Here is a 115,343-nt window from a genome sequence, read left to right on the forward strand (position 1 = left end):
CTATTGTCTTGAATGCGTTAATGCGACCCAAGTCCCTTTCATCATTGCCGACTTGGGCAACAATAGGGACATGGGGGTTTGCATGACTCCATTCACTTAAATAGCTGAGCATTCTCTCAAAGGGTGCTTGAGTACCAACGCTACAGAATATCATTTAAACTACCCTCCCTTTATACTGAGCCCTGCCGTTTTCCGAAAGAGTGGGCCACTGCGTGAGTAATTCATCTACAAAATAAGAAGCGATTCTGCCAGACAAAGATATTTTTTTTGGATTCGCGATACTATCAATCCAGAGCGTTTTTTTTCCCATGATCTTTGCCGTGATCAAACCCAGCAGACCCGGTGCAGCCCCCGTAGAGATGACATATTTCGCTTTACTTTGGTAAACAATATTGAAGATCTGACAGAACCCCTTAATTATCTTGAAGGGCTCACTTCTATTGAAATCGGGAACTTTAACAAAATCGTGAAGTGGGTACTGTGAGTGAACACTTGTATCGACGGTGGCAATGTTGACTTTTTGGCCGTCAAACGCTGGAAGCAGTTTGCTCATTTGTACCCAGTGCCCACCTCCGGAACAAATCAGTAAAACATCATACGATTGACTCATGACGGATCCCTTTCTGTCAGGATTAATAGACATCATTAGATAACAACAGCTGCTTTCAACAACTCCGCCTGCCCCTCCCAACGTGTTATTCGCTTGGCTTTCAACAACGCTGATTTTTCTTTATAGAGTTCTTCATTTTCGATGAGTTGAGAAAGCCCGAACTTTATTGACAGGGGGTCTAACGTATCAACAAATACAGCAGCGTCCGAAAACAATGATCGCAGTACTGGTGTGTTCGAAAGTGCCATCGGCCGGCCGGCGCTAACCGCTTCGTTTGCCACACTCAATTGGACATTGTCGCGCGTTGTCAGGCCGAGAACGACGTTTGCGTTGCACAGCAGTTGTTCGAAAGTCAATTTACTCAGAAAACCCGTAAGCTTTATATTGTCTGGCATTGACGCTATGAGAGCTCCGGACAACTTCCCTGCATACCTCCCGGTGATAAAAAAGTCTACATGCGGCATTTCTCTGGCTGCCTTAATAACGATTTCTATCGGCTCGTCGACATCAAAAGAACAGGGGAAAAGCACATAGGGTGTCTGATGATCACTGGCGGGAGGAATATCAAAATCACACGGCAAATCCTCCAGTATGAAAATGTTTTCTGCATGAACACCTTGGCGGGACAACTCCTCTTTGACTTTAAAATTATGAACTACAACAGCATCAATTTTATTGAGCAAGGACACTGTCCCTGGGAAGGTTATCCATTGCTTGCGCAGCAAACTATTATGCACATCAGCAATAATCTTGAGGCGCCTATTAATAAAAAACCTGTAGGCCAGCGCTATGTGCAACACAGGGCTCGGTGGCAACTGGACCCAAAGAATCTCCGGCGAACCGATAAAAAGCGATTTAATAGTTTTAAAAGCCTTAATTAAATAATCCAATGGACGTGCATATTTCTTTTTGAATTTATTAGGTAGATGCAGAATGTCATACGCCCAATATTGTTTCATTGTGTCGGCGCGTCGTTGATAGCCGACCCATGCGATCATTAATGATTTCACTTCTGAATCCTGCGTAAGAATAGTAAAGAAAACTGAGTACTACAATGCAAACCAAATAGGAAAGTCAGCGCTGTACTGAATGCGTTTATTTCTGAAACGAATATGTTTAGCCGGATTCCCTCCCGCAATCGAATACTCTTCAATATTACGCGTGACAACGCTACCCGGATAAACGACTGCGCCTTTTCCTATTTTGACGCCTGGCATAATCATCACACTGGGAAAGATCCAAACGTTATCTTCAATGACAACCGGTTTCCCGACCGTGTGACTCATGGGGTCGTCGATATCGTGCCCCAGTGTATAAATCTTTGTGTTATGAGAAATATTGACATTATCGCCGATACGAATTCCGGCTCTATTATCCATATAACAGTTGTAATTTATGGTGCAGTTTTTTCCTACTGAGAATTTACCGAATGAAAAAAAAACGACCTTTCTATGGACAGTAGTTTTAACGCCAACACGGCATCCCGTCGCCCTTAGCAGTGAACGTCTCAAACTGAAAAAGAAAACCAGGTTAAGCGCCGTATTAAACAAGGCCACGGCGACCTTCTTGATATTGAGCTTCAAGTTCTTCATCTAGTTACCTACACTCTGCCCTGATGTATTAGCGATGCGATGTGAACTCATTACGAAATTTCTGAACTGTATATTGGTACTGGCAGGTGTGGCGAAGGATGCATTGTTTCCACCGAAGAACGTAGAAAATAGCAATCCATCGATCGTCAGGTTTTTAGTGTCCCTGAACGTCAACCCGGTTTCGGAGTGCACCAATTTCTTGTCGTACCAAATAGAAATCACGCCATCGGCGCGACCCGGCGTATTCAACTTTACGAGTTGTTCTAATGTATGCCACTGGCCGACACTAAACGTCCAGGAACCCAGACCTATCGCTGTCCCCCATGTTTTGCTAGTGGGTAAATAAGCATAGATTGCGCCGATACCGTTCTCTTTCCATATGTAGCGAGTGGAAAAACCATCATGACCATTGGGTATTTTTCCTCCTGTATTGCCTGTGCCGCCGTAGAGCCCTGGAAGTTTTCCGCCTTTTACAAAATTAAAATTCTTATCGAATTTCAATTCATAAGTAAGAATCAGGCATTCCCTACCCGGCTGCTTTAGCCTGGATTTGAATTCAATCCCCCCATAGGGCAACCCCAACCGGACCATCGAACCTGGATCGTACGACCCGGCGGGATAATGCACCGTAATGTCTTTTATTTCATGACTGTAGGTTTTGTTTGTTAAATTAGCACTGCCTTTTATATTGTCCTGTGCACGACTGTTGCCATGACGGCGGGCGAACACCTGTGAAACATCTGGAAGTGTTGGGTAGATGTTTTCAACATTTTGTTCACAGCGGTCATTTATATCGGATGCACTGCTCGTAGCCACATGCAGAGAGAAGGCTAAAGTGATTAACGTCGAGGCTTTTTTTTTCACGTCAGTTGCCCCTCTGATTTTACTTCTTATCGACCCATGCCAAAAAATCATCAACAGCATTTTGTGCGATGGATGATCTCTGTGAAATCTCTTGTTTGAGGTGCTCTGCCATTTGCTCTCTGTCTTGCCTGAATTCGCCAATGGTCGCCATGATCAGGTTATGGTCAGGGGCGCTGACCAGTTTGGTGCCGCGGGGCAGCATCTCATGTACTTTTTTTAACTTGTTTTCGATTTCAACTGCAATGGTTGGATAGCCTAAGGAAGCAGGCAAAAGTACACCGTGCGCCCTGGCGCTGATAATGACGTCGGATTCGACTATCAATTTCGCCATGAACGTCTCTGGCGTATCGACGGCGGCATCCCAGCACAACCATTCAAACGTGTGGTGCTTATCGATAAGATGCTGGTCACGTTCTTTATACAGTGACACCAGACGAACATGCTCTCCACGCTTGGACAGCTCATGAGCCGCCTGAACCATTGCCTCGATGAATTGTTGCCCATTCGCATCATGCGGCCAATCCCGCAGGATAAATGATAGGTATTTATTCTTATTTATGCTGTTTATTTTAAGATCGGTGTTAGAGATCCATAGATTAGAAAGCAAGGTTGGATCGGTGTATACATCTACATCCGATTTCCCAAACGCATTGCAATGCTTTTGGCTTGTACCATCCCTGACGGAAATATAGTCACAACGATTAATGACATTGACTGCGCGAGTCAGCAGTTTGCCGCCACCATCAAACGGGCCTAAACCAATGCAAAATGCAGCAAGACGGCGATGGAAAAATATTTTGTCTATCCCTCCGCGCATCCCTACATACAAACGTAAAAGTGTAGATTTTAAATCCGTTTGGGCTTTTATGCTCTTGTAAAGTTTTGACACTTTAAGTTGAACTGAGGATGCCTTCTTGGAGGGAGGGACGAACGAGAAAAACTGACCCCCGCCGCCTAAAACAACCAGATCGGCTTTGACTGGCTCCTTGATATGCAACCAGTTTATGCGTGAGTTGAAGTTTTTGGCGACAGCCGGATGATCCACTCCCACAGCAATGTCCGACTCTTTGAATCTTTTTTTCAGGATATTGATGACACACAACATCAATATGTCATCACCAAGATTACCTGGGCCGTAAGCACCCCGGATATAAACTTTACTGGAATTCATGCTGGGCTTCCAATTTCTACGGGTTCATTGAACATAGTATTCAAGGTAAATGTTGTCGCAAGAATGTAGATAAAAATCACGACCACTATCATTAATCGGTACAGGACACTTTCAACGTAAGAACTTGATATGAAACTGACAAAAGGCAACGTCCATAAGATCAATATTCTAGGGGAGATGAGTAATTCCAAGGGTAATATTTTTTTGTATATGAAATAGGGTAAGCCTAGCAGGAAATGTATTAATTGCGAGCCAATGAATGCTTTGGCAATTCCGATGGCGCCTTCCTCCCTCAGGATCAGGGCCCCGGATATGAACAATACGCCCCATAAAACATTACTCATGACGCTGTACCAAGCTAAATCCATCACGATCATTTTTCTTGAAACGCCGGATTTAAATGCACTTAGCAGCGAGCCCAGAATGACCAGAATCAACGTTATTTCAAAATCCCGACCGAGAAAGCTATTGCCATAGAGTTTTGCCAGCAGTTCGGGGAACATGATAACGGGTTGTATAATGATCAATACAATTAGCCAGCCGGACAGAAAATTCAAGGCGTCTAATTTTCTGTTTTTGCCTCCTAGCGTTGCGGCTAGCATCGGGACAAGTACGGAGCCTAATACCACGGAAACATGTGAGAATATTGCATTCCATTGCATGGCAGCTGCATACATACCTAACGCGGCGAACCCGTTACTCGTTTCCGCCAGCAACTTATTCGCGAACCAATTCATTGGCGCGACCATCAGCCCTGTCAGCAAGACCGGCAGTCCGACCGAAAGAACAGTATGTTTTTCAGTCATTGCACCTTTGAAACTGAGCGCAGTATTCTTTGCCTTTAATGTTTTCCAGCATGCAAGCGCGCTAAACAACACGATTAGCAGCTGAGAACACGCCAACCCCAGCAGCGCACCATTGAGTCTGAATTTTGTCGTCAGGAAGTACGTTGCCGGGATCGCAACGATGGCGATAATTCCATTGATTGTCGCAATAGACCGATACTGCCCCCAGCCGGTTAAACACCCTTGGGTCCATCCAGATAAAATGATGAAGGTGATGGTGCTCAATACAATCAGTGATACATATTTCAGATTGTCGGAGCCGAGAATGATGGTGGAGAAGAAAAGTGGAAAAAATAGAGCGACACCAATGATCATTAAACTAAAGGATAAGGAAAAAATCAGCGTTAAAGCGATACCCCTGCCCGTTTTTTCCGGGGAGGTCTCTTTAAATTGACCAATATGTTTAGCCGTCGCCGTCGTTGTGGCTTGGGCGGCCACATTGGCGAGCATGACAATGGCGCTTTGTATCAGGCCATACTCTCCAAATGATTGTGCACCCAGCACTCTGGCGACCAAGATGCCCGTAATGACAACCGAGACTTTCGTAGCCACTGCTGATATGAAACTCCACGCAGTGCTGGAGACAAATTTTTTCAACAGCATATTGTTCATCTGGCTTCAACCTGTAAAGGTGGAGTGATCAGCGGTTGATGAAGTGTCAGTATTTTTTTACGTTGCCTGGCGGTGTTTTCCGAAAGGGCGCGTAACATAATTGCGCTATATGCGATTCCGATAGCGTACGGCTGATAAGGTGTGGCCGACACGATAAACATCACCGCCAGGAAGGTGGCTATTGATACCGCTACCCGGGTTTTCAAGTGATGAGTTATGGACGTAGTAAATACGAATAGCAAGTACAAACCGATGACCCCGTATTTGACAAAATACGTTAAGTACGCACTGTCGATATTCGAGTTTTTGTCATCGAGACCACGGTATTCAAACCAGGGAATTTCAAAAGGGGTTCCGGCCCCTAGCCCGACAAAGTAGTGCACGGGGTTCATATTTCTTATCAAGTCCAGCGCAGGGCTAAAGCGAGTGGTTAGCTGAACGGCCAAACCTTCAGATGACAAAGCATCATTGATTCGATCAGCACCGATCATGTTGCTGACTTCAATAAAAGCCAATAGTACAACCGAACCTAACAGCATGACGCCTATCATTCGGGCAGGCTTTGTATATTGGTGAATAATGATAGCTGCAAAAACAGAAACGAAGATGAATCTCGAATTGGCGATGAACAGACAGAGGAATGAGGTCATCAAACAGATTCTCGCTAGATTTTTCTTATCTTCAAATAAGCGGGGATCTATAAAGTAATAAATTATATATGCAACGGCTGCGTATGTGCCGCCATCAAGGTACCTGTAGGCGTTTTCCTCATAGTAGACGTCTTGAAAACTGTACAGACCCAATCGCAGCCAAGCGATATCCAATATATTGAAGGCGGTCATCGCAATCAATATTTTCAGTACTGTTTGTAGCGTCAACGTTTTCGCTGCCAACGTGACAATATTCGTGAGCACAACAAATGACAGGATCATTATAAATGGCCGAGTGTCTTTTAATAGATATTTACTCGGAGACCCTATTAAGCCACACGCGAGCAACACCACGTAGAGCCCACATCCAAAAAGAAGGCCGGCAGGCGTTGTTAATTGAGTTTTTTGTGTCATGACCTGCCTTATTAACAGCGCCCCCAGTCCGCCAGCTATATAGAAATCGAAAAAATAGATTCCCTTTAAGGATATTATTTCGCTATAGGAATTCCCGGTAGGGATAACAGACAGCATTACACCAAAAAATATAATTGAGTATTTTGGGGCTTTTACTGCAAGCAAACCCGCGGACAAAGCCATAAGAGACAATAGGTAAAACATAGTTTGATATTCTTTATGCTGATGTTGTCATTTGACACGCTACCGCCCCAGGATTTTTCGTCATCTTCCTCAGGACGTAGTGCTTCCATGAAATATCGGTTTGATCATGCCCATTGGCTAATGATCCGGTGCAGCAATAACGATAAAAATCCAAGCACAACAACAGCGCTATCGAACATCTGAACTTATGATGCGACCTGTTCAATACCCATCAGTTTTTGTCAGAGGCGTAGGCATAGTGGTAATAACCATAATCACTGTAGCCATATTTATTGGAGGCCTTTTTCTCCACGCCGTTAAAGATCGCGCCTTTAATGGCAACGCCGTTCTGGGTGAACCGGCGGACGGTCAACTCGATTTCCTTCGCCGGGTTCAGGCCATAGCGCGTCACGATCAGATTGGTCCCGGACAGGCGCCCGACGATCGCCGCATCTGTCACCGCCAGTAGTGGCGGCGTATCGAGAATCACCAGATCATAAAGTTCGCTCACCTGCTCCAATAGCGCGCTGAAATTGGCGTGCATCAGTAACTCGGAAGGATTGGGCGGAATCTGGCCTCGACTGACAAAATCAAAATTATCGATTGGGGTCTTGTGGATGGCGGTGGCCACATCACAGCGCCGGGCCAGGATATCGGAGAGCCCATTGTCTGAGGAAACACCTAACACTTTGTGCAAATAGCCTTTGCGCATGTCGACATCGATCAACAATACCCGCAGCCCGGTTTGTGCTATCACCGCCGCGAGGTTGACCGAGACAAACGTTTTACCCACCTGAGGGCTAGGCCCGGAAATCATCAGGCGGTTGTTGTCGGCCTCATGCATGGCGAAGTGCAGACTGGTACGCAAACTGCGCAATGCTTCAATGGCCAGATCGGTGGGATGACTGACGGCCAGCAATGAAGAACCACCGGAACGTCCTCGTCCGCGGGAGACTTTATCTTCTTCGGCTTTCTGCAAAATGCTGTAGGGAATCGATGCGTAGACCGGCAACCCAAGTTGCTCGATGGCTTCCGGGCTTTCCAGCCCGCGGTTCAGCGCCTTGCGTACCAGCACCAGGGCCACTGCCAGGAAGCCGCCAAGAATCGTGGCAATCAATACAATCAGGATTTTTTTCGGCTTGACCGGTTTGAGGAAATTGACGTCCGCGGTGTCGATCAAGCGTACGTTACCGACGGTGCCCGCGCGCATCACATCCAGTTCCTGAGACTTATTCAGCAGCTGGGTGTAAATGGCCGTGCCGACCTCTACATCCCGGGTAAGGCTCAGCAGTTCTTGCTGGGTAGAGGGAAGGCTCTCGACTTTGGATGCCAAACTTTTCTGCTTGCTGCTCAACTCACCGATCTGGGTCAGCAATGCGCGATAGGCGGGATGTTGGCGGGTGAACTTGCGGTCCATCTCGGCTTGCTGCAACTTCAATTCGGAAATATTGGTGTCGAGCCCGACTATCTGATCGAGAATGGCTTTGGTTTCGAGCGTGATGTCCACGGACTTGCTGCGCGTCTGGTACTCATTCAACGCATTTCCGGCTTTTTCCAGGTCCTTCTTGACCTCAGGAAGTTGCTCTTTTAGAAACGCCAGGCTCTGCGCAGCCTCTGCTGAAGTGCGTTCTACGTTTTGCCGAACATAGATAGCGGCGATTTCATTGAGTATTTTAATTGCCTGGTCCGGATCGGTGCTTTCCAGTGCCAGACCGATCATGCCCGACTCTTTTCCGCGCTCGACTACATCCAGGGCCTCTTGATAGTCGAGGATACTGGTCAGGCGGGAGTTACGGATAATGCGGAAGCGGGTTCCAGGATTAGCGTGCAGTTCCTCTATCTGAAACGTAACGCCATTTTTCTCGAAAAGCTCTCCGGCCCGGCTGGCCGCCAATAGGTTGTCATCTTCATCCACCAACGTGAAATGACCATTTTCACCCGCGGTCAGGGTCAATTTCTTGCCCAGTTGCGAGTCAGGGAGATCCAGTTTGAATATCTTCAGCGACTCCCCTCCCCAGGCGAAACTGTTCAATCCCAACAAGGTGTCGGCTATTTGACCGGGATTACTATTCTGGAATCGACGCGCCAGGAACTCACCAACAACCGGGAAATACTTCGGTTGTATGACAATATCAAGTTTCAAGTTATCGACAGTTTTACCAATCACGGAGCGGGATTGGATCAACTCGATTTCGGTGGCTGAAGGAGACTCCTTACCCAGCATGCTGCCGATATCCGAGAAACCCAGCAAATCGTTCTTTTTCGCTTCGACCTGCAACAGCGCATTCGCCTGGAATACCGGCGTCGCCAGCACCGCATATGCGGCCCCAGCCACCATGAAGACGCCAGTAATCGCGGCAATCAGCCATTTATGGTCGATGAGTGTTCCAAACAGGCCGAGAAGATCAATCTCGTCATTGTTGTCGTCCCGCACGTTGACTACCGGTGCTTGCTGCTGCATAAGTCGGATTCTTTGCCTTGATTACGATTCAAAAAGGAAGTGGCCATCAGCGTGCGAGACGCTGTGCCCATGCGTGTACGGCTTCTTCGATCAACGCATAAGCGTGCACAAAAGCAGGTTTGCCTTGACGGTAGGGGTCGCTGATTTCGCGATCGTCCTGCCATTTACCCAGCAGCAGCACCTTGCCTCGCGCTTCAGGGGCAATGTCGAGCACCCCGCGGACATGCCGCCGCTCCATCACCAGAACCAAGTCCGCCTCGCTGACGGCTTGAGAGGTAAGTTGAACGGCCTGGTGCTCATGCGGCAGATGACCATGTTCCTTGAGTACAGCGTGTGCCGTCGCCTCGATGGGTTTGCCTGTCAAGGCAGCCAGGCCAGCCGAGCTGACCTGAATATTGGAATGGACGAGTGCCCCGCGCAGCAAATGCTCCGCGGTGGGACTGCGGCAAATATTGCCGACGCAGACAATCAAAACCCTTTTAAGCAAGATAACCTTCCCCGTCTTGTCAACATTGGCGGTGACCTAGCACTTGCCGAACATAAGAGCTTTAAACTACGAATGAGCCCGGGCATTTATAATGGCCGGTAACTGCAGCTGAAACTTTCAAACAATCAGTGCGTATTTATTACCATGACGTTTGAACAACCCTCAACTTTTTCTACAGACAAAAAATAACATTCACTCTTCGAAGTGTGAAAATAACAATTAGCGAATTTATTCAGACAATTTATAACAGTTACCGTTTTCCGGTGATTGTTCAATCTAAATTACACCGAAATAGCGAATGGCTTATGTATAGCCGTTCCGCTAGTGCATTGCCAGGGTGTCGAACATTTGGTTAGTAGTTGGGTAAGGGACGCCTTGGGCAATAACTTTATTTACAGCGGGTTACGTCACGAGCATGCCGTGGAACAACCGGGCATTCTCGCTGGCCAATCAGCTGCTCGATATCTCCCCTGCCCGCGCCCTGGCGAGAAGCATGGCGTGCAGACCTTTCGCAGCCCCTGGCGCGTTGCGAACATTTTTCTCGAGTGATCGGACCGTTTCGAGCCCGCACTCCCCGGCGTGACCGGTTCGGCCAACCTGGATCGAATCTTTCCTACTGCCACTAGCCATTCCATCAGTCTACTTTCAAGGACGCTTCCATGATTCGTAAATGCCTGTTCCCCGCCGCCGGTTATGGGACCCGCTTTTTACCCGCCACCAAGGCCATGCCGAAGGAGATGCTGCCGATCGTCAGTAAGCCGCTGATCCAGTACGCCGTCGAGGAAGCGCGTGACGCCGGCCTGCAACACATGGCCATCGTCACCGGCCGCGGCAAGCGTGCGCTGGAGGATCATTTCGATACCAGCTACGAGCTGGAGCACCAGATTCGTGGCACCGATAAGGAAAAGTTCCTGCATGGCACTCGCGAACTGATCGACACCTGCAGCTTTTCCTACACCCGTCAGGTAGAGATGAAAGGCCTGGGGCACGCCATTCTCAGCGGCCGCTCGTTGATCGGTGATGAGCCATTCGCCGTGGTGCTGGCCGACGACCTGTGCCTGAACCTGGAGGGCGATGGAGTCCTGGCGCAAATGCTCAAGCTTTATGAGCAGTTCCGCTGTTCGATCGTGGCGATCCAGGAAGTGCCCCGCGAGCAGACTCAGAAGTACGGCGTGATTGCCGGCGAGTTGATTCGCGAGGGGATTTACCGCGTCAACAGCATGGTCGAAAAACCCCGTCCGGAAGACGCCCCGTCCAACCTGGCGATCATCGGTCGGTACATTCTGACTCCCGACATCTTCGACCTGATCGCTGACACCGAACCGGGTAAGGGCGGTGAAATCCAGATCACCGATGCGCTGATGAAGCAGGCCCAGAACGGCTGCGTACTGGCTTACCAGTTCAAGGGTCGACGCTTCGATTGCGGCGGTGCCGAAGGTTACATCGAAGCCACCAACTTCTGCTTCGAGCATCTGCATCAAAACGCCCTGTGATGTTGCTGTCCCCCGATATGGTCTTTACTACCTTATGGACGAAGCCTCTATGAATACGTTGAGCGGTTTCAAGGCAGATGACAGTCGCCACCCGTATAGCGCTGACCTTAAGCACAACCTCGCGTACCGCATCGTGCGCGCCTATGCGTCGGAACTGATTTTCCCCCGTGTGCGAAAACCACCGGTACTGCTGGTGGAACGCATCGGCGCGTTTCCCTCCTCCGGGGAGATCCGCCGCCAAGTCGAGGATGGCCCGGCGCTGCTGGCGAGCATCAAGCAGCGTTACGCCGGCGATACCCTCGACCTCAACGAGAGCGACGGGCTGAACCTGGTCTTTGCCGACTGGCGCTTCAGCTTGCGCCTCTCGGGCAAGGGTTGTGTTGCTTGCCTGATCGTGGAAAGTCGCGGCGACAGTTCGCTCCTGCAGCGCAAAACCGCCGAACTGTTGGAGCAGATCGATGCAGGGAGGGCATTTGAATGAACGCGATTGCAGAACACCCCACCAAAGCCTGGTACCTGGTCCAGTGCAAGCCCAAACAAGATGAGCGCGCCGAAGAACATTTGCAGCGCCAGGGCTATGCCTGCTTTCGCAAGACCTATAGACGCGAACGCATGTTGCGCGGGCAACGTCGAGTGATCAGCGAGTCGCTGTTTCCAGGTTACCTGTTCATTCAACTGAGCCATCAAGACAGTTGGGGTCCACTGCGCTCGACTCGCGGCGTTTCGCGGGTCGTCGGGTTCGGCGGTCAGCCATTGCCGATCCGCGATACGCTGATCGACGAACTCCAGGAACGGGACAGCCAGGCGATCGTGACCACGTTGTTGAAACACGGAGATGCTGTGCGCATCACTGAAGGCCCGCTCTGCGATCTCGAAGCGGTGTTCCTGGCCATGGACGGCGAGGAACGGGTGCTGCTGATGATGAATCTCCTGCAGCGTGAACAGCAAATCAGCCTGCCACTGGCGCGGGTCAACAAGCTTTAGAGGCTTTTAGCTGCTCACATAAAAAACGCCGCTCAACAACAAGCGGCGTTTTTTATCAGCACAGGAAAACCTACGCCCCTTCCGAGAGGTGATTCCAGTCAACCCAACCCAAAAACCAGGTCGCCAGAATCAGCAAACCGAAGGCGATCCGGTACCAGGCAAACACCGCATAACTATGGTTGGCGATGAACTTGAGCAACCCGCGCACGGCAACCATCGCAAAGACAAACGCGGCGACAAATCCCAATGCAAACACTGGCAAGTCTGTAGCCTGGAACAGGTCGCGATATTTATAGCCCGAGTACACCGCGGCACCCACCATGGTCGGCATCGCCAGGAAGAACGAAAATTCGGTGGCCGTCTTGCGTGACAGGCCAAACAGCAACCCGCCGATAATCGTCGACCCCGAGCGCGAAGTGCCGGGGATCATCGCCAGGCATTGTGCGCAACCGACTTTCAAGGCATCGGTCCAACGCATCTCGTCAACGTGATCGATCACCACCACATGCTCGCGTTGTTCGGCCCACAACATGATGATCCCACCGATTACCAGCGCCACGGCCACGGTGATCGGGTTAAACAGATACTCATGGATTTTGTCGGCGAACATCACACCCAGAACAACCGCCGGCAAGAAACCGATCAACAAATTCAGCGTAAAACGTTGCGCATTTCGCTGGGTCGGCAAACCCGTGGTGATGTCCAGAATTTTGCGACGGAACTCCCAGACGACCGCCAGAATAGCGCCCAACTGAATAATGATATTGAACGCCATGGCTCGCTCACCGCCAAAGTCGAGCAAGTCCGCAGCAATAATCTGGTGGCCCGTACTGGAGATCGGCAAAAACTCTGTGAGTCCTTCAATCAGCCCTAGAATCGATACTTGCGTGGTGGTCCAGAAATCCATTAATCCCCCATTAACCCCTCTCGGCTGAAAGGTCTGTTGTTGGTTCCGAGCATCTGTCGGGTCAACGAAGAATTAAAACGCATTATCCGCCGGCTTGAGCCAAACGTTAGAAAACGTCCATGACCAGGGCCATGACCACCTCTACGACCCCCACCCGCCTGCTACGCTTTGCGTTCATGACTGGAGGAATAACCATGCCGGACGATCCTACCCCCGCCCTGCTCGACGCCAGATGGACGCTGAAGAAGAAATTGACCCGGAAGACTGATGCTTGTGTGTCGCAAATCCATGACTGCCACTCATCGTCAGCTCGTTGACGTTTTGAGTTTGGACGCGCGCAATGTCTACCCCAAAAATGATCGCCCAGAGACCACTCCACATGGCAAAGATCATAGTGCTCGCCGGTGACTTCCCGCAGGGCGATGGAGAGTATCACTCGGGAACCATCACGCTCAAAACGGCCCTCAAGCCACGACTGGGGAAAAGTTTCTCGGTCTCGGAATTTAAAGACCTGACGGTCCAGAACACCGACTGCAATAAAAATATCAAGAGCGCCATAGGCCTGGGCCTTGCCGGGGCCCTGTTGCTGGGTCCAGTCGGAGCCATCGCCGGCTATCTGCTTGCCGGCAAGAACACCGAGGTGACCTTCATGGCCACCCTGAAGGACGGTGGCAAGCTCCTGGCTGCGACCGATTGCGATACCTTCCAGGACATCTCGGCACGCGCCCTCAAAAAATCCCGCCCCGGTCGTCGACGCGTCCCGGCCGAGTCATTCAACAACGAATCCATTCACTGATCCGCTGGCCCCGTGACAGCGAAGATGTGGGCAGATACAGAACATGCTCCCCCAACGCTCTGGACTGTCACACCACCGACACTTGGCTATCGCCTCAACTAACGGGATCGACACTATCAATATACGCTTGGACTCAATAACGAGCTAAGGCGCTGTCACCCCTACCCACTGGGTGACACCCCTGCACTACTTCTGCGCATATTTCGCGCCGTGCGGATCATCTAACTGCGCCTGCATCAACCGCCACTCACGCTGAATGATCGAGTAAGGAATAAAGATACTGATCCGCTCAGCGCCCTTTACCCCAGGATGAAAACTTACATCGTGAAGTGTGGTGGAGAAAAAACCGACATTGATACCGACAATACTGCCGTCATTGGCGATGACGGGGCCACCTGACATCCCCTTGATCATCGGGGCATCATGGATGGCATAGCGCTCGCCGCTGCCTTCATCACTGTTGATGAAGGGCGTCGGATAGACCTTGCCTTGCCCGCTGACAGTCGTCATATACGGGCTCGTGCCCACGGCAGTGATGTGCTCACCCACGCGAGGCGCGCGCCATGACGGATAGTGACCGTTGGCCTTGTGCTTGATGAAGACCAGGTCGCAACCGGTGCTGCAGCTGTATTTCACGTTGGATATGAGTGGCGTGTGGCGGGTGGTGACGGCGTAGTCCTCGTTCCATTGCACAGCCGAGGCCGTGTACAGATAGGGCAAGGGAAAGCCTGAGAAGACGGAAAAATATGAATCATTGGCAGGTCCCGACAAGTCGGGTTTTACCATACCGTTGCATCCTGCAATACCAGCTCCTATTAAAAAGTAGGCCATGATTTTAATCATGATGCTCACCGACTTATAAGGAGATTTTAGTTTTTGTTGTGTCAGGTTTTTAGTGATTAGGTTGTTGTAGTTTTTCCTCGCTGCCTGTTCTGGTGGGTAATGTATGGCTTAGGTTGTAAGCGTGGGTATGAATTAATTGCGCTAAGAACAATCGCTTTTCGTTACATATAATAAACTTCAAATATTTGGCGCCTGAAAAATGTCAGGCACGCCGAAATAAATAAAAATGGAAGTTGCACTTAATAAGTGTAAAGCGCGTGAAACAGCACTTTTAGAGCGATTTAGCGCGAATTAGGGCACTTTGGAATGCCTCGGCAACCTAACCGAAATCAGTGCTGCGAAAATAACAAATGCGCTGGATATCCATAAACATGCTCCAAGCCCGAAGGCCTGATAAACCCAGCCAGAGAGCACGGTACCGATCAGCCGCCCCATGGCGTTGGACATATAGTAGAAGCCCACGTCCAGCGACACGCCGTCTTCCTTGGCGTAAGACACGATCAGGTAGCTGTGCAGCGAGGAGTTCACCGCGAACAACGCACCAAAGACCATCAGTCCGCCCAACAGCACCCACTGTTGCGACAACCCGGTGTTCAAACCCAGAGCGATTGCCGCCGGCAGGCCTGCCAAAGCAAACGCCCAAAGAAACGCCGCGCGGCCATCAGGAACATGTCCTCGTTGCTTGCCGGTGATCCGTGGCGCGAACGATTGCACGATGCCATAACCCATCACCCAGGCCGCCAGGAATCCACCGACCTCCCAGAAGTCCCAGCCAAACACGCTGCTCAAGTACACCGGCAAAGCCACGACAAACCAGACATCGCGAGCACCGAACAGAAACATCCGCGCCGCTGACAGAATATTGATGGCCCGGCTCTTGGACAGGATGTCGCGAAATCTGGGCTTGGCTTTCGCCTTGCCCAGGTCCTTTTTCAACAGGACCAGGCTGCTGAGCCAGATCAGCGCCAGAACACCTGCCATGGCCAGCAACGCCCCTTTGAAGCCGATCAGGGCGAGCAATGCCCCGCCGAGAAAGAAACCGACCCCCTTGAGGGCATTCTTCGAGCCGGTGAGGACGGCTATCCATTGATAAAGCTTGCCTTGTTGCCCGTCGGGCACCAGCAGCTTGATCGAGCTTTTGGCGCTCATCTTGTTCAGGTCTTTGGCGATCCCCGACAGCGCCTGGGCCCCCATCACCCAAGGAATCGTCAGCCAGGCCACCGGCACCGTCAACATCAACAACGCCACAACCTGCATTCCCAGTCCAATGTTCATGGTCCGGTTCAAACCCAGTCGCGCGCCAAGATAACCGCCCACCAGGTTGGTGATCACGCCAAAGAGTTCATAGAACAGAAACAACGCCGCGATTTGCAGCGGGCTGTAGCCCAACGCATGAAAGTGCAGCACCACCAACATGCGCAAGGCACCGTCGGTGAGGGTAAAAGCCCAGTAATTGCCGGTCACAAGCAGGTATTGCCGCACTGACGGTGCGAGGGCTGACAAGGCTTTCATCAACATTCCTTAAACGGCCAGACCGACCATCCTGGCCAATTCAACGGTGCGGTTCGCGTAAGCCCATTCGTTGTCGTACCAGGCATAGATTTTGACCTGGGTGCCGTTGATGACCAGGGTCGACAGCGCATCGATGATCGATGAGCGCGGGTCGGTGCGGTAGTCGATGGACACCAGCGGACGCTCCTCGAAACCGAGGATGTCTTTGAGTTCGTTCTCGGACGCGTCCTTGAGAAACCGATTCACTTCTTCGACCGTGGTGACGCGCTCGACCTCGAACACACAATCGGTCAGCGAAGCATTGGCCAACGGTACACGCACCGCGTGGCCATTCAGACGCCCGCGCAGCTCCGGGAAAATTTCCGCGATGGCGGTGGCCGAACCGGTGCTGGTCGGGATCAGGCTCATGCCCGAAGCCCGCGCACGGCGCAGATCCTTGTGGGGTTGGTCGAGAATGCTTTGGGTGTTGGTCAGGTCGTGAATGGTGGTGATCGAGCCGTGGCGAATGCCTAGCGCTTCATGGATCACCTTGACCACTGGCGCGAGGCAATTGGTGGTGCACGATGCAGCGGTAACGATGCGATGTTCAGCCGGGTTGAACAGCTGATGGTTAACGCCCATGACGATGTTCAGCGCGCCCTCCTCTTTCACCGGAGCGCTGACCACCACGCGCTTGACGCCCTGGTCGAGGTACGCCTGAAGCACCGCGACGGTTTTCATCTTGCCGCTGGCTTCAATCACCAGGTCGCAGCCCGACCAATCGGTTTCGGCAATCGCCTTGTTGGCGGTGACCTTGATGCGTTTGCCGTCGATGACAATGCAGTTACCCTCGGCATCCGCCTGATCATGCCAGCGGCCATGCACCGAATCGAAGTTCAGCAAATGCGCATGCGTCGCCGCGTCGCCTGCCGGGTCGTTGATCTGCACGAATTCAAACTCTGGCCAGCGCCAGGCGGCGCGCATGGCGAGACGACCGATGCGACCAAAACCATTGATGCCCACTTTGATAGTCATGTTGAGGTGCTCTGTAGCGGTTGTCAGGGAGGGTGCTTTGGCAATCATCAAGCCGGACAGCAGGCGGCTGCCCGTTCAGGACGGTCGCCCATTTGTTCAAGGCGTTTGGCATCGGGGCTCAACCAGTGCGCGTTGGCTTGAAGCGCCACGATCAGCATCTGATTGACCCAGTCAGGAAGCGTCGGGTGCAGTCGGTAGTAAACCCATTGGCCTTGCCGACGGTCCGCCAGCAATCCGCAGGTGCGCAACTGCGCCAGGTGCCTGGAGATTTTGGGCTGGCTCTCGTTCAACGCGCAGGTCAGCTCGCAGACACACAACTCTCCCTCACGGGCGATGAGCAGCATCATGCGGACGCGGTTGTCGTCAGCCAGGCATTTGAAAACGGCGGTCGGCGTCAGAGAGTCAGACATTTCGGTTCTCGCTGGTTTGGGCTTTGCGTCACAGTGGAGCATCAGCTTATATGCGCTTAACCGAATATATGTTTTTCCGCATGTACGGTAAAGCACCAGCCGCAGTAGCCAACGTCACCACAGCCCTTGTGGGAGCGAGCCTGCTCGCGATGACGGCGGTACATTCAGCATCAATGTCGGCTGACCCGCCGCAATCGCGAGCAAGCTCGCTCCCACACGTTTACGCACTTTGCTGGCAGGTACGGCCCAAGGAAGATCAGCGAAAGGATTTCGTATACCCTATCGCTTATCTCACTTCCAAACGACCGCCGCCGTGAACCTACCCAAACTCAACGCTCCCGACCTCGGCAATACACCGTCGACCTCGGAAATCATCACCCGTCATCTGCGCGACGCCATCGTCGCCGGGCATTTCGCCGAAGATGAGCCGATTCGCCAGGACGACATTGCTCGCCAGTTCAACGTCAGCAAGATTCCGGTGCGCGAGGCCCTCAAGCGGCTGGAAGCCGAAGGGTTGGTGATGTTCCAGCGCAATCGAGGGGCGATGGTCACGCGGGTTTCCGATGCCGAGCTGGCGCAGATGTTCGAAGTGCGCATGTTGCTGGAGGACAAAATACTGCGCCTGGCCATCCCCAACATGACCGAAGAAACCTTCGCCCGTGCCGAGCGCATCTGCCAGGAGTTCATCGGCGAGGACGACGTGGGCCGCTGGGCCGAGCTCAATTGGGAGCTGCACGCCTGCCTTTATGAACCAGCGCAACGGCCGTTTCTGGTCAGCCTGATTCGTTCGGTCAACGACAAGCTGGAGCGCTACCTGCGCATGCAAATGAGCCTGTCGGCCGGCAAGGAACGGGCCGATCACGAGCACCGTGAGATTCTCGCGGCCTGTCGTGCCGGCGATGTGGAGCTGGCGGTGAAGCTGCTGGACGAGCACATTGCCGGGGTCTGCAAGACCCTGTTCGAGCACCTGCCTCACGCCCACTGATCATTGCGGATGCTGTGCCGATTTCGTCATCGGCACGGGATAAATCCATCAAGCCGATACCCCGCTGCACAGGCCACTCTTGCGTTCACTCATCTGAATGGACGTGGCCCTCCCATGAAACGCATCACCGTGATCGACTCCCACACCGGCGGCGAACCAACCCGTCTGGTGACTGCCGGCTTTCCTGACCTGGGCACCGGCAGCATGGCCGAACGGCGCAAGCGGCTGGCCGACCATCACGATCAATGGCGCGCCGCCTGCGTGCTGGAACCACGAGGCAGCGACGTACTGGTGGGTGCCCTGCTCTGCACACCGGTAGACCCGAGCGCCTGTGCCGGGGTGATTTTCTTCAACAACAGCGGTTACCTGGGCATGTGCGGCCACGGCACCATCGGCCTGGTGGCGTCGTTGGCGCACCTGGGCAAGATCGGCCCCGGTGTGCACCGCATCGAGACGCCGGTGGGGACGGTGCAGGCGACCCTGCACGAAGACCATTCGGTGAGCGTGCGCAATGTGCCCGCTTACCGTTACCGCAAGGCGCTGGCGTTGCAGGTACCGGGCATCGGTCAGGTGGTTGGCGATATCGCCTGGGGCGGCAACTGGTTTTTCCTGATCGCCGAGCATGGCCTGCGGGTCGCCGGCGACAACCTCGACGCGCTGACCGCTTATACCTACGCCGTGCAACAAGCGCTGGAGGCCCAGGGCATTCGTGGCGAAGACGGCGGGTTGATCGACCATATCGAACTGTTCGCCGATGACGATCAAGCCGACAGCCGCAACTTCGTGCTCTGCCCCGGCAAGGCCTATGACCGCTCACCGTGCGGCACCGGCACCAGTGCCAAACTGGCCTGCCTGGCCGCCGACGACAAGTTGCAACCGGGGCAGATCTGGCGCCAGGCCAGTGTCATCGGCAGCGAGTTCGAAGGCTCTTACGAATGGCAAGGCGAGCGCATCGTGCCGACCATTCGCGGCCGTGCCTTTATCAGCGCCGAAGCCAGTTTGATCATCGAACAGGATGACCCGTTCGCCTGGGGCATTCGTCCATGAGCGAGGGCCTGGTGGCCGATGTGATCGTGATCGGCGCCGGCATCATCGGCGCCGCCTGCGCCCAGGCGTTAGCCCGTCGTGGCTTGCAAGTGCTGGTGCTGGACGCCGGCCTGCACGGTGCGACGGCGGCGGGCATGGGCCACCTGCTGGTGCTCGACGACAACCCGGCCGAATTGGCCCTGAGCCAATATTCCCTGCAACGCTGGCGCGAACTGGCGCCGGACCTGCCCGACGGCTGCGCCTACCGCAACAACGGCACGCTGTGGCTGGCGGCCAACGCCGAAGAAATGGCGGTCGCCCACAGCAAATACCTGAACCTGAAAGCCCAGGGCGTGGCGTGCGAACTGGTCAGTGCCAGCGCCTTGCGTCAGCGTGAACCGGAACTGCGCGAGGATCTGGAAGGCGGCTTGCTGATCAATGGCGACGGCATTCTGTATGCGCCGGCGACGGCCCGCTGGATGCTCGACACGCCGAACATCCGTCAGCATCGGGCACGGGTCAGCGCGGTCGATGGCAATCGCGTCTGCCTCGATGACGGTCAGTGGTTGCGGGCCGAAGCGGTGGTGTTGGCCAACGGTGTTCAGGCCAACGAACTGTGCCCGGAATTGCCCATCGAGCCGAAAAAAGGCCATCTGCTGATTACCGACCGCTACCCCGGCACCGTCACCCACACCCTGGTGGAACTGGGTTACGTCACCAGCGCCCACAACGCCACGGGGCCATCCACCGCCTGCAATATTCAGCCGCGCCCCACCGGGCAATTGTTCGTCGGTGCCTCGCGGCAATTCGGCACCACCGACCCGCAGGTCGAAGGCTGGATGTTGGCGAAAATGCTCAAGCGTGCCGCCGAGTACATGCCAGGGCTGGCCCGGCTCAACGGCATCCGCGCCTGGACCGGCTTTCGCGCCGCCAGCCCCGACGGCCTGCCGCTGGTGGGCCAGCATCCGCAGCGCCAAGGCTTGTGGCTGGCCGTCGGTCACGAAGGCTTGGGCGTTACCACCGCCCCTGGCACGGCCGACTTGCTGGTGGCGCAGCTGTTCAACGAAACCCCGCCACTGGCCGCGCAACCCTATCTGCCCCAGCGTTTCCTCGGAGAACCCGCCTATGCCTGAATTACTGCTGGACGGCCGCGCCTTGAAGGTGGCCGAAGGCACCAGCGTCGCCGCAGCCTTGGCGCTGGGCAGCGACGGATGCACGCGCACTTCGGTCAGTGGCCAGCGCCGCGCACCGCTGTGCGGCATGGGCATTTGCCAGGAATGCCGGGTGACCATCGACGGCCGGCGACGCCTGGCCTGCCAGACTCTGTGCCGCGACGGCATGCAGGTGCAGACATGCCCATGAACGAATACGCCGATCTGCTGATCATCGGAGCCGGCCCCGCCGGCATGGCCGCTGCCCTTGCCGCCGCGCCCAGTGGCGCACGCATCGTCATGCTCGACGACAATCCGCTGCCGGGCGGGCAAATCTGGCGTGACGGTCCGCAAGCCAACGTACCCGATCAGGCCCGTCGCCTGCGTGAACGTTTGCAGGCGTGCAGCAACATCCGCCGCCACGCCGGCACCCGGGTGATCGCCAATCCCGGTCCGAAACAGCTGTTGGTCGAAAATGACGATGACGGCTGGCTGATCAGTTATCACCGATTGATTCTGTGCACCGGCGCCCGCGAGTTGCTGCTGCCCTTCCCCGGCTGGACGTTGCCCGGCGTGACCGGCGCCGGGGGCTTGCAGGCGCTGATCAAGGCGGGCCTGCCGGTGCAGGGTGAGCGCGTGGTGATTGCCGGCAGCGGCCCGCTGTTGCTGGCGAGTGCCGCCTCCGCGAAAAAACACGGCGCGCAGATCCAGCGCATCGCCGAGCAAGCCTCGCGCACCGCCGTCGCCGGTTTCGCCGCGCAACTGCCCCGCTGGCCTGGCAAATGGTTGCAATCGTTCGGCCTGTTCGACCGCCATTACCGCACCGCGACGCATGTGCTGGCCGCCCTTGGCACTGACCGGCTGGAAGGCGTGCGCCTGCAACAGCAAGGCAATATCGTCGAGCTGGAATGTGATCGGCTGGCCTGTGGTTTCGGCTTGATCCCGAACATTCAATTGGGCCAGGCACTGGGTTATGCCATCGAAGGTCAGGCGTTGGCCGTGGATGCCTGGCAGGCCAGTCGCGCCGATCATTATGCGGCGGGTGAATGCACCGGGTTTGGTGGCAGTGAACTGGCGTTGGTCGAAGGTGCCATTGCTGGGCACGCGGCGGTCGGTAACCTTGAAGCGGCCCGTCAGTTGTGGCCACGCCGGGCACGCTGGCAGGGTTTTGCCAAGGCGCTGAATCAGGCCTTCGCCCTCGACCCGCCACTCAAATCCCTGGCCCACCCCGACACCCTGGTCTGCCGCTGCGAAGACGTGCCCTACGGCGCATTGACCGGGCACACTGACTGGCGCGAAGCCAAGCTGGCCAGTCGCTGCGGCATGGGCGCTTGTCAGGGCCGGGTATGTGGTGGCGCGGTGCAGCACTTGTTCGGCTGGCAACCCTCGGCGCCCCGCCCGCCCTTCAGCCCGGCACGAATCGAGACCTTGATGTGCCTGGACGACACCCCGCCGGCCTGAAACCCCCTCGGGGGTTTCAGGCGCGCTGTCGAGCCTCTATGATCCCGGGGTCGCCACCAGACCCCGACGCCATGTATCCCTCGCTCAGCACCTTCAAACCCTGCGATCTGCCCACGCTGTTGAACAGCCTGCAGCCGATTGCGCCGCTGCTCGACACCCTGGCGGACGTGGTGTTTTTCATCAAGGACCGCGAAGCCCGCTACGCCTTCGTCAACCAGACCCTGGCCCGGCGTTGCGGTTTCAAACATCGCGAGGAACTGCTGGGGCGCACCGCCGAAATGGTCTTCCCGGAACGCTTCGGCCCGCTGTACACCGAACAGGATCGGCGGGTGCTGTCCAGCGGTCGCGAGATGGCCGACCAACTGGAGCTGCACCTGTATTACGGCAACCAGCCGATTTGGTGCCTGACCCACAAACTCGCCTTGAAGGATGAACAGGGTCACATCGTGGGCCTGGCGGGGATCTCCCGCGATCTGCAATCGCCGCAGTCCAATCACCCCGCGTTCGAGAAACTCGCCGCGGTGGACGCGCACATCCGCAGCCACTTCGCCCGCCCCATCAGCCTCGCCGAACTGACCGCCATCGCCGGTTATTCCGTGGCGCAGTTGGAGCGTCATTGCAAACGGGTCTTCCAGCTCACCCCACGGCAGATGATCAACAAGGCACGCCTGGAAGAAGGTTCACGGTTGTTGCTGCACACAGAACTGCCGATCACCGAGATCGCCCTGCGCTGCGGTTACACCGATCACAGTGCGTTCAGCCGGCAGTTTCGTGCGTTGACCGGTCTGTCACCGAGCCAGTATCGCGATACTCAGCGTTAGGGAATGTGGGTGTTCTTACGGGCCTCATCGCGGGCAAGTCGGATCGCCGCACCGCCGCTCCCACAGTGATCGATGTCGTTCACGAATCCTTTGTTCAATACAAATACCTGTGGGAGCGGGCTTGCCCGCGATGAGGCCTGCACAGCCACCACAAGGCTCAATGTCAGACCGATAAACAAGCACTGTTTAAACGACACTTCCAGATACTCACCCAGGCTACACATCCTTGCGCCGCTGCCTACGACTACGCCAGAATCCGCCGGCTAGTGCGCCTGTGGCCCGGGCTATATCGTTTCCCTGTCGCTGAAAAACAGCGATCGGGTTTGGTAGCCCGCCGTCCACATGTCGCATAGCTTCACCTTATGCAGATGCTTTCAGCGTTTGTTTTTATGGTGGCCATGCGTAGGGTGCCCTCGGGCACGCCGGTTTTTCCATGTGGGCCGGTCTACCAACCTTCGTATGGCCACCACCTCTTCGTTTGGTAGCGAGGGTGATGGCTCCTCTAATCACATATGGAGTTCCATCTATGTTCAAACCAACGCCAAATCCTCCAGAAACCGACGACGTTTCCCCCTACGAATCCCTCGATTCCAAAAAACTCCACGCAGCCGCCGACCGCGCCCTCGATCACTACCTCAAACCACCCATCCCCAAAGACACCCAGCGCAAACCCAGCACCATTTACCACGTCGGCCCCAAGGTCGATAACGAAACCCTGCTGGTCAACGCCTGCGAATCCCTGGCGTCAGCCAGCATGATGCTCAGTGAGTTCGCCGGGCTGATGGACATGCCCCATCGCAACGTGATGTTGGGGATTCAATCGGTGGTCATGCTCGGTGAGCTGGCGGTGAACCGAGTGCTGGATAACCTCGATCCGCAGGGCTAGCGAGGATCTGTGGCAAAGGGGCTTGTTGTGGCGAGGGGGCTTGTCGGAACGCCGCACCGCCCCGTTCGGCTGCGCAGCAGTCGTCAATCCGGTGTATGCGATTTCTCTGATACACCGCGGTTACAGGTTTTGGGGTCGCTTCGCAACCCAGCGGGAGCAAGCTCCCTCGCCACATGGGTGTGTCAGAGCACGGGTTGGTCTATCAAAAGATGGCAGGGCGCCGATGTTCCTTAAAGGGGCGCCCCGCACAACCATTGCTCCCATCTGTAACACCCGCCATCGCGGACCTCGCCCCTCACAACATCCCCCTGACGCACCGCAACACCTCTACTCCAAGGCCTGCCAACAAATTCACGCCCTGGCCTGGAAACGGGCACGTTGATTGCTATATTTAATATCGTATACGAAATCCCCAATACGATATCCAACAGCACTTCACACCAACGAGGCCTCTATGAAAAACCCCGCATTTGCCGTAGCCCTCAGCGCTGTTCTCAGTACCTCCTTCATTGCCACCGCCCAGGCCGACAAGCTCGACGACATCATCGGTTCGGGCAAGCTGCGCTGCGCCGTGACCCTGGACTTCCCGCCCATGGGTTTCCGCGATGCCGGTAACAACCCAGCCGGTTTCGACGTGGACTACTGCCGTGACCTGGCGAAAATCCTCGGGGTCGAGGCCGAAGTGGTCGAGACGCCGTTCCCGGACCGTATTCCGGCGCTGGTCTCCGGGCGGGCCGATGTGATCGTCGCCTCCACCTCCGACACCCTCGAACGGGCCAAGACTGTCGGCCTGACGGTGCCCTACTTTGCCTTCCAGATGGTGGTGCTGACTCGCGACGACACCGGCATCAACAGCTTCGATGACCTCAAGGGCAAACCCGTGGGCAACACCAGCGGCACCTATGAGGCCATCGCCCTGGAGAAAGACGTGAAGAACTGGGGCACCGGCACCTTCCGCGCTTATCAGTCGCAGAACGACACCCTGCTGGCCGTCGCCCAGGGCCATATCGACGCCACCGTGGTCACCAACACCGTGGCCGCCGCCACCCTCAAGTCGGGCAAATACAAAAACCTGAAAGTCGCCGGTAACGCGCCGTACGTGATCGACTACGTTTCCCTCGGTGCCAAGCGCAACGAGTATGGCCTGCTCAATTACCTCAACCTGTTCGTCAACCAGCAGGTGCGCACCGGTCGTTACAAGGAGCTGTTCGTCAAATGGGTCGGCACTGAAATCCCGCCGACCAACCTGACCGTGCCACAGGTTTACTACTGAGGTGTCCGGCATGCCTAGGCCCACTTCTCTGACCGGCCGCAGCCTGGTCGCGGGCGCCGCTCAGGGCGCTCTGTTGTTCGCCGATATCGGGTTGAGTTTCTGGGGCGGGGTCGATCCGGTTAGCGGTGAGATCATTGATCGTCACCACCCGCTCAGCGGCGAATACCTGGCCGGCCGCGTGCTGGCCATTCCCAGCGGTCGCGGCTCGTGCACCGGCAGTAGCGTGTTGATGGAATTGATCAGCAACGGTCACGCACCGGCCGCACTGGTGCTGGCCGAACCCGATGAGATCCTGACCTTGGGCGTGCTCGTGGCGCAGACCATTTTCGAGCGTTCCCTGCCGGTGCTGTGCATCGGCCGAGAGGCCTTCGCCGCATTGCGCGGCAAGGCCTTCGCTCGAGTCGACGGCGCCTCGGTAACCGTGTTCGAACACCTGCCGGGCGATGCCTGGCAGGCACTCGACAGCCCATTGCAAACGCAAGACCCAAGCGCCCCGCTCGAACTCACCGAACACGACCGGGCGCTGCTCGACGGCCAGCATGGCAAGGCTGCACAAGTGGCCATGCAGATCGTCCTGCGCATGGCCGAACTGCAAGGCGCCCGCCGTCTGGTGGATGTCACCCAGGCGCACATTGACGGCTGCATTTACACGGGACCGGCGAGCCTGCGCTTTGCCGAGCAACTGGTGCAATGGGGAGCAAAAGTGCGGGTGCCCACCACCCTCAATTCGATTTCCGTGGACCAGCGCCGCTGGCGCGAATTGGGCATCGACCCGGCGCTCGGCGAACCGGCCAGTGCCTTGGGCGATGCCTATATGGCGATGGGTGCGCAACTCAGTTTCACCTGTGCGCCCTACCTGCTCGACAGCGCGCCGAAGGCGGGCGAGCAGATCGTCTGGGCCGAATCCAACGCGGTGGTCTACGCCAACAGTGTGCTGGGTGCACGCACCCTGAAGTACCCGGATTACCTGGACATCTGCATTGCCCTGACCGGTCGCGCGCCATTGATCGGCTGTCACCTGGACGCGCAACGCAAGGCCCGATTGCAGGTGGAGGTGCTCGCCCTGGGTGAACTGGACGATGCCTTCTACCCGCTGCTCGGTTACCACATCGGCGCGCTGGCGGGCAGCCGGATTCCACTGGTGCGCGGGTTGGAAAACCGCAAACCGAGCCTGGACGACCTCAAGGCGTTCGGCGCGGCATTTGCCACCACCTCCTCTGCCCCCTTGTTCCATATCGCCGGGATCACCCCGGAAGCTATCGACCCGGCGCAGGTGCTGGAGGTGGATGTAGCCCTACCCGTGGAAACAATCCGACTCAAAGATCTATTGGTCAGCTGGCGCGAGCTCAACAGTGCCCGCGACAGCCGGGTGGATGTGGTCTCGCTGGGCAACCCGCATTTCTCCCTCAGCGAGTTCGCCCACCTGGCGCGGCTGTGCCTCGGTCGTCACAAGCACCCTGAGGTGGTCCTCGCCATTACCTGCGGCCGCGCCGTGCTGGAGCAGGCTCGCGAAGCCGGGCATATCGCCGTGATCGAAGCCTTCGGCGCGACCCTGGTCACCGATACCTGCTGGTGCATGCTCGGCGAACCGGTGATCCCGCCGGGCGCAACAACCTTGATGACCAACTCCGGCAAATACGCCCATTACGCCCCTGGCCTGGTGGGCCGCAAGGTGCATTTCGCCAGCCTGGCTGAATGCGTCGACACCGCTTGCAGTGCCACGGCCAGCGGTCGTCTGCCGGCCTGGCTGAACATTGCCACCCCTCTGGAGACGCTCGCGCATGTTTGATTACACCTTCCAATGGCGCGCCACCCTGCGCGCCCTGCCGGACATGCTCGCCGGCGCCTGGGTCACTTTCGAGACCGCCGCGCTGTCGATGATCTTCGGCGTGTTGATCGCCCTGGCCCTGACGGTGATGCGCGAAAGCAAAACCCCGCTGCTGCGCGGCATCGGCAACGGCTGGGTATCAATCGCGCGCAACACCCCGTCGCTGTTCCAGATCTACGTCCTCTACTTCGGCCTCGGTTCGCTGGGCCTGCATGTCAGCTCATGGTTCGCCCTGCTCGCCGGGATCACCTTCAACAATGCCGGGTATCTGGCGGAGAACTTTCGCGGTGGCCTCAAGGCCGTACCCGACACCCAAGTGCGCGCCGCACGTTCGCTGGGCATGAGTGCCTTCCAGGCCTACCGCATGATCATCGTCCCGCAGTTGCTGCGGATCGTTTTCTACCCGCTGACCAATCAGATGGTCTGGGCAGTGCTAATGACGTCGCTGGGGGTGATCGTCGGGCTGAACAATGACCTGACCGGGGTGACCCAGGACTACAACGTCAAAACGTTCCGCACCTTCGAATACTTCGCCATCGCCGCGGCGCTGTATTACCTGATTGCCAAGGCGATCGTCGCGTCAGCCCGGCTGATGGCCTGGCGGTTGTTCCGTTACTGAGGGCTTGACCATGTTTTCCACCAGTTTTTCCTGGAATGACCTGCTGTTCCTGCTCGATGGCGCCTGGGTCACCCTGCAACTGACGTTCTGGTCGATCATCCTCGGCTCCTTCGCCGGGCTGTTGTTTGGCCTGCTGCGGGCCTTGTTGCCACGCGCCAGCCTGCCCCTGGCCTGGGTGCTGGACGTGTTTCGCAGCGTTCCGCTGCTGATTCAGTTCGTGCTGTTCAACTCACTCAAAAGCATCGTCGGCTTGAACCTCAGCGCCTTCAGCGTCGGCTGCATTGTGCTGGGGGTGTACACCGCCGCGTACTTCACCGAGATCGTGCGCAGCGGCGTGCTGTCAGTGCCATTCACCCTGCGGCGGGCCAGTCGTTCGCTGGGCCTGAGCTTTTTGCAGGACCTGCGCTGGATCGTCCTGCCGATGGCCACCCGAGTAGCCTTCCCCGGCTGGCTGAACCTGGTGCTCGGGGTGATGAAAGACACCGCACTGGTGATGTGGATCGGCATCGTCGAACTGCTGCGCGCCTCGCAAACCATCGTCACCCGCATTCAGGAACCGCTGCTGGTGCTGTGCGTCGCGGGCCTTATCTATTACGTCATGAGCCTGGTGGTTGCACGCCTGGGTGCTCGTCTGGAAAGAAGGTGGCAAGAAAATGATTGAGATCGACAACGTACATAAATCCTTCGGCGATCTGGCCGTGGTCAAGGGTGTCAGCCTGACGGTGGACAAGGGCGAAGTGGTGTCGATCATCGGCGGCTCGGGCTCCGGCAAATCGACCCTGCTGATGTGCATCAACGGCCTGGAACCGATCCAGAAAGGCAACATCCGCGTCGACGGCGTCGAGGTCCATCACAGCGCCACCGACCTCAACCGCCTGCGGCAGAAAATCGGCATCGTGTTCCAGCAATGGAATGCCTTCCCGCACCTGACCGTGCTGGAAAACGTGATGCTGGCGCCGCGTAAGGTCTTGGGCAAAAGCAAGGCCGAAGCCGAGGCACTGGCGGTGCAGCAGCTGACCCACGTGGGCCTTGGCGACAAGCTCAAGACCTTCCCCGGCAAGTTGTCCGGAGGCCAGCAGCAACGCATGGCCATCGCCCGCGCCCTGGCGATGTCGCCGGACTACATGCTGTTCGACGAAGCCACCTCGGCCCTCGACCCGCAATTGGTCGGCGAGGTACTGGACACCATGCGCATGCTTGCCGAAGACGGTATGACCATGGTGCTGGTGACCCACGAAATCCGTTTTGCCCGGGATGTGTCCGACCGCGTGGCGTTCTTTCGCAATGGCCTGGTGCACGAGATCGGCTCGCCGGATCAGGTGATTGGCAATCCGGTGCATGCGGAGACGGCGGCGTTTCTGAAATCGGTGAAATAACGGATGGCCTCATCGCGGGCAAGCCCGCTCCCACAGGGTTTGGTGGTGTACACAAAATCGGTGTTCAACCCAAATCACTGTGGGAGCGGGCTTGCCCGCGATGAGGCCCGGACAGGCGATAAAAGGAGTAAACCATGCGCTCATCGAAAGTCATTCATGTGGTCAGTTGCCACGCCGAAGGCGAAGTCGGCGATGTGATCGTCGGCGGTGTCGCCCCACCACCGGGCGCCACCGTGTGGGAGCAATCGCGCTGGATCGCCCGAGACGAAACCCTGCGCAATTTCGTCCTGAACGAACCTCGCGGTGGCGTGTTCCGCCACGTCAACCTGCTGGTGCCGGCCAAGGACCCTCGAGCGCAGATGGCCTGGATCATCATGGAACCGGCGGACACGCCCCCGATGTCCGGCTCCAACTCGCTGTGCGTGGCCACGGTGCTGCTCGACAGCGGCATCCTGCCGATGACCGAACCGCAAACCCGGCTGGTGCTCGAAGCACCCGGCGGCTTGATCGAGGTCGTGGCCGACTGCCGCGACGGCAAGGTCGAACGGGTGGAAATCAAGAACGTGCCCTCCTTCGCGGACCGCCTCGACGCCTGGATCGAAGTCGAAGGCCTCGGCTCATTGCAGGTCGACACCGCCTACGGCGGCGACAGTTTTGTCATCGCCGACGCCAAACGCCTGGGCTTTGCCATCCGCCCTGACGAGGCGGCCGAGCTGGTCGAGGTCGGGTTGAAAATCACCCGCGCCGCCAATGAACAACTGGGCTTCGTCCATCCGCTGAACCCCGAGTGGTCGCATATTTCCTTCTGCCAGATTGCCGCGCCCATCGTGGTTGAAAACGGCATTGCCACCGGGGCCAACGCGGTGGTGATTCAACCCGGCAAGATCGACCGCTCGCCCACCGGCACTGGTTGTTCGGCGCGTATGGCGGTGTTGCAGGCCAAGGGATTGATGCAGGTCGGCGAGCGCTTTATCGGCCGTTCGATCCTCGGTTCCGAATTCCATTGCCGCATCGATTCGATGACCGAAGTGGCCGGCCGCCCGGCGATCTACCCGTGCATTTCCGGCCGGGCCTGGATCACCGGCACCCACCAATTGCTGCTCGACCCCAGCGATCCGTGGCCACAGGGTTATCGCCTGTCAGACACCTGGCCCGGTGCCTGAAACTCCCCAGACCAACGGCTATAAAAAAACCTGATTGATTGAAAAAACCACTGGCCGAGTCTCGGCATTTAAAATATCGTATACGAAATACAATAAACAAACCGGAGGCAACAATGAGCAAGCGCATTAACTGGAGTGGCGTCTTTCCCGCGGTGACCACTCAATTCAACGATGACTTCTCCATCAACCTGGAAAAAACCCACCAGGTGATTTCCAACGTGATCCGTGACGGCGTATCGGGCCTGGTGGTGTGTGGTTCGGTGGGGGAAAACACCTCATTGACCGCCGAAGAAAAAATCGCCGTGACCGAAGTTGCGGTCGACGCTTCCCGCGGCCGCGTGCCGGTGATTTGCGGTGTGGCCGAGTTCACTAGTGTGCAAGCGGCCAAGGTGGCCAACGCGGTGCGCAGGGTCGGTGTCGACGGCGTGATGCTGATGCCGGCGCTGGTCTACGGCTCCAAGCCGTTCGAGACCGCCGAGCATTACCGCTACGTGGCGAAGAACGCCGACGTACCGTTGATGGTTTACAACAACCCTCCGATCTACAAAAACGACGTCACCCCGGACATCCTGATTTCCCTGGCCGACTGCGACAACGTGGTGTGCTTCAAGGACTCCTCCGGCGATACCCGCCGTTTCATCGACGTGCGCAATGAAGTCGGCGACCGTTTCGTGCTGTTCGCAGGTCTCGACGACGTGGTGCTGGAAAGCATCGCGGTGGGGGCCGAAGGCTGGGTCTCGGGCATGTCCAACGTATTCCCGAAAGAAGGCGAGACCATCTTCCGCTTGGCCAAGGCCGGTCGCTTTGCCGAGGCCATGCCGATCTACGAATGGCTGATGCCGATCCTGCACCTCGATGCCCGTGCCGACCTGGTGCAGTGCATCAAGCTCTGCGAAGCCATCGCCGGTCGCGGCAGCGCCCTGACCCGTCCGCCACGCCTGGCGCTGCCAGAAGCCGATCGGGTGTTCGTCGAGCAGATCATGGCCAAGGCCCTGGCCAATCGTCCGGAGTTGCCAGACGTCGGTCTCTGAGTGATTGCCGGGCGGATCCTTGCGGGTCCAGCCCGGCTTGCCCTAATCCCGGTAAGTTAAGGTGAGCGAACTTGTGGGAGGGGGCTTGTGTGGCGAGGGGGCTTGCCCCCGTTGGGTCGCGAAGCGGCCCCAAAACCTGCAATCGCGGTGCATCAGGTACCGCATGCAATGGTTTTACGACTGCTACGCAGCCGAACGGGGGCAAGCCCCCTCGCCACACAGGCTAAGGTCCATAACTTTCCGGCATTACGGCTTGCCCTGTTTTTGCGCCTCTACAGGAAACGCCAGCATGTCCAATCCTCTACACACGCAAAGCGCAACCACCCCCTCGGGACTCAAACGCGTGGTGGCCGCCGCCATGGCCGGCACCGTTGCCGAGTGGTATGAATTCTTTCTCTACGGCACCGCCTCGGCCTTGGTCTTCGGCCAGCTGTTCTTCCGCCAGACCGACAGCCCGATTGACGGCATCATCGCCGCCTTCGCCCTGTACGCGGTCGGCTTTCTTGCCCGTCCGTTGGGCGGCCTGGTGTTCGGTCACTACGGTGACAAATTCGGTCGCAAGCGCCTGCTGCAACTGAGCCTGGTGGTGGTCGGCATCACCACGTTCCTGATGGGTTGCCTGCCCGGCTTCGACAGCATCGGCTATGCCGCGCCAGTGTTATTGGTGTTGCTGCGCCTGATCCAGGGCTTTGCCTTTGGCGGTGAATGGGGTGGCGCGATTCTGCTGGTGTCCGAACACTGCCCGGACAATCGCCGGGGGTTCTGGGCCAGTTGGCCGCAAGCCGGGGTGCCGGCCGGCAACCTGGTGGCCACCGTCGCCCTGCTGCTGTTGTCGTCGAACCTGTCAGAGCAACAATTCCTCGCCTGGGGCTGGCGCGTGGCGTTCTGGTTCTCGGCGGTGGTGGTGCTGATAGGCTACTGGATTCGCACCAGTGTCGATGACGCGCCGATTTTCAAGGAGGCCCAGGCCCGGCAAACGCAAACCAAACAGCAACAACTGGGCGTGGTGGAAGTGCTGCGTCATCACTGGCGCTCGGTGCTGGTGGGGATCGGCGCACGGTTTGCCGAAAACATCCTCTATTACACGGTGGTCACCTTTTCGATCACCTACCTGAAACTGGTGGTGCACAAGGACACCTCGGAAATTCTGCTGCTGATGTTCGGCGCGCACCTGGTGCACTTCTTCCTGATTCCGTTGATGGGCTATCTGTCAGATATCGTCGGGCGCAAACCGATCTACCTTACCGGCGCAGTGCTCACCGCGTTCTGGGGATTTGTTGGTTTCCCGATGATGGACACCGGCAACAACTGGCTGATCATGGCGGCCATCATCCTGGGTCTGGGCATCGAGTCGATGACCTATGCGCCTTACTCGGCGCTGATGGCCGAGATGTTCCCGACCCACGTGCGCTACACCGCCCTTTCACTGTGCTACCAGGTGGCGCCGATCTTCGCCGGTTCCCTGGCACCGCTGATCGCCATCACCCTGCTCAACAAGTACCACAGCTCGACACCGATCGCCTGGTACCTGGTGGGCGCCGCGTTGATCTCCATCGTGGCCGTCGGCCTGACCCGGGAAACCCGTGGCAAGTCGTTGCATCAGGTGGATGCCGAATCCGCTGCGCGTATTGCGGCCCTGGATAACGCCGTGCCGGCCGCTGCGCGCCGGGGTGATTCGTTGGCTTGAGCCTGGATCTTTAGTCCGGCAAACATTTGTGGCGAGGGGGCTTGTCGGAACGACGTATCGCCCCGTTCGACCGCGCAGCGGTCGCAAATCCCTTTCAGGGCCGCTTCGCGACCCAACGGGGGCAAGCCCCCTCGCCACGGGTTTTGTGTTCGGCGCGCCTTTTCCTCAATCAAAACTGCCCTTTTTCGACAGGAGTTTCCTATGCCCGAGATCATCGGCCATAACTACATCGGCGGTGCCCGCAGCGCCGCTGGCAACATCGCGATGCAGAGCCATGACGCCAGCACCGGCGCAGCGCTGCCCTATTCGTTCATGCAAGCCACCGCCGAGGAAGTGCACGCTGCTGCCCAAGCCGCCGCTGCCGCTTACCCCGCCTTTCGCAACTTGCCGGCGACGCGCCGTGCAGAATTTCTTGAGGCCATTGCCGCGCAACTGGATGCCCTGGATGATGAATTCGTCGCTCTTGTCACCCGCGAAACCGCGCTGCCGACCGGGCGCATTCAAGGCGAACGCAGTCGTACCAGCGGCCAGATGCGCCTGTTCGCCCAGGTGCTGCGCCGGGGCGATTTCTATGGGGCGCGTATCGACCGCGCGTTGCCCGAACGTCAGCCTCTGCCACGGGTCGACCTGCGCCAATACCGGATCGGCGTCGGTCCGGTGGCCGTGTTCGGCGCCAGTAACTTCCCGCTGGCCTTTTCCACCGCTGGCGGTGATACCGCGGCTGCTCTGGCCGCCGGTTGCCCGGTGGTGTTCAAGGCCCACAGCGGACACATGGCGACCGCCGAACGTGTGGCCAATGCAATCCTGCGCGCCGCCGAGCAAACCGACATGCCCAAAGGCGTGTTCAACATGATCTACGGCGCGGGCGTCGGTGAAACGCTGGTCAAGCATCCGGCGATCCAGGCCGTCGGTTTCACCGGCTCGCTCAAAGGCGGTCGCGCCCTCTGTGACATGGCCGCCGCACGGCCACAACCGATTCCGGTGTTCGCCGAAATGAGCAGCATCAACCCGGTGCTCGTATTGCCTGAAGCCCTGCGCGCACGGGGCGAAAAAATCGCCGGTGAACTGGTGACGTCGGTGGTTCAGGGGTGCGGTCAGTTCTGTACCAATCCGGGGTTGGTGATCGGTATCCGCTCACCGCAGTTCAGCGCGTTCACCGCGCGGCTCAGCGCCTTGATGGCCGAACAACCGGCGCAAACCATGCTCAACGCTGGCACCCTCGCCAGCTACGAAAAAGGCGTACAGGCGTTAGTCGACCATCCAGGGATAAGCCATCTGGCAGGCCAGGACCAGCACGGCAATCAAGCCCGGCCGCAACTGTTCAAGGCCGACGTCAGCCTGCTGCTCAAGGGTGATCCGCTGTTGCAAGAAGAAGTGTTCGGCCCGACCACCCTCGTCGTCGAAGTGGCCGATAAAGCCGAGTTACAACAAGCGCTGAACAGTTTGCACGGTCAACTCACCGCCACGTTGATTGGCGAAGAGCAGGACCTGAACGAACACGCCGATCTGCTGGTGCTGCTGGAACAAAAGGTCGGCAGGGTGCTGTTCAATGGCTACCCGACCGGCGTTGAGGTGTGCGACGCGATGGTGCATGGCGGCCCTTATCCGGCAACCTCCGACGCCCGTGGCACGTCGGTCGGCAGCCTGGCCATCGAGCGTTTCCTGCGCCCGGCGTGCTACCAGAACTGCCCGGATGCCTTGCTGCCCGACGCCCTGAAAAACGCCAACCCGTTAGGCATTGCGCGACTGGTCGATGGCAACATCCACCGCGAACCGGTTTAACAACACGACCTCCTGTGGGAGCGTGGCTTGCCCGCGAAGAACGATGACGCGTAATACCTGAAAAACCGCGGCGCATTCTTCGCGGGCAAGCCACGCTCCCACAGGGTTTTCATCGCATTCAAGTCAGCAGTGCTTTCAGATCGTTGTACAACGCCTCGGGAATTTGTATTCCCTCCACCACACTGCGTGCCCGCGCCGCATAACGCCGTTGCGACGGCAAGCGCGCGCCCTGCCCTTCAATCCCCTGAAACAACACCTCGGCCCGGGCCAAGTGCTCCTCAGTGGCCGCCCCCAGAAAACGTCGCGGATCCAGCGCGATGATCAACTCGCCATGGTACGGCGATGACTTGCTGCCCGCGTCGTAAGCCAGCGACTCGGCACTGGTCAGGTCACCGATCAAAGGCCCGGCAATCAACTCCACCATCGCCGCCAGCGCCGAGCCTTTGTGCCCACCAAACGTCAGCATCGCGCCGCCGTCGAGCACGACATTGGCATCGGTGCTCGGCCGCCCCTCGGCGTCCACGCCCCAGCCCTCGGGAATCGCCTTGCCGGCACGCCGATGCAGTTCGATATCGCCACGGGCAATCGCACTGGTGGCGAAGTCGAACACAAACGGATCCTGCCCCGCACGCGGCCAGCCGAAGGCAATGGGATTGGTGCCGAACACCGGCACACGTCCCCCGGCGGGTGCCACCCAGGCATGACTCGGATTACACGCCAACGCCACCAAACCAACGGCGGTCAACTGCTCGATCTCCACCCACAGCGCCGAGAAATGCACGCAGCGATTGATCGCCAACGCCGCAATCCCGTTGGCCCGGGTTTTCTCCGCCAGCAGCGGCAAACCTGCCTGGAACGCCAATTGCGAAAAACCACCACCGGCATCCACCCGCACAATCGACGGCGCCTGGTCGATCACCCGTGGCTCGGCATCGGCCGACACCTTGCCGGCCCGCAGGGAATTCACGCAGCCCAGAATCCGGTACAAACCGTGGGAGGCACAGCCATCGCGCTCGCCGGCGATCACCGTCGCCGCCACCGCGTGCGCATGGGCCAGATTAAAACCGTTGTGCAGCAGGATCGATTCGGCCAGCTCGCGAGCTTCGATCAGGGTCAATCGGATCATGGTCATCTCCTTGGACAGACCGGTCAGGGTGGTCTATTCGCAGAGGTGTGGCTTGATGGGTTTGGGCGCGGGGGGTGACGAAATTAGCACAGGGTTGGAGGGGAAACAGCCCGACGCAGGAACGCTCGCCGGGCTTTTTCCATCATTGCCCGGCAATGACGGTGTATCGGTTCAAGGCAAAGGATCGAACTTCAAGCTGCTGAGGCTCTGCACTTTGTCCTCGCGGACCATTTTGTATTCAGTGTTCGGGCCAATCCAGCGATCCCAGATCGCGTCGATCTCCCCGGCTTTTTCCATGGTCGCCAATGACTCGTTGACCTTGGCGAGGAATGCCGGCTCATCCCTGCGCATGCCCGCGCCTATCGGTTCGAGTGCCATCGGCTCCTTGGCGAGCGCCAATTCGACACCGCTGGCCTTGGCCTGATTGACCAGTTTCAAAGCGGTCATGGTGTTGGTCACCAGGCCCACGACCTTGTTCTGCTGCAAGGCCATGTAAGCCGAACCGGTGTCCTGGAACGTCACCGGTGTGGCCCCGGCAATGCGGATCGACTGCTCGGAGGTCGAGCCCTTGGTGGAGCTGATGCGCTTGTCCTTGAAGTAGCTCTTGGGCTGATCGGCGTGGGCCGCGCGCACCACCAGGGTTTCCTTGGCGATGTAGTACGGATCGCTGAACTGGATCTGTTCGGCCCGGGTTTTGGTGTAGGCCAGGTTGGCGAAGATCACGTCGACGCGGCCCATTTTCACTTCAGGAATCCGTGCTTCGACAGACAGCGGTTTGAGCTCCAATGCAACCCCCATGGTCTTGGCCAGGGCCTTGCACAGGTCGACGTCCATACCCACCAGCTCACGGGTTTTCGGGTCCGGGGCGGAAAATGGCGGCACGTCGGCGTACACACCGCAGCTCAACGACTTCTTGGCCATGATGTCGCTCAATTGATCGGCCTGCGCTACCGCAACAGCCAGAGGACCTAACGCCAGCGTGACAAACAGTTGCTTCATACGCATGGAAAAACTCCTGGGATTGGAAAGTCGGATGGCAGAAGGAACAAAATCACTGCAGCTCAATGGGCGCGCAGATCGGCAATAAAACGTTGTGCTCGCGGGTGCGAGGGCTGATTGAAAAAGCTCTCGGGCGTGCTCTTTTCCAGAATCTGACCCGCGTCCATGAACCAGATGGTGTCAGCGACTTCACGGGCGAAATTCATCTCGTGGGTCACGCACATCATGGTCATGCCGTCCTTGGCCAAGCTCTTCATGACGTTCAGCACCTCACCGACCATTTCCGGGTCGAGGGCACTGGTGGGTTCATCGAACAACATCACCGGCGGCTCCATCGCCAGTGCCCGGGCAATCGCCACCCGTTGCTGCTGACCGCCGGACAACTGAGCCGGATAGGCGCCGGCCTTGTGTGCCAGCCCTACCCGATCAAGCAATTGCATGGCCTGTTGCTTCGCGGCCGAGCCTTTAAGACTGCGGATTTTGGTCGGTGCCAGCGTGATGTTTTCCAGCACCGACAGGTGCGGAAAAAGGTTGAAACTCTGGAACACGAAACCTACACGGCTGCGCAGCCGATTGATGTGAGCATCAGTGCCGTGCACGTCTTGGCCGTCGAACAGAATCTGGCCTTTCTGGATGTCTTCCAGACGATTGACCGTGCGGATCAACGTCGACTTGCCGGACCCCGACGGGCCGCACAGCACCACCACTTCGCCGGGTTTCACTTCAGCGGTGATGTCGGTCAGCGCGTGGTACTCGCCGTACCATTTATTGATGTTGGAAAACATGATCATTGGATGCATGGACGCAACCCTCTTCAATTATCGATGGCCAGCAAGGGGTCGGCAGCCACGGCCGGTCCGCCGTTGCCCAGACGCTTGCGAGCGATACGGCGTTCCACCCAGCCGGCCACATGGGTCAGGCCGAAACAGAGCAGGTAGTAGATGATCGCCAGGATAAAAAACACCTGGAACGGCTTGGTCAGCAGTTGGTTGTTGACCTGGTTGGCGGCGAAGGTCACTTCCTGGACGTTGATCACATAACCCAGGGAGGTTTCCTTGATGATTGAGATGAACTGGCTGATCAGGCTGGGCAGCGCGTTGTACAGCGCCTGCGGCAAGATCACCCAGATCGTCGTGCGCAGGTAACCAAGGCCCAGCGCCCGGGATGCTTCGTACTGCCCCGCCGGCAGCGCCTGAATACCACCGCGAATGATTTCGCACAGGTAGGCGCTCTGGTAGATCACCAGCGTGCAAAGCATGGTCACGAACCCGGTGATGTTATGGCCGATCAACAACGGCACCAGGAAGTAGGTCCAGAAGATCACCATCAGCAGCGGGATGCCCCGTAGCACATACACCCAGACCGTGGCAGCCCAGCGCAATCCGGTCCATGGCGAAACCCGCGCCAACGCCAGGAGCAAGCCGAAAGGGAATGCCAGCAACAGCGCCAGCGCCGCCAGAATCAACGTACTCGCCAACCCGCCCAAAGGGCCGTGCGGGTACTGGCCGATCAGAAACAACGTCCAGTTCTGCTGCACAATCGAAAAGACATCGAACATCGTCGTCTACCTCGCCAGCGCTTTGTTGAAGCGTCGCGCCAACAGCGCGCCGAGCCCCATCAACAGCAATGAAAAGACCAGGTAGAACACCGTGGCGACCAGGTAAGACTCGAACGTGCGGAAGGTGTAGTTCTCGACCTCGCGGGTGGCGTAAGTCAGCTCCACCACACCGATGGCCATGGCCAGGCTGGTGTTCTTGAACAACAGCACAGTGTGGTTGATCAGGGACGGCAGGCAGTTGCGCACGCCTTGCGGCAGGATCACGTAGCGCATTGAGCGCACATAACCCAACCCGAGCGCCCTGGAGGCTTCGGTCTGCCCGGCTGGAATGGCGCGCAAGCCACTGCGGATGTCTTCACAGAAATACGCCGCCTGACACAGTCCCAGGGCAATCACCGAGAACAGGTATTCAGTGCTGTAGTTCGCCAGCCACAGTTGCGTGGACTCGCTGAGCAAGGTCGGCACACCGAAATACCAGAGCATCAATTGCACCAGTGTCGGCACGTTGCGGTGGTAAGACACGTAACCGGCCACCAGTCGGTCGGCATACTTGTTGCCGGTCAGGCGTACGGTCACCAGCAACAGCGCCAGGGCCATTGCCAACAGCCAGGCGAACAGCGCCAGCTGCAGAGTTATTTCGATGCCCTTGACGATCAGCTCGGCGTATTCGCCTTGCAGAACCGCGGCCAAATCGAAGTCATGCTTCATGGTCAATCCCCATCGGCATTGGGATAAGGGCAGGGATAAGGCGCCAGGCACAGGCTTGGCGTGGGTATCGCGATGACGGATCGATCCGTTCTTCTGTAGCGTCTCGTGCGGGGGGAACTCAGCCCTGGTAATCCTGCGGACGGGCGGTGGAAAGGCCGCCGGGCACTTGCAGGGTCGGGGTGATTTCCATGTGCCCGACGTTGACCGCAATCGGTGCGGCAATGGCAAACGCGATGGCGTCGGCGATGTCCTTGGCCTGAGGCAGTTCGAACCCTTCGACAAAGCGCTTGTAGGTCTCTTCGGAGTCACCGTGGACGTGGGCGAAGATGTCGGTGGCCACTCGGCCTGGGCAGATCTCGGTGACCCGCACCCGTTTGCCGAAGGCATCGATGCGCAATTGTCGCGACAGCATGCTCACCGCCGCTTTGGTCGCGTGATAAGTCGAGTTGCCGCCGAAGTTGTACGCCGCTGCAATCGAACTGATGTTGATGATGTGGCCACAATCGCGCTCGACCATCCCCGGCAACGCCAGACGCGCCAGGTGCAATACCGCACGCAAATTAACGTCGATCAGCAAGTCGATGCCTTCGGCGTCGGCCTTAAGAATCGAGCCCGGTTTGTCGACACCGGCGTTGTTCACCAGAATGTCGAACGGCTGGGTTTCGAACAGACGCGTCAGCCCGGCCAGGTCGGTGACGTCGATGGCGTGCGCGATACAGCCGGTTTTAGCCGCGAGTTCTTCAAGCTTGTCAGCGCTGCGGGCCAAGGCATGCACCTGCACGCCTTCCTGACACAGACGCTCGACGACGGCGGCGCCAATCCCGGAAGAGGCGCCGGTCACCAGCGCGGTTTTGTAATCTGAAAATGGCATGGATCTGTCCTCATATTACGTGTGCGGATCACTCGAGTGATCGCGATGACTTCGACTCTATCCAGCCCTGAAGCGCTGGACCAAGACGGAATGACTGTGTGGCAATAAGCCCTGCTTATGACCGTGCAACCGTTACGCCAACAGCTGCGAAATCGGCGTGATACAGCCGCCCGCCAGCTCGATTTCACGACGGAGGGTACGGGCCAGTTCCACCGCACCAGGCGTGTCGCCGTGCAACAGGATCGAGTGCGCCGGCACGGCAATGCGTTTGCCATTGAGACTGGTCACCGTGCCCTCCTCCAGCAACTGCCGAACCCGCTGCAGCACGGCCGCCGGTTCCTTGATGACTGAGCCTGAAACCTTGCGCGGCACCAGCAGGCAGTCATCGTCGTAGGCGCGGTCGGCGAGAAACGTCGTGGCGACCCGTAGTCCGCATTTTTCAGCAGCGTTTTCGATGGCGCGACTGCTCGACGAGCTGATGATCAGCGTCGGATCAAACGCGGCCACCGCACACACCAACGGCTCCGCCAGTGCCGCGTCGGCGGCGACCATGTTGCCCAGCGCGCCATGAAAGCTCATGTGGGTCATGCGGTGGCCATTGACCGCCGCCATCCCGGCCAGCGCACCGAGCTGATAAACCACATAAGTCGCCAGCTCCTTGAGCTCGATGTTCATCTGCCGCCGACCGAAACCCATCAAGTCGGGGAAGCCCACATGAGCGCCCAGATCGATGCCACCGGCCTTGGCCAGGCGCACGGTGTTGTCCATGATCAGCGGATCACCGGCATGGAAACCGCACGCCACGTTCGCCGAGGAGATCAGGCTCATCAACGCCTCATCCTCGCCCATGCGCCACGGACCGAAGCCCTCGCCCAGATCAGCGTTCAAATCAATGTTCATCACTGCTTTCCTCGCCCGTTCATGCCGCATCCAGGCGCATGAACGCCTCGCCATAACCGACCGTCGTGCCGCAAGGCACCAGCACCGCCGTGACCCGCCCTGCCTTGTGGCTGCGCACCGGCAGCAGCAGGTCGCCGACTTGCAGCAGGGCAATCAGTTGCCCTTGCTCCACCCGACTGCCGACCGATGCCAGCACCTCGCTCTGCTCGGGGTGCGTCAGCAGCAAGCGGCCCAGGCCTGGGGTCTTCAATAGCTGTTCATCGGTTGCGTTGGATGCCTCTGGCATCGCGATTCGAGCCGGTACGGCGACTTCATCAGCACTGCGCTTGAGCAGCAGATGCAGCCCCGGACGACTTATTTCCGCGCCAGCCAGGTGGGTCTCCTTGAGCCATACCGCCAACTGGCGGATTTCCTGATTTGTCATGTTCAAATGTCCTTAACGCGAGGCCAGCCCGTGAAGCTCGACCAAGCGGCGAACCTCCTCGAGATAGCGCTGATTGTCTTCCAGGGCCGCGACAGCTTCGCTGTAACTGCACTCGATAAACCGCACTTTGCTGCCGATTGGTGTCTGCCCCAGCCGCCACAAGTCGGCCTCGATCACCGTGCCGAATTTCGGATAGCCGCCACTGGGTTGCGCGTCGCGCATCTGGATGATCGGTTGGCCACCGTGGGGCACCTGAATCACTCCGGGGACGATGCCGTGGGAACGGATTTCCATGGCGGCTTTGGGCAAGATCGGCGTGCCCTCGAGCCGGTAGCCGTAACGGTTGCTCTGGGTCGTGACCTTCCACTCGCCAGCCCAGAATGCCGCACGGGACTCCTCCAGAAAGCACTCGTACTCAGCCGCTGGAAGGACGCGCATGGCCGGCAGCCCGTCGCGTTGCAATGGCAACGCCTGGCTCGGCGACACGACCCCGAAATCAGTGGGCAGCGCACTCATTCCCGCACGCAGCGCCGCGAGCCGGTCGCCCTGCTGCAGGGCCCGCCCTTGCAAACCACCAAACTCACCGCGCAACTGAGTGCTGCGCGAGCCAAGCACCTGCGGTACATCGACGCCACCGGCCAGGCATAGATAGGCGCGACTGCCCGAGGTTGGATAGCCGAGGCTGAGCACCTGACCTTCTCGGGCCATTGCCACCCAGAACGGCGGCAATGGCTGGCCATCGAGGGAAGCCTCGCACGCCGCACCGGTCACCGCGAAAGCACAGTCCTGAACAAACCGTACCTCGAACGGAAACAGCGGAATCTCGATCGCCGCCGCATCTTCGGTATTGCCCAGCAAAAGGTTGCCCAACGCCAGCGCCAGATGGTCCATCGCGCCGGAGGTGCCCACCCCGTAACCGAGGCTGCCGAAGCGGCCGAAGTCCTGCACGGTGGCCAGGGCGGTGGCCGATAAAATCTCGATCATCGAATGATCCTCTCGATGCGCAAGCGCAACATATCGCCCGGCCTCAGCATGGCCGGAGGGTTTTGGGTCGGGTCAAAAAATGACATTTCGGTGCGGCCGATGGTGTTCCAGCCGCTGGGACCGGCCGATGCCGAAACACCGGTCTGCACCCCGCCGATCGACACGGAGCCAGCGGCAATACTGATCACCGGCACCTGCCGCCGTGGTGTGGCCAGACGCGGGTCCATGCCGCCGAGGTAGCAGTAACCGGGATGGCTGCCCAAGGCGTACACCGGATACAACGGTTCGCAATGCAGGTTGGCGATGGTGTCGATATCCAGCCCGGTGTGCGCCACCACATCAGCCATGTGCGGGCCGAATTCACCGCCGTACACCACCGGCAACTCGACAATGCGTCCTTCGAGCGGCAGCGGTTGACTCAGCTCCCAGGCCTCAAGCAATCGCTCGCACAATCCGTTGAGGTCACGCGGCGGCTTGATGAAGGTCAGCATCAGGTTGTTCATGCCGGGAACCGCTTCGTGTATGTCGGCCCATTGCCCGACCTGCAAAGCCAGGCTCCAAATGCGTTGTTGCGGCGCCAGATCCAGCTCGCCGGGGGCTTCGAACAGCAAAGCCGTAGATCCCAGCAGGCTGATGTGCGGACGCAGCGATACAGAAGCAGTACTCATGTCGGACTCCGTTGTTGCAACCAGCGCTCCAGGTGATGAATGTCCACGCCACCGCTGCAGAACGCCGGGTCGTCGAGAATGTCGCGGTGCAGCGGGATATTGGTCGAGATGCCTTCCACGCACAGTTCACTCAGGGCCAGGCGCATCCGGGCCATGGCCTCATCGCGTGTCGCGCCGTGGGTAATGACCTTGGCCACCATCGAGTCGTAGTAAGGCGGCACCCGATAGCCGGTGGTGACATGAGAGTCGACCCGCACACCAAAGCCCCCGGGGACTTCCCAGCGCTGAATCAGCCCCGGCGTCGGCATGAACGTGATCGGGTCTTCGGCATTGATCCGGCATTCCAGCGAATGGCCATTGAGTTGCACGTCTTGCTGACGCAGCTCAAGCACTTCACCCCGGGCCATGCGCAGCTGCTGCTGGACGATGTCGATGCCGGTAGTCATCTCCGTCACCGGGTGCTCGACTTGCAGCCGGGTGTTCATCTCGATGAAGAAGAACTCACCGTCCTCATACAGAAATTCGAAGGTGCCGACGCCGCGATAGCCGATTTGCCGGCAAGCGGCGGCACAGCGTTCGCCGACCTTGGCAATCAGTTCCGGGTCGATGCCCGGTGCCGGCGCTTCTTCCAGGACTTTCTGGTGCCGACGTTGCAAGGAACAATCGCGGCAACCCAGCCAGATCGCATGGCCATGGGCATCGCACAACACCTGGATTTCCACATGCCGCGGATGACCGAGAAACTTCTCGATGTAGAGCTCCGGGTTACCGAAGGCCAGCCGTGCTTCTTCACGGGTCAGCGCGATGGCATCAAGCAGTTCGCCCTCTTCTTTCACCACCCGCATGCCGCGACCACCGCCACCGCCGGCTGCTTTGACGATCACCGGGTAACCGATTTCACGTGCAATGGCCTGGATGCTTTCATCATCGGTGGGCATCACCGAATCCGGACCCGGCACGCACGGTACGCCGGCTTCGCGCATCGCCCGTTTGGCAGCGACCTTGTCGCCCATGGTGCGAATGCACGCCGCGCTCGGCCCGATAAAAGTCAGCCCGGCCGCTTCAATGCGCTCGGCGAACCCGGCGTTTTCCGACAGAAAGCCATAACCCGGATGGATCGCCTGAGCGCCGCTGACCTTGGCTGCGAACAGCAGCGCCGCTTGGTTCAGATAACTCTGACCGGGTGACGCCGGCCCGATGCACAGGGCCTGATCGGCGTTTTGCACGTACTGGGCGTGGCGATCGGCCTCGGAATGCACGACCACGGTCTGCAACCCCAGGCCACGGCAGGCACGCTGAATGCGCAGGGCGATTTCGCCACGGTTGGCGATCAGCACTTTGTCGAACATTGAATTCACCTGAGAGAGGATGGGCTTGGGATCAGTCGAGACGGAACAACGACTGACCGGCTTCGACTTCGGCGCCACTCTGGGCGAGGATCGCGGCGATCCGTCCGGCGGCTTTGGCCTTGACCGGGTGGAACATTTTCATCGCCTCGATAACCGCCAGGGTCTGCCCGGCTTCGACCTGCTCGCCGACCGTGACAAACGGTGCTTGCCCTGCGGCGGGCGTCAGATGCAGCACGCCGTACAGACTGGCCTTGACCTCGATGGCCTGCACCGCCGGGGTATCTGCCGTGGATGGCGGTGCTGTCGATACCGGCGATTGCCCGGTCAACAGCTCTGCGGTCAAAACCTTTCCGGCCTGCTTGAAAAGACGAACCGTACTGTCACCTTCGGTCAGACTCAGTTCGAGCAGATCGGATTCGGCGAGCAAATCGATCAACCCCTTGATGCGTTCTGAATCCATGCGTGGGCCCCTGCCTGTCGAGCTGTCTTAAGTGGATGGGGTCAATGTAGCGAGCCCGCCGAACGACGACCAAGACGCTTTGGCTTTGGGGTGATAAGCCGTCCTTATGACCACTCAGATCAAGCTGCCGCGCATCTCGGCGACCAACTCCAGCAAGATCGCCTTGACCGCCTGGGCCGGCACCGACAGCGGCAAGTGACCGGACAGACACAGCGCCAGTGGCGCCTCGACCTCGGGCTCGACAATGCGACACATGTGCATCGAGGTGGCGGCGACCATCACCCGCGCCGAGGATTCGGGGAGGATCGTCGAACCGAAGTGCTCGGCGACCGCAGCGGTCAGGGTGATCGACGATTCGATTTCAGCCACCACCCGCGCGCTCAAGCCAATGCGCAGGAAGGCTTCATCCACCAGTCGACGCATGACGTTGTAGGGACGCGGCAGGAGCATGTCCATGTCCGCCAGGTCGGCCAGAGGGATCTCCTCGAGAACGCTGACAGCAGGGTCGGCACTCACCAGATAGAGGTGCTCGCGCAGCAGCGAGACGAAGCTCAAGCCATGAACTTCACGCCCGCCATAGAGCACGGCCATGTCCATCCGGCCATTCATGATCAACTCGCTCAAGGTGGTGCCGAAGTTTTCATTGAGGTACAGCAGAATGCCCGGATGACGCTCGCGCACCCTGCGCAACAGCGGCAGGGACAGCGTCGATGCAGCGGTGCCTGGTGCCAGGCCGACCGACACTTGTCCGGACAAGGCCTGCCCCGTGGCATTGATGTCACTCTGAGCTTGTTCACACTGGCGCAGAATGATTTGCGCGTGGCCGTAGAGCACCTTCCCCGCCTCGGTCGGGGTGACGCCGCGTTTGGTGCGGATCAGCAATTGTTGCTGCAGCTCCGCCTCCAGCGTGGCCAGTTGCTGACTGAGTGCCGGTTGGGCGACATGCAGCACATCGGCGGCCTGGGTCATGCTGCCGATATCGACGAGTTTCACGAAATACTTCAAACGACGCAGGTTCACGGTGGCGATGCTCTTGCTCAACAAAGGGGGGCTGCCCACACGCTTTAGCAAGAGCCAGGCCAGCCCTGATTCCAGTCATTTGTGGCGAGGGGCTTGCCCCCGTTGGGCTGCGAAGCAGTCCTAAAATCTCTGATATACCAAAGTTCTTGTGAGTGCTACGCACTCAAACGGGGGCAAGCCCCCTCGCCACAGCTCGCTCCTACAGGTTCTGTGTCTCAACCATAAGCCTTTGCTATGGCTTGATCATTGATGACGGGACTAATACCCGCCAAGGGCATACAGGCTTGAGCGCACCACCTTGGTGCAAGCACTGTTCAGTTCCAGCCATAAGCGATGCCTATCCGACCAGAACGATCTCGTCTTATGGCTGCTCGGGTAGCGACTCGTACTGTAGGGCCTCGTCAACGTCATCAACGAGGAACGACACGTGACCGCCTCCCGCATCGCCGCCCGTGTGCAACGTATCAAACCATCGCCCAGCAGCGCCGCTTCTGACCGTGCGAACGAACTGCGCCGGCAAGGCAAGTCCATCATCAACCTGGTCGTCGGCGAGCCGGACTTCGATACCCCGGTGCACATTCGGCAAGCGGCCAGCGCCGCCATCGAGCGCGGCGAAACCCGTTACACGCAAAATGCCGGCACCCCGGAGTTGCGCCAGGCCATCGTCGCCAAGCTGGCCCGAGAAAACGGCCTGACCTACGGTGCGAATCAGATCCTGGTCACCAGCGGCGCGAAGAGCGCGATCTTCAATGCCTTCGCCGCCACCCTCGGCACGGGCGATGAAGTGTTGATTCCGGCGCCGTACTGGGTGTCGTACCCCGACATGGTGCTGGCCTGCGAAGGTGAACCCGTCACCCTCGCCTGCCCGGAAGAACACGCCTTCAAGCTGACCCCGGCGCAACTGCGCGGCGCAATCACCGAGCGCACTCGCTGGCTGCTGCTCAACTCGCCCAGCAACCCGACCGGCGCCAGCTACAGCGCCGCCGAACTGCGCGCCCTGGCCGATGTGCTGTTGGCTTATCCGCAGGTGTTGCTGATGACCGACGACATCTACGAGCACATTCGCTACGAAGGCCTGGATAACCCGCACATCCTCGCCATCGAACCGGCGTTGACCGAGCGCACCTTGGTGGTCAACGGTGTGTCCAAGACTTATGCCATGACTGGCTGGCGTATCGGCTACGCCGCAGGCCCGACCGACCTGATCGCGGCTATGGCGACCCTGCAATCGCAATCGACCAGCAATGCCTGTTCGATCAGCCAGGCCGCCGCCGTCGAAGCGCTCAATGGCGACCAGGCGTTCGTCAAGGACAGCGTGGCGGTCTATCAGCAACGCCGGGATCGCTGTCTGGAACTGCTCAACGCCATCGACGGTTTGAGTTGCCGCAAGCCCGACGGGGCGTTCTACCTCTATGTGAACTGCTCGGGTTTACTCGGCAAAACCACGGCCCAGGGCAAGCAGCTGGACAGCGACTACGACGTGGTCATGTACCTGCTGGAAAGCCAGGGCGTGGCCGTGGTGGCAGGCACCGCTTATGGCCTGGCGCCGTTCTTCCGGATGTCGATTGCCACCGACATCAAGACCCTCGACGAAGGTTGCTCGCGCATTGCTGCTGCCGTTGCGGCTTTGAGCTGAGGACCGACGATGGCCGTGGCGACCCACCCTCCCCTGAGTTTCAAACAGGCCTTGCTGGCAATGCTCGGTATCTCGCTGGTGTTGATGCTCTCGGCGCTCGACCAGACGGTGATCGGCAACGCCTTGCCAAGCATCGTCGCCGAGCTCAAGGGTTTTGAGCTTTACGCGTGGGTTGCCACGGGCTACATGCTGGCATCTATCGTCACCATCCCGATCTTCGGCCGGTTGGGGGATTACTACGGGCGTAAGCCCTTCGTGATCGCCGCCACCCTGATTTTCACCCTGGCTTCACTGGCCTGCGCACTGGCCACAGACATGCTATTGCTGGTGATCGGTCGCGCCTTGCAGGGTGTCGGTGGCGGCATGCTGATCGGCACCGCCTTCGCCTGCATTCCGGAACTGTTTCCCGACACCAGACAACGCCTGCGCTGGCAGATGCTGCTCAGCGCGCTCTTCAGCGTGGTCAACGCCGTCGGTCCGGGTTTAGGTGGTTATCTGACCGGGGCGTTTGGCTGGCGCTCGGTGTTCTATCTCAATCTGCCGCTGGGTTGCCTGGCGCTGTTTTTTGCCTGGCGCTACCTGCCTTATTACCGCCCACAGCAACTGACAAAGATCAGCCTCGATTGGCCGGGTGCGCTGCTGATTGCCCTGGCATTGGGCAGTCTGCAGTTGTTCGTCGAGTGGCTGGGGCATTCCAGCCTGATGTTGAGTGCGGCGCTGGGTTTGATCTGCGTGGCGGCGACTGTCGCGCTGTGCGTTTGGGAACGGCGCTGCACGCATGCATTGCTGCCCTCGGCATTGCTGCGACTACCGAGCATGCGCCTGCTGTTTCTGCTGTCGATGGCGGCCGGCGCAATCATGTTTTCGCTGCTGTTCTATCTGCCGCTGTTGCTGCAAGGCAGCTATGGCTACTCGCCGCAAGAGGCCGGCCTGTTGATTACACCACTGGCGCTGAGCATCACCCTGGGGGCGATCGTCAACAGCCGCATCGTGACCCGCTTGCGTAATCCGAACCTGTTGCCGCTGTGCGGTTTTGTGGCGCTGTTGCTGGCATGTTTCTGCCTGGCTCTCGCCGGACGTAGCGCCTCATTCAATGCGTTGCTCGGCTTGATTCTGCTGGCAGGTCTTGGCTTGGGATTCATCCTGCTGAACCTGACGGTATTCACTCAAACCCTCGCCGAGCGCCAGTTCCTCGGGATCGCTACCGCACTGACCCAATCGTTGCGACTGGTTGGCGGATTGCTCGGAACCGCCTCGATGGGCGTGCTGGTCAACCTGCTTTACAGCGCCAACCTGCAGCGACTTTTTATCGCCCAAGGGCACGCCGACGGACTGGCGTTGTACGCCGACCCGCAGATCCTTTTACACCCCGACGCCGTACTGCTCGAACACCCGCAATGGCTGAGCCTGGCCCGCGATGCGCTGGCCCAGTCGGTGGGCGTCGGCCTGCTGCTCTGTGCCGGCATCGGCGTGCTCGCACTGTTCATCCTGTACCGCTTGCCGCCCGTGAGACTGAACGTCTTGCCGGCCACCGCTGCTCCTGAAAAACAATAAAAACCTTTACTGCCGCTTTTGACTGCCTCTCACAACATTCGACAACTCATGGGGATGACTCCGATGGAGCTTTTCAATCGCGCACCTAAAGTAGTGGCCGGCATTTGCGGCCTGATCATCGCTCAACAGGGTTACGCCGCAGGCCTGGTAGAAGACAGCAAGCTCAGTGTGCTGGCCCGCAACTTTTTCAGTAATGCCGACAACCGCAGCGGCGCCGCCGACCCCAACTACACCCAGGAATGGGGCCAGGGTTTCATCGCCAACTTTCAGTCTGGCTATACCCAGGGCACTGTCGGGTTCGGTGTCGACGCCATTGGCATGTACGGTATCCGGCTGGACTCCGGCAAAGGCCGGCACTACAACCCCGAAAGCAAAGCCTTCAACGGCAACATCTTCCCGACCGACAGCGATGGGCGTGCCGTGGATGAGTTCGGCAGCCTGGGCCTGACGGCCAAAGCCAAGTTCTCCAACACCGAATTGAAATACGGCACGCTGGTCCCGATGTTGCCGGTGGTGATGTCCACTGACCGCATGCTGCAACAAACCTTCAATGGCGGGCAGATCCAGTCCAAGGATCTGGAGAACTTCACCTTCACCCTCGGCCAACTGGAGCATGTCAAAGGTCGCGGCTCAAGCAACCAGATGGGCATGTCCATTCCCGGTGCAAACAACGCGCAGACGGGCGAGTTCGTCAACAAGTTCTATTACGGCGGCGTGGACTACAAAGCGACCAAAGACCTGACCTTGCAGTATTACTACGGCAACCTGCAGGACTTCTACAAACAGAATTTTCTGGGTCTCAAATACGATTGGCAGGTCGGTCCCGGCACCCTGCGCACCGACCTGCGTCACTTCGACAACCGCTCCGATGGCGCCAACGGTCATGACCCCGACTTCTACACGTTTGGCTACTACGGCGATGGCGTCACCAAAGGCAAAGTCGACAGTCGCCTGAGCAGCGCGCAATTCACCTACCTGGTGAACGGCCACACCCTCGCCGCCGGCCTGCAGCAAGTCAGCGGCGACAGCGACGCGGTCTGGCTGAACCAGGGTGACGGCTCGACCGCCTATTTCATGACGGAGTCGATGATCGGCAAGTTCCAGCGCGCCGGCGAAACCACCTGGCAGGTTCGCTACGGCTATGACTTCGCCAAGGTCGGGGTTCCGGGTTTGAGTTTCATGGGCATGTACGAAAGCGGTTCGAACATCCGTACCCCCACCGGCGACAAAAGCGAATGGGAGCGCAACCTGACCGTGAGTTATGTGGTCCAGCAAGGGCCGCTCAAAGACCTGAGCATTGCCCTGCGCCACGCTTCGTTGCGCACCGAAGTGTCCACGCAACGGGACAGCGACGAACATCGGGTGATCATCAGCTACCCACTGAACATTCTATAAAAGCCGACACACTGGGTGATGCGCATCGTCACCCAGTGTGCTTCTGGTGGCACGGCTGCCCCTGTCACAGGAGTTGCTCAAAGCAAGTGCCCGGCCCATATCTTGCGATTGACCAAATCGGCTGCGATTTCGATAAAAGCCTCCCCGACAAATTTCGCGGCAGGGCTGACTCGCCTGTCCGCGGGAAAGACCAAGACCAATTTGCGCATCGGAATGGGGTCGACCAACGGTGCCGCACTGAGCACGCCCGCTTCGATCTGCGCGTAAATCGAGGCCAAAGGCAAAGGGGTCAAACCCGAGACAAATAAAAAGGGTCGCGAGGTAAAGTCTCGCGCCCCTTCTTAATTTCAGGGGCGGGATGGAGCGATTCGGACGCCCCCATGTTGGGGACTGGACTAACCTGCAGATCGATGCGGTGCCGATGCCCACGACCGAGGCTGTTCGTCTGTGTTCTGGTGGCCGATACTCTGAGCTGGCAACTGAAGGCAAGTACTGCCCTGCAGAAAGGTTACTCAATGCTGAAGAAACAACCGGAAAGCAAAGCAGCGACTGCTGCTGAAATTGAGCGCTCCATCCAGGCCCTGAACAAAATGGCAGAACGCCTTTGGGGTGATGGCCGGGAAGCTGAAGCGAAAGCCCTCCTTGATGCCTTGGACGCACTAAACCGGGCGCTTGATCGGATCAGAATTGGAGAGAGTCGAAGGATTGCGACTCTGCATTAAGACGCATGAGTCAATCGGCGGTTGAAGTTACTCTCAAATGCAGTGGTTTTGACTTTGCAGCCGGGTACGAGCACATTCTGGTGCTACGTGAGGATGGATGCCTCGGTGAGGCTTAAGGAGAATGCCGTGTTTCCGATTAATATTTGGCTTGCCTATACTGCCGCGTGCTTGCTTTTGGTACTCGCACCAGGCCCGGACAATCTGCTGGCCGTAGGCCGAGGACTCAGTCAGGGCAGGATAGCCGCTATCGTGTCGGGGATGGCCTCTGGGGCGGGAATTCTCTTTCATGTGGCAACCGCTTCGCTAGGACTGACGTTGCTTATGCAGACGTCCGCAGTTGCCTTCTGGGTCGTCAAGCTTATCGGCGCCGGTTATTTGCTTTGGCTTGGCATAAAAGTCCTACGCTCTCGTAGCCTGATCAGCTTCCAGCCAGCAACTCGGCAATCACTGCCGAGCATTTTCCTCACGGGATTACTCTCGGCAGCACTCAATCCGAAGCCTGGGTTTTTCGTCCTTGCGTTCATCCCGCAGTTCGTCGACCCACAACGCGGCTCAGTGAGCGTGCAGATGCTGGTGTACGGCATATGGTTCGCCGCACTTACGGCAGTGGGATTCGCACTTATGGGCGTATTTGCCACTGCACTGTCCCGTTTTTTGCGTCAGAGCCCACGGCTGGTAAATGGCCTGAACGTAGGGGCAGGACTCACCTTCGTCGCTTCGGGAGTATCGATAGCGGCACTCAGCCAAAAATAGGATCAATGTCTTGGCGTTGCGGGGCTGACATTCCAGCCTCGCTGGGTCTCTCTGTGATTATGACGCTGACGACTTTAAGGCTGATCTTTCGTAAGCGTCCGGGAGACACGCCTTGACGACCTCATTTCAATCGAATGGTGTTCGTCATCTCCAGGCAATCGCCGTTACTGCGACCGTGAATCCATACAACCCTTAGCCCTTCAAGACTTCGTTCACGTCAAAAGCTTCGGATAAGCTTTGGCAGAAACGGGGATGCGTCCAGCCAATACACTTTAGCTGTCAGGTTCAAACGAGTATTCAAATGACACTTGTGCCGGCTCACCGTGACCAGCAACGTAGTTACCATTACCGCTAAGATTTACTAAATCCCCCGTGCCTGCACCCTTCACGACACTCCAAGTGCTGCGCGCCTTTCCCTCCGAAAATGATCCCGAATGCCGAACAACAAATGTTCCGCTCTTACCTGCTACCACACCACAAATCCGCTCAAAACCAACAAAGCTAGCTGTGCCGTCAACGCTATAAGACATAAGGTATTCGACGCTACTTGTTCCCTCGATGGCGCCAGCATAGGACTGCGTGACTTTGGCGTGTGAGAGTTTCGGAGTGTCCTCAAGTTCTTGAGACGGCTTCTCGTCCCAGCCAGTTATCTGAAACGTGCAGCTAACAGTCATTTTCATGGGGATTTAGCTCTTTCGTCGTAGTAAGGGAATGTGGTGGTCTGATGTGCCGGGAACACTGTTCTGCCTAATGATACCCGTTGCCACCTATGCGGCAGCAGTTGCTGAATATTACCAGCCTGGTGCGTAGGCAGGCCGTAGCTCTGTATATCCGCTCGCCTCACCCTAGATGTTTAGCTACGTGTTTAAGTACACCCGGTGTTACTTCATCGAGGCTACAACGCCTTGCGTCGTTGCCTACGCCTGCGCCAGAATCCGCCGGCTTGTGCGCTTTGGGCTCGGGTTTTATCGTTTCCCGGTCACTGAAAAACAGTGATCGGGTTTGGTAGCCCGTACATGAGATTTGCACAGCATCACCATTCGCGGCGTTTTGTCGTCTCGGCTTTATGGTGGTCATGCACAGGGCACCTTCGGGTGCGCCGGCCTCCTCATGTCCCGGTCTACCAACCTGCGCATGGCCGCCACCCCGTTTGGTAGCGAGGGTGGATGGCTCCTTACTTATGGCATGAGGAGTTTCATCTATGTTCAAACCTACACCCAATCCGCCGATCACAGACCCGACATCCCCCTACGAATCACTCGATTCAAAAAAGCTCCACGCGGCCGCCGAACGCGCCCTCGACCATTATCTCAATCCCGCCGCCCAGATCATGGCCACTGCCAACGAACCCGAGCCCATGTACTTCGCCAATCCGAAGTACAACACCGAATCCTTGCTGGCCAACGCCAGCGAAACACTCGGCTCGGCCACGGTCATGCTCACCAATTTCGCAGCATTGCTGGAGACCTCACATCGCAAGACCCTGCTGGGCATTGCGCAAGTGGTCATGCTCGGTGAACTGGCGGTGAACCAGGCACTGGATCACGTCGAATTGAAGGAGTAATCGTCGTGCCCTGTGGCGAGGGTGCATACCATCGCCACAGAAACGGCACAAAGGCAGATTGAATAAATAGCCTCTGTTTGTCGTTGAAGACTACAGAATGCTCGGCCTCCGCCCACAGTACAGTAATGAACCGCGGAGTTTGCGGACTGCTCTAAATAAGGGGTACCTTCACGGCACCCCTCCTTCTCGCTACTACACTGTTTGACGTATGGCCTTTTCAATTCGCTGACGTCCCGCATGAGCAAGCTTGCTCACACCAACTTCCTTAGCGACCGCGTATATCAAGGCCTCCCCTTCGTGCCCCCGCCGCACCATTTCATCAACCAAAGCACACAGTTCTGGTAGGCAGATTTCAGCTAGCGCTCTCATGGAGTCTTCGTCGCCGGGCCTACGGAAGACGACACTGGTGTCCGACTCGATATGAGCGGGCCAGAAGAAAACTCCAGTTTGTTCCTCTTCATGCGACCGGAATCGTGCCCGGGCAATTTGGTCAACCCGATCACGAATCCGCGAGCCGGTTCGTACCCAGCCATGCGCCCGGGCAATGCGCCTTGCGAGCGCGGTGTCCAGAACCGGCCCCTCCTCCGCAACCACGTGAGCGATCATCTGCTCCAACGTTTCTGTGTAACTCGGCTCAAAGAACTGATCTGGATCGACCAACCCTACCGCTTGACGAGGATCGGCTTCCTTATAAACCAAATTTACAAAGGGACGAGCAAAGGTCAGGACATCTTCAACTGGCGTGATAGATGCCGCCTTGGCGTACTTCAACTCATCCAAAGCGCCTGAGGGATCATTGGCTTCAGCCACACCATCCGCTGCGGCGACCACAGCAACCTGATCCACTACCTCAATGACCTCAGCCATAACCGCGTCGATTTTCAGTCGCTCTGCCTCTTGAGCAGCATCGATGACAGCCTGCTTGGCTCGGGACTCAGCAAGGATCTCGTTCAGACGTTGATGTACCTTCTCGGCAGTTCCAACTGCATCCACCCACCAGTCCGTCGACCATATCCTAACGACCTCCCAGCCAAGTCCACGCAGTACAGATTCACGGAGCTTGTCACGATCGTGAGCGGTCGCGCTGCGATGATAGGTAGCACCGTCGCATTCAATGCCGGCAAGAAATCGACCAGAAGCATCAGGATGAACAACCCCAAGGTCTACTCGGAAGGAGGAAACGCCAATCTGGGTATGAATCTGCCACCCCTTTTTGGCCAAGGCTGCTGCAACCGCCTCTTCGAATGGACTGTCGAAACCACCCACGCTACCAAAGTCAGCTTCTGCGAGAGCCCGCGGGCCACGCTCTGCGAACTCTAGGAAGTGTTTGAGGTCTCGCACCCCAATCGCTTGCGTACGAGCCAAATCAATGTGCTCTGGTCGGAGAGTCGAGAACACCACAAGCTCCTGTCGAGCACGAGTGATAGCCACGTTCAGCCGACGCTCACCGCCAGGGCGGTTCATCGGGCCGAAGTTCATCGACAGCACACCGGCAGCGTCTTTCCCGTAAGTGGTCGAGAAATAGATGATGTCTCGCTCATCACCTTGAACGCTCTCCAGGTTCTTGACGAATACCGGCTCCAACTCGGACTCTGCAAAGTACGAATCGAGTGTTGAGTCTTTCCGGCATGCCTCATCCAACATGTCCATGATGAGCTTCTGTTGCTCTCCGTTGAAGGTTACAACTCCCACGGTTCGCCTGCTTTCGCGGAAGACCGGCGACTGAAGACGAGCAACCAGATCAGCCACTAAAGATCTTGCTTCGATCAAGTTGGTTCGCGCCCCGCCCTTGTCATATACACCCGGGACAGGGCACAGCCGTACTGCTTTGTCGGCCGTAAACGGTGATGGGAAGGTCACCAGCTTCGACTGGTAGTAACGCTGGTTCGAGAAAGCAATCAGACTCTCGTGGCGGCTACGGTAGTGCCAGTTCAGGTTACGCATCGGCAGGTTGGCACTGATGCACTCGTCCAGAATACTCTCAAGATCAGCCTCTACATCCTCATCTTCAGCGGTCGACTCAGCTCGGTTAAAGAACGAAGTTGGAGGGAGTTGTTTGGGGTCGCCCACCATCACCACCTGCTTTCCCCGGGCCATGGCGCCAATGGCATCCCAGACAGGTATTTGAGATGCCTCATCGAAGATAACGAGATCGAATGGTGTTGAGGCAGGCGGCAGATACTGAGCGATAGAGAGAGGGCTCATGAGCAAGCAAGGAGTCAGCTTGGTTAGCGCTTCTGGCGCACGACTCATCAGCTCCCGCAATGGAATGTGCTTGGTCTTCTTGCCCATCTCATGGCGTAGGACTCCCCATTCTGAAGAGCGACTTACGCTGTCTTGGCTTGGTAGGTCGGAACACAGCCGAGCTCGGAGCCAGTCCTTGGTCAACTTGGTGAACTTGTCATCCAAAGCCCGGAAATCACGAATGCGCTGTTCATGCTCCACGCTGACGAACGTCCGGATCACCTCCTCGTTGTCCACTGTCGTGTTCAGCCACCAGCGAGCATAATTTACTTCCAATACACGACGGACTTTTCCAGAGGTGATGGCTCCTGTTTCCATCGCTTGAACAATCGGAGCCAGGCCGACAGCGTAGGCCTCATCTCGAACCCTCCGCCAAGCGCACCATGCCTTAAGGCGCGATTCAGACGAGACGACAGTTTCGCAGTTTTTCTTGATATCACTTAGCGCCAGGTGAGCAGTTTCGATGACGCCCATTTCGGTGAAATGACCGACGGCAGTCAACTGCGTTGCTCGCTCTTGGAGCAGCTCAAGCTTTTCGCACAGGGTAACGCCGGCAATGGCTATAGCAGCCTCCGGCTCAAGCAGTGCGTTACCATCACCCAGCAAGGTTTGAAGCGGGGCTTTGTAGGCCGCGACCTGATCAGGATTGAGTGCTAGCTTCGCCACCGCGGTAGCCATCTCCCCCTGGAACGCTACCGCCCTACGTACGACATCAACCTTCGTTTTCAAGTCATTCCAGACAGGAACGATTTCTCGCAGATCAGCCAGATCCACCAACTCTCGTTCAACTGCTGCTCTTTGCTTGAGCAGCTCAAAATCAGATTTTAACGACGAGCCACAACGTCCCTCCTCTACATGAGGATGGTCGTCGACAAGCCGACCGCGTTCTTCGATGTCACGTCGTTCAGCCTGGAAGCGCAGCGCTGCAGTCAGCACGTCAATATCAGTGGTCAAACCGCTCCAGAGAGCGCTCGTTGCTGAGCTGAGATCAACCAGCTCACCTAACCCAGCATCGAGGCGAGTCAGCGCACGCAGCCGGCGGAGTTCCTCCTTCAATTCATCACCAAGCTGGCCCTGCTCAACCAACTGCAAGCCGTCATCGATCCAGGCAGAGTCACTTTTCTGAAGCCTAATGGCCTCTTGCAGCTTGATCGCTGTCGCGAGATGCGTTGCTTCGGATTTGGCACCTTGCCAAACAGCAACACACTCATGACCTGGCTCCAGCTCATCGATTGCTCGACGCACCGACCGAATCTCTACCCAAATAGCGAGATCCTTGCCATTGTCGACTTCACCTGTTGACGTCTGCGTCGGAGCCAATAGCCCAGCGATGCGGCGTTTTCCGAACCAAGACTTAGGCCAGAAAGACTCCTCCGCGTCTTTCCACTCACGCAGCAGTAGCTCGGCATCAAGTGCTTCAATGGCGTCACCGTAGGACGCCGTTAGCTGACGCTTGAGGTCGTCTATCTGCCCCAGCAATGTGACAGCTTGCCCAATAACGTCAGTGCCGCTTTGTGGCCAGGCCGGGCCTAGATCAACGAAAATAGCGCGGCGTTGCTGCAGCAGATCAATGCCTTGTTTAGCTTCAGCAATAATACGAGATGGCCAGAGAGCTGAGAGCCTGGAGTTAATGTCCCGGTGCTCATCGACCCAAGTACAACCGTCACTCAGACGTTGAGAAATCGAGCGAGCATCGGGTCGAAGTGCGAAACGCCAATCCTGCCCAGCGGCAGCAGGAAGTGCTCGAGAAAGAATCGATAAACCCTCAAGCGCTGTTGGGGTGTATTCCATAACAGGAAGCCCGGACAGCTCAACAAAGCGATCAGCAGTTCGCTGGACCTCAAGCACAGCGGGCAGCACGTCACGAGCAGCCTGCACGAATTGTTGCTGCCAATGAGGCGACCACTCTGTTTGGCCTACCACGGACAAAGCGTTACCTGCCAACTGGCTGTAACCCACAGCCTGGGCGTTCACTTCAAGGCGGTCGCCCAGCTCTCGAAGCTCAAGCATGGCCTTCTGATCATGCGTGTCTGGAGATGGCCAACCAAGTGGAGCTACTGCTTCATCAACACTTGATGTCACCGTCCCGATGGCATCGTAAATGGTGTAGCCATTGCGGTGCCTGCGATGCAGACGCTCGACATAAATATTGAGGCTGTCACGCAGAAAAGCGAGCCGCTGCGCTTCCACCTCCCATGCGGCAGCGTCTACCTGCCCTTTCGCTTCCCAAGCCGACTGCAACTGAGCAAGGACATCCGTTTTTCGAGCTTTGCTGGAGTGAAGCTCAAGGCAGAACTCACCCAGACCGATTTCACGCAAGCGCCGGTACACGACATCCAGGGCAGCAATTTTCTCAGACACGAACAACACACGGCGCCCTTGAGCTATCGACTGGGCGATCATGTTGGAAATCGTTTGGCTTTTACCCGTGCCAGGTGGGCCGATGAGAACGAAGTCTTTGCCCTTGGCTGCTGCCATCACAGCCGCAAGCTGAGATGAATCAGATGGCAGTGGGCAGAACACTTCAGTCGGGCCGTAATCACGGTCCAACGACTCAGCCTCCGGAAACGGGGTATCGGAGATGAACGAATCGCGTGGCGTATCCAGAAGGTGCTGGACTACAGGACTCTGTCGAAGGTGCTCTGCATTCTCGGCAAGATCCTTCCACATGAGATACTTAGCAAACGAGAACATCGAGAGCACAACGTCCTCGTTCAGTTCCCAACCAGCGATATCCTTGATCGCATGACCAACCTTGTTCCAAATGCCTGCGATATCCAGACCAGAGTCGTCCCGAGGCAGCTCCTGCTCCAGCGAACCCAAGCCCAGCACAAAATCTTGACGCAGCATCTCGATCAGAGTTGGGTTAAAACGAGGCTCATCATCGTGCAGCACCATGGTGAATCCGGAGCGAGCGCTCTTACGCTCCAAAGTGACCGGAACCAGGACCAGCGGTGCTTTGTACTTCTGCCCGGCCCTATCCTCACGCGTCCAGCTAAGGAAACCGATGGCCAGGAACAGCGTGTTGGAGCCACCTTCCTGCAAAGCAGTACGAGCGCTTCGATACAACTCAGTTAGCCGGACATCCATTTCGGCGGACGTCAGCGCAACGAATACTTCCCTACGCTTGAGAGCATCTTCAGCATGACGACGACGGACATCTTCTCGCTCACGCTGTTCATAGAGTGCGCGCTCTCGCGGATCTGCTCCATCCATCAGGTCAGGCCTGGTAAGCAGCTTCAGCGCCTGTCCACTTGCAAGAATGTCCTCGAGCGCACCTGGATCAGGAGACTCTAGCTTCAGCGCTCGCTTACCCATTTTGAAATTGAGCAAGTTATTTCGAAGCGACAGATCCAAAAGCTTACGCTGCCAACGACCGAGGCGATCTTCTGGGTCGAGCTTGGACAGATCCTCAACCTGCACCTCAATGTTGTCATCGGCGATGCCGATCCCTTCCTCCACCAGAAGCGATGGAGCTTCATCAGACTCAGCAACGGCAACACGCGCAATCTGAGCCTCTGAGCTGGCGAGAGGCTTGATACGTTGCAGACGGGCGCGACGAATATCCAAAAGCATTTCGAAAACACTTTCAGCGTCTTCGGCTATCTGTTTCGCTCCCCTTTCCACCGCATAAGAAAACGGTGGTATTGGGTTGTGGGTTACAAGGGTGGTCTCGAACAGCACGAGCTCCTGGAGCTTCACTCGCTTACGTATGGCAGTGACATCATCCACTAGCGCAGTTGTAAACTCCTCAGGCTTAAGCCACAAACCAACAAAGGCATGACCATAGGTGAATACGATCACAGGGTTCAGGCCGATCTGCTCCAATGCCGCACAGAAAAGCAGAGTCAGGTCGAGACAGGTGGCCAAGCCGGAGTCAGCAATCTGACTGGGGCTACGAATCTTCTGTCCTGATTGTTCGAAGCTAGCCGGTGGCAAGGCATAGTCGAGCTTCATGCGCGCCACAGCTCCCCACACTGCCGATGCCAACTGCCAGGCTCGTTTGGGACCACCTTGATATCCGTCAAGGGCGGATGGTTTTTCGCTAAGGCGAAGCAACTCAGCCGCCTGTTTGAGCAACCGTTCAACCGCTGCATCATTCGGCTGAACAAATGCTGCAGTCATATCTGGTATGTGCCGCAATCCGCCCCACTGGTTTCTGGGCAGAAGGTCTACGACCTGTTCAAGCCTAGCAACTTCCTTGCGACCTCTCTCCGCCTCCTTGTCATCGGCTTCAAGGACGAAGGTAAAGGTCGACATCTCTGCTTCTGTCAGACGACTCAACAACGGGCCGTCCAGGACAAGATCAAGCCCTGGTATGACCCGGAAGCTATCCGCAGCAATCTCGTCAATCCGCCAGATCTTGGACTTAAATACTTCGGGCACCGAGGTCAGGGTAAGCGTGGCATTGACGAAACGATCACTCGTCTCGTTCGAGATGCGAAGCTCGCGAATCACAGGGATGGCGTTCTGGAAATCTGCAAGGTTCAGCTTCGCCACCAAGGTGGCAAGGATTCTTACTTCTTTAGACTGGACGTCTTCTTGGGGCATGAGGGGCTGAACGATGTCGTCCATGTGCAACCATCCTTGTCGTTATGCCCAAGGGAGTGTCGGTATCGGCCGGCCTGGGAGCCCCTCTTGAGCTGATGGCGGGATGATATCCCTTCTAGTGAGAGCCGTAATGTGCCTTTGGTCGTCACTGATTTCTCATCCCATCATCGAATGTCCGGCTACGGAGACCGAAGCAGCTCAATTATCAAGCTGGGGCCAAAGTCCGCGGGACAAATTCCGATCTTGGTATCACATCCGAAAAATTCACCCGGAGCCAGCCGTTTTGTGGGAGTAAAAACACTTAAAAACAAAAAGGGGTCGCGAGATAAAATCTCGCGACCCCTTTGAATAATATGGTCGGGACGGAGTGATTCGAACACTCGACCCCTAGCACCCCATCTCCTTTTTCATACTTCTTGAAAGCTTCCAAAATTTTACTCTGGATTTTTCCAAGCCAGTATTTGCTTGAGCTCCAGCGGTGTTCTGCTCTACGAGAGTCCAGTAACGTCCATCAAGAGCCGACGTTTTTGTGGGGGGAAAAGTAGGGTAAACCCATCTCATGGCCAAAATCACCATCACAGAACTCGAGTCGTTGACCGCCAACGATGCCGGCCTGTTCCTCAGGGAGGATGGCAATTTGGCCGGTCGAATCTCGGTCCGTAAATACAGATGACGTGACTAATGGTGGAGGAAATTACTACCCGTCCCGCTGTGTGAAAGTCATAAGCCCAAATACCGTGTCAAACCTGCTCAGGTAAAACCCTTGCTGGGAATGCTTCCACTTTTAGCTTCTCCATCACCAGTCCTATAAAGGCTGATACCGCCAACGGCAAATGTTGCCGACTGGGATAAAGCACATGCAGGCCGTATCCAGTGCGATGGTAATGCGGTAGCACAGGCACAAGGCGGCCAGCCCGAAGATCGAAATCAACTATCGTGGGCGGCAGCAACGCAATTCCCAAGCCAGCCACCGTGGCCTTACGCAATGCCTGAGCCGTGTTTCCATTGAAACGGCTGGTAATCTGCACGTCTTCCTCAACACCGTTTGGCCCATTAAGACGCCACGTGGTGACGCCGCTAGGATGACCGAAACTCACACAGTCGTGATTGACCAGATCCTCTAGCGTAGCGGGCACACCTCGGTTATTGAGGTACTTGGGGCTGGCGACCAAACCTTCATTGCCTGCTCCAATGAGTTGGCGACCGACGTATCCCGAATCCTGCAAAGTGCCCCCTCGAAACGCGATGTCGATCCGATCAGCGATCAAATCGGCGCGTGCATCACTTAGCACGAAGTCAACCTGAACCCGTGGATGCAAGGCTAGAAAATCGGCCACCCATTCCATAGGGAAGAAGTCGAAGAAATCAGCCATCGCCGCAATGCGCACGATGCCACTCGGCTCCTGGTTTCCCGTCATTAATTGCTGTCCGGCATCGATCAGGCCTTCTACCGCGCCAGAGCAGCGGTCATGAAAAGCCTGACCTGAATGGGTAAGTGTGAGCTTGCGCGTGGAGCGTTGCAGCAGCCGTGTGCCGAGCTGCGCCTCGAGTTGCTGAACGCGTCTGCTTAAGGTGTTGGACGGCATTCCAAGCTGCCGCGCCGCTTCGGCAAAGCTGCCGTTGCGTACCACTTGTACAAACAAGGCGACGTCATTCAGGTCAATCACTTTATCGCCACCCCTTCGTTAAATGGATTGGTTCAATCCAATTATGCCATCTAATAAAGCAATCCGAAGACGCATATCCTTCAGGCATTGCTGCATTTGACCTCCCAGGCAGCCAAAGCGCTGCTCGATGACATTGTCTGGTGGGCCCAGGCGCTCAAACCCCCGAGAGAAAACATATGACCGCCACCGTCGCTGTTCTGCAACGCGCCATTGTCCATCGCACTAAAGGCAGCACCCATGGCCCTATAACGCGGCTTATGAGCCCGGGCGATCTGGGCGAGCTTTTGAAGCCTTTCATTTTCCTTGATATTTTCAGTTTGAACGCCAGTCGCGGTAAGTCCAATTTCGGCATGCACCCGCACTCAGGGATCGCGACGGTTACCTTCATGACCAAAGGCGACGTCGCCTATGAAGACACCACTGGCGCGGCAGGTGTATTGCTTGCCGGTGGTGTTGAGTGGATGCGCGCCGGCAACGGGGTTTGGCACGACGCTACGCTAGCCAACGAGTCCTCAATGCAAGGATTCCAGCTCTGGGTGGCACTACCGCCGTCGTTGGAAAACGCCCCCGCGCTGAGTGTCTATCTTGCGCCCTCCCAAGTTCCGCAATCAGGCCCGGCGCGCGTGCTCCTGGGCCGCTACGGTAATGCGCAGAGCCTGATTGAAGCGCCGAGTGACATGAACTATCTCGCCGTGAATTTGAAAGACGGCGAGCGCTGGCGGTATACCCCGCCGTCCGGACACACCGTGGCCTGGCTCGCGGTTAATGCAGGACGGCTGGACACAGGGAGCCTGATTAATGCCGGCGAACTCGCCGTATTCGAGGAGTCCGAACAATACATCGATTTCGTGGCTCAAGGTGAATGCTCATTCGTACTGGGCTCAGCAGTGAAGCATCCGCACGAACTGGTGACGGGCTACTACTCGGTACACACGAGCAGGGCAGCTCTGGCACAGGGCGAAACTGAGATACAGCGCATCGGCGAACGCCTGCGGCAGGAGGGACGACTGAGCTAGCCCCTGAGGCGCGCCTTCAGTCGATACGACTCCCAGCTAAACATCCCATCAATCCCGAATTATTAATCCTCACCTACTGAGATACATCATGACCACGAGCAATCTCGACCTGCTTTTGTCCCCTGCACAAATCGGCTCCCTCCCTCTGAAAAACCACATGGTCATGGCGCCTTTGACGCGAAGCCGCGCCGGTGAAGGTGATGCTCCGACGCCCACCGTGGTTGAGTATTACCGGCAACGTGCCGGTGCCGGCCTCATCATCACCGAGGGTTCTCAGGTCTCGGCACAAGGCAAAGGCTATATGAGAACGCCGGGCATCTTCACCTCCGAACAAATCGCCGGCTGGAGACAAGTGACCGACGCTGTTCATGCAGAAGGTGGACGGATATTCCTGCAACTCTGGCATGTCGGACGGCTCTCACATCCATTGGTGCAGATCAACAGCGCCCTGCCAGTAGCACCTTCAGCGATCAAGGCTGATGGCGAGATCTATACGCCTGAGGGACTGAAGTCTTACGAATTGCCACGAGCTCTGGATCTCGATGAGATTCCTGACGTGATCGCTGATTTTCGCCAAGGTGCTGAAAACGCAATACGTGCTGGATTCGACGGCGTTGAAATCCATGGTGCAAACGGTTATTTGATCGACCAGTTCCTACGCAATGGCACCAATACCCGAACCGATACCTACGGCGGATCTGTAGAGAATCGCGCTCGATTTCTCAAGGAGGTAGTCGAGTCCGTCATCGAGGTCTTCGGGGCCAGCCGCGTAGGCGTTCGCCTGTCGCCAATCTTCAATTATTTCTCCATGAGCGACAGCGATCCCCAAGCAACTTTCAACTACGCGGCGAAGATGCTCAGTCGCTATGGGTTGGCCTACCTTCACGTGGTGGAACTCGGTGCAGGGTCATTCGATTTCAGGGAATTAAAGCGTCGTTTCGGTGGCACCTATATCGCCAATGGTGGCTATGACGCAGAGCGAGCCGCAACGGCGCTCAGCTTAGGCGATGCTGATCTGGTGTCGTTTGGCACCGGGTTCCTGGCCAACCCGGATTTGGTGGAGCGATTCAAACACGGCGAGTCCTTGAACGAAGCAGACCCAACGACGTTCTACCAAGGTGAGGAACGCGGTTACACGGACTATCCGAGCATGGCGCAATCCCGATAGACACTATGAGCAAAATACTGGATTAGACGTCAGTCAGCGTAATGTCTCACGGCGATCACGAGCCATTCGCTGGCGCTTACAGGGCTGTTTAGTAAAAGCTCCAACTAATCAGCCCTGGACTCTCCGTCCGCTATCCCAGCGCCTCCAACTCGGCCAGCATGTCAGGCGCGATGACCAATTCACTCGCGGTGAGATTCTCTCGAAGGTGTGCCACCGAGGAAGTACCAGGAATCAACAAGATATTAGGAGCACGTTGCAGCAGCCACGCCAGCGCCACGCACAGAGGTGAAGCTCCCATGCGCGTCGCTACGTTCGAGAGTACTTGCGACTGCAACGGCGTGAAACCACCTAGAGGAAAGAACGGCACATAAGCAATGCCCTGCTGACCCAACTCAGAAATAAGTGTCTCGTCTTCACGATGAGACAGATTGTAGTGATTCTGCACGCAGACGATGTCAGCGATCCCCTGCGCTTGCTTGACCTGCGATGGCGTGACATTGCTTACGCCCAAGTGGCGAATGAGCCCCTGGCGTTGTAATTCTACAAGTGTGGTAAATGATTCCTCGATGGACCCCTCGGCGGGCGATTGCTGGTTGCCCATTGCCCTAAGGTTCACCACATCCAGTACGTCCACACCAAGATTGCGCAGGTTGTCATGCACGCCCTGGGTCAATTCGGCGGGGCTCTGCGCTGGATTCCAAGAGCCATCAGAACCGCGGAGTGCGCCGACCTTTGTCACGATCACCAGGTTTTCAGCGTAAGGGTGTAAAGCTTCACGGATCAGTTGGTTGGTCACGTGAGGGCCGTAAAAATCTGCGGTATCAATGTGGTTTACACCCGACGCCAGCGCCTCACGCAGCACGGCAATGGCCGCTTTCGGATCCTTGGGAGGGCCAAAAACGTTAGGTCCCGCCAATTGCATCGCACCGTAGCCCATACGATTTACCGCCCGATCGCCCAATAAGAACGAACCTGCTTTGGCCACTTTGCTCATTTTGTCTACCTCAATCAGAGTATGTGTGACGCACTATAGGCATTGACCACTTCATTGGTAATAGGGTGCAATCGGCACAGGTTGTACGGCTGAGAGAACAATGCAAACCAACATTCAAGACTTGCTGGCCTTTGTAGCAGTGGTCAACGCAGGAGGTTTCCGCGAAGGAGCCAAGTCCTGCGGTAAATCCGCTTCAAGCCTCAGTGACGCGGTGCGACGCCTGGAAGCCAGGCTAGGTGTGAGGCTGCTCAATCGCACCACCCGGAGCGTGGCTCCGACTGAAGCTGGCGCAAGGCTGATGGAACGCATCGTGCCCGCATTGGGCGAAGTCGAGTCGGCTCTTGATGTGGTGAACGACTTCCGCGACCGCCCCTCGGGCACCCTCAAGCTGAATGTTCCTGCCAGCGCCGCAAGACTTGTGCTGCCGTCGATCATTACCCCCTTCCTGCAAACCTATCCCGACATCAGCCTGGAAGTGACGATCGAGGAGAGCTTCGTCGACATGCTTGCGGCAGGTTGTGACGCGGGTATTCGTTACGATGAACGCCTTGAGCAGGACATGATTGCAGTCCCCATCGGCCCACGACTTCAACGCTTCGCGACGGCCGCATCACCGGCTTATCTCGATGCCAGAGGTCGACCAGAGCACCCACGAGATCTGTTGAAACACGCATGCCTGCGGGGCAGATTTCCGAGTGGCGCGATGCCGCTCTGGGAGTACGAACGTCATGGCGAAACCGTGAGCGTGGACCCGACTGGGCCGTTGATTGTCAGGGTGGGAGGCGCCGTGGACCTGACTGTTCAGGCTGCGATTGATGGGCTGGGTATCGTCTACCTGTTTGAGGACTGGCTTCAGCCCCATCTGGACAGTGGGGCACTTGAACCGGTGCTGGAACCATGGTGGCAGAGCTTTACCGGGCCGTTTCTCTATTACCCTGGTAGACGCTATCTGCCCTCGCCTCTGAGGGCATTTATAGACTTTATCAATGCCCAGCGAACGTAGTTCATCAATAACCATTCGACGAATGTTAAACGCGGAAATGCCTTGAGTCTGAGGTATCACCGGCTCAATGAACGCCGAAACCGCCATAGGCAATGTCACCGACTTAAATAAAGCAGGTGCAGGCCTCTATTGGTGCGCTGATAGTGCGACAGAACACCAACCAGCTCCTTGATATCCGCTGAGATTCCAGCCAGAGCCAGTGGTTTTGTGGGGGGAAAACGACTTTAAATAGAAAGGGGTCGCGAGATAAAATCTCGCAACCCCTTGAATATATGGTCGGGACGGAGTGATTCGAACACTCGACCCCTAGCACCCCATGCTAGTGCGCTACCGGACTGCGCTACGCCCCGACTAGGCGTTGACTCTGTCCCTCATCTCGAGGAACGCTCAAGAATATATCGCAAGCTTTTGAAAACTGGAAGTATTTAAAAGCAGGAATTTATTTCTTGAGGACTACCAGAACATCTTCCAGCTCGGCGATCATCTGGCGGATCATTTGTTTGTATTGGGTGGTGTCGTCTTTGGCTTCATCGCCGGACAAACGCAAGCGTGCGCCGCCGATGGTGAACCCCTGATCGTAAAGAAGCGCGCGGATCTGCCGGATCATCAGCACGTCCTGGCGCTGATAATACCGGCGGTTTCCGCGGCGTTTGACGGGGTTGAGTTGAGGAAACTCCTGCTCCCAATAGCGCAGCACGTGTGGTTTTACCGCACACAGCTCGCTGACTTCACCAATGGTGAAGTAGCGTTTGCCCGGGATGACGGGTAGTTCGTCGTTATGACTTGGTTCCAGCATAAGCCTCAACTCGGGCCTTCAACTTCTGCCCTGGACGAAAGGTGACCACACGGCGAGCCGTGATCGGGATTTCTTCTCCCGTTTTTGGATTGCGGCCAGGCCGCTGGCGTTTGTCCCGAAGGTCGAAATTGCCGAAACCGGACAATTTGACTTGTTCGTTGTCTTCGAGCGCGTGCCTGATTTCTTCGAAAAACAGTTCGACCAATTCCTTGGCCTCCCGCTTGTTCAGGCCCAGCTCTTCGTACAGACGTTCCGCCATCTCAGCTTTCGTCAAAGCCCCCATACGTCACTTCCTTAACGTGGCGTTCAACCTTTGTTCGAGCGAGGTGAGGATGTTTTGCGTTGCGGTATTCACCTCATCGTCATTAAGAGTGCGCGATGGATGCTGCCAGGTCAAGCCGACCGCAAGGCTTTTTCTATCAGGATCAATGCCTTTACCCTGATACACGTCAAATAGCCTGAGGTCCGTGAGCCATTCGCCTGCATTTTCACGGATTACATCCAGCACAGCACTGGCCGCCACGTCCGTGGCCGCAATCAATGCCAAGTCACGACGCACTTCAGGAAAGCGCGACAACTCGCTGAATTTTGGCATTTTCCCCAACGCCACTTCGACCAGTACCAGCTCGAAAACGAAGACCGGACGGTCGAGACCGAGGGTTTTCGACAATTCAGGGTGGATAGCACCGACGTAGCCGACCAGACGACCATCACGCTCGACGCGCGCGGTTTGACCCGGGTGCAACGCAGGGTGTTTACCCGGCACGAACGTGAACGCGTCCAGTGCACCGGCGAAGCCCAGCACCGCTTCAACATCGGCTTTGACGTCGAAGAAATCCACAACATCGCGACCTTGCGCCCAGCCTTCCGGCAGACGGCTACCGCACACCACACCAGCCAGCATCGGCTCTTGCTTCAGGCCTTCCAGCTGACCGACGAAGCGCAGGCCGCTTTCGAACAGGCGGACGCGATCCTGCTGACGGTTCAGGTTGTGCTGAAGCGCCTTGACCAGGCCCGGCCACAGGGACGAACGCATGGCTGCCATGTCGTTGGAAATCGGGTTAGCCAGCAGCAGCGGCTCGACACCCGGATTAAACAACTCGAATTGTTTCGGATCGATGAAGCTGTAGGTGATCGCTTCCTGATAACCACGGGCCACCAGCAGACGACGCAGTTCAGGCAGATCGCTGCGCGCTTCAGCTTTGGCTTGTGGCGCCAGACGGGCTTGCGGGTAGCGAACCGGCAGACGGTTGTAACCGTACAGACGGGCCAGCTCTTCGATCAGGTCGACTTCCAGGCTGATATCGAAACGGAAGCTTGGCACTTCAACGCGCCACTGCCCTGCCCCATCGGCAGTAATGGTCAGGCCCAAAGCGCTGAGCAGACGCTCGACTTCGGCCGAATCCATTTCCATGCCCAGCATCTGAGTGATGCGTTGGGCACGCAGAGTGATCGGTGCGATCGACGGCAAGTGCTGCTCGCTGACGGTTTCGACGATCGGGCCGGCTTCGCCCCCGGTGATGTCCAGCAGCAGGCCAGTGGCGCGCTCCATGGCTTCACGGGCCAGCTTCCAGTCCACGCCACGCTCGTAGCGATGCGAAGCGTCGGTGTGCAGGCCGTAGGAACGCGCCTTGCCAGCGACGGCAATCTGGTCGAAGAACGCGCTTTCCAGGAAAATATCGCGCGTGGTCGCGGTGTTGACGCCACTGTGCTCGCCCCCCATGACGCCGGCGATCGCCAAGGCGCGGGTGTGGTCGGCGATCACCAGCGTATCGCTACGCAGGCTGACTTCCTGACCGTCGAGCAGTACCAGCTTCTCGCCTTCTTCGGCCATGCGCACGCGGATGCCGCCATTGATTTCGGCGAGATCGAATGCGTGCAGCGGTTGACCCAGTTCCAGCATCACATAGTTGGTGATGTCGACGGCGGCGTCGATGCTGCGCACGTCGGCGCGACGCAGGCGCTCAACCATCCACAGTGGCGTAGGCTTGGACAAATCAACGTTACGGATCACACGACCCAGGTAACGCGGGCAAGCGTTTGGCGCCAGCACTTCGATCGAACGCACTTCGTCGTGCACGGCAGGAACGCTGGCAACAGTCGGGCGCACCACCGCGGCGGCATAAAGCGCACCGACCTCACGGGCCAGACCGGCCAAAGACAGGCAGTCACCGCGGTTCGGGGTCAGGTCGACCTCGATGCTGGCGTCTTCCAGGTTCAGGTATTCACGAATGTCCTGACCGACCGGCGCATCGGCCGGCAATTCCATCAGGCCGTCGTTACCTTCGCCAATTTGCAGTTCAGCCTGGGAGCACAGCATGCCGTTGGATTCAACGCCACGCAGCTTGGCTTTCTTGATTTTGAAATCGCCTGGCAGTTCGGCACCGATCATCGCGAACGGGATCTTCAGGCCCGGGCGCACGTTTGGCGCACCGCACACAACCTGGAAGGTCTCCGCGCCACTGCTGACCTGGCAAACGCGCAGCTTGTCGGCGTCCGGGTGTTGCTCGGTGCTCAGCACCTCGCCCACTACCACGCCACTGAATTCACCGGCGGCCGGCGTAACGCTATCGACCTCAAGACCGGCCATCGACAGACGAGCAACCAGCTCGTCGCGATTTACCTGCGGGCTTACCCAGCCACGCAGCCATTGTTCACTGAATTTCATCCTGCTCTCCTAAGAATTCGTTACGACTAGCGAAATTGCGCGAGGAACCGCAAGTCGTTGTCGAAGAACAGACGCAAGTCGTTCACGCCGTAACGCAGCATGGCCAGACGCTCAACGCCCATGCCGAAGGCAAAGCCCGAAAACTCTTCCGGGTCGATCCCGGACATACGCAGCACGTTCGGGTGAACCATGCCGCAGCCCATGACTTCCAGCCAGCCAGTCTGCTTGCAGACACGGCAGCCTTTACCGCTGCACATCACGCATTCCATGTCGACTTCAGCGGATGGCTCGGTGAACGGGAAGTACGAAGGACGGAAACGCACGGCCAGCTCTTTTTCGAAGAACACGCGCAGGAACTCTTCGATGGTCCCTTTCAGGTCGGCGAAGTTGATATCGCGGTCGACCAGCAGGCCTTCGACCTGGTGAAACATCGGCGAGTGGGTGATATCGGAGTCGCTACGGTACACACGGCCTGGGCAGACGATGCGGATCGGCGGCTGTTTCGATTCCATGGTGCGGACCTGTACCGGCGAGGTATGGGTGCGCAGCAACATGTTGGCATTGAAATAGAAGGTGTCATGCATCGACCGGGCCGGGTGATGGCCTGGGATGTTGAGCGCTTCAAAGTTGTGGTAATCGTCTTCGACCTCAGGGCCTTCGGCAATGCCGTAGCCGATGTGGGTGAAGAACTGCTCGATACGTTCCAGAGTCCGGGTAACCGGATGCAGACCGCCTGAGGTCTGGCCGCGGCCAGGCAGGGTCACGTCAATGGATTCGGCGGCGAGCTTGGCCGCAAGATCGGCCTCCTCGAACAACGCCTTGCGCGCATTGAGAACCTCTGTGACACGCTCCTTGGCAACGTTGATCAGCGCACCGACTTGTGGACGCTCTTCTGCCGGCAAATTCCCCAGGGTCTTCATCACCTGAGTCAATTCACCCTTTTTGCCAAGGTAGTGAACCCGGATTTGCTCCAGGGCATTGATATCTTCAGCGCTTTGCACAGCCTCTAGTGCTTGAGAGACGAGCGCATCCAGGTTTTCCATGTACAGACTCCAGATACAAAATAGGGGAAGAGCTTGAAGGCTCTTCCCCTATTTATGACGTTTAACACCTGGCCCCACAGAGGTGAGGCCGGGTGACTGTCGGGGGTACTTAAGCCAAGGTGGCTTTAGCTTTCTCGACAATCGCAGCAAACGCCGCTTTTTCGTTCACTGCCAGATCAGCCAGAACCTTACGGTCGATCTCGATGGACGCTTTTTTCAGGCCGGCGATGAAACGGCTGTAGGACAGACCGTTGATACGTGCACCAGCGTTGATACGAGCGATCCACAGAGCGCGGAACTGACGTTTTTTCTGACGACGGTCACGGTAGGCGTATTGGCCTGCCTTGATTACCGCTTGCTTGGCAACACGGAATACGCGCGAGCGAGCGCCGTAGTAGCCTTTAGCAAGTTTCAGAATTTTTTTGTGACGTTTACGGGCAATGACGCCACGCTTTACACGAGCCATGAGTTACTTCCTCTATTCTTGACTAAAATTAACGAAGGCGCAGCATGCGCTCGACTTTTGCCACGTCAGACGGATGCAGCAAGCTGCTACCGCGCAGTTGACGCTTACGCTTGGTCGACATTTTAGTCAGGATGTGGCTCTTGAAAGCGTGCTTGTGCTTGATACCGTTAGCAGTTTTCAAAAACCGCTTAGCAGCACCACTTTTCGTTTTCATTTTTGGCATGTTCGGATACTCCGCATTCAGTTGATAAACATAATCAGAAGGCCTGCCGTGCCCTGTTGATTACTTCTTCTTTTTCGGGGCGATGACCATGATCAGCTGGCGTCCTTCCATCTTAGGATGCTGTTCGACCGAACCGTACTCGAGCAAGTCACCTTCAACTCGCTTGAGGAGTTCCATCCCCAGCTCCTGGTGGGCCATCTCACGGCCGCGGAATCGCAAGGATACCTTGGCCCTGTCCCCGTCACTCAGGAAACGTACCAGGTTGCGCAGTTTTACCTGGTAATCCCCTTCCTCCGTCCCTGGACGAAACTTGATTTCTTTAACCTGAATCTGCTTCTGGTTTTTCTTGGCCGCAGCAATCTGCTTCTTCTTTTCGAAGATCGATTTGCCGTAGTCCATCAGTTTGCAAACAGGGGGTACTGCATCGGCGGAAATTTCCACCAAATCCAGTTTGGCCTCTTCAGCCTTAAGAAGCGCGTCTTCAATTGACACAATCCCAAGCTGTTCACCTTCAGCCCCAATTAACCGAACCTCGCGTGCCGAGATATTCTCGTTGATCGGGGCTTTCGGTGCAGCTCGTTTATCTTGTCTCATTTCACGCTTAATAGTAATTACTCCGAATCTGGGCGACCACGCCGGGAAACCGCTTGCGCGAGAAACTCAGCGAACTGGGCGACGGGCATCGAGCCCAGGTCAGCACCTTCACGAGTACGCACAGCGACAGTCTGCATCTCGACTTCCCGATCTCCGATAACCAAGAGATAGGGAACCTTGAGCAAAGTATGCTCGCGGATTTTAAAGCCGATCTTTTCATTTCTCAAGTCAGACTTGGCACGAAATCCGCTTTCGTTGAGAGTTTTTTCAACCTGAGCGGCAAAATCGGCCTGTTTGTCAGTGATGTTCATGATCACTGCCTGGGTCGGCGCCAGCCACGCGGGGAATGCTCCCTCGTAGTGCTCGATCAGGATCCCGACGAAACGTTCGAAGGAGCCGAGGATCGCCCGGTGCAACATCACCGGGTGCTTGCGACTGTTGTCTTCAGAGACGTATTCGGCTCCCAGACGGACAGGCAGGTTAAAATCGAGCTGAAGGGTACCACACTGCCAGACACGGCCGAGGCAATCTTTCAGCGAGAACTCGATCTTCGGACCGTAGAACGCACCCTCGCCCGGCTGCAGATCATACGGCAGGCCCGCGCTATCAAGGGCTGCGGCCAATGCCGCTTCGGCGCGATCCCACAGCTCGTCGGAACCGACGCGTTTTTCCGGACGAGTGGACAGCTTCATTTCGACTTCTTTAAAGCCGAAGTCGGCATAGACGTCCATGGTCAGTTTGATGAACGCGGCGGATTCGGCCTGCATCTGCTCTTCAGTACAGAAGATGTGAGCATCGTCCTGAGTGAAGGCGCGAACGCGCATGATGCCGTGCAACGCACCCGATGGTTCGTTACGGTGGCAGGCACCGAACTCGGCCAGACGCATTGGCAGCTCGCGGTAGCTTTTCAGGCCCTGATTGAACACCTGCACGTGGCACGGGCAGTTCATCGGCTTGATGGCGTAGTCGCGGTTTTCCGACTGCGTGGTGAACATGTTGTCGGCGTAGTTGGCCCAGTGCCCGGATTTCTCCCACAGGCTGCGGTCAACGACTTGTGGAGTCTTGATCTCCAGGTAACCGTTGTCGCGCTGAACCTTGCGCATGTACTGCTCGAGCACCTGGTACAGCGTCCAGCCGTTCGGGTGCCAGAACACCATGCCCGGCGATTCTTCCTGGGTGTGGAACAGGCCCAGACGCTTGCCGATCTTGCGGTGATCGCGCTTTTCAGCTTCTTCGATGCGCTGGATGTAAGCCGCCAGCTGCTTCTTGTCCGCCCACGCGGTGCCGTAAACGCGCTGCAATTGCTCGTTCTTGGCATCGCCACGCCAGTAGGCGCCGGACAGCTTGGTCAACTTGAAGGATTTCAGGAAACGCGTGTTCGGCACGTGCGGACCGCGGCACATGTCGACGTATTCTTCGTGATAGTACAGGCCCATGGCCTGCTCGTTCGGCATGTCTTCGACCAGGCGCAGTTTGTAGTCTTCGCCACGCGCCTTGAACACTTCGATCACTTCGGCGCGCGGAGTGACTTTCTTGATCACGTCGTAATCTTTTTCGATCAGCTGCTGCATGCGCTGTTCGATGGCGGCCAGGTCGTCGGGCGTGAAAGGACGCTCGAAGGCGATGTCGTAATAGAAGCCTTCTTCGATGACCGGACCGATGACCATCTTGGCCGTCGGGTACAGCTGCTTGACCGCGTGGCCAACCAGGTGGGCGCAAGAGTGGCGAATGATCTCCAGCCCCTCTTCATCCTTTGGCGTAATGATTTGCAGCGAAGCGTCGCTGCTGATGATGTCGCTGGCGTCGACCAGCTTGCCATCGACTTTACCGGCCACGGTGGCCTTGGCCAGACCGGCACCGATGGATGCGGCGACCTCGGCTACGGAAACCGGGTGATCGAATGAACGTTGACTGCCGTCGGGAAGAGTAATAGTTGGCATGGCGCCTCCTCTCCTAGTGGTGACCCCTACCAAAGGTCACGTGGGTTGGGATGAGCCAGTACAAGATCCGATCCAGGCCATTCAATGACGAACGCCTGCCTTACAGCGGCAGGAGCCTTGCGGCCAACCGGAAAACCGAACCAGAGTGACTGGGATTCAAATCAGGGTTATTCGCGCATTTGCCGCTGCCGGGACTGAAGGTCATCCGGAGCCTGCAAACACCCGAGCTGGGCATGCTAGCACAGATGAACGGTCGTCGATGCACCGAGGTTTTCTGCTAGGGCAAATAAGGCTTTTTTATGCCAGAGTGCTGAACTTGAACCCCACGTCACCCATCAGATAAAAGACATTGACCCGAAAGGAGCATCTCAGCATGCGTCTGAATCGTTTATTCGCAGTAGTCGCCCCCCTCGTCCTGTTGCTGCCGCTGGCCGCCCACGCCGATTGGCCAAAGGGCGAGCGTGAGAAGTACATGGCTCAATGCACACAAGCGGCTGCCCCTCAGATCGGTGCCGCTGCGGCAAAAGCTCACTGTGCTTGTGGTGCCGACGCGATCAAATCGTATCCGGCCGGCGACATTCAGGCCCTGATGGACAACAAGGCCAGCCCGGAAATGCAAAAGACGGCACTGGATAAAATCGCCAAATGCAGGGCCAATCCACCGGCGAAAAAGTGAGAAAAAAGCCCTTTTGACTCGGCCCAACGCTGAGAAAAAATGACGGTTTTCAGCTTTTTCGTACGATTTATGCAGGTTTTACAGCTTTTTTTATTGTCTTTAATTTCGGCTGAAAGCCTTTTAAAACGGGGCTTTCAGCCACACAAAGCGACAAAGAGAACGCGACTGTAGGGCAAACAGCACGTCTGGGGGGCTCCCAAAGCGAACATTTCGACTATGATACTCCGGTGTGCCCAGTTGGCCTGAGCAGCACAGTACTACTGAAAATATATGTTTCTTGGAGATACACCATGTCTAATCGCCAAACCGGCACCGTTAAATGGTTCAACGATGAAAAAGGCTTCGGCTTCATCACTCCTCAAGGTGGCGGTGACGACCTGTTCGTACACTTCAAAGCTATCGAAAGCGACGGTTTCAAAAGCCTGAAAGAAGGCCAAACCGTTTCCTTCGTGGCTGAGAAAGGCCAAAAGGGTATGCAAGCTGCACAAGTTCGCCCAGAGTAATTTTCTGGCGCACTAAAAAAACCCCGTCCATGTGACGGGGTTTTTTATGGGCGAAACAAAAGCCTGAAACAATCAGCCGCAATTGACGCGAGTGACCACCAGGTTGTTATCGGTGTTCAGGTTCAGACGGTCGGAACGGTATTCCAGCGTCACCATGTCATCAGGCTTGAGGAAACGGGCATTCTGCGCGCCTGAGCGAGTACGTGCCTGCTCCAGCAATTCGGGCGAGGCCTTTTTGCCAATGGTGAATTCGGCAGCCTTTGCTTCACAACGGCTGTGGCCGGTATCGGTCGCCACAGGGTCCTTTGCCGACTCGGTGGAGGTACTGCTGCAACCGGCCAGCAGAGTGGCGGCCAACAAAGTACCCAGTGATGCGAGCTTCCAAGGCATGAAGCCTCCTTTCTTTCAAAAATTAAGCAGAGATCGTGCGACCGCCATTTGGGTGTTTGGTTTCAAGCCGGGCGCTATCACCCTGCCCTCGGTCTGGACAAGCGGCGAGTTTGCCTGAGCATCGCCCTACCGTTCATCCCGCAATCGTGACTGAATATGAACAGCGTTCAATAGACGTCGATGTAGTCGTACGGCGGATTCGGCCAGTTCTCTTTCAGCGCATTGAAGATCTGCATGACCCAGACCTCGTCGCTGGCTGCGACCCGTCCGACATAACCCGAACCCTTGGCCCATGTTTCCAGGCGAAACAGCAGCCCGTCGATATCAGTACCGCCAACGACACCCGACGAAATGTAGGCGATGCCGCCTTTGGTGACCCGCAACTGGGTGTGCTCATCGTCGCTGGCAGAGGCCAGTAGCTGACGCACCGCTTCGAGGGTCAAGCTGTCAGGAGTGTTCAAATCGATCTGCACAGCACAATCCTTGAAAATTCGTCAAAGACCAAGTGTCGCATAGCCCTCCCTTCATGCCTAAGTCGGAGTGCCAAACGTCTCGCAAAATGGTTAACTCGACACTCAGACATCTCGATTTCACGAGCGCCATCATGACCACCGTAAGCATCGACGCCAACATCACAATCAAGTGGCCACAGGGCCATAGCTCTTACAGTCCGGGCAGCCCGGAAGAGTTGGCAATCATTGGTATCGATTTGCTGGTCAAGGAACTGGGGACACAAGCTGCCCAGACCTTCATCGCCCAGATACTCGAGAAATACCCCGCCGATTATATGGGCCTGCCAGATAGCGAGTGAATGTAAAACCCGCAGGCCGGCAGCTGCGGGCCTGTGACTTACTTCAAACGAGCCAGACGCTGGGTCAGCAAGTCGAAGAAACCCTGAGCGTCGCCATTTTCAACCCAGAAGGCATTCTTCGGCGCCTTCAGGCCGTCATACCAGTCGACGATGGTCTGGCCGAAGGTCGGCCCTTCGCGGCTATCAACCACTACGTTGACCGAACGCCCGGTGAACAGCTCTGGCTTGAGCAGGTAAGCGATGACCGTGGCGTCATGCACCGGGCCACCCGGAATACCGTAGTGCTCCATGTCGCCTTTGACGTACTCGTTGAGAATATCGCCCACCAGTTTGCTGGCATTGTTGTTCAGTGCGGCGATCTGCTTCAGGCGCGCTTCACTGGTCAGGATCTTGTGAGTCACGTCCAGCGGCAGATACGTCAGCTTGACGCCACTCTTCAGCACCACCTCCGCCGCCTGTGGGTCGGCAAACAGGTTGAATTCGGCCACTGGGGTGATGTTGCCACCATTGAAGTGCGCACCGCCCATGATCACCACTTCCTTGATGCCCTGAACGATTTCAGGTTCCTGGATCAGCGCCAGGGCCAGGTTGGTCTGCGGGCCGAGCATGGCGATGGTGATGCTATGGGGCTTGGCGGCTTTCAGGGTATCGATCAGGTAATTGACCGCATTGCCTTCGGCCAGGCCTTTCTTCGGCTCATGCACGGTGACACCTGACAGGCCTTCCTTGCCGTGGATGTTCTCGGCATAAATTGGCGTGCGCATCAGCGGTTTCGGCGCGCCCGCGTAAACAGGCACCTCTTCGCGGCCCGCCCATTCGCGGGCCAGGCGCGCGTTACGCGAAGTCTTGTCCAGACGCACATTGCCAGCGACGGTGGTCAGCGCACGAATGTTCAGCTCTTCCGGCGAGGCCAGGGCAAACAGCAAGGCGACCACGTCGTCGGCACCCGGATCGGTGTCGATGATCAAGTCGATTTTTTCCGCCGCTTGGGCGCTCGTTACGGTAATCAGGGACAAAAGCAGCAGACTCCGAAGCAGGTGATGCAGTTTCTGAGCGTAGCGGTGCATAGCGCACTCCTTGTGCGTGGGGAAGAACGGAAAGCTAGAACGTTACGCCAGCCACCAAAACGATGTTGCAGTACGGCTGACATTCGCCTGTACGAACAATCGCCCGTGCCTGTCGGCTGAGCGCTTTGAATTGGTCATGACTGAGCAATTCACGCCGACCAAGCGCACCGTCGGCATTCAGTTCATCCAGCGTGCTCAAGGTCGACGGCTTTTTGTCCAGAATCTCATGGGCCAGCACATGGCTTTCGACCTGCATTTCGCTGAGCACAACCTTCAAGGTACTGATGAAATCCGGAATGCCGTGGGTCAAGGCCAGGTCAATCAACTCTACGCCGGGCGGTACTGGCAAGCCGGCATCGCCGATCACAACGGTGTCGCCATGACCCAGGGATGCGATCAGCCGCGACAACGCGACGTTGAGCAGAGGTGTCTTTTTCATGGTGCTTTAAACGCCTGTACGTCGGACAAGGTAGGAATCGAAGGTTGCGCGCCAGCCCGGGTGACCGACAGCGCAGCGGCGACCTGACCGAAACGGATCGCCTCGGCCTCGCTTTTGCCGGCCGCCAGGGCCGCTGCGAAACCACCGACAAACGTGTCGCCGGCCGCGGTGGTATCGACCGCCTTCACTTTCGGTGCCGTGAAATGCTCGAAGGTGATGCCATTGGCGAACAGCGATCCCTGAGCGCCAAGGGTGATGATCATCTTACCGGCGCCCATGGCGATCAAGCGGTTCGCGGCGGCTTCGGCAGTGCTCAGGGAATCCACCGGCAAACCGCTCAAGGCCGACGCTTCGCTTTCGTTGGGAATCAGGTAATCGATGGCCGCATACCAATCCGCCGGCAACGGGCGACTGGCCGGTGCCGGATTGAGGATCACGGTCTTACCCAGCTCACGACCGCGTTTCAGGGCATGGCCAACCGTGGCATCCGGCACTTCCAGCTGACAGATGATGACATCCGCCGTCTGCAATACGCTGTCGAAACGGTCGATCACCTCAGGGGTCAGCGCGCCGTTGGCACCGGCAACAATCACAATCGCGTTCTGACTGTTGTCATCGACCACGATCAACGCCACACCGCTGGAATCCTCGACCATACTGACTGCCTGGCAATCGATCCGCTCAGCCAACAGCGCTCCGCGCAGCGCTTCGCCATAAGCATCGCTGCCGACACAACCGACCATCGACACCTGCGCTCCCAGCCGCGCCGCGGCCACGGCCTGGTTCGCGCCCTTGCCGCCGGAAACTGTGGCAAATGACTGGCCGATCAGCGTTTCACCACCACGGGGCAGCCGTGGTGCCCGGGTCACCAGGTCCATGTTCAGGCTGCCTATTACCACTACTTTTGCTGGCATACATCTTTACTCATCAATTCGATTTCAGCGGTGCTTTTTTGTTTAGCGGTGCTTTCGGCTCAGCGATATTGGGCGAACACACCGGCCAGCGGCGCGGTCGATTCCCGCAGGACAATACTGGGCGTCACGATGCGCTGATCGGTCGCCAGATCCGGCGCGGCGATCCGGCGCAGCAACACCTCGGCCGCCATCTCGCCAAGTTGCAGGATTGATTGGCCCACGGTGGTCAGCGCCGGATAGACGTAACGGCTCATCTGGATATCGTCGAAACCGATCACCGATAGCTCGGTGGGCACACGAATATTGCGCTCGGCAGCGGCACGCAACACACCGATGCCGATCATGTCGTTGCCGGCGAAGATCGCGCTGGGCGGGTTCTTTTCCAGCAGGATCGCGGCGGCGTTGTAACCGCCGGTGCTGGTGAAGTCGCTTTCCAGCATGCGCTCGCGCGGCACCTCGACGCCCGCCTCTTTCAACGCCCGGCAATAACCGGCCAGACGCATCTGTGCCACGCTGGTACTCGCCGGCCCACCAATCGTGGCGATGTCCCGATGCCCCAACTCCAGCAAGTGCCGGGTTGCCAGATAGGCGCCGTATTCGTGATCGATGCGCACCAGGTCCGCGTCGACGCCCTCCAGGTCACGGTCGACGATCACCATCGGCGTACGCACGCCGGTCAGACCTTCAGCCAGACCGCTGTCACCACCGGCGGACGCAACGATCAAGCCGTCGATGCGCTTTTCCAGCAGCACGCGAAGGTAGCTGCGCTGTTTGTCCAGGTTGTCGTCGGAGTTGCAGAGAATGACGCAATAGCCATTGCGCTCGCAGTAATCCTCGATGCCACGGGCCAACTCGGCGAAGTACGGGTTGAGGCTGTTGGGCACCAGCAGGCCGATGGTCGCGGTGGTTTTCGCTTTCAACGAGCGGGCCACGGCGCTGGGCACGTAGTCGAGGCTTTTGATCGCGGCCTCGACCTTGATCCGCACTTCCTCACTGACCGGCCGCGTCTTGTTCACCACATGGGAAACCGTGGTGTAGGAAATGCCCGCGAGTGCCGCTACATCCTTGATCGTTGCCATGACTCAGGTCCGCCGGCTTGCGCGCTGACTGCGATAGGTATCGAGCACCACCGCCACCACGATAACCGCCCCGGTGATGATGCGTTTGGTTGGCTCAGTCGCGCCGATCTGCGCCAGACCAGCTGCCAGTACAGAGATGATCAGCACGCCAAAGAAGGTGCTGATGACCGAACCGCGCCCGCCCATCAGGCTGGTGCCGCCGATCACCACTGCGGCGATCACTTGCAGCTCCAGACCGGAGCCGGCATTCGGGTCCGCCGCTTCCAGACGAGAAATCTGAAACAGCGCAGCGATACCGGCCAGCAATCCCATCAGACTGAAAACCAGAATCTTGTAGGGCTTTGGATTGATCCCCGCCAGACGCACCGCCTCTTCGTTGGTGCCGATACCGATCAGGTAACGACCGAACACCGTACGCGTCAGCACAGCCTGCGCAATAAAGATAATCAGCAAGGCAATGATGAACGATGGCGAGATGCCGAATGCGATCGGGTTGGACAGCCAGGCGAAGGCATCACCGATATAGGCGGTGCGCGAGCCGGTCATTTGATACGCCAGCCCCCGCGCCATCTCCAGCACCCCGAGAGACACGATGAACGACGGAATCCGCCAGGCCACGGTGATCGAGCCCGTGATGGTGCCCGCCAGTGCCGCGGCGCCCATTCCCAGCAATGCTGCCGGCAGCACACTCCAGCCCCAGCCGAGAATCGCCACGCTAACCGTCGACGCCGCCAGCGCCAGCACCGAACCCACCGACAAATCGATGCCGCCGATGATCAATACGAAGGTCATGCCGACCGCCAGCACCATCAGATCGGGAATCTGGTTGGCCAGGGTGCTAAAGGTATCGTAAGACAGGAAATGGCTGCTCAACACAGAGAACAGCGCGACCATCGCCAGCAAGGCACCGGCCAGGCCCAGGTAAGTGCCGAGGCCGTAAAAATTGCCACTACGTTTGCCGACCAGAGTTGCAGTATTCATGGAAGATCCCTAGGCGCTGCTTCATTGAGCAACGCATCACGTTTTTGGTAGCCGGCGAACGCGGCGGCAAGCAACTCATCCTGGGTCCAGCTGTCACGCTCGAAGGTCTCGATCAAACGCCCTGCCGACAGCACACCGATGCGGTCGCAGATCAGCATCAGTTCGCGCAGGTCGCTGGACACCACCACCAGCGCTTTGCCCTGACGGGTCAACTCACCGAGCAATGTATAAATGTCGAACTTGGCGCCGACGTCGATGCCCCGGGTCGGCTCGTCAAACAGCATCACCGTGCAGTCGCGCTCCAGCCAGCGGCCGATCACCACTTTCTGCTGATTGCCGCCGGACAGTTCCGAAACCAGTTGTGTCGGGCTGGAACTGCGAATGCGCATGGCGTCGATTTGACGCTGGGCCAGTGACATCTCGTCACCGTTGTTGACGAAGCCGCCACTGGAAATTACCGGCATATTGCCCAGGGCAATGTTGGCGCTGATCGATTGCGTCAGCAGCAGCCCTTCGCCCTTGCGATCTTCGGTGATCAACGCAATGCCATGACCGACCGCGTCGGCCGGCGAACGAATATTTACCACTTGGGCCGGCGACCCCAGCGCGACGGTGCCGCTGTCGGCTGTATCGGCACCGAAGATCAGGCGCAGCAACTCGGTGCGCCCGGCCCCGATCAAACCGGAGATCCCGAAAATCTCGCCGGCGCGCACTTCGAAGGACACATCGCGAACCTTATCGGAGCGAGTCAGCCCTTTGACCGTCAAGGCCGGAGCACCGATGTTGCGCGGGCCCATGTCGATGTGTTCGCCCAGTTCACGGCCGACCATCAAGGTGACTAGTTGCTCGCTGTTGTAATTGGCCATCGGCTCGACACACACCAGGTTGCCGTCGCGCAATACCGCAATGCGCTGGGCCACCCGCGCCAATTCTTCGAGGCGGTGGGAAATGTAGATAATCGACACGCCGCGCGCCTGCAGGCGGGTGATCTGCTCGAACAGCATTTCGACTTCACGTGCCGTCAGCATCGCGGTCGGTTCGTCGAGGATCAGCACATGGCAATCGCCGATCAAGTTGCGGGCGATCTCCACCATTTGCTGGTGGCCGATACCCAGTTCACCGACCAGGGTGTCCGGGTCGATGGCGTCGAGGCCGACCTGGGCCATAGCCTCGATCGCCGCCCGGCGCAGTTGCTTGCGACTGATCCAGCCGCCGTGGTTGGGCAGATTGTCGAGGAACAGGTTTTCGGCCACCGACAATGTTGGCAACAGATTGAGTTCTTGCATGACCATGCGGATGCCCAGCTCTTCGGCCTGACTGCGGCTGCCGGGGCGGTAATCCTGCCCCTGGAATTGCATCTGGCCGGTGGTCGGCGTGACCAGTCCGCCAATGATTTTCGACAGCGTGCTTTTGCCGGCGCCATTCTCGCCGGTCAGCGCCAGCACTTCGCCGCGCATCAGCGTCAGGTCGATACCGGTCAGGACAGGTTGGGCGTAGGTCTTACCGATACCGCTGACCGAGAGGACAGCGTTCGGGGCGGAAACTGACATAAAAACTCTCCATGTGCTCGCCCCAAGAGGCGAGCACCGTTGTGTCGCCAGAAAGACTACTTGGTAACCAGCTCTACCGGAGTTTCGATGACGCCGTTGGCGCCGCTATCGACTTTCTCGCCTTTGATGATTTTCAGCGCGGTCTCGATGCCGAACACCGCTTGCCGGGCAGCAAACTGGTCGGCGGTGGCCAGGACGCGGCCGTCCTTGAGCATTGGTTTGATCGCATTGATGTTGTCGTAACCGACCACTTGCACCTTGCCGGCCTTGCCCGCGGCACGCACGGCAGAGACCGCGCCGACCGCCATGCTGTCGTTGCCGGCCAGCAGGGCCTTGATGTTCGGGTATTCGCTGAGCATCGATGAGGCCACTTTGCCGCCCTTGTCGATTTCCCAATCGCCGGACTGCAGGGACACGACTTTGATCTGCGCCGCTTCCATCGCATCCTTGAAGCCGGCAGTGCGCTGCTGGGCGTTGGTGGTGGTGGAAACGCCTTCGATGATGCCGACTTCGTCACCGGCCTTCAGTTCCTTGGCCAGGTATTCGCCCACCAGACGCGCGCCCTTGCGGTTGTCCGGGCCTACGAATGGAACGGTGATGTTTTTGCTTTTGACGACAGCCGGGTCCAGCTGGTTATCGATGTTGATCACGGTGATGCCGGCATCGACTGCTTTCTTGATGACCGGGACCATGGCCTTGGAGTCTGCCGGAGCGATGACCAGTGCGTTGACCTTGGACAGGATCATTTGCTCGACGATACGCGTCTGGCCGGCAGTGTCCGTTTCGTCCTTGATGCCGTTGGAGATCAGCTCGAAGTCGCCGGAGTGGTCTTTCTGGTAAGCCTTGGCGCCGTCTTCCATGGTCAGGAAGAACTCGTTGGCCAGTGATTTCATGACCAGCGCGACTTTAGGTTTTTCAGGGGTTTCGGCGAACGCCGAAGAGACAGGCAACGCGGCTGATGCGGCAGCCAACATAGCGACAGCGAGAAGACGTCCAGCGAATGGCAGCTTCATGGGTTCACTCCGATCTTATGATTATTCTTAGCAACGCTTGCGCTGGATCATCAATGGATCAGCCCATCGACGGCGATCGCGCAAACGTTTGCGTAGACCGAACTATGCGAACCCTGTCGAGATTTGTCAACGGCCCGTTCTGTGTCTCGGCTGGCAAAAACCAACCCGTTTTACATCACGCCGTGGTGTTGACCAGACCGCCACCGCTGGAATCCTTGGCCAGCTCCTTGACCAGATTGCCTGTCACTTGCGCAAGCGCAGCACTGGTATCGGCGATTTGCCCCTGGATCGTCATGACTGCGCTGGCCTTGGCTTCCGGAGTCGGATAATTCGCTGCCTGAGCGGCCGCCAGTTGTTGTTGCTGTTCGCGCAGCTGCTGCTGCAGTTCCTGCATGCGCTTGAGCAATACCTGCACCGCAATACTTTGAGTGCTGGCTTTCTCGGATTTGCTTTCGCCCTGAGCCGCCGCACCACCGCCGGTTCTAACTTGGTTGTCGCTACCCTGCTCTTCGCCCAGCGCCTGGGCCGAGGCATCGGATGCTGCTTCACTCAAATCGCTAATGGTCGCTGGGGATTTACCCCCGATCGTGATTGCGCCCGCATTAGCAAAACCGACAGTAAACGACATGTGAACTCCAGAAAGAAAAGATCCCTATAAAGGAGCATCGACCTGCGCGCGGGTTTCTTTAGCACCGATTTTCGATTTTGCAAGACGATTTCCTCCATGGAAATCGGAGGGCCGAACGAAAAAGCTGCACATATTCGGAAACCCGGACGACCGAGCGCGAAAGTGTCGCCAGCCATCAAAACAATATTGATAAAAATCATCATGTTAAGAGATCTTCCTGTTCGGCGTCTGGCTGGTACAGATCCTGCTGTTCTTCTACACCCCCGGCGTTCAGATCTGCTTGGGGCGCTTCTAGATGAACCTGCATCTGCACCGTCTCACTACTAGAGAAAACAATAATGAAATCTGCCTTCAACACTTTTATTCCGGGCGCTTTGGCCCTGCTTATGCTTCTGCCTACAGCCCTTCAGGCAAAAGAAGTCGAAACCCAACAGAAACTGGCGAACGTGGTGATCCTGGCCACCGGCGGCACCATTGCCGGCGCGGGCGCCAGCGCCGCCAACAGCGCCACCTACCAAGCGGCGAAAGTCGGCATCGAACAATTGATCGCAGGGGTTCCGCAACTGAGCCAATTGGCCAACGTTCGCGGCGAACAAGTCATGCAGATCGCGTCCGAGAGCATCACCAACGACAACCTGCTGCAACTGGGTCGCCGCGTGGCTGAACTGGCCGACAGCAAAGACGTCGATGGCATTGTCATCACCCATGGCACAGACACCCTGGAAGAAACCGCTTACTTCCTGAACCTGGTGGAAAAAACCGACAAGCCGATTATCGTCGTCGGTTCCATGCGCCCTGGTACCGCCATGTCGGCCGACGGCATGCTGAACCTGTACAACGCCGTCGCTGTGGCCAGCAGTAAAGACGCGCGCGGCAAAGGCGTATTGGTGACCATGAACGATGAAATCCAGTCGGGTCGCGATGTCAGCAAAATGATCAACATCAAGACCGAGGCGTTCAAAAGCGCCTGGGGCCCATTGGGGATGGTGGTCGAAGGTAAATCCTACTGGTTCCGTCTGCCAGCCAAGCGCCACACCATGGACTCGGAATTCGACATCAAAACCATCAAGAGCCTGCCTGACGTCGAAATTGCCTACTCCTATGGCAATGTCAGCGACACCGCCTACAAAGCCCTGGCTCAATCGGGCGCCAAAGCCATCATCCACGCCGGCACCGGCAATGGCTCGGTATCGTCCCGCGTGGTCCCTGCCTTGCAGGCCTTGCGCAAGGACGGCGTGCAGATCATCCGCTCTTCTCACGTCAATGCCGGCGGTTTCGTCTTGCGTAACGCCGAACAGCCTGACGACAAGTACGACTGGGTTGTTGCTCACGACCTGAACCCGCAAAAAGCCCGCATCCTGGCCATGGTCGCGCTCACCAAGACCAACGACAGCAAAGAGCTGCAACGGATGTTCTGGGAATACTGATTCGCCCTCGCCCGACCCGTTCGCGGTCGGGCACCGCTGTCACCACTCGTCAGCCTTGGCGAGTGGTTCACGACCTCTTCCGATAAAAAATCCCTCCCAGCCCTACACCAAACGGAAAAAACCACTGTCAGAGGATTTTCTTGAATTTTAAGCAGTTGCGAAAATGCCTACAGTTAAATACTGTATGCACGTACAGCTTAATAAGGATAACTCCGTGGCCACTACCTCTGCCTCTCCTGACGCTTACGAACGCCTGGGTATGCGCGTTCAGAAAATCATCAATTCCCCTACCGCCCAGAAAGCCAAAGCTGCACTGATCTTCCGTCTTCCCGACGAACCCGTGGATGAGTGGGAGCGTTTGCTCGAAGAAATCGACGAGAACGACAACGTCACCCTCGCCCATCGCGACGATGGCGGTGTGCAGATTTTCTGGGTTGTGCCGAAGGAAGATTGAGTCAATGAGCGTCCGCTGGCTTGCTTTGCTGTTTCTGCTCATCACCCTTGGCGCCCAGGCTGGCGCCCCACGCACCTTCAACGAAGCCAAGAAAGTCGCCTGGACGTTGTACGCTCCGCAATCCACCGAGTTTTATTGCGGCTGCAAATACACCGGCAACCGTGTGAACCTCGCCGCCTGCGGTTATGTGCCACGCAAAAACGTCAAGCGCGCCTCGCGCATCGAGTGGGAACACATTGTTCCGGCCTGGCAGATCGGCCATCAGCGTCAGTGCTGGCAACAAGGAGGTCGCAAGAACTGCACGCGCTACGACCCGACCTATCAAAAAGCTGAGGCCGACCTGCACAACCTGGTACCCAGCATCGGCGAGGTGAATGGCGATCGGAGCAATTTCAGTTTTGGCTGGCTGCCCGTGCAGTCGGGTCAATATGGCTCGTGTCTGACTCAGATCGACTTCAAGGCGAAGAAGGTCATGCCCCGCCCTTCCATCCGCGGCATGATCGCCCGGACGTATTTCTACATGAGCAAGCAGTACGGCTTGCGCCTGTCGAAACAGGATCGGCAATTGTACGAAGCCTGGAACAAGACCTACCCGGTTCAGGCTTGGGAACGTCAGCGCAACCAGAGCGTGGCGTGCGTGATGGGCCACGGCAACGAGTTTGTCGGGCCCGTAGACATGAAGGCCTGCGGCTAACCGGCTGCCAGGACTTTCTCCCGGCAGATTACGCCCTTGCCGGGCGCACAAACAAAAACGCCCCGACCAAAGTCGGGGCGTTTTCATGTGCAGCTAAGGCTTAGCGCGGGAATGCTGGCGGGTTTACACCGGCCATGTCTTCCATCACGCGAACTACCTGGCAGCTGTAACCGAATTCGTTGTCGTACCAGACGTACAGAACAACGCGGTTGTCGTTGCAGATGGTCGCTTCAGCGTCCACTACGCCTGCGTGGCGCGAGCCCACGAAGTCGGTGGAAACCACTTCCTGCGAGTTGACGAAGTCGATTTGCTTATGCAGATCGGAGTGCAGCGCCATGTAGCGCAGGTACTCGTTCATCTCTTCGCGGGTGGTGGCTTTCTCAAGGTTCAGGTTGAGAATGGCCATCGACACGTTTGGCGTCGGAACGCGAATCGCGTTGCCGGTCAACTTGCCAGCCAGTTCAGGCAGCGCCTTGGCGGCAGCAGTGGCAGCACCGGTCTCGGTGATAACCATGTTCAACGCGGCGCTACGACCACGACGATCGCCTTTGTGGAAGTTGTCGATCAGGTTCTGGTCGTTGGTGTACGAGTGAACCGTTTCAACGTGACCGTTGACGATGCCGAACTTGTCGTTGACAGCTTTCAGCACCGGCACGATGGCGTTGGTGGTGCAGGAAGCGGCAGAAACGATCTTGTCGTCAGCGGTGATTTCACCGTGGTTGATGCCGTGAACGATGTTCTTCAGCTTGCCTTTGCCAGGTGCGGTCAGAACAACGCGGTCGATACCCGGGCAGGCCAGGTGCTGGCCCAGGCCGTCGGCGTCACGCCATACACCGGTGTTGTCCACCAGCAACGCGTTTTTGATGCCGTACTGGGTGTAGTCCACTTCAGTCGGGTTCTTCGCGTAGATAACCTGGATCAGGTTACCGTTGGCGGTGATGGTGTTGTTGGCTTCATCAATGGTGATGGTGCCGTTGAACGAACCGTGCACCGAGTCGCGACGCAGCAGGCTGGCACGTTTGACCAGATCGTTCTCGGCGCCCTTGCGGACAACGATGGCGCGCAGACGCAGGCCGTCGCCACCACCGGTTTTCTCGATCAGGATGCGCGCCAGCAGACGACCGATACGACCGAAGCCGTAAAGAACAACGTCGGTGCCGGTACGGCCGGAACCATTCTGCTTGCCGACCACATCGGCCAGTTCGTCACGGACGAACGCTTCAGCGGTACGGCCATTGCCTTCGGCTTTGAATTTGACAGCCAGCTTACCCAGATCCACCGAAGCAGCGCCGAGCTTGAGCTCGCTCATTGCCTTGAGCAGCGGGAATGTTTCGTGGACGGACAATTCGCTGTCATCGGACTGGCGATGGCGAGCAAAGCGGTGAGCTTTGAGGATCGCGATGACAGACTGGTTGATCAGACTGCGGCCATAGATCGAGCTCACCACGTTGTTATTGCGGTAGAGCTGACCGATAAGCGGAATCATCGCTTCTGCGAGTGCTTCACGGTCGATCCATTCACCAAGACACTGGTCGGGCTTCTGAGTCACGGGAACCTTCCACATGTAGGGGCAGAAAAAAGGGGCTACATTATGCCGCCGAGTGCCTCCCGTAGCAATGCGCGCCTGTCGTACGAGCGGTAACAAAATTCCGTTCAAAAAAATCACGCCCCGCGCCAGCCCAGTAAATACGGGGCTTTCAGCACAGTCAAATTTTCGACGACAACGCCACGGTGTCCGTAACCCTCCGTAACACTGAGCGGTTTTGGCACTACATTTTCAGTATTGAATCGCCAATTTTTGTCATTACCACTACATTTTGCCCAACCTGTGTATATAGACACAGTCTGCAACTGACAGCCGGCACCCGAGACCGCTACAATTACCGACTTTGTCGCAACGCTTGGAGCTCAACCTTCCGTGCCCGTTCTGCGTCTACCGCTTCTCCCTGCCGCGGCAGGTAAACAGCATTGGGGCAACCTGCCCGGTGCCGCCCTGAGCCTGGCCATCGCCGAGGCCGCCAGCGCTGCCAAGCGCTTTACCCTGCTACTGACCGCCGACAGCCAGAGTGCCGAACGGCTGGAACAGGAGCTGAGTTTCTTCGCCCCGGATTTGCCCGTTCTGCACTTCCCCGACTGGGAAACCCTGCCTTACGACCTGTTCTCGCCGCACCAGGACATCATCTCGCAACGCATCGCCAGCCTGTATCGGCTGCCGGAGCTGGTGCACGGTGTGCTGGTGGTGCCGATCACCACCGCCCTGCACCGCCTGGCGCCAACCAAATTCCTGCTCGGCAGCAGCCTGGTGCTGGATGTCGGCCAGAAACTCGATGTCGAGCAGATGCGCACCCGGCTTGAAGCCACCGGTTATCGCTACGTCGATACCGTTTACGAGCATGGCGAATTTACCGTGCGCGGCTCGCTGATCGATCTGTTCCCGATGGGCAGCAAGTTGCCTTATCGCATCGACCTGTTCGACGACGAAATCGAAACCCTGCGCACTTTCGACCCGGAAAACCAGCGCTCTATCGACAAAGTCGACTCGGTCAAGCTGTTACCGGCCAAGGAGTTCCCGCTGCAGAAAGAAGCCGTGACCCGCTTCAAGGCACGGTTTCGCGAGCGCTTCGATGTCGACTTCCGTCGCTGCCCGATCTTTCAGGACTTGAGCAGCGGAATCACCCCGGCGGGTATCGAGTACTACTTGCCGCTGTTCTTCGAGGAAACCTCCACGCTGTTCGATTACCTGCCCCAGGACACGCAAGTGTTTTCCCTGCCGGGCATCGAACAGGCCGCGGAGAATTTCTGGAACGACGTGCGCAACCGCTATGAAGAGCGCCGCGTCGACCCGTCCCGTCCTTTATTGCCACCGGCCGAGTTGTTCCTGCCGGTGGAGGACTGCTTTGCGCGCCTGAAGAACTGGCCCCGTGTGGTGGCCAGTCAACAGGACGTCGAAACCGGTGTCGGCCGCGAGCGTTTCCCGGCTCAGCCGCTGCCGAACCTCGCCATCGAAGCCAAGGCCACTCAGCCGTTGGCGGCGCTGGCCAGTTTCCTCGACGAATTCCCCGGCCGCGTGCTGTTTACCGCCGAGTCCGCAGGCCGTCGTGAAGTGCTGCTGGAATTGCTCGAACGCTTGAAGCTGCGACCGAAAACCGTCGACAGCTGGCCGGACTTTGTCGCCAGCAAAGAGCGCTTGGCGATCACCATTGCGCCGCTCGACGAAGGCCTGTTGCTGGACGACCCAGCCCTGGCACTGGTTGCCGAAAGCCCCCTGTTCGGTCAGCGCGTGATGCAACGCCGTCGCCGCGAGAAACGCGCCGATGGCAACAACGATGCGGTGATCAAAAACCTCACCGAGCTGCGCGAAGGTGCGCCGGTGGTGCACATCGATCACGGTGTCGGCCGCTATCTGGGGCTGACGATCCTGGAAATCGACAGCCAGGCCGCCGAGTTCCTGACCCTCGAATACGCTGAAGGCGCCAAGCTGTACGTGCCGGTGGCCAACCTGCACCTGATTGCTCGCTACACCGGCAGTGACGATGCCCTCGCGCCGCTGCACCGCCTCGGCTCCGAGACCTGGCAGAAAGCCAAGCGCAAAGCCGCCGAACAGGTGCGCGATGTGGCCGCCGAGTTGCTCGACATCTATGCCCGCCGCGCCGCTCGTGAGGGTTATGCCTTCGCTGACCCGAAAGCCGATTACGCGACCTTCAGTGCCGGTTTCCCGTTCGAAGAAACCCCGGACCAGCAGACCACCATCGAAGCAGTGCGCGAAGACATGCTCGCGCCGAAACCGATGGATCGCCTGGTCTGCGGCGACGTCGGTTTCGGCAAGACCGAAGTGGCCATGCGCGCGGCGTTCATCGCGGTGCACGGCGGTCGTCAGGTGGCCATCCTGGTGCCGACCACCCTGCTCGCCCAGCAACACTACAACAGCTTCCGCGACCGCTTTGCCGACTGGCCGGTGACCGTGGAAGTGATGAGCCGCTTCAAGTCGGCCAAGGAAGTGAACGCCGCGGTTGCGGACCTGGCCGAAGGCAAGATCGACATCGTCATCGGCACGCACAAGCTGCTGCAAGACGACGTTAAAATCAAAAACCTGGGGCTGGTGATCATCGACGAGGAGCACCGTTTCGGTGTCCGTCAGAAAGAACAGCTCAAGGCACTGCGCAGTGAAGTCGACATCCTGACGCTGACCGCCACGCCGATTCCGCGCACGCTGAACATGGCGGTGTCGGGCATGCGCGACCTGTCGATCATCGCCACACCGCCGGCCCGTCGCTTGTCGGTGCGCACCTTCGTCATGGAACAGAACAAGAGCACGGTCAAAGAGGCCCTGCTGCGTGAGTTGCTGCGTGGCGGCCAGGTCTACTACCTGCACAATGACGTGAAGACCATCGAGAAATGCGCCGCCGACCTCGCCGAACTGGTGCCGGAAGCGCGGATCGGCATCGGCCACGGGCAGATGCGCGAACGTGAACTCGAACAGGTAATGAGCGACTTCTATCACAAGCGCTTCAACGTGCTGATCGCCTCAACGATCATCGAGACCGGCATCGACGTACCGAGCGCCAACACCATCATCATCGAGCGTGCCGACAAGTTCGGCCTGGCCCAGTTGCACCAGTTGCGCGGCCGGGTCGGTCGCAGTCACCACCAGGCGTATGCTTACCTGCTGACACCGCCGCGCCAGCAAATCACCCCCGATGCGGAAAAGCGCCTGGAAGCGATCGCCAATACCCAGGACCTCGGTGCGGGCTTCGTGCTCGCCACCAACGACCTGGAAATCCGTGGCGCCGGCGAACTGCTGGGCGATGGCCAGAGCGGGCAGATCCAGGCCGTGGGCTTCACGCTGTACATGGAAATGCTCGAGCGCGCGGTGAAGTCGATCCGCAAGGGCGAACAGCCGAACCTCGATCAACCGCTGGGGGGCGGCCCGGAAGTCAATCTGCGTGTACCGGCGTTGATTCCCGAAGACTACCTGCCGGACGTTCATGCTCGACTGATTCTCTACAAACGCATCGCCTCGGCCACCGATGAGGAAGGCCTCAAGGATCTGCAAGTGGAGATGATCGACCGCTTCGGCCTGTTGCCGGAACCGACCAAGAACCTGGTGCGGATCACGGCGCTGAAATTGCAGGCCGAACAGCTGGGCATCAAGAAAGTCGACGGCGGCCCGCAAGGCGGTCGCATCGAGTTCGCGGCACAGACCCCGGTCGACCCGCTGACACTGATCAAACTGATCCAGAGCCAGCCCAAACGCTACAAGTTCGAAGGCGCCACGATGTTCAAATTCCTCGTGCCGATGGAGCGCCCGGAAGAACGCTTTAATACAGTAGAGGCGCTATTCGAGCGCCTCATCCCGACCACTGCTTGAAGGACGCCGCATGCGCCTGTTTCGCTCACTGACCTTGTTGATGACGTTGTTGATGTCGCTGCTCGCCTCGACCGCGTTTGCCGATGATCTGTATCAGGTTGAAATGATTCTGGTACGGCAAAACGCCGTGCCCGCCATCATCAGCCGCGCCGCGCCGGAAGACTGGGCTGCCGGCGCCCAACACATCAGCCCCAACAGCTTTCGCACACCGAGCCTGAATACCGAAGTGGAAAAGCTCACCGCCAGCAACGAATACACGGTATTGCTGCACAAGGCCTGGCAACAGAACCTGGGTGAAGAAACCAGCAAAATTGCGATCAGCGAGGGCAAGGAACAGTTTGGCCAATTCCCGATCGAAGGTACATTGAGCCTGAAACTGGGACGTTTCACCGACGTCGACGCCGACTTCTGGGTCAATAAGATTGACGCCAATGGCATGGTCACCGCCAGCGAACGCCTGAAGCAGGAAAGCCACACCAAGAACGGCTTGCTGAACTTCCTCGACAATGGCCACCTGGGCCTGTTGATCAAGATCACCTCGCTGACCGCCCCTGCGCCTCGGCCAGTCCCCGATGAAATTCCGGACTGATTGAATCCCTTATGTCCTCCGCGACCCTGAGCAAACCCCTGGCAACATCCTGGGTCAGCCGATTCAAGGAACAGAGCCTGGAACGTGGCCGTCGCTACGCACTGGAGAACCGCGTCAGGATCGTCGAAGTCGGCGACGCCACCATCACCGCCAGTTGCGAAGGCTCTGGCGGTAACGTTTACCGTCAGACCATTCGCCTGCGCGAGTCGGCCAAAGGCACCTTGCTGATGATCGACGCCACGTGCACCTGCCCGGTACACAGCAACTGCAAACATTGCGCAGCGGTGTTGCTACAAGTGCAGGAAACCCTCGCGTACCCGGCCGCTGCGAAAGACGCTGAATTGCTGGAAAAACTTCAAGCCGTACTGGAAAACCGTAGCCCGAAAGCGCCGCCGCAAGTGCTGGTGGACAACGTGCAACCGGTGCCGCGCCTGTGGCTGGCGAGCATCGAGTTCAGCGCCTTCGAACCGCGCAACGGCAAAATGCAGCGTTACATTCAGCATCGCGCGGCGCTGTCCTTCAGCTATCTGGACGAATACGTCAGCGGACAGAAGAACGCTGACATCCTGATTCGTCAGGAGACACAGACGCTGCGGATAAAACGTCACCCGGAAGTCGAACAGACCTACAGGGAACAGCTGCGAATTCTCGGTTTCAAAGTCGCCACCCGACAAAGCAAGGCCTTGCCGGAAAGTGCCGGCGAACTCTATGAGATGGTCAACGACAGCGCCTGGCTGACCTTCACCCTCAACGAACTGCCGAAGTTGCGCACCCAGGGTTGGGAGTTGCAGATCGACGAGGATTTCGGTTTCGACCTGACTGCCGTGGACGACTGGTACGCCACCGTCGAGCAGGCACCGGAACGCGATTGGTTCGACCTGGAGCTGGGGATCATCGTCAACGGCGAACGCCTGAGCCTGCTGCCGATCCTATTGAACCTGATGCGCTCCCACACCGAAATCCTCAACCCGGAACGGCTCGCCCGACGTCGCGACGACGAACTGATCCTGGTGAACATTCCGCAACGCCGCAGCACCGACCAGGGCCCGCTGCAGGTCGCCCTGCCCTTCGGCCGGCTGAAACCGGTGCTGGCCACCCTCGGCGAGTTTTATCTGCAAGAGCCCGGCGAAACCACGCTGCGCCTGAGCAAGGCCGACGCCACGCGACTGAACCCGCTGGAAGGCCTGCCGCTGCTCTGGGAAGGTGGCGAGCAGATCCGCACCTTTGCCCAGCGCCTGCGCGACATCAAGGACCACACCGCCGTCGCGCCCGAAGGCCTGAATGCCACCTTGCGCCCGTATCAGCTCGAAGGCCTGAGCTGGATGCAGTCGTTGCGACAACTGGAAGTCGGCGGGATTCTCGCGGACGACATGGGCCTGGGCAAAACCCTACAGACCCTGGCGCACATTCTCAGCGAGAAGAATGCCGGGCGCCTCGACCGGCCGTGCATGGTGGTCATGCCCACCAGCCTGATTCCCAACTGGCTCGACGAAGCGGCGCATTTCACGCCGCAACTCAAAGTGCTGGCGCTGTACGGCGTCAGTCGCAAAAAGCATTTCGACAATCTGGCCGATTACGACCTGATCCTGACCACCTATGCGCTGCTGCCCAAGGACGTCGAACGCCTGGCCGCGCAGCCGTTGCACGTACTGGTACTGGATGAAGCACAGTACATCAAGAATCCCAACAGCAAGGCCGCCCATGCCGCCCGTGAGCTGAATGCTCGCCAGCGCCTGTGCCTGAGTGGCACCCCGCTGGAAAACCACTTGGGCGAGCTGTGGTCGCTGTTCCACTTCCTGCTGCCCGGCTGGCTTGGTGACGTGAAAAGCTTCAACCGCGATTACCGCGTGCCGATAGAAAAGCGTGCCAGTGAAGTACGACTTCAACACCTGAACGGTCGGATCAAACCGTTCCTGCTGCGTCGTACCAAGGAACAGGTGGCCACCGAACTGCCGCCAAAAACCGAGATTGTCCATTGGGTCGAGCTCAACGAAGCCCAGCGCGACGTGTACGAAACCATGCGCCTGGCCATGGACAAAAAAGTCCGCGACGAGATCACCCGCAAAGGCGTGGCGCGCAGCCAGATCATCATTCTTGAGGCACTGCTGAAGCTGCGTCAGGTGTGCTGTGATTTACGCCTGGTCAACGACGCCGCCCTGCCCGCTCGCGGCAGCACCTCGGGCAAACTCGATAGCCTGATGGAAATGCTTGAAGAGCTGTTCGAGGAAGGCCGGCGGATTCTGCTGTTCTCGCAGTTCACCTCAATGTTGTCGCTGATCGAGGACGAACTGAACAAACGTGGTGTGGCGTATGCGATCCTGACCGGCCAGACCCGCGACCGACGCACACCGGTGAAGGAGTTCCAGAGCGGCAAGCGTCAGATTTTTCTGATCAGTTTGAAGGCTGGCGGTGTGGGCCTGAACCTGACCGAAGCCGATACGGTGATTCACTACGACCCTTGGTGGAATCCGGCGACGGAAAATCAGGCGACGGATCGTGCGTACCGCATTGGTCAGGAGAAGCCGGTGTTCGTCTACAAGATGATTGCCAGAGGCACGGTGGAAGAGAAGATTCAGCATTTGCAGAAGGAAAAATCCGATCTGGCCGCAGGCGTGCTGGATGGACGCAAGACCGGGGACTGGAAGTTGCAGAGCGATGATATCGAGGCGTTGTTTGCGCCGCTGCCGGAAAAAATTGATAAGTAGCAGGGATAGTCAGATCGTCATTGCGAGCAGGCTTACCCCCACGGGGTGAGCATCTATCCTGCGGAAACTTGCTCGCGAAAGAGGTCTTCTGAAATCGGACATGTCCTCCTGTAGGAGCGAGCGATGCGGCGACCCGACTTGCCCGCGAAGGCGGTGTGTCAGTCAATGTCGATGTGGAATGTGCTGACGACTTCGCGGGACAGCAAAACCATGGTGTTGATGACAGAATTTACGATAAGTAGGACTCGCGCTGGGACTCGATCAGGGTCAGAGCGGCCTCCCAGGCCAGGTCGATGATGTTGTCCTGTTCATCGCGGTCAAACTGTTCGGCGGTGTGCGCACAGACTTCCGGAGACGGGTAATCCAGCGCCGAACCACCCGCCAGCGCTTTAACCTGTGCCTGACAGGCGCGCTCCAGGAAGTGAATTTCCTGAAACGCCTGCGCCACGCCGGAGCCGCCGACCAACAGGCCGTGATTGCGCAGGATCATCGCCCGGTGCGGCCCCAGATCGGCAATCAAACGCTCACGCTCATCCAGCGACAGCGCAATGCCTTCATAGGTGTGATACGCCAACTTGCCGTAGAACTTCAACGCGTGCTGACTGATCGGCAACAAGCCGTGCTTCTGCGCGGCGACGGCCATGCCGGCGGCGGTGTGGGTATGGATCACACAATTGAGGTCAGGGCGAGCCATGTGGATTGCCGAGTGAATCACAAAGCCTGCGGCATTGACCCGATGACCTTCATAGGCCGGATCGACCACTCGCCCTTCCTGATCGATGCGCACCAGATCCGAGGCACGCATGCGGTCGAAAATCACCCCGTAGCGGTTGATTAGAAAGTGATGCTCAGGCCCTGGAATCCGCAGGGTAATGTGGGTGTCGATCAGGTCGGTCATGCGAAAGTGCGCGACCAGGCGATACAGCGCGGCCAGTTCGCAACGGGCTTGCCATTCAACCGGGCCGATGTGTTCAGGTTTACTCACGAATACACCTCTTTAGCAGCGTGGATGACGACCGGGTTGGCGCGCAGACGGGCCAGACCGCAAACACCGATCAAGGACAGGGCCGACAGCAATGTGAAGAACACCGCCAATGGCAGCCAATGCCCGGCCGGTTACGGCTGCACTCTGTGGCGCTTGTGGGCTTTATCGCTTCCATGCCAGGATTAGTCAATTTTCATATTCTTATCTTTACTATTAGCACTGCTACTAAATGGAAACTTTATGCCCTCCACTTCCAACCCATGGGTCGGTCGCCGCTTTCTGAATGACCGTCTCGACTGGAACCTGCTGCGCACTTATCTGGTGATCAGTCAGGAAGGCAGCATGAGTCGAGCCGCCGCACGACTGCACATCACCCAGTCGGCGGTAAGCCAGGCGTTGAAACGTTTGGAGGAACAGTTGGAGTGTGTGTTGATCGCCCGCAGCGGGCGGCGGTTCGACCTGACGGAAACCGGGGAAGAAGTCCTGCGCATTGCGACAGACATTTACGGCGATATTTCGCGCTTGGGAACGGTGCTGGAGAGTCGGTACGACGACGTAGTGGGCAAGATTCGCATCCTCACGGTCAGCGGCCTGCAGGCACGGCACTACGATGAGTTCCTCGCTGACTTCCATGAAACCCACCCGAAAATCGAGCTGGAAGTCGAAGTGATGGGGAGCTCGAACATCATTAGTTCGTTGCTGCAAAAGACCGCGACCATCGGCGTCGGATTATGCCGTTTACCGCAACCGCGGCTGGAACAGCGAGTGCTGTTTCGCGAGCGCTATGCGTATTTTTGCGGACAGCGTCATCGACTTTTCGGACAAGAGAATCTGACCCTGGAACAGCTTGCTGCAGAGAATTTCGTCAGCTTCACCAGCGATCAGCTCGGCGGCAACCTCTCCCCCCTGACACTGTTTCGCGACCAGCAGGGTTTTACCGGCAAGATCGTTGCGTCATCTACCAGTTTCGAAGAGATTTACCGCTTGATCTGCGCCGGGTTTGGTATTGGGTGTTTGCCGACTCATCTGGTGCGTAGAGACGTCGAGCAAGGTTTGCTCTGGCGTTTACCGCCGGAAGATGGCGTGGTGGATTTCGATATCCAGCTGTTGTGGAATCGCGAGCAAAAGATGAGTCAGGCCGAAACCGTGTTCCTGGAAAGCTTCCAGCACATGCTCAGCATCCGTGAGCCTGTGCTGTGAAGCCTTGATCCTTAGACGTGAGGGTTGCCCGGCGCTTTGCTCGGCGCGGCGTATTGCGGCTTCAGGTGGCCGTCCTGATCGAGTAGCCAGGCATCCATGATCTGCCGCACCACAGGGCCGGCAACGCGACCACCGGCCTCGCCGTTTTCGATCATCACCGAGATGACAATCTTCGGATGTTCAGCCGGGGCGAAACCGACGAACAAGGCATTGTCACGGTTGCGCTCAAGGGTTTTCGCCCGGTTGTAGCGCTCACCCTGCTTGATCGCCACCACTTGCGCGGTACCGCTTTTGCCGGCTATGCGGTACTGGGCCCCCACCGCTGCTGCTCGGGCAATCCCGCGCGCATCATGCATTACCATCTGCATGCCGTGGTTGACCTGCTCCCAGTCACGCGGATCCTTGAGCAGGATGTTCGGCATCGGATGCTCGTCCACCGGTGCGACACCGTCCACGGTCTTGGCCAGGTGCGGACGATTCCACACGCCCTTGTTGGCAATCAGCGCGGTGGCCTGGGCCAGTTGCAGTGGGGTGACCTGCATGTAGCCTTGGCCGATGCCGAGGATCACGGTCTCGCCGGGGAACCATGCCTGTCGCCGCGTGGCGCGCTTCCAGGCCTGAGACGGCATCAACCCGGGAGACTCTTCGAACATGTCCAACGAGACCTTCTCGCCAAGGCCGAACATCGCCATGTAGTCGTGCAGACGGTCGATGCCCAGCTTGTGGGCCAGATCGTAGAAGTAGGTGTCGTTGGAGCGCATGATCGCCGCGTCCATGTCTACCCAGCCATCGCCGCTATGGTTCCAGTTACGATACTTATGATCGAAATCCGGTAACTGGTAATAGCCCGGATCGAAGACGCGGGTCTGCGGGGTGACCACCCCGGCGTCGAGGCCTGCGATCGCCACTTCCGGCTTGATGGTCGAGCCTGGTGCGTAGAGCCCGCGCAGCACGCGGTTGAACAGCGGCCGGTCGATGGAGTCGTGCAGCGCCGCGTACTCCTTGAAGCTGATGCCCGTCACGAACAGGTTCGGGTCAAAACTTGGCTTGCTGACCATGGCCAATACTTCGCCGGTCGATGGATCGAGAGCGACCACCGAGCCACGACGATCGCCCAACGCCTCCTCGGCGGCTTCCTGAAGTTTGACGTCGAGGCTCAGGACGATGTTTTTGCCTGGGACCGGATCGGTGTGCTTGAGCACTCGCAGCACCCGCCCCTGGGCATTGGTTTCGACTTCTTCGTAACCCACATGGCCGTGTAATTCTGATTCGTAGAATTTCTCGATACCGGTCTTGCCGATGGATTGGGTACCACGGTACTCGATCGTGTCCAGGGCTTTGGATTCTTTTTCGTTAATGCGACCCACGTAGCCGATCGAATGGGCAAAGTGAGCGCCCATGGGGTAGTGGCGAACGAACTGCGGCTCTACATCGATTCCGGGCAGACGGAACTCGTTGACCGCGAGTACGGCTATCTGTTCTTCGTTGAGCTCGTAGAACAGCGTGACCGGGACGAAGGGGTGCCTGGCCTGCTTCATCGCCTTGTCGAACAGCGTACGGTCCTCGGTCGGCAGGTGCAGGAGGCTGACCACTTCATCCAGCTCGCTTTTGACATCGGAAGCGCGTTCGCGGGTGATGGTCAGGTTGAAACTGGGCCGGTTGTCTGCCAGGACTACGCCATTGCGGTCGTAGATCAGCCCGCGAGTTGGAGTGATCGGCAGGACATGGACGCGGTTGTTTTCGGAGATCGTCGAGTGATAGTCGAACTCGACGACCTGCAGGACGTACATGCGTACCACCAGCGCGCAAGTAATGGCGGCGACGAATAAGGCGCAGGCCATCAGTCTTTTATTGACCAAGCGCGTCTCTTTTTCGTGGTCCTTGATCGGTATCGGTTCGGGCATTTCTGCAGCAACTCTTTGACTATAAACGGGAGTACCGATCCATAGGCTTGCAATCAGTCCGTTGAAACGAGCTGCACCATACCAAAAACGGCGTGGTTTTTTGCGCGCTCTGCCGAAGTTTCACGAACGATGCGACCGATACCAGGGATGGCCATCGGCTAGCCCTCAATTGCCAAAGCACTTTCCTGCGGACAAAACAAAACCCCTACCTGCGTACGCAGATAGGGGTTTCGGAATTTAATCTTGACGATGACCTACTCTCACATGGGGAAACCCCACACTACCATCGGCGATGCATCGTTTCACTTCTGAGTTCGGGATGGGATCAGGTGGTTCCAATGCTCTATGGTCGTCAAGAAATTCGGGTACCGAACCGTCTTTCGACGCTTCAGCAAATTGGGTATGCGATAGTTTGTGTGTTGTGCGAACTTTCGGTTCATTGCGTCTTCACACACCGCAATCTGGCCTTTCGACTCAAATTGCTTGGGTGTTATATGGTCAAGCCTCACGGGCAATTAGTATTGGTTAGCTCAACGCCTCACAGCGCTTACACACCCAACCTATCAACGTCGTAGTCTTCGACGGCCCTTCAGGGGACTCAAGGTCCCAGTGAGATCTCATCTTGAGGCTAGTTTCCCGCTTAGATGCTTTCAGCGGTTATCTATTCCGAACATAGCTACCCGGCAATGCCACTGGCGTGACAACCGGAACACCAGAGGTTCGTCCACTCCGGTCCTCTCGTACTAGGAGCAGCCCCTCTCAAATCTCAAACGTCCACGGCAGATAGGGACCGAACTGTCTCACGACGTTCTAAACCCAGCTCGCGTACCACTTTAAATGGCGAACAGCCATACCCTTGGGACCGGCTTCAGCCCCAGGATGTGATGAGCCGACATCGAGGTGCCAAACACCGCCGTCGATATGAACTCTTGGGCGGTATCAGCCTGTTATCCCCGGAGTACCTTTTATCCGTTGAGCGATGGCCCTTCCATACAGAACCACCGGATCACTAAGACCTACTTTCGTACCTGCTCGACGTGTCTGTCTCGCAGTCAAGCGCGCTTTTGCCTTTATACTCTACGACCGATTTCCGACCGGTCTGAGCGCACCTTCGTACTCCTCCGTTACTCTTTAGGAGGAGACCGCCCCAGTCAAACTACCCACCATACACTGTCCTCGATCCGGATAACGGACCTGAGTTAGAACCTCAAAGTTGCCAGGGTGGTATTTCAAGGATGGCTCCACGCGAACTGGCGTCCACGCTTCAAAGCCTCCCACCTATCCTACACAAGCAAATTCAAAGTCCAGTGCAAAGCTATAGTAAAGGTTCACGGGGTCTTTCCGTCTAGCCGCGGATACACTGCATCTTCACAGCGATTTCAATTTCACTGAGTCTCGGGTGGAGACAGCGCCGCCATCGTTACGCCATTCGTGCAGGTCGGAACTTACCCGACAAGGAATTTCGCTACCTTAGGACCGTTATAGTTACGGCCGCCGTTTACCGGGGCTTCGATCAAGAGCTTCGCGTTAGCTAACCCCATCAATTAACCTTCCGGCACCGGGCAGGCGTCACACCCTATACGTCCACTTTCGTGTTTGCAGAGTGCTGTGTTTTTAATAAACAGTCGCAGCGGCCTGGTATCTTCGACCGGCGTGGGCTTACGCAGTAAATGCTTCACCCTCACCGGCGCACCTTCTCCCGAAGTTACGGTGCCATTTTGCCTAGTTCCTTCACCCGAGTTCTCTCAAGCGCCTTGGTATTCTCTACCCAACCACCTGTGTCGGTTTGGGGTACGGTTCCTGGTTACCTGAAGCTTAGAAGCTTTTCTTGGAAGCATGGCATCAACCACTTCGTGTTCTAAAAGAACACTCGTCATCAGCTCTCGGCCTTAGAATCCCGGATTTACCTAAGATTCCAGCCTACCACCTTAAACTTGGACAACCAACGCCAAGCTGGCCTAGCCTTCTCCGTCCCTCCATCGCAATAACCAGAAGTACAGGAATATTAACCTGTTTTCCATCGACTACGCTTTTCAGCCTCGCCTTAGGGACCGACTAACCCTGCGTCGATTAACGTTGCGCAGGAAACCTTGGTCTTTCGGCGTGGGTGTTTTTCACACCCATTGTCGTTACTCATGTCAGCATTCGCACTTCTGATACCTCCAGCAAGCTTCTCAACTCACCTTCACAGGCTTACAGAACGCTCCTCTACCGCATCACCTAAGTGATACCCGTAGCTTCGGTGTATGGTTTGAGCCCCGTTACATCTTCCGCGCAGGCCGACTCGACTAGTGAGCTATTACGCTTTCTTTAAAGGGTGGCTGCTTCTAAGCCAACCTCCTAGCTGTCTAAGCCTTCCCACATCGTTTCCCACTTAACCATAACTTTGGGACCTTAGCTGACGGTCTGGGTTGTTTCCCTTTTCACGACGGACGTTAGCACCCGCCGTGTGTCTCCCATGCTCGGCACTTGTAGGTATTCGGAGTTTGCATCGGTTTGGTAAGTCGGGATGACCCCCTAGCCGAAACAGTGCTCTACCCCCTACAGTGATACATGAGGCGCTACCTAAATAGCTTTCGAGGAGAACCAGCTATCTCCGAGCTTGATTAGCCTTTCACTCCGATCCACAGGTCATCCGCTAACTTTTCAACGGTAGTCGGTTCGGTCCTCCAGTCAGTGTTACCTAACCTTCAACCTGCCCATGGATAGATCGCCCGGTTTCGGGTCTATTCCCAGCGACTAGACGCCCTATTAAGACTCGCTTTCGCTACGCCTCCCCTATTCGGTTAAGCTCGCCACTGAAAATAAGTCGCTGACCCATTATACAAAAGGTACGCAGTCACCCAACAAAGTGGGCTCCCACTGCTTGTACGCATACGGTTTCAGGATCTATTTCACTCCCCTCTCCGGGGTTCTTTTCGCCTTTCCCTCACGGTACTAGTTCACTATCGGTCAGTCAGTAGTATTTAGCCTTGGAGGATGGTCCCCCCATATTCAGACAAAGTTTCTCGTGCTCCGTCCTACTCGATTTCATGGCCAAGAGATTTTCGCGTACAGGGCTATCACCCACTATGGCCGCACTTTCCAGAGCGTTCCGCTAATCTCAAAGCCACTTAAGGGCTAGTCCCCGTTCGCTCGCCACTACTAAGGGAATCTCGGTTGATTTCTTTTCCTCAGGGTACTTAGATGTTTCAGTTCCCCTGGTTCGCCTCTTGCACCTATGTATTCAGTACAAGATAACCATCTTATGATGGCTGGGTTCCCCCATTCAGACATCTCCGGATCAAAGTCTGTTTGCCGACTCCCCGAAGCTTTTCGCAGGCTACCACGTCTTTCATCGCCTCTGACTGCCAAGGCATCCACCGTATGCGCTTCTTCACTTGACCATATAACCCCAAGCAATCTGGTTATACTGTGAAGACGACATTCGCCGAAAATTCGCGATTAAACTCACAAATTTTACCTTAGCCTGAATAAACACCAGTGAAAGTGCTATCCAGTCTATCTTTCTATCACATACCCAAATTTTTAAAGAACGATCTAGCCAAAGACTAGAAATCAACATTCACCATCATCACAATGGAATGCTCATTTCTAAGCTTTCAACAACAGAAGCAGTAGTGGTGGAGCCAAACGGGATCGAACCGTTGACCTCCTGCGTGCAAGGCAGGCGCTCTCCCAGCTGAGCTATGGCCCCGTATTTCTACAGGTTTTCCCACACAAAATTGGTGGGTCTGGGCAGATTCGAACTGCCGACCTCACCCTTATCAGGGGTGCGCTCTAACCAACTGAGCTACAGACCCAATTTCGGGCTGCTTCTTATCGTCTTCTTCAATGAATCAAGCAATTCGTGTGGGAACTTATGGAGCAGCTGATGTCGTCGATTAAGGAGGTGATCCAGCCGCAGGTTCCCCTACGGCTACCTTGTTACGACTTCACCCCAGTCATGAATCACACCGTGGTAACCGTCCCCCCGAAGGTTAGACTAGCTACTTCTGGTGCAACCCACTCCCATGGTGTGACGGGCGGTGTGTACAAGGCCCGGGAACGTATTCACCGCGACATTCTGATTCGCGATTACTAGCGATTCCGACTTCACGCAGTCGAGTTGCAGACTGCGATCCGGACTACGATCGGTTTTGTGGGATTAGCTCCACCTCGCGGCTTGGCAACCCTCTGTACCGACCATTGTAGCACGTGTGTAGCCCAGGCCGTAAGGGCCATGATGACTTGACGTCATCCCCACCTTCCTCCGGTTTGTCACCGGCAGTCTCCTTAGAGTGCCCACCATTACGTGCTGGTAACTAAGGACAAGGGTTGCGCTCGTTACGGGACTTAACCCAACATCTCACGACACGAGCTGACGACAGCCATGCAGCACCTGTCTCAATGTTCCCGAAGGCACCAATCCATCTCTGGAAAGTTCATTGGATGTCAAGGCCTGGTAAGGTTCTTCGCGTTGCTTCGAATTAAACCACATGCTCCACCGCTTGTGCGGGCCCCCGTCAATTCATTTGAGTTTTAACCTTGCGGCCGTACTCCCCAGGCGGTCAACTTAATGCGTTAGCTGCGCCACTAAGAGCTCAAGGCTCCCAACGGCTAGTTGACATCGTTTACGGCGTGGACTACCAGGGTATCTAATCCTGTTTGCTCCCCACGCTTTCGCACCTCAGTGTCAGTATCAGTCCAGGTGGTCGCCTTCGCCACTGGTGTTCCTTCCTATATCTACGCATTTCACCGCTACACAGGAAATTCCACCACCCTCTACCATACTCTAGCTCGACAGTTTTGAATGCAGTTCCCAGGTTGAGCCCGGGGATTTCACATCCAACTTAACGAACCACCTACGCGCGCTTTACGCCCAGTAATTCCGATTAACGCTTGCACCCTCTGTATTACCGCGGCTGCTGGCACAGAGTTAGCCGGTGCTTATTCTGTCGGTAACGTCAAAACAATTACGTATTAGGTAACTGCCCTTCCTCCCAACTTAAAGTGCTTTACAATCCGAAGACCTTCTTCACACACGCGGCATGGCTGGATCAGGCTTTCGCCCATTGTCCAATATTCCCCACTGCTGCCTCCCGTAGGAGTCTGGACCGTGTCTCAGTTCCAGTGTGACTGATCATCCTCTCAGACCAGTTACGGATCGTCGCCTTGGTGAGCCATTACCTCACCAACTAGCTAATCCGACCTAGGCTCATCTGATAGCGCAAGGCCCGAAGGTCCCCTGCTTTCTCCCGTAGGACGTATGCGGTATTAGCGTTCGTTTCCGAACGTTATCCCCCACTACCAGGCAGATTCCTAGGCATTACTCACCCGTCCGCCGCTCGCCACCAGGTACAAGTACCCGTGCTGCCGCTCGACTTGCATGTGTTAGGCCTGCCGCCAGCGTTCAATCTGAGCCATGATCAAACTCTTCAGTTCAAACATCTTTGGGTTTTTAAGAAACCCTAAACTTGGCTCAGCAATCGTTGGTTACATCTTTGATTTCTCGCGAAGTAACTTGTGATGCTGATAATCTTGTTGACTATCAGTCTGACCCCACAAGCACCCACACGAATTGCTTGATTCAGTTGTTAAAGAGCGGTTGGTTAAGATCTTTCGTCTCAACCGAGGCGCGCATTCTACAGCAGCCTCTGTTACTGTCAAGCGGTTATTTTCAGAAGTTTTCAAAGCTTCCCGTAAGAAACATCAGCAACTTCAACCACTTGCGCTTCCGATCTCTCGTTAGCGGGAGGCGAATTCTACAGCGTTAGTCGCTGCTGTCAACACCTCTTTTTCTCCGCTTTCGACCGAGAGGATCGAACCGTCAATAAGGCGACAACACTCTGCCTTATCAACTCCTTCTGGCCTCGATGAACTGAAGCGTAGCCGCTGCCGAAAACTGCGTAACTCGTTGTTTACCAAGGAGTTTTCCGTTTCGACTGCGCCGGAAGTGGGGCGAATTATAGACGTCCAGAATCTGCCGTCAACCCCTGATTACGCTTTTCTATCAGGATGTTCAAAATCCCTGCTTATATATAGACGCAACCACAACGAATGCGCAGTATATTGCCCAATACATAACAAACTACTCTCGTTTCCCACCTCGGACGATGCCACGCAATGAATGACCACCCCCGCAGCCTTGCCTCGACCCTGCTCTCGGTTGGCCTGCTCTTGATAGCCATGGCATCGATCCAGTCCGGAGCCTCCCTGGCCAAAAGCATGTTCCCGGTTATCGGCGCTCAAGGGACCACCACCCTGCGGCTGATCTTCGCCAGCCTGATCATGCTAGTGCTGTTACGCCCATGGCGAGCGAAGCTCACCGCAAAATCCCTGCGCACCGTTATCGTCTACGGGATGGCGCTAGGTGGCATGAATTTCCTCTTCTATATGTCCTTGCGCACTGTCCCTTTGGGTATTGCAGTAGCTTTGGAGTTCACCGGCCCATTAGCCGTCGCTATTTATGCCTCACGCCGGGCGATCGACTTTCTGTGGATCGCTCTGGCAGCCATAGGTTTACTGCTGTTGATTCCGACAGGCGCCACAAGTGCAGGTATTGATCTGATCGGTGCCGGTTATGCGCTGGGGGCCGGTGTCTGCTGGGCCGTGTACATTCTGTTCGGGCAGAAGGCCGGTGCTGACAACGGCGTCCAGACCGCTGCATTGGGCGTGATGATTGCCGCACTGTTCATAGCTCCCATCGGTATCGTCCACGCCGGCGCTGCATTGCTGACACCCTCGCTGATTCCCGTCGCCATTGGGGTCGCCATTCTGTCCACCGCCCTGCCCTACACCCTGGAGATGGTTGCCCTCACACGTCTGCCTGCCCGGACCTTCGGTACTTTAATGAGCATCGAACCCGCAATAGGTGCGTTGTCCGGCCTGTTGTTCCTCCATGAATACCTTTCCCTCTCACAGTGGATGGCTATCCTGTGCATCATTCTGGCTTCCGTCGGCGCGACCATGACGATGGGAAGCACCGCCAAGCCCGCAGTTGCGGCGGATTGAAACGAGATTTGACGAAGGTCTGGTATTTGCCGCTCAATTAGGCCATGTTTAGGCCACGTAACTCAGTGTCAAACATGGATTTTTTCAGATAGGGATATCAGAACGCTTCAAGCAAAAGCGAATGCAGGCAGACCCGGGCACAAAGATCCGGGGCCTCTATAAGGACAGCAATGAAACGAATTTTGATACTGATCGCCGTGCTTGCAGTTGCGGGCTGCGCGGCGACCTCGAAAACCCAGATCAAACACGGCAAGAAAGGGCTGCATATCAACTGTTCAGGGCTGTCGTCCTCCTGGGACAAGTGCTACGCCAGCGCCGCCAATTCGTGCGCACCCAAGGGTTACAAGGTGATCGCCAAGTCAGGGGATGCGGTCGAAGAGCCCGGAGATTATCCGTTTGGACTTAACCCCGCCGGCTATACCAGCCGCAGCATGATCGTCATCTGCAAATAACCTTCCACGTCTATCGGGCCTGCTTAGCCCGATAGGCGCTTCGCCCTGGATGCTGCTAACGTTCGTCAGTCACTGACCGTTCAGCACAGGGCGACATCCATGACCACCACTATCAATAACAAGAAAATCGTATTGGTCGTCGGCGCAGGCGATGCCACCGGTGGCGCCATCGCCAAACGTTTTGCCCGCGAAGGTTACGTCGCCTGCGTCACACGTCGTAGCGCAGACAAACTTCAGCCTCTGGTAGATGCCATCACGATCAGCGGCGGCGAGGCTCACGGTTTTGCTTGCGATGCACGCAAAGAAGAGGACGTAATTGCGCTCATCGAGCAGATCGAAACCGAGATCGGCCCCATCGAAGCGTTTGTCTTCAATATCGGCGCCAATGTGCCGTGCAGCATTCTAGAAGAAACCGCCCGCAAGTATTTCAAGATCTGGGAAATGGCCTGTTTCTCAGGGTTTCTCAATGCTCGCGAAGTGGCCAAGCGCATGGTCACCCGCCAACGGGGCACGATCCTCTTCACCGGAGCCACCGCCGGCTTGCGCGGTGCCGCAGGTTTTGCAGCCTTTGCCGGCGCCAAGCACGGGATTCGCGCCCTGGCCCAAAGCATGGCCCGCGAACTGGGACCGATGAACATCCACATCGCCCATGTGGTGGTCGATGGTGCCATCGACACCGACTTTATCCGCGACAGTTTTCCGGAAAAATACGCGACCAAGGATCAGGACGGCATCCTCAACCCCGAGCACATCGCCGAAAACTATTGGTACTTGCACAACCAGCCACGGGACGCCTGGACATTCGAGCTGGATTTGCGCCCCTGGAACGAACACTGGTAAGCCCTCCCCCTACGATAAAAAGAAGAGCACATCGACCATGAGCAAAACCGTGGAGTTCTTTTTCGACCTCGGCAGCCCCGCCACCTACCTGGCCTACACCCAACTGCCGAAAATCTGCGCGCAGACCGATAGTCAGCTGATCTACAGACCGATGCTGCTGGGCGGCGTCTTCAAAGCCACTGGTAACGCCTCCCCGGTAACCATTCCAGCCAAGGGTCGCTACATGTTTCAGGACCTGGATCGCTATGCCAGACGCTATGGTGTGCCGCTGAAGTTCAACCCGCACTTCCCCATCAATACCCTGATGTTGATGCGCGCAGTCACGGGTATTCAATTGCGCCATCCGGAACGTTTTCAGGCGTTTATCAATTGCCTGTTTCACGCCTTGTGGGTGGAAGGGCGCAGCCTCGATGATCCCGCGACTGTTGCTGCCGTGCTGACGCAAAACAGTTTCGATCCAAATGAGGTGCTGGCGCTGACTGCCGATGAGAACGTCAAAGCCGCCCTCAAGCAGAATACCGAGGAAGCGGTGCAACGCGGTGTATTCGGCGCACCGAGCATGTTTGTCGGGGATCAGCTCTTTTTCGGCCAGGACCGACTGGACTTCGTCCTTGAAGCCCTGCGTGCGCAATAACCAGGCATGAGCCAGGCGCTGGAAACAGCGCCTGAGTTCAAGCCCATCAAATAGCCGCAGTCCGGGTGTTCAACCACTCAAGGGCCGCGCCATCGAGCAGCGGGCTCAAGCGTTCGCGCACTTCGGCGTGGTAACCATTGAACCACTGCTTTTCGTCTTCGGTCAGCAGCGACGGTTCCAGGCAGCGGGTGTCGATCGGGCACAGGGTCAGGGTTTCGAACTTCAGGAATTCACCGAATTCGCTCTTGCCTGCCTCGCGGTTCAACACCAGGTTCTCGATCCGCACGCCCCAGCGACCCGGACGGTAGGTGCCCGGTTCGATGGAAGTGATCATCCCTGGCTGCATTGCGGTTTGCGGCGCGGCTACCGCCTGATAGGCGATGACTTGCGGGCCTTCGTGAACGTTGAGGAAGTAGCCGACGCCGTGACCGGTGCCATGCCCGTAGTCGACGCTTTCGGCCCAGATCGGTGCGCGGGCAATAGCGTCCAGCAACGGCGACAGAATGCCCCGCGGGAATTGTGCGCGGGAGAGTGCAATCACGCCTTTGAGCACACGGGTGCAATCGCGCTTCTGCTCGTCAGTCGGCGTACCTACCGGCACCATTCGGGTAATGTCTGTGGTGCCGCCCAGATATTGGGCGCCGGAGTCGATCAGCAACAGGCCGTCACCCTCGATGACCGTGTGTTCTTCCTCGGTGGCGTGATAATGCGGCATCGCACCGTTGGCGTTAAACGCGGCAATGGTGTTGAAACTCAGCGACACGTAATCCGGACGCCGGGTGCGGGCCGCGGTCAGATGTTCGTCGATGGTCAGTTCAGTGATGCGCTCACGCCCCCACGCTGCTTCCAGCCAGGCGAAGAATTCGCACAGCGCCGCGCCATCCTGCTCCATGGCCCGACGGATGTGCTCGGCATCGGCCAGGCTTTTTTGTGACTTGGCCAGGGTGGTCGGGTTCAGGCCTTCGAGCAGTTTCACGCCGCTGTTCAAGTTATCCAGCAAACCCGCCGTGACCCGCGCCGGATCGACTTGCAGGCTCGCGCCGCTTGGTACGGCACGTAAGGCGGTGGCCACTTCGCTGTAATCGCGTAGGGTCACGCCGTCCTGTTCGAGAATGGCACGCAGCTCCGCGCTCACTTTGCTCAGGGCGACGAACAAGGTGGCCTGTTGCTGGCTAATGAGCGCGAAGGACACGAACACCGGGTTGAACGACACATCGCCGCCGCGCAAGTTGAACAGCCAGGCGATGTCGTCGAGGGTGGCAATGAAATGCCACTCAGCACCGCGCTCTTTCAACGCGTCACGCAGTTGGGCGAGTTTTTCGCCACGGCTGACGGTCGCCTGAGGCGGCAAGTGTTGATAAATCGGCTCGTTCGGCAAGCTCGGGCGATCACTCCAGACTTCGCTCAGCAAATCGATGTCAGTGCGCAGACGTGCGCCGCGCCCTTCGAGTTTGCTGCTCAAGGTACGCGCCGACGTCACGGCCATCACCGCGCCATCGACTGCGACGACACCGCCTTCAGGCGTTTGCTCGGCCAGCCAATCAAGCGGCCCGGGTTGACCCGGTTGCAGCTTGACCAGCTCGATACCGCTGCCCTTGAGTTCCTTGGTCGCTTGTTCCCAATAGCGGCTGTCGGCCCAAACGCCGGCGAAATCCGGTGTGACGATCAGCGTGCCGACCGAGCCATGGAAACCCGACAGCCACTGCCGCCCCTGCCAATAGCCCGGCAGGTATTCCGACAGGTGCGGGTCGGCCGACGGCACCAGCAGCGCATGAATACCCTCCCGGCTCATCAGCTCGCGAGTTTGCGCCAGGCGCCGGGGTACCAATCCATTGATCGAAGGCTGCGTACTCATCGTGTCTCCTGCTAACCACTTCATCATTATTGTTTGGTGCCGATCAGAATCGGCGCTTAAGGACCTGTCGCCCAGAATGCCGGGGCACTGGCGGCGGCCGTTTTGATCAGGTGCGCAGCCTGGTCGATATCCTGCTCGGTGGTGAAACGCCCCAGGCTCAAGCGAATGGTGCGACTGGCCGATCGCGCGTCATGCCCCAGCGCCAGCAGCACATGGGATGGCGCATTACTGGCGGAGTTGCAGGCCGACGTCGCGGAAAATGCGATCGAGGCACTCAACGCCGCGGAATTGAACTCACCTTCGTTGAACGTCAGGCTCAAGGTATGGGGAATGCGCTGGGTCGGACTGCCATTGACGCGAATACCGGGAATGCTCAGCAGCTGGTCGAGCAATCGTTCACGCAGGCGCACGATGGTGGCCTTTTCTTCATCGAACGAAGCGGCCGCCAGTGCAAAAGCGACACCCATGGCTGCGATCTGGTGTGTCGCCAGAGTGCCGGAACGCAACCCGCCCTCGTGACCGCCGCCGTGGATCTGCGCTTGCAGGCGCTGCTGCGCGCGAGGCCCGACATACAGCGCGCCGATGCCTTTGGGACCGTAGACCTTGTGCGCCGAGAACGACATCAGATCCACCGACCACCGGACCAGATCGATCGCCACTTTGCCCGCGCCCTGAGCCGCGTCGACATGGAACAACGCATCGCGATCACGCACCACCTGGCCGATGGCCGGGATGTCGTTGACGGTGCCCAGTTCGTTGTTGACCAGCATCAGCGACACCAAAAAGGTGTCTTCGCGCATCGCCTCGCTGACCGCTTGCGGGGTAATCAGGCCTTCGGCATCGGGCACCAGATACGTCACGGCAACGCCGGTATCCTGCAATTGTCTGGCGGTATCGAGAATCGCCTTGTGTTCAATCTGGCTGGTGATGATATGGCCGCCGGACACACCGCGGGCCTGGGTAACGCCCTTGAGCGCCAGGTTGTTGGATTCGGTGGCGCCAGAGGTCCAGACGATCTGCTCGGCCTGGGCGCCCACCAGTTCGGCGACCTGGCGCCGTGCGTGCTCTACCGTTTGCCGGGCCTGTTGGCCGAAGGCGTGGGTGCTGGACGCCGGATTGCCGAAGTTACCCGTGAAGCCCAGACACTCAACCATCACCTTGATGACCCGCTCATCCACCGGCGTGGTGGCGGCGTAGTCGAAATACAACGGACGTTTATTCATAGAAGACTCGCAGAGCGTGTTCCCGGGATCAGGAAGCTCGTTACTGGAAATGTCAATGCGCCGCCTCATGAGCAACGCCCGACTTTCAGAACGACAGCAATACCTGATCGGAGGCCGTTAAAGAAGAACAACTTCATTTAAAAGTGCGTAGGAACGCTCCTGAAGTTGAGCTTAACAGGCATCGGGCAACCGGTTGAAGCAATGCGTCAGCTAAAACTTTCAAGCAATAACGGATACATCGAAGCCACCAGCAACAAGGCCATGCCCCAGTTGAACAGGCGTAACCAGCGGCGATCGCGCAGCACATTGCGCAACAGCGTGCCACAACCAGCCCACACACCGACGCTTGGCAGGTTGATCAGGGCGAAGACCGCAGCAATCACAATCACGTTGGTGAAATAGCCCTGCATCGGCGTGTAGGTGCTGATGGCTCCGATGGCCATGATCCAGGCCTTGGGGTTGACCCATTGAAACGCCGCCGCGCCCAAATAACTGATCGGCTTGCCCTCGCCCTGCTCACCCTCGGCGACCGGCCCGGAATGCGCAATCTTCCAGGCCAGGTACAGCAAATACGCCGCGCCGACATAACGCAGCACGGTGTAAAGCAATGGATAGGTTTGAAACACCGTGCCCAGGCCGAAACCGACGGCCACCACCAACACGAAGAAGCCGCAGGTAATGCCCAGCATGTGAGGGATGGTGCGGCTAAAGCCGAAATTCACGCCCGAGGCCAGCAACATGGTGTTGTTCGGGCCGGGGGTGATCGAGGTGACAAGGGCAAACAGAGCAAAGCCCAGCAGCAGGTCGAGTGAGAGTGTCATGGGGGCAGTCCATCAGGGTCAGTCAGGCGTTGACCCTATCGCACGCCTTGAGGGAAACCCATGGACAGTTGCGTGAAAGTTCGAACAGTACAGTTGTCGCTCAGCTTGGGCGATCGTGCAGCTGTACTGCGTGTTCGGCGTTCATCTCGCCTTGCTTGTCGAAACTGAACGACTTGACTGGCTGGCCGAGCAATTCGGCTTTCTTGGCGTGGTACTCCTCGAAGGACAAGCCACGACGATTCAGGGCTTCCAGCGCCAGCTCCCGGGTTTCTTCAGCGGTGTAGGGGCGCAGTTCCGGTGAAACATGAGTGGCACATCCGGCGAGAACGGAAACGGCGAGCAACAAGAAAGTGGTGAGTAGAGGTTTCATTTCGAGCGTCCGGGTAGCTGGGTTCGGGGCAATGAACACAGGCTACCCGCGCGCCCTGACGGGCAGAAATCAATGCTCTCGATAGTGGGTATCGGATCAAAAGAGCGCAGCCTTCGGCAGCACCTATGGCAAGCTTTTTATACCTAAACAATCTATAAATATTAATTTACGGTCTTTTGAGGAATAACAGAGAGCCTTTATAAACAACCCCATCACGTCATGCACTGTTGCTCACGCAACTGTTTGCCTGGCAACAGTCGATCAACAAAGCGTCCGTCAAATCGCACAGCGTCTGCCCACCAACGCGCTGAAAGCCGCGGAACACGGGGCTCCGAAGGATTGGTACAGCTCTTGCTCAATGCTGGTGACTACTCACTGCTCGCTGAGCAACTGTTTAAAAAGGAACTGGTCATGTCGCGTCCATTGAAAGTCGTTGCCCTCTCCGGCGGTACCTGGCGTCCGTCCCGCACGCTGGTGCTGACCCAGGCGCTGTTGGCCGAACTGGCCGAGCAGTTGCCGATCGAGAGCAAGCTGATCGAACTGGGCGATATCGCCCGACCGCTGGGCGCCGCGCTGTCGCGCCAGGAACTGAGCGCCGACATCGAAGCCGAACTGCAAGCCATCGAAAGCGCCGACCTGCTGATCGTCGCCGCGCCGGTTTATCGCGGTTCGTACCCGGGTTTGCTCAAGCACCTGTTTGACCTGATCGACCTCAACGCGTTGATCGACACCCCGGTGATATTGGCCGCCACCGGAGGCAGCGAACGTCATGCACTGGTGCTCGATCATCAGTTGCGGCCGCTGTTCAGTTTTTTCCAGGCTCTGACCTTACCGATTGGCGTGTACGCCACCGAAGCCGACTTCTCCAATTACCAAATAACCAGTGAGCCCTTGAAGGCCCGCATTCGTCTTGCTGCAGAACGTGCAGTGCCGTTGTTCGGCGTGCACCCCAAAAATCTGCTGAAAATCGCTTAAGGATTTCTTCATGGATGTTTTCTGGTTTCTGCCAACCCACGGCGATGGCCATTACCTGGGCACTACTCAGGGTGCGCGCCCGGTGACCCTCAACTATTTGAAACAAGTGGCCCAGGCCGCCGACAGCCTGGGTTATCACGGCGTACTGATCCCCACCGGGCGTTCCTGCGAGGACTCGTGGGTGATCGCTTCGGCCCTGGTGCCGCTGACCGAGCGCTTGCGGTATCTGGTGGCGATCCGTCCGGGGATTATTTCGCCGACGGTCTCGGCGCGGATGGCCGCGACCCTGGATCGACTGTCCAACGGCCGCTTGCTGATTAACGTGGTGACCGGCGGCGACCCGGATGAGAACCGTGGCGACGGCAGCTTCCTCGATCACAGCGAACGCTACGAAGTCACCGACGAATTCCTGCAGATCTGGCGCCGCGTTCTGCAAGGCGAAGCGGTGGATTTCGCAGGCAAGCACCTGCGGGTGCAGAACGCCAAGGCGCTGTATCCACCGGTGCAGAAACCTTATCCGCCGCTGTATTTCGGGGGGTCGTCCGATGCGGCTCATGACTTGGCTGCCGAGCAGGTCGACGTTTACCTCACGTGGGGCGAACCACCCGCCGCCGTGGCTGAAAAGCTTGCCGATGTACGAGAACGCGCGGCGCGCAACGGTCGTACGGTGAAGTTCGGGATTCGCTTGCACGTGATCGTCCGCGAAACCGCCGAGGAGGCCTGGAAGGCCGCCGATAAACTCATCGAGCACATCAGCGACGAGACGATCGCGGCGGCGCAGAAGTCGTTCTCGCGCTTCGACTCCGAAGGCCAGCGACGCATGGCCGCGTTGCATGACGGCCGTCGCGACAACCTGGAAATCGCCCCCAACCTCTGGGCCGGTGTCGGTCTGGTGCGTGGCGGTGCCGGAACGGCGCTGGTGGGCGACCCGCAGCAAGTGGCGGCGCGGATCAAGGAGTACGCGGACCTGGGAATCGAGAGTTTCATTTTCTCCGGTTACCCACATCTTGAAGAAGCTTATCGCTTTGCCGAACTGGTGTTTCCACGACTGCCCGAGCCGTACGCCAGCCTGGCCGGACGTGGCGTCACCAACCTCACCGGGCCGTTTGGCGAAATGATTGCCAATGATGTGCTGCCCGCTCACGCCAAAGCCTGAACACCATCTCTGTGGATGAGAATTTTTGTGGCGAGGGAGCTTGCTCCCGCTGGACTGCGAAGCAGTCCCTGAACAGGCCAATGCAGCGTTACTGAGAGACCGCATCAGCCGGTTTACGACTGCTTCGCAGCCGAGCGGGAGCAAGCTCCCTCGCCACAAAAGCCCTTTCTACAGGAGTTTGCGCCGACTTCAATGAGGAACACCCGCGTGACTGCCAAGCCGCCAAGCGCCCTGTTGCCCCCCTTGCAGACCGCCCGCCAACTGGCCGGCGAGTTTGCCCTGACCGCTGTCGAGCGCGATGAACGCGGCGGTACGCCGAAAGCCGAACGTGACGCCTTGCGCCACAGTGGCCTGCTCGCTTTAAGCATTCCCACCCAGTACGGCGGCCTCGGCGCCAGTTGGAGCGACACCCTGACCATCGTGCGCGAGTTCGCCAAGGTCGACAGTTCGATCGCGCATGTCTTCGGCTTCCATCACCTGATGCTCGCCACCGTGCGCCTGTTCGCCCGGCCTGAGCAGTGGCAACCGTGGTTTGAGCAGACCGCGCGCAAGCACTGGTTCTGGGGCAATGCTCTCAATCCGCTGGACACCCGCACCGTGGTGAAAAACCTCGGGGGCTGGCGCGAGTTTTCCGGTAAGAAAAGTT

At 57.6% G+C, this 115,343-nt stretch carries 104 protein-coding genes, 3 tRNA genes, 3 rRNA genes and 1 pseudogene (2 of these 111 only partly in view); 46 read left to right on the forward strand and 65 right to left on the reverse strand.

From position 1 onward, the window contains the following. The 10 genes from J3D54_RS29100 to J3D54_RS29145 all read right to left on the reverse strand — a co-directional run. Positions 1-154, reverse strand: partial view of a glycosyltransferase gene (locus J3D54_RS29100; protein ID WP_253425978.1) — the 5' end (the start) only. Its footprint begins 323 nt before the window's first position; the window shows 154 of its 477 coding nt (coding positions 1-154); it begins with the start codon at positions 152-154; its stop codon lies beyond the left edge, outside the window. Beyond that, complete coding sequence (locus J3D54_RS29105; protein WP_253425981.1) at positions 155-610, reverse strand: UDP-N-acetylglucosamine transferase subunit ALG14; 456 nt, start codon at positions 608-610, stop codon at positions 155-157. 35 nt (positions 611-645) lie between these two features. Further along, positions 646-1,620, reverse strand: coding sequence for a glycosyltransferase family 1 protein (locus J3D54_RS29110; RefSeq protein ID WP_253425984.1), 975 nt, complete (start codon positions 1,618-1,620; stop codon positions 646-648). A gap of 39 nt (positions 1,621-1,659) precedes the next feature. Then, positions 1,660-2,202: a DapH/DapD/GlmU-related protein gene (locus J3D54_RS29115; RefSeq protein ID WP_253425987.1), complete on the reverse strand. Its 543-nt coding sequence runs from the start codon at positions 2,200-2,202 to the stop codon at positions 1,660-1,662. Next, on the reverse strand, positions 2,203-3,066 hold the full coding sequence (locus J3D54_RS29120; protein ID WP_253425991.1) for a polysaccharide lyase: 864 nt from the start codon (positions 3,064-3,066) through the stop codon (positions 2,203-2,205). A gap of 19 nt (positions 3,067-3,085) precedes the next feature. Continuing rightward, positions 3,086-4,237, reverse strand: a complete 1,152-nt coding sequence (locus J3D54_RS29125) for a polysaccharide pyruvyl transferase family protein (protein WP_253425993.1) — start codon at positions 4,235-4,237, stop codon at positions 3,086-3,088. After that, the gene (locus tag J3D54_RS29130) at positions 4,234-5,694 is read right to left on the reverse strand and encodes an oligosaccharide flippase family protein (protein WP_253425995.1); all 1,461 of its coding nucleotides are present in this window, start codon (positions 5,692-5,694) and stop codon (positions 4,234-4,236) included. Before J3D54_RS29130 ends, J3D54_RS29125 begins: the two co-directional genes overlap by 4 nt. Continuing rightward, complete coding sequence (locus J3D54_RS29135) at positions 5,691-6,962, reverse strand: DUF6369 family protein (protein ID WP_253425997.1); 1,272 nt, start codon at positions 6,960-6,962, stop codon at positions 5,691-5,693. Before J3D54_RS29135 ends, J3D54_RS29130 begins: the two co-directional genes overlap by 4 nt. Before the next feature lie 211 nt (positions 6,963-7,173). After that, entirely contained in the window at positions 7,174-9,402 is a 2,229-nt protein-coding gene (locus J3D54_RS29140; protein ID WP_253425999.1) for a polysaccharide biosynthesis tyrosine autokinase, read from the reverse strand. Between the two features lie 46 nt (positions 9,403-9,448). Further along, positions 9,449-9,889, reverse strand: coding sequence for a low molecular weight protein-tyrosine-phosphatase (locus J3D54_RS29145; protein WP_253426000.1), 441 nt, complete (start codon positions 9,887-9,889; stop codon positions 9,449-9,451). Between the two features lie 659 nt (positions 9,890-10,548). Between J3D54_RS29145 and galU the strand changes: the two genes are divergently transcribed. The 3 genes from galU to rfaH are packed head-to-tail and all read left to right on the forward strand — an operon-like array spanning position 10,549 to position 12,366. Then, positions 10,549-11,382: a UTP--glucose-1-phosphate uridylyltransferase GalU gene (gene galU, locus J3D54_RS29150; protein WP_007935521.1), complete on the forward strand. Its 834-nt coding sequence runs from the start codon at positions 10,549-10,551 to the stop codon at positions 11,380-11,382. A gap of 49 nt (positions 11,383-11,431) precedes the next feature. Then, complete coding sequence (locus J3D54_RS29155; protein WP_253426002.1) at positions 11,432-11,863, forward strand: phosphomannomutase; 432 nt, start codon at positions 11,432-11,434, stop codon at positions 11,861-11,863. Then, positions 11,860-12,366: a transcription/translation regulatory transformer protein RfaH gene (gene rfaH, locus J3D54_RS29160; RefSeq protein ID WP_253426004.1), complete on the forward strand. Its 507-nt coding sequence runs from the start codon at positions 11,860-11,862 to the stop codon at positions 12,364-12,366. Before J3D54_RS29155 ends, rfaH begins: the two co-directional genes overlap by 4 nt. Before the next feature lie 70 nt (positions 12,367-12,436). Here the strand turns inward: rfaH and J3D54_RS29165 are convergent, their stop codons facing one another. Further along, positions 12,437-13,273: an undecaprenyl-diphosphate phosphatase gene (locus tag J3D54_RS29165; RefSeq protein ID WP_253426007.1), complete on the reverse strand. Its 837-nt coding sequence runs from the start codon at positions 13,271-13,273 to the stop codon at positions 12,437-12,439. Between the two features lie 379 nt (positions 13,274-13,652). On the opposite strand from J3D54_RS29165, the gene J3D54_RS29170 reads away from it, so the two are divergent. Further along, positions 13,653-14,069, forward strand: a complete 417-nt coding sequence (locus J3D54_RS29170) for a hypothetical protein (protein ID WP_253426010.1) — start codon at positions 13,653-13,655, stop codon at positions 14,067-14,069. A 186-nt stretch (positions 14,070-14,255) separates the two neighbouring features. Here J3D54_RS29170 and J3D54_RS29175 read toward each other — a convergent pair whose 3' ends face one another. The 4 genes from J3D54_RS29175 to J3D54_RS29190 form a co-directional block, all read right to left on the reverse strand. Beyond that, positions 14,256-14,855 (reverse strand): serine protease, encoded by a 600-nt coding sequence (locus J3D54_RS29175; RefSeq protein WP_253426842.1) that lies wholly within the window; start codon positions 14,853-14,855, stop codon positions 14,256-14,258. A gap of 348 nt (positions 14,856-15,203) precedes the next feature. Next, positions 15,204-16,424 carry an organoarsenical effux MFS transporter ArsJ gene (arsJ, locus tag J3D54_RS29180; RefSeq protein ID WP_253426014.1) on the reverse strand — a complete coding sequence of 407 codons (1,221 nt, stop codon included), beginning with the start codon at positions 16,422-16,424 and terminating at the stop codon, positions 15,204-15,206. A 9-nt stretch (positions 16,425-16,433) separates the two neighbouring features. Next, entirely contained in the window at positions 16,434-17,438 is a 1,005-nt protein-coding gene (locus J3D54_RS29185) for an ArsJ-associated glyceraldehyde-3-phosphate dehydrogenase (RefSeq protein WP_253426017.1), read from the reverse strand. Positions 17,439-17,485: 47 nt separating this feature from the next. Further along, the gene (locus J3D54_RS29190) at positions 17,486-17,848 is read right to left on the reverse strand and encodes a metalloregulator ArsR/SmtB family transcription factor (RefSeq protein WP_253426019.1); all 363 of its coding nucleotides are present in this window, start codon (positions 17,846-17,848) and stop codon (positions 17,486-17,488) included. 313 nt (positions 17,849-18,161) lie between these two features. On the opposite strand from J3D54_RS29190, the gene J3D54_RS29195 reads away from it, so the two are divergent. The 16 genes from J3D54_RS29195 (at position 18,162) to J3D54_RS29270 (ending at position 34,937) form a co-directional block, all read left to right on the forward strand. Continuing rightward, positions 18,162-18,833: a GntR family transcriptional regulator gene (locus tag J3D54_RS29195; protein ID WP_007935506.1), complete on the forward strand. Its 672-nt coding sequence runs from the start codon at positions 18,162-18,164 to the stop codon at positions 18,831-18,833. A 114-nt stretch (positions 18,834-18,947) separates the two neighbouring features. Further along, positions 18,948-19,880 carry a 4-hydroxyproline epimerase gene (locus J3D54_RS29200; RefSeq protein ID WP_253426022.1) on the forward strand — a complete coding sequence of 311 codons (933 nt, stop codon included), beginning with the start codon at positions 18,948-18,950 and terminating at the stop codon, positions 19,878-19,880. Beyond that, positions 19,877-20,992 (forward strand): FAD-binding oxidoreductase, encoded by a 1,116-nt coding sequence (locus J3D54_RS29205; RefSeq protein ID WP_253426026.1) that lies wholly within the window; start codon positions 19,877-19,879, stop codon positions 20,990-20,992. Before J3D54_RS29200 ends, J3D54_RS29205 begins: the two co-directional genes overlap by 4 nt. Next, the gene (locus J3D54_RS29210; RefSeq protein ID WP_008074690.1) at positions 20,985-21,221 is read left to right on the forward strand and encodes a (2Fe-2S)-binding protein; all 237 of its coding nucleotides are present in this window, start codon (positions 20,985-20,987) and stop codon (positions 21,219-21,221) included. Before J3D54_RS29205 ends, J3D54_RS29210 begins: the two co-directional genes overlap by 8 nt. After that, positions 21,218-22,471, forward strand: coding sequence for an FAD/NAD(P)-binding oxidoreductase (locus tag J3D54_RS29215; RefSeq protein WP_253426844.1), 1,254 nt, complete (start codon positions 21,218-21,220; stop codon positions 22,469-22,471). Before J3D54_RS29210 ends, J3D54_RS29215 begins: the two co-directional genes overlap by 4 nt. Positions 22,472-22,542: 71 nt before the next feature. Next, positions 22,543-23,292, forward strand: coding sequence for an AraC family transcriptional regulator (locus J3D54_RS29220; RefSeq protein WP_253426029.1), 750 nt, complete (start codon positions 22,543-22,545; stop codon positions 23,290-23,292). A gap of 526 nt (positions 23,293-23,818) precedes the next feature. After that, positions 23,819-24,178: a DUF6124 family protein gene (locus J3D54_RS29225; protein ID WP_253426032.1), complete on the forward strand. Its 360-nt coding sequence runs from the start codon at positions 23,819-23,821 to the stop codon at positions 24,176-24,178. Between the two features lie 454 nt (positions 24,179-24,632). Next, a complete protein-coding gene (locus J3D54_RS29230) occupies positions 24,633-25,451 on the forward strand; it encodes a transporter substrate-binding domain-containing protein (RefSeq protein WP_019581953.1) in 819 nt (272 codons plus the stop codon). A 10-nt stretch (positions 25,452-25,461) separates the two neighbouring features. After that, positions 25,462-27,240 (forward strand): aconitase X, encoded by a 1,779-nt coding sequence (locus tag J3D54_RS29235; RefSeq protein WP_253426035.1) that lies wholly within the window; start codon positions 25,462-25,464, stop codon positions 27,238-27,240. Beyond that, complete coding sequence (locus tag J3D54_RS29240) at positions 27,233-27,898, forward strand: amino acid ABC transporter permease (RefSeq protein WP_018928302.1); 666 nt, start codon at positions 27,233-27,235, stop codon at positions 27,896-27,898. The genes J3D54_RS29235 and J3D54_RS29240 overlap by 8 nt, the downstream gene beginning before the upstream one ends. 10 nt (positions 27,899-27,908) lie before the next feature. Beyond that, positions 27,909-28,559, forward strand: a complete 651-nt coding sequence (locus J3D54_RS29245; RefSeq protein WP_018928303.1) for an amino acid ABC transporter permease — start codon at positions 27,909-27,911, stop codon at positions 28,557-28,559. Beyond that, positions 28,552-29,274, forward strand: a complete 723-nt coding sequence (locus J3D54_RS29250) for an amino acid ABC transporter ATP-binding protein (RefSeq protein WP_253426038.1) — start codon at positions 28,552-28,554, stop codon at positions 29,272-29,274. The genes J3D54_RS29245 and J3D54_RS29250 overlap by 8 nt, the downstream gene beginning before the upstream one ends. Positions 29,275-29,408: 134 nt before the next feature. Next, entirely contained in the window at positions 29,409-30,437 is a 1,029-nt protein-coding gene (locus tag J3D54_RS29255; RefSeq protein WP_253426041.1) for a proline racemase family protein, read from the forward strand. 113 nt (positions 30,438-30,550) lie between these two features. Then, positions 30,551-31,468: a dihydrodipicolinate synthase family protein gene (locus tag J3D54_RS29260; protein WP_007903713.1), complete on the forward strand. Its 918-nt coding sequence runs from the start codon at positions 30,551-30,553 to the stop codon at positions 31,466-31,468. 289 nt (positions 31,469-31,757) lie between these two features. Further along, positions 31,758-33,155 carry a fosfomycin efflux MFS transporter AbaF gene (gene abaF, locus J3D54_RS29265; RefSeq protein ID WP_253426045.1) on the forward strand — a complete coding sequence of 466 codons (1,398 nt, stop codon included), beginning with the start codon at positions 31,758-31,760 and terminating at the stop codon, positions 33,153-33,155. Positions 33,156-33,356: 201 nt separating this feature from the next. Next, positions 33,357-34,937: an aldehyde dehydrogenase (NADP(+)) gene (locus tag J3D54_RS29270; protein WP_253426048.1), complete on the forward strand. Its 1,581-nt coding sequence runs from the start codon at positions 33,357-33,359 to the stop codon at positions 34,935-34,937. 118 nt (positions 34,938-35,055) lie between these two features. On the opposite strand, the gene J3D54_RS29275 is transcribed toward J3D54_RS29270, so the two are convergent. The 13 genes from J3D54_RS29275 to nac all read right to left on the reverse strand — a co-directional run bounded on the left by J3D54_RS29275 (position 35,056) and on the right by nac (position 46,004). Then, positions 35,056-36,063, reverse strand: a complete 1,008-nt coding sequence (locus J3D54_RS29275) for an Ldh family oxidoreductase (RefSeq protein WP_253426051.1) — start codon at positions 36,061-36,063, stop codon at positions 35,056-35,058. A 171-nt stretch (positions 36,064-36,234) separates the two neighbouring features. Next, the gene (locus J3D54_RS29280) at positions 36,235-37,068 is read right to left on the reverse strand and encodes an ABC transporter substrate-binding protein (protein ID WP_253426055.1); all 834 of its coding nucleotides are present in this window, start codon (positions 37,066-37,068) and stop codon (positions 36,235-36,237) included. A 56-nt stretch (positions 37,069-37,124) separates the two neighbouring features. Then, complete coding sequence (locus J3D54_RS29285; protein ID WP_177318277.1) at positions 37,125-37,853, reverse strand: amino acid ABC transporter ATP-binding protein; 729 nt, start codon at positions 37,851-37,853, stop codon at positions 37,125-37,127. 23 nt (positions 37,854-37,876) lie between these two features. Next, positions 37,877-38,620: an amino acid ABC transporter permease gene (locus J3D54_RS29290; RefSeq protein ID WP_253426057.1), complete on the reverse strand. Its 744-nt coding sequence runs from the start codon at positions 38,618-38,620 to the stop codon at positions 37,877-37,879. A gap of 6 nt (positions 38,621-38,626) precedes the next feature. Beyond that, positions 38,627-39,328, reverse strand: coding sequence for an amino acid ABC transporter permease (locus tag J3D54_RS29295; protein WP_007935475.1), 702 nt, complete (start codon positions 39,326-39,328; stop codon positions 38,627-38,629). A 118-nt stretch (positions 39,329-39,446) separates the two neighbouring features. Then, the gene (locus tag J3D54_RS29300; protein ID WP_253426059.1) at positions 39,447-40,199 is read right to left on the reverse strand and encodes an SDR family oxidoreductase; all 753 of its coding nucleotides are present in this window, start codon (positions 40,197-40,199) and stop codon (positions 39,447-39,449) included. 132 nt (positions 40,200-40,331) lie between these two features. Next, entirely contained in the window at positions 40,332-41,099 is a 768-nt protein-coding gene (locus J3D54_RS29305; protein ID WP_253426061.1) for a LamB/YcsF family protein, read from the reverse strand. Positions 41,100-41,118: 19 nt separating this feature from the next. Further along, entirely contained in the window at positions 41,119-41,523 is a 405-nt protein-coding gene (locus J3D54_RS29310) for a biotin/lipoyl-containing protein (protein ID WP_253426063.1), read from the reverse strand. A 12-nt stretch (positions 41,524-41,535) separates the two neighbouring features. Beyond that, positions 41,536-42,507 (reverse strand): biotin-dependent carboxyltransferase family protein, encoded by a 972-nt coding sequence (locus J3D54_RS29315; RefSeq protein ID WP_253426064.1) that lies wholly within the window; start codon positions 42,505-42,507, stop codon positions 41,536-41,538. Next, positions 42,504-43,175, reverse strand: coding sequence for a 5-oxoprolinase subunit PxpB (pxpB, locus tag J3D54_RS29320; RefSeq protein WP_253426066.1), 672 nt, complete (start codon positions 43,173-43,175; stop codon positions 42,504-42,506). Before pxpB ends, J3D54_RS29315 begins: the two co-directional genes overlap by 4 nt. Beyond that, positions 43,172-44,524, reverse strand: a complete 1,353-nt coding sequence (accC, locus tag J3D54_RS29325) for an acetyl-CoA carboxylase biotin carboxylase subunit (protein WP_253426070.1) — start codon at positions 44,522-44,524, stop codon at positions 43,172-43,174. Before accC ends, pxpB begins: the two co-directional genes overlap by 4 nt. 31 nt (positions 44,525-44,555) lie before the next feature. Next, positions 44,556-44,984 carry an acetyl-CoA carboxylase biotin carboxyl carrier protein subunit gene (locus J3D54_RS29330; RefSeq protein WP_253426075.1) on the reverse strand — a complete coding sequence of 143 codons (429 nt, stop codon included), beginning with the start codon at positions 44,982-44,984 and terminating at the stop codon, positions 44,556-44,558. 114 nt (positions 44,985-45,098) lie between these two features. Further along, positions 45,099-46,004: a nitrogen assimilation transcriptional regulator NAC gene (nac, locus tag J3D54_RS29335; protein ID WP_253426078.1), complete on the reverse strand. Its 906-nt coding sequence runs from the start codon at positions 46,002-46,004 to the stop codon at positions 45,099-45,101. Positions 46,005-46,431: 427 nt separating this feature from the next. On the opposite strand from nac, the gene J3D54_RS29340 reads away from it, so the two are divergent. The 3 genes from J3D54_RS29340 to J3D54_RS29350 all read left to right on the forward strand — a co-directional run bounded on the left by J3D54_RS29340 (position 46,432) and on the right by J3D54_RS29350 (position 50,589). Then, on the forward strand, positions 46,432-47,640 hold the full coding sequence (locus tag J3D54_RS29340) for an aspartate transaminase (protein WP_253426083.1): 1,209 nt from the start codon (positions 46,432-46,434) through the stop codon (positions 47,638-47,640). Between the two features lie 9 nt (positions 47,641-47,649). Then, complete coding sequence (locus tag J3D54_RS29345) at positions 47,650-49,194, forward strand: MFS transporter (RefSeq protein ID WP_253426086.1); 1,545 nt, start codon at positions 47,650-47,652, stop codon at positions 49,192-49,194. 63 nt (positions 49,195-49,257) lie between these two features. Then, on the forward strand, positions 49,258-50,589 hold the full coding sequence (locus J3D54_RS29350) for an OprD family porin (protein ID WP_253426089.1): 1,332 nt from the start codon (positions 49,258-49,260) through the stop codon (positions 50,587-50,589). 77 nt (positions 50,590-50,666) lie between these two features. On the opposite strand, the pseudogene J3D54_RS29355 reads toward J3D54_RS29350, so the two are convergent. Next, positions 50,667-50,885 (reverse strand): annotated as a pseudogene (locus tag J3D54_RS29355) (LysR family transcriptional regulator); the annotation flags it as partial. A gap of 219 nt (positions 50,886-51,104) precedes the next feature. Between J3D54_RS29355 and J3D54_RS29360 the strand changes: the two are divergent. Continuing rightward, positions 51,105-51,311, forward strand: a complete 207-nt coding sequence (locus J3D54_RS29360; RefSeq protein ID WP_192379283.1) for a hypothetical protein — start codon at positions 51,105-51,107, stop codon at positions 51,309-51,311. A 126-nt stretch (positions 51,312-51,437) separates the two neighbouring features. Next, complete coding sequence (locus J3D54_RS29365) at positions 51,438-52,064, forward strand: LysE family translocator (RefSeq protein WP_253426094.1); 627 nt, start codon at positions 51,438-51,440, stop codon at positions 52,062-52,064. A 272-nt stretch (positions 52,065-52,336) separates the two neighbouring features. Here the strand turns inward: J3D54_RS29365 and J3D54_RS29370 are convergent, their stop codons facing one another. Further along, positions 52,337-52,744 (reverse strand): DUF3224 domain-containing protein, encoded by a 408-nt coding sequence (locus J3D54_RS29370; protein ID WP_253426097.1) that lies wholly within the window; start codon positions 52,742-52,744, stop codon positions 52,337-52,339. Between the two features lie 521 nt (positions 52,745-53,265). Here J3D54_RS29370 and J3D54_RS29375 point away from each other — a divergent pair. Then, positions 53,266-53,628 (forward strand): hypothetical protein, encoded by a 363-nt coding sequence (locus tag J3D54_RS29375; RefSeq protein WP_253426100.1) that lies wholly within the window; start codon positions 53,266-53,268, stop codon positions 53,626-53,628. A gap of 192 nt (positions 53,629-53,820) precedes the next feature. Here the strand turns inward: J3D54_RS29375 and J3D54_RS29380 are convergent, their stop codons facing one another. Both J3D54_RS29380 and J3D54_RS29385 read right to left on the reverse strand, forming a co-directional pair. Further along, on the reverse strand, positions 53,821-60,447 hold the full coding sequence (locus J3D54_RS29380) for a DUF3320 domain-containing protein (RefSeq protein WP_253426102.1): 6,627 nt from the start codon (positions 60,445-60,447) through the stop codon (positions 53,821-53,823). A 716-nt stretch (positions 60,448-61,163) separates the two neighbouring features. Then, positions 61,164-62,090: a LysR family transcriptional regulator gene (locus J3D54_RS29385; protein WP_253426104.1), complete on the reverse strand. Its 927-nt coding sequence runs from the start codon at positions 62,088-62,090 to the stop codon at positions 61,164-61,166. A 176-nt stretch (positions 62,091-62,266) separates the two neighbouring features. Here J3D54_RS29385 and J3D54_RS29390 point away from each other — a divergent pair, with 176 nt between their 5' ends. Further along, positions 62,267-63,106, forward strand: a complete 840-nt coding sequence (locus tag J3D54_RS29390; RefSeq protein WP_253426106.1) for a pirin family protein — start codon at positions 62,267-62,269, stop codon at positions 63,104-63,106. A gap of 88 nt (positions 63,107-63,194) precedes the next feature. Then, entirely contained in the window at positions 63,195-64,274 is a 1,080-nt protein-coding gene (locus tag J3D54_RS29395; protein WP_253426108.1) for an alkene reductase, read from the forward strand. Between the two features lie 130 nt (positions 64,275-64,404). On the opposite strand, the gene J3D54_RS29400 is transcribed toward J3D54_RS29395, so the two are convergent. Further along, positions 64,405-65,268, reverse strand: a complete 864-nt coding sequence (locus J3D54_RS29400; RefSeq protein WP_253426110.1) for an aldo/keto reductase family oxidoreductase — start codon at positions 65,266-65,268, stop codon at positions 64,405-64,407. A gap of 100 nt (positions 65,269-65,368) precedes the next feature. Here J3D54_RS29400 and J3D54_RS29405 point away from each other — a divergent pair, with 100 nt between their 5' ends. After that, complete coding sequence (locus J3D54_RS29405) at positions 65,369-66,271, forward strand: LysR family transcriptional regulator (RefSeq protein WP_253426112.1); 903 nt, start codon at positions 65,369-65,371, stop codon at positions 66,269-66,271. A gap of 273 nt (positions 66,272-66,544) precedes the next feature. On the opposite strand, the gene J3D54_RS29410 is transcribed toward J3D54_RS29405, so the two are convergent. From J3D54_RS29410 to thrS, 9 genes are all read right to left on the reverse strand, one after another. After that, a tRNA-Pro gene (locus J3D54_RS29410) sits at positions 66,545-66,621 on the reverse strand. Between the two features lie 89 nt (positions 66,622-66,710). Next, positions 66,711-67,067 (reverse strand): MerR family transcriptional regulator, encoded by a 357-nt coding sequence (locus J3D54_RS29415; RefSeq protein ID WP_003179985.1) that lies wholly within the window; start codon positions 67,065-67,067, stop codon positions 66,711-66,713. Then, entirely contained in the window at positions 67,048-67,350 is a 303-nt protein-coding gene (ihfA, locus tag J3D54_RS29420) for an integration host factor subunit alpha (protein ID WP_002553164.1), read from the reverse strand. The genes J3D54_RS29415 and ihfA overlap by 20 nt, the downstream gene beginning before the upstream one ends. A 3-nt stretch (positions 67,351-67,353) precedes the next feature. Next, positions 67,354-69,735, reverse strand: coding sequence for a phenylalanine--tRNA ligase subunit beta (gene pheT, locus J3D54_RS29425; protein WP_253426114.1), 2,382 nt, complete (start codon positions 69,733-69,735; stop codon positions 67,354-67,356). Positions 69,736-69,761: 26 nt separating this feature from the next. After that, positions 69,762-70,778, reverse strand: coding sequence for a phenylalanine--tRNA ligase subunit alpha (gene pheS, locus J3D54_RS29430; protein ID WP_007940232.1), 1,017 nt, complete (start codon positions 70,776-70,778; stop codon positions 69,762-69,764). Between the two features lie 109 nt (positions 70,779-70,887). Then, positions 70,888-71,244 (reverse strand): 50S ribosomal protein L20, encoded by a 357-nt coding sequence (gene rplT, locus J3D54_RS29435; RefSeq protein ID WP_007905879.1) that lies wholly within the window; start codon positions 71,242-71,244, stop codon positions 70,888-70,890. Positions 71,245-71,272: 28 nt separating this feature from the next. Continuing rightward, positions 71,273-71,467, reverse strand: coding sequence for a 50S ribosomal protein L35 (gene rpmI, locus J3D54_RS29440; protein ID WP_002553160.1), 195 nt, complete (start codon positions 71,465-71,467; stop codon positions 71,273-71,275). Between the two features lie 60 nt (positions 71,468-71,527). Continuing rightward, positions 71,528-72,079, reverse strand: coding sequence for a translation initiation factor IF-3 (gene infC, locus J3D54_RS29445; RefSeq protein WP_169857083.1), 552 nt, complete (start codon positions 72,077-72,079; stop codon positions 71,528-71,530). Then, a complete protein-coding gene (gene thrS / locus J3D54_RS29450) occupies positions 72,079-74,001 on the reverse strand; it encodes a threonine--tRNA ligase (protein WP_253426116.1) in 1,923 nt (640 codons plus the stop codon). Before thrS ends, infC begins: the two co-directional genes overlap by 1 nt. A gap of 373 nt (positions 74,002-74,374) precedes the next feature. Here thrS and J3D54_RS29455 point away from each other — a divergent pair, with 373 nt between their 5' ends. After that, positions 74,375-74,677: a hypothetical protein gene (locus tag J3D54_RS29455; RefSeq protein ID WP_253426118.1), complete on the forward strand. Its 303-nt coding sequence runs from the start codon at positions 74,375-74,377 to the stop codon at positions 74,675-74,677. Between the two features lie 290 nt (positions 74,678-74,967). Further along, positions 74,968-75,180 (forward strand): cold-shock protein, encoded by a 213-nt coding sequence (locus tag J3D54_RS29460; protein ID WP_003179963.1) that lies wholly within the window; start codon positions 74,968-74,970, stop codon positions 75,178-75,180. A gap of 72 nt (positions 75,181-75,252) precedes the next feature. On the opposite strand, the gene J3D54_RS29465 is transcribed toward J3D54_RS29460, so the two are convergent. Both J3D54_RS29465 and J3D54_RS29470 read right to left on the reverse strand, forming a co-directional pair. Continuing rightward, the gene (locus J3D54_RS29465) at positions 75,253-75,570 is read right to left on the reverse strand and encodes an I78 family peptidase inhibitor (protein WP_253426121.1); all 318 of its coding nucleotides are present in this window, start codon (positions 75,568-75,570) and stop codon (positions 75,253-75,255) included. Between the two features lie 167 nt (positions 75,571-75,737). After that, on the reverse strand, positions 75,738-76,043 hold the full coding sequence (locus J3D54_RS29470; RefSeq protein ID WP_253426124.1) for a hypothetical protein: 306 nt from the start codon (positions 76,041-76,043) through the stop codon (positions 75,738-75,740). 131 nt (positions 76,044-76,174) lie between these two features. On the opposite strand from J3D54_RS29470, the gene J3D54_RS29475 reads away from it, so the two are divergent. Next, the gene (locus tag J3D54_RS29475; protein ID WP_253426126.1) at positions 76,175-76,381 is read left to right on the forward strand and encodes a hypothetical protein; all 207 of its coding nucleotides are present in this window, start codon (positions 76,175-76,177) and stop codon (positions 76,379-76,381) included. Positions 76,382-76,419: 38 nt separating this feature from the next. Here the strand turns inward: J3D54_RS29475 and J3D54_RS29480 are convergent, their stop codons facing one another. The 9 genes from J3D54_RS29480 to J3D54_RS29520 form a co-directional block, all read right to left on the reverse strand. Beyond that, positions 76,420-77,448, reverse strand: a complete 1,029-nt coding sequence (locus J3D54_RS29480) for a nucleoside hydrolase (RefSeq protein WP_253426129.1) — start codon at positions 77,446-77,448, stop codon at positions 76,420-76,422. 34 nt (positions 77,449-77,482) lie between these two features. Then, positions 77,483-77,887, reverse strand: a complete 405-nt coding sequence (gene rbsD, locus J3D54_RS29485; protein WP_253426132.1) for a D-ribose pyranase — start codon at positions 77,885-77,887, stop codon at positions 77,483-77,485. Then, positions 77,884-78,801, reverse strand: coding sequence for a ribokinase (rbsK, locus tag J3D54_RS29490; RefSeq protein ID WP_253426135.1), 918 nt, complete (start codon positions 78,799-78,801; stop codon positions 77,884-77,886). The genes rbsD and rbsK overlap by 4 nt, the downstream gene beginning before the upstream one ends. A 59-nt stretch (positions 78,802-78,860) precedes the next feature. After that, positions 78,861-79,880, reverse strand: a complete 1,020-nt coding sequence (locus J3D54_RS29495; protein ID WP_253426139.1) for a LacI family DNA-binding transcriptional regulator — start codon at positions 79,878-79,880, stop codon at positions 78,861-78,863. Positions 79,881-79,883: 3 nt separating this feature from the next. After that, positions 79,884-80,861 carry an ABC transporter permease gene (locus tag J3D54_RS29500; protein WP_007940220.1) on the reverse strand — a complete coding sequence of 326 codons (978 nt, stop codon included), beginning with the start codon at positions 80,859-80,861 and terminating at the stop codon, positions 79,884-79,886. Continuing rightward, positions 80,858-82,411: a sugar ABC transporter ATP-binding protein gene (locus J3D54_RS29505; RefSeq protein ID WP_253426142.1), complete on the reverse strand. Its 1,554-nt coding sequence runs from the start codon at positions 82,409-82,411 to the stop codon at positions 80,858-80,860. The genes J3D54_RS29500 and J3D54_RS29505 overlap by 4 nt, the downstream gene beginning before the upstream one ends. 56 nt (positions 82,412-82,467) lie before the next feature. After that, positions 82,468-83,424, reverse strand: a complete 957-nt coding sequence (locus J3D54_RS29510; protein ID WP_253426145.1) for a sugar ABC transporter substrate-binding protein — start codon at positions 83,422-83,424, stop codon at positions 82,468-82,470. A gap of 175 nt (positions 83,425-83,599) precedes the next feature. Next, complete coding sequence (locus J3D54_RS29515; RefSeq protein WP_253426147.1) at positions 83,600-84,052, reverse strand: hypothetical protein; 453 nt, start codon at positions 84,050-84,052, stop codon at positions 83,600-83,602. Positions 84,053-84,251: 199 nt separating this feature from the next. After that, positions 84,252-84,410 carry a hypothetical protein gene (locus tag J3D54_RS29520; protein ID WP_253426860.1) on the reverse strand — a complete coding sequence of 53 codons (159 nt, stop codon included), beginning with the start codon at positions 84,408-84,410 and terminating at the stop codon, positions 84,252-84,254. Between J3D54_RS29520 and J3D54_RS29525 the strand changes: the two genes are divergently transcribed. The 3 genes from J3D54_RS29525 to J3D54_RS29535 all read left to right on the forward strand — a co-directional run bounded on the left by J3D54_RS29525 (position 84,391) and on the right by J3D54_RS29535 (position 86,627). After that, positions 84,391-85,479, forward strand: a complete 1,089-nt coding sequence (locus tag J3D54_RS29525; protein ID WP_253426149.1) for an asparaginase — start codon at positions 84,391-84,393, stop codon at positions 85,477-85,479. The two genes, J3D54_RS29520 and J3D54_RS29525, sit on opposite strands and share 20 nt — an antisense overlap. Before the next feature lie 163 nt (positions 85,480-85,642). Then, positions 85,643-85,933, forward strand: coding sequence for a DUF1654 domain-containing protein (locus tag J3D54_RS29530; RefSeq protein ID WP_007940214.1), 291 nt, complete (start codon positions 85,643-85,645; stop codon positions 85,931-85,933). Positions 85,934-85,937: 4 nt separating this feature from the next. Next, positions 85,938-86,627: an endonuclease gene (locus J3D54_RS29535; protein WP_253426152.1), complete on the forward strand. Its 690-nt coding sequence runs from the start codon at positions 85,938-85,940 to the stop codon at positions 86,625-86,627. 100 nt (positions 86,628-86,727) lie between these two features. Here the strand turns inward: J3D54_RS29535 and J3D54_RS29540 are convergent, their stop codons facing one another. Next, complete coding sequence (locus J3D54_RS29540) at positions 86,728-88,191, reverse strand: glyceraldehyde-3-phosphate dehydrogenase (RefSeq protein ID WP_253426155.1); 1,464 nt, start codon at positions 88,189-88,191, stop codon at positions 86,728-86,730. A 354-nt stretch (positions 88,192-88,545) separates the two neighbouring features. Between J3D54_RS29540 and mfd the strand changes: the two genes are divergently transcribed. Genes mfd through J3D54_RS29555 form a run of 3 tightly spaced genes read left to right on the forward strand, consistent with a single transcriptional unit; the run spans position 88,546 to position 95,289 of the window. Further along, positions 88,546-91,995: a transcription-repair coupling factor gene (gene mfd, locus J3D54_RS29545; RefSeq protein WP_253426158.1), complete on the forward strand. Its 3,450-nt coding sequence runs from the start codon at positions 88,546-88,548 to the stop codon at positions 91,993-91,995. 10 nt (positions 91,996-92,005) lie between these two features. Continuing rightward, positions 92,006-92,584: a CsiV family protein gene (locus J3D54_RS29550; RefSeq protein WP_253426161.1), complete on the forward strand. Its 579-nt coding sequence runs from the start codon at positions 92,006-92,008 to the stop codon at positions 92,582-92,584. 11 nt (positions 92,585-92,595) lie between these two features. After that, positions 92,596-95,289 (forward strand): DEAD/DEAH box helicase, encoded by a 2,694-nt coding sequence (locus J3D54_RS29555; protein ID WP_253426164.1) that lies wholly within the window; start codon positions 92,596-92,598, stop codon positions 95,287-95,289. Between the two features lie 229 nt (positions 95,290-95,518). On the opposite strand, the gene J3D54_RS29560 is transcribed toward J3D54_RS29555, so the two are convergent. After that, on the reverse strand, positions 95,519-96,274 hold the full coding sequence (locus tag J3D54_RS29560; RefSeq protein ID WP_253426167.1) for a class II aldolase/adducin family protein: 756 nt from the start codon (positions 96,272-96,274) through the stop codon (positions 95,519-95,521). 240 nt (positions 96,275-96,514) lie between these two features. On the opposite strand from J3D54_RS29560, the gene J3D54_RS29565 reads away from it, so the two are divergent. Further along, a complete protein-coding gene (locus J3D54_RS29565) occupies positions 96,515-97,474 on the forward strand; it encodes a LysR family transcriptional regulator (RefSeq protein WP_253426169.1) in 960 nt (319 codons plus the stop codon). An 11-nt stretch (positions 97,475-97,485) separates the two neighbouring features. Here J3D54_RS29565 and mrdA read toward each other — a convergent pair whose 3' ends face one another. The 6 genes from mrdA to J3D54_RS29595 all read right to left on the reverse strand — a co-directional run bounded on the left by mrdA (position 97,486) and on the right by J3D54_RS29595 (position 104,802). After that, positions 97,486-99,378: a penicillin-binding protein 2 gene (gene mrdA, locus J3D54_RS29570; RefSeq protein ID WP_253426171.1), complete on the reverse strand. Its 1,893-nt coding sequence runs from the start codon at positions 99,376-99,378 to the stop codon at positions 97,486-97,488. A gap of 241 nt (positions 99,379-99,619) precedes the next feature. Beyond that, positions 99,620-99,735: ribosomal RNA gene (gene rrf / locus J3D54_RS29575) — 5S ribosomal RNA — on the reverse strand. Positions 99,736-99,872: 137 nt separating this feature from the next. Next, positions 99,873-102,764, reverse strand: a 23S ribosomal RNA gene (locus J3D54_RS29580). A gap of 235 nt (positions 102,765-102,999) precedes the next feature. Then, positions 103,000-103,075: transfer RNA gene (locus J3D54_RS29585), tRNA-Ala, on the reverse strand. A 29-nt stretch (positions 103,076-103,104) separates the two neighbouring features. Next, positions 103,105-103,181: transfer RNA gene (locus J3D54_RS29590), tRNA-Ile, on the reverse strand. Positions 103,182-103,263: 82 nt separating this feature from the next. Continuing rightward, positions 103,264-104,802, reverse strand: a 16S ribosomal RNA gene (locus J3D54_RS29595). The 16S, 23S and 5S rRNA genes sit together here with 2 tRNA genes alongside, the layout of an rRNA operon. Before the next feature lie 681 nt (positions 104,803-105,483). On the opposite strand from J3D54_RS29595, the gene rhtA reads away from it, so the two are divergent. From rhtA to J3D54_RS29615, 4 genes are all read left to right on the forward strand, one after another. Continuing rightward, positions 105,484-106,371 (forward strand): threonine/homoserine exporter RhtA, encoded by an 888-nt coding sequence (rhtA, locus tag J3D54_RS29600; protein ID WP_253426173.1) that lies wholly within the window; start codon positions 105,484-105,486, stop codon positions 106,369-106,371. Between the two features lie 170 nt (positions 106,372-106,541). After that, positions 106,542-106,823: a hypothetical protein gene (locus J3D54_RS29605; RefSeq protein ID WP_007934217.1), complete on the forward strand. Its 282-nt coding sequence runs from the start codon at positions 106,542-106,544 to the stop codon at positions 106,821-106,823. 99 nt (positions 106,824-106,922) lie between these two features. Next, positions 106,923-107,663 (forward strand): SDR family oxidoreductase, encoded by a 741-nt coding sequence (locus tag J3D54_RS29610; RefSeq protein ID WP_253426175.1) that lies wholly within the window; start codon positions 106,923-106,925, stop codon positions 107,661-107,663. 37 nt (positions 107,664-107,700) lie between these two features. Beyond that, on the forward strand, positions 107,701-108,297 hold the full coding sequence (locus J3D54_RS29615; RefSeq protein WP_253426176.1) for a 2-hydroxychromene-2-carboxylate isomerase: 597 nt from the start codon (positions 107,701-107,703) through the stop codon (positions 108,295-108,297). A 46-nt stretch (positions 108,298-108,343) separates the two neighbouring features. Here the strand turns inward: J3D54_RS29615 and J3D54_RS29620 are convergent, their stop codons facing one another. The 4 genes from J3D54_RS29620 to J3D54_RS29635 form a co-directional block, all read right to left on the reverse strand. Beyond that, on the reverse strand, positions 108,344-110,152 hold the full coding sequence (locus tag J3D54_RS29620) for an aminopeptidase P family protein (RefSeq protein ID WP_253426178.1): 1,809 nt from the start codon (positions 110,150-110,152) through the stop codon (positions 108,344-108,346). A 56-nt stretch (positions 110,153-110,208) separates the two neighbouring features. Then, positions 110,209-111,375, reverse strand: a complete 1,167-nt coding sequence (locus J3D54_RS29625; protein ID WP_253426181.1) for a cysteine desulfurase family protein — start codon at positions 111,373-111,375, stop codon at positions 110,209-110,211. A 206-nt stretch (positions 111,376-111,581) separates the two neighbouring features. Then, positions 111,582-112,196, reverse strand: coding sequence for a LysE family translocator (locus J3D54_RS29630; protein ID WP_253426184.1), 615 nt, complete (start codon positions 112,194-112,196; stop codon positions 111,582-111,584). A 100-nt stretch (positions 112,197-112,296) separates the two neighbouring features. Continuing rightward, the gene (locus J3D54_RS29635; RefSeq protein WP_253426186.1) at positions 112,297-112,566 is read right to left on the reverse strand and encodes a hypothetical protein; all 270 of its coding nucleotides are present in this window, start codon (positions 112,564-112,566) and stop codon (positions 112,297-112,299) included. A gap of 411 nt (positions 112,567-112,977) precedes the next feature. Between J3D54_RS29635 and msuE the strand changes: the two genes are divergently transcribed. The 3 genes from msuE to J3D54_RS29650 form a co-directional block, all read left to right on the forward strand. After that, positions 112,978-113,541 (forward strand): FMN reductase, encoded by a 564-nt coding sequence (gene msuE / locus J3D54_RS29640; protein ID WP_253426188.1) that lies wholly within the window; start codon positions 112,978-112,980, stop codon positions 113,539-113,541. A gap of 10 nt (positions 113,542-113,551) precedes the next feature. After that, on the forward strand, positions 113,552-114,697 hold the full coding sequence (gene ssuD, locus J3D54_RS29645; RefSeq protein ID WP_253426190.1) for an FMNH2-dependent alkanesulfonate monooxygenase: 1,146 nt from the start codon (positions 113,552-113,554) through the stop codon (positions 114,695-114,697). A gap of 192 nt (positions 114,698-114,889) precedes the next feature. After that, a protein-coding gene (locus J3D54_RS29650; protein WP_253426192.1) for an acyl-CoA dehydrogenase family protein crosses the window boundary here: on the forward strand, positions 114,890-115,343 show its beginning. Its footprint extends 749 nt past the window's final position; only the first 454 of its 1,203 coding nucleotides appear in the window; it begins with the start codon at positions 114,890-114,892; its stop codon lies off the right edge, out of view.

The organism is Pseudomonas sp. GGS8 (assembly GCF_024168645.1).
GTDB lineage: Bacteria > Pseudomonadota > Gammaproteobacteria > Pseudomonadales > Pseudomonadaceae > Aquipseudomonas.

What these genes read in the sequence shown, in the direction of transcription:
- J3D54_RS29370 (WP_253426097.1), bottom strand. Translation starts at nt 52,744, where the DNA reads ATGAAAATGACTGTTAGCTGCACGTTTCAGATAACTGGCTGGGACGAG.
- J3D54_RS29615 (WP_253426176.1), top strand. Translation starts at nt 107,701, where the DNA reads ATGAGCAAAACCGTGGAGTTCTTTTTCGACCTCGGCAGCCCCGCCACC.
- accC (WP_253426070.1), bottom strand. Translation starts at nt 44,524, where the DNA reads ATGTTCGACAAAGTGCTGATCGCCAACCGTGGCGAAATCGCCCTGCGC.
- J3D54_RS29275 (WP_253426051.1), bottom strand. Translation starts at nt 36,063, where the DNA reads ATGATCCGATTGACCCTGATCGAAGCTCGCGAGCTGGCCGAATCGATC.
- J3D54_RS29390 (WP_253426106.1), top strand. Translation starts at nt 62,267, where the DNA reads ATGACCGCCACCGTCGCTGTTCTGCAACGCGCCATTGTCCATCGCACT.
- J3D54_RS29170 (WP_253426010.1), top strand. Translation starts at nt 13,653, where the DNA reads ATGGCAAAGATCATAGTGCTCGCCGGTGACTTCCCGCAGGGCGATGGA.
- J3D54_RS29290 (WP_253426057.1), bottom strand. Translation starts at nt 38,620, where the DNA reads ATGTTCGATGTCTTTTCGATTGTGCAGCAGAACTGGACGTTGTTTCTG.
- J3D54_RS29350 (WP_253426089.1), top strand. Translation starts at nt 49,258, where the DNA reads ATGGAGCTTTTCAATCGCGCACCTAAAGTAGTGGCCGGCATTTGCGGC.
- J3D54_RS29330 (WP_253426075.1), bottom strand. Translation starts at nt 44,984, where the DNA reads ATGGATTCAGAACGCATCAAGGGGTTGATCGATTTGCTCGCCGAATCC.
- J3D54_RS29625 (WP_253426181.1), bottom strand. Translation starts at nt 111,375, where the DNA reads ATGAATAAACGTCCGTTGTATTTCGACTACGCCGCCACCACGCCGGTG.
- J3D54_RS29230 (WP_019581953.1), top strand. Translation starts at nt 24,633, where the DNA reads ATGAAAAACCCCGCATTTGCCGTAGCCCTCAGCGCTGTTCTCAGTACC.
- msuE (WP_253426188.1), top strand. Translation starts at nt 112,978, where the DNA reads ATGTCGCGTCCATTGAAAGTCGTTGCCCTCTCCGGCGGTACCTGGCGT.
- J3D54_RS29610 (WP_253426175.1), top strand. Translation starts at nt 106,923, where the DNA reads ATGACCACCACTATCAATAACAAGAAAATCGTATTGGTCGTCGGCGCA.
- J3D54_RS29605 (WP_007934217.1), top strand. Translation starts at nt 106,542, where the DNA reads ATGAAACGAATTTTGATACTGATCGCCGTGCTTGCAGTTGCGGGCTGC.
- rbsK (WP_253426135.1), bottom strand. Translation starts at nt 78,801, where the DNA reads ATGCCAGCAAAAGTAGTGGTAATAGGCAGCCTGAACATGGACCTGGTG.
- J3D54_RS29380 (WP_253426102.1), bottom strand. Translation starts at nt 60,447, where the DNA reads ATGGACGACATCGTTCAGCCCCTCATGCCCCAAGAAGACGTCCAGTCT.
- J3D54_RS29295 (WP_007935475.1), bottom strand. Translation starts at nt 39,328, where the DNA reads ATGAAGCATGACTTCGATTTGGCCGCGGTTCTGCAAGGCGAATACGCC.
- J3D54_RS29620 (WP_253426178.1), bottom strand. Translation starts at nt 110,152, where the DNA reads ATGAGTACGCAGCCTTCGATCAATGGATTGGTACCCCGGCGCCTGGCG.
- J3D54_RS29360 (WP_192379283.1), top strand. Translation starts at nt 51,105, where the DNA reads ATGCTGAAGAAACAACCGGAAAGCAAAGCAGCGACTGCTGCTGAAATT.
- J3D54_RS29535 (WP_253426152.1), top strand. Translation starts at nt 85,938, where the DNA reads ATGAGCGTCCGCTGGCTTGCTTTGCTGTTTCTGCTCATCACCCTTGGC.
- rfaH (WP_253426004.1), top strand. Translation starts at nt 11,860, where the DNA reads ATGAACGCGATTGCAGAACACCCCACCAAAGCCTGGTACCTGGTCCAG.
- J3D54_RS29235 (WP_253426035.1), top strand. Translation starts at nt 25,462, where the DNA reads ATGCCTAGGCCCACTTCTCTGACCGGCCGCAGCCTGGTCGCGGGCGCC.
- J3D54_RS29300 (WP_253426059.1), bottom strand. Translation starts at nt 40,199, where the DNA reads ATGCCATTTTCAGATTACAAAACCGCGCTGGTGACCGGCGCCTCTTCC.
- J3D54_RS29530 (WP_007940214.1), top strand. Translation starts at nt 85,643, where the DNA reads ATGCCTACAGTTAAATACTGTATGCACGTACAGCTTAATAAGGATAAC.
- rhtA (WP_253426173.1), top strand. Translation starts at nt 105,484, where the DNA reads ATGAATGACCACCCCCGCAGCCTTGCCTCGACCCTGCTCTCGGTTGGC.
- J3D54_RS29475 (WP_253426126.1), top strand. Translation starts at nt 76,175, where the DNA reads ATGACCACCGTAAGCATCGACGCCAACATCACAATCAAGTGGCCACAG.
- pheS (WP_007940232.1), bottom strand. Translation starts at nt 70,778, where the DNA reads ATGGAAAACCTGGATGCGCTCGTCTCTCAAGCACTAGAGGCTGTGCAA.
- J3D54_RS29185 (WP_253426017.1), bottom strand. Translation starts at nt 17,438, where the DNA reads ATGACTATCAAAGTGGGCATCAATGGTTTTGGTCGCATCGGTCGTCTC.
- J3D54_RS29480 (WP_253426129.1), bottom strand. Translation starts at nt 77,448, where the DNA reads ATGCACCGCTACGCTCAGAAACTGCATCACCTGCTTCGGAGTCTGCTG.
- J3D54_RS29255 (WP_253426041.1), top strand. Translation starts at nt 29,409, where the DNA reads ATGCGCTCATCGAAAGTCATTCATGTGGTCAGTTGCCACGCCGAAGGC.
- J3D54_RS29225 (WP_253426032.1), top strand. Translation starts at nt 23,819, where the DNA reads ATGTTCAAACCAACGCCAAATCCTCCAGAAACCGACGACGTTTCCCCC.
- J3D54_RS29555 (WP_253426164.1), top strand. Translation starts at nt 92,596, where the DNA reads ATGTCCTCCGCGACCCTGAGCAAACCCCTGGCAACATCCTGGGTCAGC.
- J3D54_RS29210 (WP_008074690.1), top strand. Translation starts at nt 20,985, where the DNA reads ATGCCTGAATTACTGCTGGACGGCCGCGCCTTGAAGGTGGCCGAAGGC.
- J3D54_RS29270 (WP_253426048.1), top strand. Translation starts at nt 33,357, where the DNA reads ATGCCCGAGATCATCGGCCATAACTACATCGGCGGTGCCCGCAGCGCC.
- J3D54_RS29455 (WP_253426118.1), top strand. Translation starts at nt 74,375, where the DNA reads ATGCGTCTGAATCGTTTATTCGCAGTAGTCGCCCCCCTCGTCCTGTTG.
- J3D54_RS29220 (WP_253426029.1), top strand. Translation starts at nt 22,543, where the DNA reads ATGTATCCCTCGCTCAGCACCTTCAAACCCTGCGATCTGCCCACGCTG.
- galU (WP_007935521.1), top strand. Translation starts at nt 10,549, where the DNA reads ATGATTCGTAAATGCCTGTTCCCCGCCGCCGGTTATGGGACCCGCTTT.
- J3D54_RS29305 (WP_253426061.1), bottom strand. Translation starts at nt 41,099, where the DNA reads ATGAACATTGATTTGAACGCTGATCTGGGCGAGGGCTTCGGTCCGTGG.
- J3D54_RS29540 (WP_253426155.1), bottom strand. Translation starts at nt 88,191, where the DNA reads ATGTGGAAGGTTCCCGTGACTCAGAAGCCCGACCAGTGTCTTGGTGAA.
- ssuD (WP_253426190.1), top strand. Translation starts at nt 113,552, where the DNA reads ATGGATGTTTTCTGGTTTCTGCCAACCCACGGCGATGGCCATTACCTG.
- J3D54_RS29345 (WP_253426086.1), top strand. Translation starts at nt 47,650, where the DNA reads ATGGCCGTGGCGACCCACCCTCCCCTGAGTTTCAAACAGGCCTTGCTG.
- J3D54_RS29280 (WP_253426055.1), bottom strand. Translation starts at nt 37,068, where the DNA reads ATGCGTATGAAGCAACTGTTTGTCACGCTGGCGTTAGGTCCTCTGGCT.
- J3D54_RS29310 (WP_253426063.1), bottom strand. Translation starts at nt 41,523, where the DNA reads ATGACAAATCAGGAAATCCGCCAGTTGGCGGTATGGCTCAAGGAGACC.
- J3D54_RS29140 (WP_253425999.1), bottom strand. Translation starts at nt 9,402, where the DNA reads ATGCAGCAGCAAGCACCGGTAGTCAACGTGCGGGACGACAACAATGAC.
- J3D54_RS29515 (WP_253426147.1), bottom strand. Translation starts at nt 84,052, where the DNA reads ATGTCGTTTACTGTCGGTTTTGCTAATGCGGGCGCAATCACGATCGGG.
- J3D54_RS29240 (WP_018928302.1), top strand. Translation starts at nt 27,233, where the DNA reads ATGTTTGATTACACCTTCCAATGGCGCGCCACCCTGCGCGCCCTGCCG.
- J3D54_RS29525 (WP_253426149.1), top strand. Translation starts at nt 84,391, where the DNA reads ATGAAATCTGCCTTCAACACTTTTATTCCGGGCGCTTTGGCCCTGCTT.
- thrS (WP_253426116.1), bottom strand. Translation starts at nt 74,001, where the DNA reads ATGCCAACTATTACTCTTCCCGACGGCAGTCAACGTTCATTCGATCAC.
- mrdA (WP_253426171.1), bottom strand. Translation starts at nt 99,378, where the DNA reads ATGCCCGAACCGATACCGATCAAGGACCACGAAAAAGAGACGCGCTTG.
- J3D54_RS29285 (WP_177318277.1), bottom strand. Translation starts at nt 37,853, where the DNA reads ATGATCATGTTTTCCAACATCAATAAATGGTACGGCGAGTACCACGCG.
- J3D54_RS29405 (WP_253426112.1), top strand. Translation starts at nt 65,369, where the DNA reads ATGCAAACCAACATTCAAGACTTGCTGGCCTTTGTAGCAGTGGTCAAC.
- rbsD (WP_253426132.1), bottom strand. Translation starts at nt 77,887, where the DNA reads ATGAAAAAGACACCTCTGCTCAACGTCGCGTTGTCGCGGCTGATCGCA.
- abaF (WP_253426045.1), top strand. Translation starts at nt 31,758, where the DNA reads ATGTCCAATCCTCTACACACGCAAAGCGCAACCACCCCCTCGGGACTC.
- J3D54_RS29465 (WP_253426121.1), bottom strand. Translation starts at nt 75,570, where the DNA reads ATGCCTTGGAAGCTCGCATCACTGGGTACTTTGTTGGCCGCCACTCTG.
- J3D54_RS29115 (WP_253425987.1), bottom strand. Translation starts at nt 2,202, where the DNA reads ATGAAGAACTTGAAGCTCAATATCAAGAAGGTCGCCGTGGCCTTGTTT.
- J3D54_RS29135 (WP_253425997.1), bottom strand. Translation starts at nt 6,962, where the DNA reads ATGTTTTACCTATTGTCTCTTATGGCTTTGTCCGCGGGTTTGCTTGCA.
- J3D54_RS29190 (WP_253426019.1), bottom strand. Translation starts at nt 17,848, where the DNA reads ATGTCTGACTCTCTGACGCCGACCGCCGTTTTCAAATGCCTGGCTGAC.
- J3D54_RS29635 (WP_253426186.1), bottom strand. Translation starts at nt 112,566, where the DNA reads ATGAAACCTCTACTCACCACTTTCTTGTTGCTCGCCGTTTCCGTTCTC.
- arsJ (WP_253426014.1), bottom strand. Translation starts at nt 16,424, where the DNA reads ATGAAAGCCTTGTCAGCCCTCGCACCGTCAGTGCGGCAATACCTGCTT.
- J3D54_RS29460 (WP_003179963.1), top strand. Translation starts at nt 74,968, where the DNA reads ATGTCTAATCGCCAAACCGGCACCGTTAAATGGTTCAACGATGAAAAA.
- J3D54_RS29125 (WP_253425993.1), bottom strand. Translation starts at nt 4,237, where the DNA reads ATGAATTCCAGTAAAGTTTATATCCGGGGTGCTTACGGCCCAGGTAAT.
- pxpB (WP_253426066.1), bottom strand. Translation starts at nt 43,175, where the DNA reads ATGAGTACTGCTTCTGTATCGCTGCGTCCGCACATCAGCCTGCTGGGA.
- J3D54_RS29215 (WP_253426844.1), top strand. Translation starts at nt 21,218, where the DNA reads ATGAACGAATACGCCGATCTGCTGATCATCGGAGCCGGCCCCGCCGGC.
- J3D54_RS29130 (WP_253425995.1), bottom strand. Translation starts at nt 5,694, where the DNA reads ATGAACAATATGCTGTTGAAAAAATTTGTCTCCAGCACTGCGTGGAGT.
- pheT (WP_253426114.1), bottom strand. Translation starts at nt 69,735, where the DNA reads ATGAAATTCAGTGAACAATGGCTGCGTGGCTGGGTAAGCCCGCAGGTA.
- J3D54_RS29315 (WP_253426064.1), bottom strand. Translation starts at nt 42,507, where the DNA reads ATGATCGAGATTTTATCGGCCACCGCCCTGGCCACCGTGCAGGACTTC.
- J3D54_RS29565 (WP_253426169.1), top strand. Translation starts at nt 96,515, where the DNA reads ATGCCCTCCACTTCCAACCCATGGGTCGGTCGCCGCTTTCTGAATGAC.
- J3D54_RS29105 (WP_253425981.1), bottom strand. Translation starts at nt 610, where the DNA reads ATGAGTCAATCGTATGATGTTTTACTGATTTGTTCCGGAGGTGGGCAC.
- J3D54_RS29260 (WP_007903713.1), top strand. Translation starts at nt 30,551, where the DNA reads ATGAGCAAGCGCATTAACTGGAGTGGCGTCTTTCCCGCGGTGACCACT.
- J3D54_RS29415 (WP_003179985.1), bottom strand. Translation starts at nt 67,067, where the DNA reads ATGCTGGAACCAAGTCATAACGACGAACTACCCGTCATCCCGGGCAAA.
- J3D54_RS29165 (WP_253426007.1), bottom strand. Translation starts at nt 13,273, where the DNA reads ATGGATTTCTGGACCACCACGCAAGTATCGATTCTAGGGCTGATTGAA.
- ihfA (WP_002553164.1), bottom strand. Translation starts at nt 67,350, where the DNA reads ATGGGGGCTTTGACGAAAGCTGAGATGGCGGAACGTCTGTACGAAGAG.
- J3D54_RS29550 (WP_253426161.1), top strand. Translation starts at nt 92,006, where the DNA reads ATGCGCCTGTTTCGCTCACTGACCTTGTTGATGACGTTGTTGATGTCG.
- J3D54_RS29245 (WP_018928303.1), top strand. Translation starts at nt 27,909, where the DNA reads ATGTTTTCCACCAGTTTTTCCTGGAATGACCTGCTGTTCCTGCTCGAT.
- J3D54_RS29375 (WP_253426100.1), top strand. Translation starts at nt 53,266, where the DNA reads ATGTTCAAACCTACACCCAATCCGCCGATCACAGACCCGACATCCCCC.
- J3D54_RS29200 (WP_253426022.1), top strand. Translation starts at nt 18,948, where the DNA reads ATGAAACGCATCACCGTGATCGACTCCCACACCGGCGGCGAACCAACC.
- J3D54_RS29495 (WP_253426139.1), bottom strand. Translation starts at nt 79,880, where the DNA reads ATGGCAACGATCAAGGATGTAGCGGCACTCGCGGGCATTTCCTACACC.
- J3D54_RS29505 (WP_253426142.1), bottom strand. Translation starts at nt 82,411, where the DNA reads ATGTCAGTTTCCGCCCCGAACGCTGTCCTCTCGGTCAGCGGTATCGGT.
- J3D54_RS29510 (WP_253426145.1), bottom strand. Translation starts at nt 83,424, where the DNA reads ATGAAGCTGCCATTCGCTGGACGTCTTCTCGCTGTCGCTATGTTGGCT.
- J3D54_RS29155 (WP_253426002.1), top strand. Translation starts at nt 11,432, where the DNA reads ATGAATACGTTGAGCGGTTTCAAGGCAGATGACAGTCGCCACCCGTAT.
- J3D54_RS29400 (WP_253426110.1), bottom strand. Translation starts at nt 65,268, where the DNA reads ATGAGCAAAGTGGCCAAAGCAGGTTCGTTCTTATTGGGCGATCGGGCG.
- rplT (WP_007905879.1), bottom strand. Translation starts at nt 71,244, where the DNA reads ATGGCTCGTGTAAAGCGTGGCGTCATTGCCCGTAAACGTCACAAAAAA.
- J3D54_RS29395 (WP_253426108.1), top strand. Translation starts at nt 63,195, where the DNA reads ATGACCACGAGCAATCTCGACCTGCTTTTGTCCCCTGCACAAATCGGC.
- J3D54_RS29630 (WP_253426184.1), bottom strand. Translation starts at nt 112,196, where the DNA reads ATGACACTCTCACTCGACCTGCTGCTGGGCTTTGCTCTGTTTGCCCTT.
- J3D54_RS29250 (WP_253426038.1), top strand. Translation starts at nt 28,552, where the DNA reads ATGATTGAGATCGACAACGTACATAAATCCTTCGGCGATCTGGCCGTG.
- J3D54_RS29175 (WP_253426842.1), bottom strand. Translation starts at nt 14,855, where the DNA reads ATGGTAAAACCCGACTTGTCGGGACCTGCCAATGATTCATATTTTTCC.
- J3D54_RS29205 (WP_253426026.1), top strand. Translation starts at nt 19,877, where the DNA reads ATGAGCGAGGGCCTGGTGGCCGATGTGATCGTGATCGGCGCCGGCATC.
- rpmI (WP_002553160.1), bottom strand. Translation starts at nt 71,467, where the DNA reads ATGCCAAAAATGAAAACGAAAAGTGGTGCTGCTAAGCGGTTTTTGAAA.
- J3D54_RS29500 (WP_007940220.1), bottom strand. Translation starts at nt 80,861, where the DNA reads ATGAATACTGCAACTCTGGTCGGCAAACGTAGTGGCAATTTTTACGGC.